At 48.1% G+C, this 115,343-nt stretch carries 104 protein-coding genes, 2 tRNA genes, 1 pseudogene and 1 riboswitch (2 of these 108 running past the window's edge); of the genes and pseudogenes, 37 read left to right on the forward strand and 70 right to left on the reverse strand.

The window, feature by feature from the left end; genetic code table 11:
* The 5 genes and pseudogenes from BLS15_RS00445 to BLS15_RS00460 all read right to left on the reverse strand — a co-directional run.
* Window positions 1–570: the 5' portion of an SdrD B-like domain-containing protein gene (locus BLS15_RS00445; RefSeq protein WP_028531870.1), read on the reverse strand. Its footprint begins 3,369 nt before the window's first position; only the first 570 of its 3,939 coding nucleotides appear in the window; the start codon lies at window positions 568–570; its stop codon lies beyond the left edge, outside the window.
* Window positions 571–853: 283 nt separating this feature from the next.
* A pseudogene (gene sdaAA / locus BLS15_RS00450) lies at window positions 854–1,384 on the reverse strand (L-serine ammonia-lyase, iron-sulfur-dependent, subunit alpha); the annotation flags it as partial.
* Window positions 1,327–1,464, reverse strand: coding sequence for a hypothetical protein (locus BLS15_RS28810; RefSeq protein ID WP_155987214.1), 138 nt, complete (start codon window positions 1,462–1,464; stop codon window positions 1,327–1,329). The pseudogene sdaAA and the gene BLS15_RS28810, both read right to left, overlap by 58 nt.
* A complete protein-coding gene (gene sdaAB, locus BLS15_RS00455; RefSeq protein ID WP_028531869.1) occupies window positions 1,449–2,156 on the reverse strand; it encodes an L-serine ammonia-lyase, iron-sulfur-dependent subunit beta in 708 nt (235 codons plus the stop codon). The genes BLS15_RS28810 and sdaAB overlap by 16 nt, the downstream gene beginning before the upstream one ends.
* A 69-nt stretch (window positions 2,157–2,225) precedes the next feature.
* On the reverse strand, window positions 2,226–3,287 hold the full coding sequence (locus BLS15_RS00460) for a PTS sugar transporter subunit IIC (RefSeq protein ID WP_028531868.1): 1,062 nt from the start codon (window positions 3,285–3,287) through the stop codon (window positions 2,226–2,228).
* A gap of 610 nt (window positions 3,288–3,897) precedes the next feature.
* Here BLS15_RS00460 and BLS15_RS00465 point away from each other — a divergent pair.
* The gene (locus tag BLS15_RS00465; protein WP_028531867.1) at window positions 3,898–4,572 is read left to right on the forward strand and encodes a helix-turn-helix transcriptional regulator; all 675 of its coding nucleotides are present in this window, start codon (window positions 3,898–3,900) and stop codon (window positions 4,570–4,572) included.
* Window positions 4,573–4,681: 109 nt separating this feature from the next.
* Here BLS15_RS00465 and BLS15_RS00470 read toward each other — a convergent pair whose 3' ends face one another.
* The 8 genes from BLS15_RS00470 to metA form a co-directional block, all read right to left on the reverse strand.
* The gene (locus tag BLS15_RS00470; protein WP_028531866.1) at window positions 4,682–6,154 is read right to left on the reverse strand and encodes an ammonium transporter; all 1,473 of its coding nucleotides are present in this window, start codon (window positions 6,152–6,154) and stop codon (window positions 4,682–4,684) included.
* A gap of 282 nt (window positions 6,155–6,436) precedes the next feature.
* A complete protein-coding gene (locus tag BLS15_RS00475) occupies window positions 6,437–8,662 on the reverse strand; it encodes a M1 family metallopeptidase (RefSeq protein ID WP_028531865.1) in 2,226 nt (741 codons plus the stop codon).
* Between the two features lie 223 nt (window positions 8,663–8,885).
* Entirely contained in the window at window positions 8,886–10,859 is a 1,974-nt protein-coding gene (thrS, locus tag BLS15_RS00480) for a threonine--tRNA ligase (RefSeq protein WP_028531864.1), read from the reverse strand.
* A gap of 544 nt (window positions 10,860–11,403) precedes the next feature.
* Window positions 11,404–12,360 carry a putative sporulation protein YtxC gene (gene ytxC, locus BLS15_RS00485; protein ID WP_021254019.1) on the reverse strand — a complete coding sequence of 319 codons (957 nt, stop codon included), beginning with the start codon at window positions 12,358–12,360 and terminating at the stop codon, window positions 11,404–11,406.
* Between the two features lie 183 nt (window positions 12,361–12,543).
* Window positions 12,544–13,683, reverse strand: coding sequence for a cyclic dehypoxanthinyl futalosine synthase (gene mqnC / locus BLS15_RS00490; protein WP_028531863.1), 1,140 nt, complete (start codon window positions 13,681–13,683; stop codon window positions 12,544–12,546).
* Between the two features lie 224 nt (window positions 13,684–13,907).
* Window positions 13,908–15,098 (reverse strand): aminotransferase class V-fold PLP-dependent enzyme, encoded by a 1,191-nt coding sequence (locus BLS15_RS00495; protein WP_021254590.1) that lies wholly within the window; start codon window positions 15,096–15,098, stop codon window positions 13,908–13,910.
* A gap of 5 nt (window positions 15,099–15,103) precedes the next feature.
* Window positions 15,104–16,285, reverse strand: a complete 1,182-nt coding sequence (locus tag BLS15_RS00500; protein ID WP_028531862.1) for an aminotransferase class I/II-fold pyridoxal phosphate-dependent enzyme — start codon at window positions 16,283–16,285, stop codon at window positions 15,104–15,106.
* On the reverse strand, window positions 16,282–17,226 hold the full coding sequence (gene metA, locus BLS15_RS00505) for a homoserine O-acetyltransferase MetA (RefSeq protein ID WP_021254588.1): 945 nt from the start codon (window positions 17,224–17,226) through the stop codon (window positions 16,282–16,284). The genes BLS15_RS00500 and metA overlap by 4 nt, the downstream gene beginning before the upstream one ends.
* 167 nt (window positions 17,227–17,393) lie before the next feature.
* Window positions 17,394–17,520: riboswitch (SAM riboswitch) on the reverse strand.
* A gap of 543 nt (window positions 17,521–18,063) precedes the next feature.
* Between metA and corA the strand changes: the two genes are divergently transcribed.
* A complete protein-coding gene (corA, locus tag BLS15_RS00510) occupies window positions 18,064–18,999 on the forward strand; it encodes a magnesium/cobalt transporter CorA (RefSeq protein WP_021254587.1) in 936 nt (311 codons plus the stop codon).
* Between the two features lie 256 nt (window positions 19,000–19,255).
* Here the strand turns inward: corA and BLS15_RS00515 are convergent, their stop codons facing one another.
* Window positions 19,256–20,317 (reverse strand): HRDC domain-containing protein, encoded by a 1,062-nt coding sequence (locus BLS15_RS00515; protein ID WP_021254586.1) that lies wholly within the window; start codon window positions 20,315–20,317, stop codon window positions 19,256–19,258.
* Window positions 20,318–20,592: 275 nt separating this feature from the next.
* Between BLS15_RS00515 and BLS15_RS00520 the strand changes: the two genes are divergently transcribed.
* Entirely contained in the window at window positions 20,593–20,889 is a 297-nt protein-coding gene (locus tag BLS15_RS00520; RefSeq protein WP_021254585.1) for a DUF3055 domain-containing protein, read from the forward strand.
* Window positions 20,890–20,989: 100 nt separating this feature from the next.
* Here the strand turns inward: BLS15_RS00520 and BLS15_RS00525 are convergent, their stop codons facing one another.
* From BLS15_RS00525 to BLS15_RS00585, 13 genes are all read right to left on the reverse strand, one after another.
* Window positions 20,990–21,880 carry a 5'-3' exonuclease gene (locus BLS15_RS00525; RefSeq protein ID WP_028531861.1) on the reverse strand — a complete coding sequence of 297 codons (891 nt, stop codon included), beginning with the start codon at window positions 21,878–21,880 and terminating at the stop codon, window positions 20,990–20,992.
* Between the two features lie 117 nt (window positions 21,881–21,997).
* A complete protein-coding gene (locus tag BLS15_RS00530; protein ID WP_028531860.1) occupies window positions 21,998–22,255 on the reverse strand; it encodes a CBS domain-containing protein in 258 nt (85 codons plus the stop codon).
* Window positions 22,256–22,275: 20 nt separating this feature from the next.
* Window positions 22,276–22,980, reverse strand: a complete 705-nt coding sequence (locus tag BLS15_RS00535) for an MgtC/SapB family protein (protein ID WP_021254582.1) — start codon at window positions 22,978–22,980, stop codon at window positions 22,276–22,278.
* A gap of 451 nt (window positions 22,981–23,431) precedes the next feature.
* Window positions 23,432–23,803: an arsenate reductase family protein gene (locus BLS15_RS00540; protein WP_021254581.1), complete on the reverse strand. Its 372-nt coding sequence runs from the start codon at window positions 23,801–23,803 to the stop codon at window positions 23,432–23,434.
* Window positions 23,804–23,839: 36 nt separating this feature from the next.
* The gene (locus tag BLS15_RS00545; protein WP_028531859.1) at window positions 23,840–24,847 is read right to left on the reverse strand and encodes an RluA family pseudouridine synthase; all 1,008 of its coding nucleotides are present in this window, start codon (window positions 24,845–24,847) and stop codon (window positions 23,840–23,842) included.
* Window positions 24,840–25,424 (reverse strand): cob(I)yrinic acid a,c-diamide adenosyltransferase, encoded by a 585-nt coding sequence (locus tag BLS15_RS00550; RefSeq protein ID WP_028531858.1) that lies wholly within the window; start codon window positions 25,422–25,424, stop codon window positions 24,840–24,842. Before BLS15_RS00550 ends, BLS15_RS00545 begins: the two co-directional genes overlap by 8 nt.
* 66 nt (window positions 25,425–25,490) lie before the next feature.
* Window positions 25,491–26,057: a P-loop NTPase family protein gene (locus tag BLS15_RS00555; protein ID WP_021254578.1), complete on the reverse strand. Its 567-nt coding sequence runs from the start codon at window positions 26,055–26,057 to the stop codon at window positions 25,491–25,493.
* An 88-nt stretch (window positions 26,058–26,145) separates the two neighbouring features.
* Window positions 26,146–26,685 (reverse strand): hypothetical protein, encoded by a 540-nt coding sequence (locus BLS15_RS00560; protein ID WP_021254577.1) that lies wholly within the window; start codon window positions 26,683–26,685, stop codon window positions 26,146–26,148.
* Window positions 26,686–26,817: 132 nt separating this feature from the next.
* A complete protein-coding gene (locus tag BLS15_RS00565; RefSeq protein ID WP_021254576.1) occupies window positions 26,818–27,078 on the reverse strand; it encodes an aspartyl-phosphate phosphatase Spo0E family protein in 261 nt (86 codons plus the stop codon).
* 147 nt (window positions 27,079–27,225) lie between these two features.
* The gene (locus tag BLS15_RS00570; RefSeq protein WP_021254575.1) at window positions 27,226–28,434 is read right to left on the reverse strand and encodes an aminotransferase class I/II-fold pyridoxal phosphate-dependent enzyme; all 1,209 of its coding nucleotides are present in this window, start codon (window positions 28,432–28,434) and stop codon (window positions 27,226–27,228) included.
* 13 nt (window positions 28,435–28,447) lie between these two features.
* A complete protein-coding gene (locus BLS15_RS00575) occupies window positions 28,448–28,948 on the reverse strand; it encodes an Lrp/AsnC family transcriptional regulator (protein WP_021254574.1) in 501 nt (166 codons plus the stop codon).
* Window positions 28,949–29,224: 276 nt separating this feature from the next.
* Entirely contained in the window at window positions 29,225–29,617 is a 393-nt protein-coding gene (locus BLS15_RS00580) for a spore coat protein (RefSeq protein WP_021254573.1), read from the reverse strand.
* A gap of 27 nt (window positions 29,618–29,644) precedes the next feature.
* Window positions 29,645–29,914 carry a hypothetical protein gene (locus BLS15_RS00585; RefSeq protein ID WP_021254572.1) on the reverse strand — a complete coding sequence of 90 codons (270 nt, stop codon included), beginning with the start codon at window positions 29,912–29,914 and terminating at the stop codon, window positions 29,645–29,647.
* 107 nt (window positions 29,915–30,021) lie between these two features.
* On the opposite strand from BLS15_RS00585, the gene BLS15_RS00590 reads away from it, so the two are divergent.
* Window positions 30,022–31,236 (forward strand): NAD(P)/FAD-dependent oxidoreductase, encoded by a 1,215-nt coding sequence (locus tag BLS15_RS00590; protein WP_028531856.1) that lies wholly within the window; start codon window positions 30,022–30,024, stop codon window positions 31,234–31,236.
* Between the two features lie 100 nt (window positions 31,237–31,336).
* On the opposite strand, the gene BLS15_RS00595 is transcribed toward BLS15_RS00590, so the two are convergent.
* The 4 genes from BLS15_RS00595 to BLS15_RS00610 form a co-directional block, all read right to left on the reverse strand.
* Complete coding sequence (locus BLS15_RS00595) at window positions 31,337–32,542, reverse strand: MFS transporter (protein WP_028531855.1); 1,206 nt, start codon at window positions 32,540–32,542, stop codon at window positions 31,337–31,339.
* 87 nt (window positions 32,543–32,629) lie between these two features.
* Window positions 32,630–33,148: a hypothetical protein gene (locus tag BLS15_RS00600; protein WP_021254569.1), complete on the reverse strand. Its 519-nt coding sequence runs from the start codon at window positions 33,146–33,148 to the stop codon at window positions 32,630–32,632.
* 259 nt (window positions 33,149–33,407) lie between these two features.
* Window positions 33,408–33,827 (reverse strand): DUF350 domain-containing protein, encoded by a 420-nt coding sequence (locus BLS15_RS00605; protein WP_021254568.1) that lies wholly within the window; start codon window positions 33,825–33,827, stop codon window positions 33,408–33,410.
* A 26-nt stretch (window positions 33,828–33,853) separates the two neighbouring features.
* Window positions 33,854–36,217 (reverse strand): endonuclease MutS2, encoded by a 2,364-nt coding sequence (locus BLS15_RS00610; RefSeq protein WP_021254567.1) that lies wholly within the window; start codon window positions 36,215–36,217, stop codon window positions 33,854–33,856.
* A gap of 154 nt (window positions 36,218–36,371) precedes the next feature.
* On the opposite strand from BLS15_RS00610, the gene BLS15_RS00615 reads away from it, so the two are divergent.
* Window positions 36,372–36,728, forward strand: a complete 357-nt coding sequence (locus BLS15_RS00615; RefSeq protein ID WP_021254566.1) for a phage holin family protein — start codon at window positions 36,372–36,374, stop codon at window positions 36,726–36,728.
* Window positions 36,729–36,872: 144 nt separating this feature from the next.
* Window positions 36,873–37,250 (forward strand): cupredoxin domain-containing protein, encoded by a 378-nt coding sequence (locus BLS15_RS00620; protein ID WP_021254565.1) that lies wholly within the window; start codon window positions 36,873–36,875, stop codon window positions 37,248–37,250.
* A gap of 100 nt (window positions 37,251–37,350) precedes the next feature.
* Here the strand turns inward: BLS15_RS00620 and BLS15_RS00625 are convergent, their stop codons facing one another.
* The 4 genes from BLS15_RS00625 to pheS form a co-directional block, all read right to left on the reverse strand.
* Complete coding sequence (locus BLS15_RS00625; RefSeq protein ID WP_021254564.1) at window positions 37,351–37,965, reverse strand: CvpA family protein; 615 nt, start codon at window positions 37,963–37,965, stop codon at window positions 37,351–37,353.
* A gap of 36 nt (window positions 37,966–38,001) precedes the next feature.
* A complete protein-coding gene (gene zapA / locus BLS15_RS00630) occupies window positions 38,002–41,559 on the reverse strand; it encodes a cell division protein ZapA (protein ID WP_021254563.1) in 3,558 nt (1,185 codons plus the stop codon).
* A 417-nt stretch (window positions 41,560–41,976) separates the two neighbouring features.
* A complete protein-coding gene (gene pheT / locus BLS15_RS00635) occupies window positions 41,977–44,421 on the reverse strand; it encodes a phenylalanine--tRNA ligase subunit beta (protein WP_021254562.1) in 2,445 nt (814 codons plus the stop codon).
* Window positions 44,422–44,709: 288 nt separating this feature from the next.
* On the reverse strand, window positions 44,710–45,744 hold the full coding sequence (pheS, locus tag BLS15_RS00640; protein ID WP_021254561.1) for a phenylalanine--tRNA ligase subunit alpha: 1,035 nt from the start codon (window positions 45,742–45,744) through the stop codon (window positions 44,710–44,712).
* A 651-nt stretch (window positions 45,745–46,395) separates the two neighbouring features.
* On the opposite strand from pheS, the gene BLS15_RS00645 reads away from it, so the two are divergent.
* Window positions 46,396–47,649 carry an NCS2 family permease gene (locus BLS15_RS00645; protein ID WP_051614028.1) on the forward strand — a complete coding sequence of 418 codons (1,254 nt, stop codon included), beginning with the start codon at window positions 46,396–46,398 and terminating at the stop codon, window positions 47,647–47,649.
* Window positions 47,650–47,872: 223 nt separating this feature from the next.
* Here the strand turns inward: BLS15_RS00645 and BLS15_RS00650 are convergent, their stop codons facing one another.
* Genes BLS15_RS00650 through BLS15_RS00700 form a run of 11 tightly spaced genes read right to left on the reverse strand, consistent with a single transcriptional unit; the run spans window position 47,873 to window position 57,627 of the window.
* A complete protein-coding gene (locus tag BLS15_RS00650) occupies window positions 47,873–48,025 on the reverse strand; it encodes an XkdX family protein (RefSeq protein WP_081819831.1) in 153 nt (50 codons plus the stop codon).
* Between the two features lies 1 nt (window position 48,026).
* The gene (locus BLS15_RS00655) at window positions 48,027–48,641 is read right to left on the reverse strand and encodes a hypothetical protein (RefSeq protein WP_028531853.1); all 615 of its coding nucleotides are present in this window, start codon (window positions 48,639–48,641) and stop codon (window positions 48,027–48,029) included.
* A 12-nt stretch (window positions 48,642–48,653) separates the two neighbouring features.
* A complete protein-coding gene (locus tag BLS15_RS00660) occupies window positions 48,654–51,203 on the reverse strand; it encodes a hypothetical protein (RefSeq protein WP_028531852.1) in 2,550 nt (849 codons plus the stop codon).
* A complete protein-coding gene (locus BLS15_RS00665) occupies window positions 51,203–51,487 on the reverse strand; it encodes a ketopantoate hydroxymethyltransferase (RefSeq protein ID WP_090509308.1) in 285 nt (94 codons plus the stop codon). Before BLS15_RS00665 ends, BLS15_RS00660 begins: the two co-directional genes overlap by 1 nt.
* A complete protein-coding gene (locus BLS15_RS00670; protein WP_090509310.1) occupies window positions 51,484–52,071 on the reverse strand; it encodes a putative phage tail protein in 588 nt (195 codons plus the stop codon). Before BLS15_RS00670 ends, BLS15_RS00665 begins: the two co-directional genes overlap by 4 nt.
* Window positions 52,064–53,164: a baseplate J/gp47 family protein gene (locus BLS15_RS00675; protein WP_090509312.1), complete on the reverse strand. Its 1,101-nt coding sequence runs from the start codon at window positions 53,162–53,164 to the stop codon at window positions 52,064–52,066. The genes BLS15_RS00670 and BLS15_RS00675 overlap by 8 nt, the downstream gene beginning before the upstream one ends.
* A complete protein-coding gene (locus BLS15_RS00680; protein WP_090509314.1) occupies window positions 53,157–53,579 on the reverse strand; it encodes a DUF2634 domain-containing protein in 423 nt (140 codons plus the stop codon). Before BLS15_RS00680 ends, BLS15_RS00675 begins: the two co-directional genes overlap by 8 nt.
* Complete coding sequence (locus BLS15_RS00685) at window positions 53,576–53,878, reverse strand: DUF2577 domain-containing protein (RefSeq protein WP_175460694.1); 303 nt, start codon at window positions 53,876–53,878, stop codon at window positions 53,576–53,578. Before BLS15_RS00685 ends, BLS15_RS00680 begins: the two co-directional genes overlap by 4 nt.
* Before the next feature lie 2 nt (window positions 53,879–53,880).
* Window positions 53,881–54,855 carry an XkdQ/YqbQ family protein gene (locus BLS15_RS00690; RefSeq protein WP_090509317.1) on the reverse strand — a complete coding sequence of 325 codons (975 nt, stop codon included), beginning with the start codon at window positions 54,853–54,855 and terminating at the stop codon, window positions 53,881–53,883.
* Window positions 54,856–54,886: 31 nt separating this feature from the next.
* Entirely contained in the window at window positions 54,887–55,570 is a 684-nt protein-coding gene (locus BLS15_RS00695) for a LysM peptidoglycan-binding domain-containing protein (protein ID WP_028531845.1), read from the reverse strand.
* Window positions 55,567–57,627 carry a phage tail protein gene (locus tag BLS15_RS00700; protein ID WP_090509321.1) on the reverse strand — a complete coding sequence of 687 codons (2,061 nt, stop codon included), beginning with the start codon at window positions 57,625–57,627 and terminating at the stop codon, window positions 55,567–55,569. Before BLS15_RS00700 ends, BLS15_RS00695 begins: the two co-directional genes overlap by 4 nt.
* Between BLS15_RS00700 and BLS15_RS28400 the strand changes: the two genes are divergently transcribed.
* On the forward strand, window positions 57,589–57,945 hold the full coding sequence (locus BLS15_RS28400) for a hypothetical protein (RefSeq protein WP_139170618.1): 357 nt from the start codon (window positions 57,589–57,591) through the stop codon (window positions 57,943–57,945). The two genes, BLS15_RS00700 and BLS15_RS28400, sit on opposite strands and share 39 nt — an antisense overlap.
* On the opposite strand, the gene BLS15_RS00710 is transcribed toward BLS15_RS28400, so the two are convergent.
* From BLS15_RS00710 to BLS15_RS00735, 6 genes are all read right to left on the reverse strand, one after another.
* Window positions 57,942–58,364, reverse strand: coding sequence for a phage tail assembly chaperone (locus tag BLS15_RS00710; protein WP_090509327.1), 423 nt, complete (start codon window positions 58,362–58,364; stop codon window positions 57,942–57,944). The two genes, BLS15_RS28400 and BLS15_RS00710, sit on opposite strands and share 4 nt — an antisense overlap.
* Window positions 58,365–58,419: 55 nt before the next feature.
* Entirely contained in the window at window positions 58,420–58,881 is a 462-nt protein-coding gene (locus BLS15_RS00715; protein ID WP_072727183.1) for a phage tail tube protein, read from the reverse strand.
* Window position 58,882: 1 nt separating this feature from the next.
* Window positions 58,883–60,199: a phage tail sheath family protein gene (locus tag BLS15_RS00720; protein WP_090509329.1), complete on the reverse strand. Its 1,317-nt coding sequence runs from the start codon at window positions 60,197–60,199 to the stop codon at window positions 58,883–58,885.
* Window positions 60,199–60,411 carry a hypothetical protein gene (locus BLS15_RS00725; RefSeq protein WP_036666842.1) on the reverse strand — a complete coding sequence of 71 codons (213 nt, stop codon included), beginning with the start codon at window positions 60,409–60,411 and terminating at the stop codon, window positions 60,199–60,201. The genes BLS15_RS00720 and BLS15_RS00725 overlap by 1 nt, the downstream gene beginning before the upstream one ends.
* Complete coding sequence (locus BLS15_RS00730) at window positions 60,404–60,826, reverse strand: phage tail terminator family protein (RefSeq protein WP_028531839.1); 423 nt, start codon at window positions 60,824–60,826, stop codon at window positions 60,404–60,406. Before BLS15_RS00730 ends, BLS15_RS00725 begins: the two co-directional genes overlap by 8 nt.
* Window positions 60,827–61,002: 176 nt before the next feature.
* Window positions 61,003–61,425, reverse strand: a complete 423-nt coding sequence (locus BLS15_RS00735; RefSeq protein WP_090509333.1) for an ArpU family phage packaging/lysis transcriptional regulator — start codon at window positions 61,423–61,425, stop codon at window positions 61,003–61,005.
* Between the two features lie 271 nt (window positions 61,426–61,696).
* Here BLS15_RS00735 and BLS15_RS00740 point away from each other — a divergent pair, with 271 nt between their 5' ends.
* The 5 genes from BLS15_RS00740 to BLS15_RS29905 all read left to right on the forward strand — a co-directional run bounded on the left by BLS15_RS00740 (window position 61,697) and on the right by BLS15_RS29905 (window position 64,380).
* Window positions 61,697–62,131 (forward strand): helix-turn-helix domain-containing protein, encoded by a 435-nt coding sequence (locus BLS15_RS00740; RefSeq protein ID WP_090509336.1) that lies wholly within the window; start codon window positions 61,697–61,699, stop codon window positions 62,129–62,131.
* 39 nt (window positions 62,132–62,170) lie between these two features.
* Window positions 62,171–62,605 (forward strand): ImmA/IrrE family metallo-endopeptidase, encoded by a 435-nt coding sequence (locus tag BLS15_RS00745; RefSeq protein ID WP_021254540.1) that lies wholly within the window; start codon window positions 62,171–62,173, stop codon window positions 62,603–62,605.
* Window positions 62,606–62,707: 102 nt separating this feature from the next.
* The gene (locus BLS15_RS00750) at window positions 62,708–63,658 is read left to right on the forward strand and encodes a GDP-mannose 4,6-dehydratase (RefSeq protein WP_090509341.1); all 951 of its coding nucleotides are present in this window, start codon (window positions 62,708–62,710) and stop codon (window positions 63,656–63,658) included.
* Window positions 63,659–63,822: 164 nt separating this feature from the next.
* On the forward strand, window positions 63,823–64,062 hold the full coding sequence (locus BLS15_RS00755) for a DUF4318 domain-containing protein (RefSeq protein ID WP_090509345.1): 240 nt from the start codon (window positions 63,823–63,825) through the stop codon (window positions 64,060–64,062).
* A gap of 240 nt (window positions 64,063–64,302) precedes the next feature.
* Complete coding sequence (locus tag BLS15_RS29905) at window positions 64,303–64,380, forward strand: putative holin-like toxin (RefSeq protein ID WP_227774339.1); 78 nt, start codon at window positions 64,303–64,305, stop codon at window positions 64,378–64,380.
* Between the two features lie 200 nt (window positions 64,381–64,580).
* Here BLS15_RS29905 and BLS15_RS00760 read toward each other — a convergent pair whose 3' ends face one another.
* Window positions 64,581–64,805 carry a hypothetical protein gene (locus BLS15_RS00760; protein WP_090509348.1) on the reverse strand — a complete coding sequence of 75 codons (225 nt, stop codon included), beginning with the start codon at window positions 64,803–64,805 and terminating at the stop codon, window positions 64,581–64,583.
* 737 nt (window positions 64,806–65,542) lie between these two features.
* Here BLS15_RS00760 and BLS15_RS00765 point away from each other — a divergent pair.
* Window positions 65,543–65,764 (forward strand): helix-turn-helix domain-containing protein, encoded by a 222-nt coding sequence (locus tag BLS15_RS00765; RefSeq protein ID WP_021262039.1) that lies wholly within the window; start codon window positions 65,543–65,545, stop codon window positions 65,762–65,764.
* Between the two features lie 156 nt (window positions 65,765–65,920).
* On the opposite strand, the gene BLS15_RS00770 is transcribed toward BLS15_RS00765, so the two are convergent.
* The 6 genes from BLS15_RS00770 to BLS15_RS00800 form a co-directional block, all read right to left on the reverse strand.
* On the reverse strand, window positions 65,921–66,028 hold the full coding sequence (locus tag BLS15_RS00770) for a putative holin-like toxin (protein WP_036666840.1): 108 nt from the start codon (window positions 66,026–66,028) through the stop codon (window positions 65,921–65,923).
* An 861-nt stretch (window positions 66,029–66,889) separates the two neighbouring features.
* Window positions 66,890–66,963, reverse strand: a tRNA-Gly gene (locus tag BLS15_RS00780).
* Between the two features lie 50 nt (window positions 66,964–67,013).
* Window positions 67,014–67,090 (reverse strand) — tRNA-Pro (locus tag BLS15_RS00785).
* A gap of 124 nt (window positions 67,091–67,214) precedes the next feature.
* Window positions 67,215–67,871 carry a response regulator gene (locus BLS15_RS00790; RefSeq protein ID WP_028531833.1) on the reverse strand — a complete coding sequence of 219 codons (657 nt, stop codon included), beginning with the start codon at window positions 67,869–67,871 and terminating at the stop codon, window positions 67,215–67,217.
* 47 nt (window positions 67,872–67,918) lie between these two features.
* Entirely contained in the window at window positions 67,919–68,737 is an 819-nt protein-coding gene (locus BLS15_RS00795) for a sensor histidine kinase (protein WP_028531832.1), read from the reverse strand.
* 122 nt (window positions 68,738–68,859) lie between these two features.
* Window positions 68,860–69,867 (reverse strand): LacI family DNA-binding transcriptional regulator, encoded by a 1,008-nt coding sequence (locus BLS15_RS00800; protein WP_028531831.1) that lies wholly within the window; start codon window positions 69,865–69,867, stop codon window positions 68,860–68,862.
* Between the two features lie 274 nt (window positions 69,868–70,141).
* Between BLS15_RS00800 and BLS15_RS00805 the strand changes: the two genes are divergently transcribed.
* Together BLS15_RS00805 and BLS15_RS00810 are read left to right on the forward strand one after the other, a co-directional pair.
* A complete protein-coding gene (locus BLS15_RS00805; protein ID WP_021254534.1) occupies window positions 70,142–70,468 on the forward strand; it encodes a YbjQ family protein in 327 nt (108 codons plus the stop codon).
* Complete coding sequence (locus BLS15_RS00810; RefSeq protein WP_021254533.1) at window positions 70,468–70,731, forward strand: hypothetical protein; 264 nt, start codon at window positions 70,468–70,470, stop codon at window positions 70,729–70,731. Before BLS15_RS00805 ends, BLS15_RS00810 begins: the two co-directional genes overlap by 1 nt.
* Before the next feature lie 95 nt (window positions 70,732–70,826).
* On the opposite strand, the gene BLS15_RS00815 is transcribed toward BLS15_RS00810, so the two are convergent.
* The gene (locus BLS15_RS00815) at window positions 70,827–71,792 is read right to left on the reverse strand and encodes an aldolase catalytic domain-containing protein (protein ID WP_021254532.1); all 966 of its coding nucleotides are present in this window, start codon (window positions 71,790–71,792) and stop codon (window positions 70,827–70,829) included.
* A 279-nt stretch (window positions 71,793–72,071) separates the two neighbouring features.
* Between BLS15_RS00815 and BLS15_RS00820 the strand changes: the two genes are divergently transcribed.
* The 3 genes from BLS15_RS00820 to BLS15_RS00830 are packed head-to-tail and all read left to right on the forward strand — an operon-like array spanning window position 72,072 to window position 74,559.
* Window positions 72,072–72,335 carry a FeoA family protein gene (locus tag BLS15_RS00820; RefSeq protein ID WP_021254531.1) on the forward strand — a complete coding sequence of 88 codons (264 nt, stop codon included), beginning with the start codon at window positions 72,072–72,074 and terminating at the stop codon, window positions 72,333–72,335.
* Complete coding sequence (gene feoB, locus BLS15_RS00825) at window positions 72,332–74,368, forward strand: ferrous iron transport protein B (protein WP_028531829.1); 2,037 nt, start codon at window positions 72,332–72,334, stop codon at window positions 74,366–74,368. Before BLS15_RS00820 ends, feoB begins: the two co-directional genes overlap by 4 nt.
* Before the next feature lie 17 nt (window positions 74,369–74,385).
* On the forward strand, window positions 74,386–74,559 hold the full coding sequence (locus BLS15_RS00830; RefSeq protein WP_021254529.1) for a FeoB-associated Cys-rich membrane protein: 174 nt from the start codon (window positions 74,386–74,388) through the stop codon (window positions 74,557–74,559).
* Window positions 74,560–74,733: 174 nt separating this feature from the next.
* On the opposite strand, the gene pepF is transcribed toward BLS15_RS00830, so the two are convergent.
* Together pepF and BLS15_RS00840 are read right to left on the reverse strand one after the other, a co-directional pair.
* Window positions 74,734–76,548 carry an oligoendopeptidase F gene (pepF, locus tag BLS15_RS00835; protein WP_090509351.1) on the reverse strand — a complete coding sequence of 605 codons (1,815 nt, stop codon included), beginning with the start codon at window positions 76,546–76,548 and terminating at the stop codon, window positions 74,734–74,736.
* 234 nt (window positions 76,549–76,782) lie between these two features.
* Window positions 76,783–81,456 (reverse strand): S-layer homology domain-containing protein, encoded by a 4,674-nt coding sequence (locus BLS15_RS00840; protein WP_028531827.1) that lies wholly within the window; start codon window positions 81,454–81,456, stop codon window positions 76,783–76,785.
* A 390-nt stretch (window positions 81,457–81,846) separates the two neighbouring features.
* Here BLS15_RS00840 and BLS15_RS00845 point away from each other — a divergent pair, with 390 nt between their 5' ends.
* The 3 genes from BLS15_RS00845 (at window position 81,847) to BLS15_RS00855 (ending at window position 86,239) form a co-directional block, all read left to right on the forward strand.
* A complete protein-coding gene (locus BLS15_RS00845) occupies window positions 81,847–83,592 on the forward strand; it encodes an ABC transporter ATP-binding protein (protein ID WP_028531826.1) in 1,746 nt (581 codons plus the stop codon).
* Window positions 83,589–85,382 (forward strand): ABC transporter ATP-binding protein, encoded by a 1,794-nt coding sequence (locus tag BLS15_RS00850; RefSeq protein ID WP_090509353.1) that lies wholly within the window; start codon window positions 83,589–83,591, stop codon window positions 85,380–85,382. Before BLS15_RS00845 ends, BLS15_RS00850 begins: the two co-directional genes overlap by 4 nt.
* A 113-nt stretch (window positions 85,383–85,495) precedes the next feature.
* Window positions 85,496–86,239 (forward strand): YwaF family protein, encoded by a 744-nt coding sequence (locus BLS15_RS00855; RefSeq protein WP_090509356.1) that lies wholly within the window; start codon window positions 85,496–85,498, stop codon window positions 86,237–86,239.
* Between the two features lie 493 nt (window positions 86,240–86,732).
* Here BLS15_RS00855 and BLS15_RS00860 read toward each other — a convergent pair whose 3' ends face one another.
* Window positions 86,733–87,638 (reverse strand): LysR family transcriptional regulator, encoded by a 906-nt coding sequence (locus BLS15_RS00860; RefSeq protein WP_021254523.1) that lies wholly within the window; start codon window positions 87,636–87,638, stop codon window positions 86,733–86,735.
* Window positions 87,639–87,841: 203 nt separating this feature from the next.
* Between BLS15_RS00860 and BLS15_RS00865 the strand changes: the two genes are divergently transcribed.
* On the forward strand, window positions 87,842–88,846 hold the full coding sequence (locus BLS15_RS00865; protein WP_021254522.1) for a DMT family transporter: 1,005 nt from the start codon (window positions 87,842–87,844) through the stop codon (window positions 88,844–88,846).
* Between the two features lie 90 nt (window positions 88,847–88,936).
* On the opposite strand, the gene BLS15_RS00870 is transcribed toward BLS15_RS00865, so the two are convergent.
* The 3 genes from BLS15_RS00870 to BLS15_RS00880 all read right to left on the reverse strand — a co-directional run bounded on the left by BLS15_RS00870 (window position 88,937) and on the right by BLS15_RS00880 (window position 92,672).
* A complete protein-coding gene (locus tag BLS15_RS00870; protein ID WP_021254521.1) occupies window positions 88,937–90,442 on the reverse strand; it encodes a leucyl aminopeptidase in 1,506 nt (501 codons plus the stop codon).
* A gap of 133 nt (window positions 90,443–90,575) precedes the next feature.
* Window positions 90,576–91,997, reverse strand: coding sequence for an ATP-binding protein (locus tag BLS15_RS00875; RefSeq protein WP_021254520.1), 1,422 nt, complete (start codon window positions 91,995–91,997; stop codon window positions 90,576–90,578).
* Between the two features lie 267 nt (window positions 91,998–92,264).
* Window positions 92,265–92,672 carry a hypothetical protein gene (locus tag BLS15_RS00880; RefSeq protein WP_021254519.1) on the reverse strand — a complete coding sequence of 136 codons (408 nt, stop codon included), beginning with the start codon at window positions 92,670–92,672 and terminating at the stop codon, window positions 92,265–92,267.
* A 180-nt stretch (window positions 92,673–92,852) separates the two neighbouring features.
* Between BLS15_RS00880 and BLS15_RS00885 the strand changes: the two genes are divergently transcribed.
* From BLS15_RS00885 to BLS15_RS00905, 5 genes are all read left to right on the forward strand, one after another.
* The gene (locus tag BLS15_RS00885) at window positions 92,853–93,086 is read left to right on the forward strand and encodes a KTSC domain-containing protein (RefSeq protein ID WP_021254518.1); all 234 of its coding nucleotides are present in this window, start codon (window positions 92,853–92,855) and stop codon (window positions 93,084–93,086) included.
* 136 nt (window positions 93,087–93,222) lie between these two features.
* Window positions 93,223–93,768 (forward strand): DUF4912 domain-containing protein, encoded by a 546-nt coding sequence (locus BLS15_RS00890; protein ID WP_161627136.1) that lies wholly within the window; start codon window positions 93,223–93,225, stop codon window positions 93,766–93,768.
* Window positions 93,765–96,728 (forward strand): 1,4-alpha-glucan branching protein domain-containing protein, encoded by a 2,964-nt coding sequence (locus BLS15_RS00895; RefSeq protein WP_021254516.1) that lies wholly within the window; start codon window positions 93,765–93,767, stop codon window positions 96,726–96,728. The genes BLS15_RS00890 and BLS15_RS00895 overlap by 4 nt, the downstream gene beginning before the upstream one ends.
* Complete coding sequence (locus BLS15_RS00900) at window positions 96,725–99,154, forward strand: sugar phosphate nucleotidyltransferase (RefSeq protein ID WP_021254515.1); 2,430 nt, start codon at window positions 96,725–96,727, stop codon at window positions 99,152–99,154. The genes BLS15_RS00895 and BLS15_RS00900 overlap by 4 nt, the downstream gene beginning before the upstream one ends.
* 4 nt (window positions 99,155–99,158) lie before the next feature.
* Window positions 99,159–101,153 (forward strand): glycoside hydrolase family 15 protein, encoded by a 1,995-nt coding sequence (locus BLS15_RS00905; RefSeq protein WP_021254514.1) that lies wholly within the window; start codon window positions 99,159–99,161, stop codon window positions 101,151–101,153.
* A gap of 141 nt (window positions 101,154–101,294) precedes the next feature.
* Here BLS15_RS00905 and BLS15_RS00910 read toward each other — a convergent pair whose 3' ends face one another.
* Both BLS15_RS00910 and leuB read right to left on the reverse strand, forming a co-directional pair.
* Window positions 101,295–101,840 (reverse strand): peroxiredoxin, encoded by a 546-nt coding sequence (locus BLS15_RS00910; protein ID WP_021254513.1) that lies wholly within the window; start codon window positions 101,838–101,840, stop codon window positions 101,295–101,297.
* A gap of 227 nt (window positions 101,841–102,067) precedes the next feature.
* Window positions 102,068–103,147 carry a 3-isopropylmalate dehydrogenase gene (gene leuB, locus BLS15_RS00915; RefSeq protein WP_021254512.1) on the reverse strand — a complete coding sequence of 360 codons (1,080 nt, stop codon included), beginning with the start codon at window positions 103,145–103,147 and terminating at the stop codon, window positions 102,068–102,070.
* Window positions 103,148–103,431: 284 nt separating this feature from the next.
* On the opposite strand from leuB, the gene BLS15_RS00920 reads away from it, so the two are divergent.
* The 5 genes from BLS15_RS00920 to BLS15_RS00940 all read left to right on the forward strand — a co-directional run bounded on the left by BLS15_RS00920 (window position 103,432) and on the right by BLS15_RS00940 (window position 109,387).
* The gene (locus tag BLS15_RS00920; protein ID WP_021254511.1) at window positions 103,432–104,523 is read left to right on the forward strand and encodes a glycosyltransferase family 61 protein; all 1,092 of its coding nucleotides are present in this window, start codon (window positions 103,432–103,434) and stop codon (window positions 104,521–104,523) included.
* 71 nt (window positions 104,524–104,594) lie between these two features.
* Window positions 104,595–105,683, forward strand: a complete 1,089-nt coding sequence (locus BLS15_RS00925; protein WP_021254510.1) for a glycosyltransferase family 61 protein — start codon at window positions 104,595–104,597, stop codon at window positions 105,681–105,683.
* A 192-nt stretch (window positions 105,684–105,875) separates the two neighbouring features.
* Complete coding sequence (locus BLS15_RS00930; protein ID WP_021254509.1) at window positions 105,876–106,517, forward strand: acetyltransferase; 642 nt, start codon at window positions 105,876–105,878, stop codon at window positions 106,515–106,517.
* A 40-nt stretch (window positions 106,518–106,557) separates the two neighbouring features.
* Window positions 106,558–107,664, forward strand: coding sequence for a DegT/DnrJ/EryC1/StrS family aminotransferase (locus BLS15_RS00935; RefSeq protein ID WP_021254508.1), 1,107 nt, complete (start codon window positions 106,558–106,560; stop codon window positions 107,662–107,664).
* 31 nt (window positions 107,665–107,695) lie between these two features.
* Window positions 107,696–109,387: a DUF4214 domain-containing protein gene (locus BLS15_RS00940; protein WP_139170619.1), complete on the forward strand. Its 1,692-nt coding sequence runs from the start codon at window positions 107,696–107,698 to the stop codon at window positions 109,385–109,387.
* Here the strand turns inward: BLS15_RS00940 and BLS15_RS00945 are convergent.
* Window positions 109,384–110,559: a glycosyltransferase gene (locus BLS15_RS00945; protein WP_021254506.1), complete on the reverse strand. Its 1,176-nt coding sequence runs from the start codon at window positions 110,557–110,559 to the stop codon at window positions 109,384–109,386. The genes BLS15_RS00940 and BLS15_RS00945 overlap by 4 nt on opposite strands.
* Before the next feature lie 153 nt (window positions 110,560–110,712).
* Between BLS15_RS00945 and BLS15_RS00950 the strand changes: the two genes are divergently transcribed.
* A complete protein-coding gene (locus BLS15_RS00950; protein ID WP_021254505.1) occupies window positions 110,713–111,822 on the forward strand; it encodes a glycosyltransferase family 4 protein in 1,110 nt (369 codons plus the stop codon).
* A 28-nt stretch (window positions 111,823–111,850) separates the two neighbouring features.
* Here BLS15_RS00950 and mnmH read toward each other — a convergent pair whose 3' ends face one another.
* Window positions 111,851–112,882 (reverse strand): tRNA 2-selenouridine(34) synthase MnmH, encoded by a 1,032-nt coding sequence (mnmH, locus tag BLS15_RS00955; RefSeq protein ID WP_021254504.1) that lies wholly within the window; start codon window positions 112,880–112,882, stop codon window positions 111,851–111,853.
* Between the two features lie 148 nt (window positions 112,883–113,030).
* Between mnmH and BLS15_RS00960 the strand changes: the two genes are divergently transcribed.
* The 3 genes in view from BLS15_RS00960 to BLS15_RS00970 are tightly spaced (at most 19 nt apart) and all read left to right on the forward strand, a layout consistent with a single transcriptional unit that may run on beyond the window.
* Window positions 113,031–114,167 carry a mannose-1-phosphate guanylyltransferase gene (locus BLS15_RS00960; protein ID WP_231515073.1) on the forward strand — a complete coding sequence of 379 codons (1,137 nt, stop codon included), beginning with the start codon at window positions 113,031–113,033 and terminating at the stop codon, window positions 114,165–114,167.
* An 18-nt stretch (window positions 114,168–114,185) separates the two neighbouring features.
* Window positions 114,186–115,286 (forward strand): glycosyltransferase, encoded by a 1,101-nt coding sequence (locus BLS15_RS00965; RefSeq protein WP_028531820.1) that lies wholly within the window; start codon window positions 114,186–114,188, stop codon window positions 115,284–115,286.
* Window positions 115,287–115,305: 19 nt separating this feature from the next.
* Window positions 115,306–115,343, forward strand: partial view of a glycosyltransferase family 2 protein gene (locus BLS15_RS00970; protein ID WP_090509364.1) — the beginning only. It continues 721 nt past the right edge of the window; only the first 38 of its 759 coding nucleotides appear in the window; the start codon lies at window positions 115,306–115,308; the stop codon falls past the right edge of the window.

Genomic DNA, 115,343 nt, shown 5'->3' on the forward strand with positions numbered 1-115,343 from the left:
TCCTGGCTGCGGCTTCACACCTTCAACAGGTACGATTCGCTCCTTCGTAAGTATCCATTCCGCAGATGCCTTCCCTGTAACTGTTACAGGGTTCGATTCTACCTGCAAGCTTCCGGAATGGTGGATGAATGTTGCCGTTGCCGTTCCGGAAGTCCCGTCAGGCGTTGTGTGGTTAGGGAAATGTGCCTTCACCTGCAGTTTTCCCGTCGCGCCGGATGGGGTAGGATTTTTGAATGTAAACGTCACCTTGTCCACGCCGCCCACATTCTCATGTTTGCTTACGACATGTTCAGATCCCTGCACTTCCTCGAATACGATGCCCTCAGGCAAGGGAAGCACAATTTCCGCATTAGAATAGTCCTCTGTCGTGCTCGATAGACTGTAATCAATTGTGTAGGTAAAGGTTGCTCCTGTGAGCACAGTGTCCTTACTGCTGCTTAATCGCAATTGAATTCCTTGTGAGTCGTTACCATCTGCGTTCGCATGCGCCGAAACAGGCAGGAGCACTATGTTCAAGATGAGCAGCAGCGCCCATATTGACGCCTGCGCCCTTCTTAGTGTCCTCCTCAAATCGTTCCCTCTCCTTTCCGTAAATAAATTTGAGCCGTCTGTTTGGGAAGTTTACCCACACGAACGACTTCCTTCCTATCCTACTCAATGGCGCTGAACAAATTCTGAATGAAAGTCGGAAGCAATCTTAAGCGATATGCAAAGATAGGGGAACTGAGACTAAAATGCGAAGACAGAAAAAAGGCAGGCGATTGCCTGCCTTTGCCTTACATGAACGTAACGTTGAATTTCATCTCATGGCATATTAGCCAAACAAGCGTCCAGAGGAACTTTGACGTTCGCGTTATTGGCCCAGCACGAGATGTTCCAGCTTGCGGCCGGTCGGCGTGTTGGCCAGACCGCCTTCGGCAGTTTCGCGGAAGGAGCTTGGCATGGAACGTCCAACTTCATACATGGCCATAATCACCTCATCGGCCGGTATTCTGCTTTTGATGCCAGCTAAAGCCATATCCGCGGCAACGACCGCCGACGAAGCACCGACTCCGTTCCGCTTCACGCAAGGGACTTCTACAAGTCCTGCTACCGGGTCGCATACTAATCCCAGCATATTTTTGAGTGCAATCGCCATCGCTTCTGCCGATTGCTGTGGTGTTCCGCCTGCCATTTCCACGACTGCCGCAGCAGCCATTCCCGTTGCGGACCCAACCTCCGCTTGGCAGCCACCCGCCGCGCCCGCGATGAAGGCATTGTTCGCAATAACAAATCCAAATGCGCCTGCCGTAAATAGAAATTCAAGCATTTGCTCCCGCATAGGGTTCAGCTTCTCCTTGACGGCGAACAAAACCCCTGGAACAACACCTGCCGAAGCGCTACTTCTCTCTCCAGCATGACGCGGGATATTTTACACTGCTTTTCTTCGGCCAATCGGACAAGCTCGGCTACGCTATGGAACATGATTGTCCTCCTTCCGCGCCCATACGCTGATAGGTTTGCACTTGCCATACTTCTTTAATATGGGGGAGCGTATGCATGCGATTGATCACTGTCACATCAACCGCTTGGTCAAGCTCGATGGCCATCAAGGCGCTCTCGCCTTTACCTGAACGGGACACTTCCATATATCCGATGTTAATATGATGCTGTGCAAGCAGCGAGGTTACATTCGCCACGGCACCATGCTTGTCCTCATGCAAGACAAGCATGGCCGGGATTCTGCCAGCTGGGTTCGGATCCAATTGCTTGACTTCGCGGATTTCTATGCTGCCTCCACCGATTGACACACCGACGACTTCGATCGCTCCGACCTTGTCCCGCAACGTGAGGCGTGCCGTATTCGGATGCTCACTCTCCTCCTCTGATGTCACGAAAGTAATGCGAACACCCTGCTCTTCTGCGATGCTGAGGGCATTCGGAATTCGCTCGTCTGACGTGTCAAAGTCCAGAACTCCGCTTACGATTGCCATATCTGTCCCATGCCCTTTGTATGTTTTCGCAAATGAACCGTATAAGGTAACCGTGACGGATTCTGGCAGCCGTCCGAACAGATTGCGGGCTGCACGTCCAATTCGATTGGCTCCTGCCGTATGCGAACTGGATGGACCGATCATAATAGGGCCGATAATATCAAATACAGATGTGAACGGCATAACAATCCTCCTCTTACACAGAATTGATGAATGATTGATGCTACTAACTTCGTTATATCTTGTTCTGGTTTACGCTACTTCAGCGCCCGCCGTGGCTGCAGGCTTAGGAGCCGGCGCAGTGCCGCGAATCTCGGCGACTGTGCGAATCTTGTAGTTTTTGAAGATTCTCGACCCGATGAGACCAGCCGTGATGCCGCAAAGGGCACAAAGGGCTGCCGCAATCGTTACCGTAAGCGGGTCGTTGAAGCCGTACATGACCATGAGTCCCGCAATTGGGGTTGCCGTACCTGTCGCATTATTCGTCAGATTGAACAATGCCACGACGACCCCAGCCATCGCCCCTCCTAGAAAGTTGGTTACATACACCGGAATCGGATTGGCTGATATGATGTCTGCTTGCGTTAATGGTTCAATCGCCACCGCAATTGTGTCTTTGCGGTCACCGAACTTCATACGATGGAAAAAGACGAAGTTCATAAAGGATGATCCCATGACGGACAAGGCTCCGATGGCCATCGGCAAGCCCGTAAGTCCCAGCATGGCAGTAAGCGCCATCGAGCTGAGCGGTGCGGTTGCCACGACGGTTATGACTCCACCAAGCACGATACCCATCACGATTGGATTATCATTAGCCGCCGTCGTAATGATGCCGCCAATATTAAGCAGTGTCGCATTGACTACTGGTGTTGCTATGTTTGCTACAAATCTAACGAGCGGTGCAGCAACAATGATGCAGACGATGAGATCAAGTCCATCCGGGACTTTCTTTTCAATCAGTTTGACAAGGAATGATACGAGATAACCGGCAATGAAACCAGGCAGCAATCCTGTTCCCGCACAAGCTGCCCCAAGCAGCAGAGCATAGACAGGGGAAACGCCCATTGCAAGCGCTACCAATGCAGCTGCGGCCACACCGCCCATACTGCCGGAAGCGAGCCCAACCTCCTTGGCAAGACTGAAGCCAAACAAATCGCCACCTACATAACTTTGAAATGCTTCTACCAAAAAACTGGCAACTGCCGCATTTGCTAGGGCTCCCATTGCCTTCATGCCGTTAGGTGCTTTGAAGCTGAAAAGGGAGAAAAGGGACAATACAAGCAATAGTAGGGCTGTACCGATTACGATGTCCATACGTGACGCTCCTCCTTCATGGGTACAAAGTGTAGTAACCGCTTACAAAACATTAAAAGTACATTTATACTGCGACAAGATTGAAATACATTTTAAATGAATGAATGATTATTAGTTAATAAACTCAAAAATAATTGAGTCTATCAACTTCAATTTGATTGTATCAACTTTTCTATATTTACACAATTCTTTTATACATATTCTCTGGAATTGCCGCAATTTACCTTTGTTAAGCAGTTTGCTATGACTAATAATTCAAGAAATACGGAAACAGAATGGAAAAGGAAAACGCTTTACTATCTTATAAGTGCGGCACGTCTCCCTATTTAATTTCGTAACTTAGCTACAACTCATAGTGAATGTCTAACGGATGATTTTGGAAAGTAAAGATGAATCAGGGATTGATTGCGGTTGAAGTTCGCGTTATGATAATAGTAATTTATCATTACTAATTGTTGATATAATCAACTTCATTTTATTCCATCAACTATTTTTGATTGTAAGATTGTCAGAGCTTCATTATTGTGTTGTATCAAGCAATATAAAATTTCTCGAATGACAAAGAAATCTTCTAGTCAAATTCGGGTTGTCTAGGGAAGGACTTGATGCAATGAATACAAGATTTACAGAGCGAGATCATTTAATTTTGGAATCATACGATGCAGTAGTAGAGGGATTAGCCAACTATTTGGGGCCTGCTTCTGAAATTGTTCTTCATAGTTTGGAAGATTATCAGCATTCGGTTGTCAAAATCGCAAATGGGCATCATACAGGCAGGGAACTGGGAGCGCCTATTACCAATATTGCTTTGCAAATGCTGCAAGAAATTGAACAATCTAATGGGAAGCAGTCGCTCAGCTATTTTACAAGAAGCAAGAATAATCGTCAGATGAAGTCCAGCACGATCGCGATTCGGGGTGATAGCGGCAAGATTATCGGCCTGCTTTGCATCAACATGAATATTGACGAATCTTTTGCTGATGTGCTGCAAACCTTCCTGCCGCAACCGGATATGGAAGCAAGGGGGCAGTCCGAGCATTTTGCTTCATCCGTGGAGGATATGATTCAAGAAACGATTGAGCGAACGATCGAAGAAGTCGATGCTTCTCCAGACATCTCTTATGCGAACCGGAACAAGCATATTATCGGACTGCTGCATGAACGAGGCGTATTCAACCTAAGGGATGCGGTCACCCTTGTGTCAAACGCGCTGAAAATCACAAAACATACGGTTTATCTACATTTGCGCAATAATGCTTCCAAAGGTGAAAAAGCAACGAAATAGAAGCAGAAAGAACGCTGAACACAGCAGGATTAGCGACCGGGTTCTCAAAATGAGCCTGGTCGCTGTTTTTTGTGGGCAAACACCTGTCGTAAGGATAGCCCCCTTTAGATCAAGAGATTCTTTCATTCAATCCTGCGGAATACTGCTTCGCGCTTTCCTCATCTGACTCCGTTCTGAGCGATTCTTGCATATCTTGATCAACATGTTCAAAATGTTCAGGATATCCATACTCGCCATGTTCACTTAAATCCAAGCCGATACGCTCTTGCTCCGCATTGACACGCAAGCCAAACAACCGTTTCCCTGCATACAACAGCACGTAAGAAGAGACAAATGCAAATCCGCCCGCCGCTAGAATCCCATAGGCTTGCACCCATAACTGATGCAGACTGCCTGTATCCAGCCAGCCTCCTTGGCCTACACCAACCTTCTCCGCCAATGCTGAAGTGGCGAATATCCCATTGGACAGCGTGCCCCATACCCCTGCTACCCCATGTACCGACAAGGCTGAGATTGGGTCATCAACTCGCAGACGATCGAACCAGAGCGCACTGTAGTACACTAGAATACCAGCCGCCAAACCAATTACGATGGCCGCCCAAGGCTCCACGAATGCACACGAAGCTGTGATCGCAACCAAGCCCGCCAGCATTCCATTCAAGAGGGTAGGCACATCTGCCTTGCCGCTGCGCAGCCAACTAATAGCAAGCGCCGCAACAGCCCCCGCTGCAGCTCCAAGCTGTGTGTTCATGGCTACATATCCAAAAAATCCATCACCGATCGACAACGTACTTCCTGCATTAAAACCGAACCACCCCACCCACAGCAGAAGCACACCGAGCGTTATATATACTTGGTTATGACCTTTTAATTTCTTGGACGAACCGTCTGAATCGTATTTGTTCATGCGCGGCTTCAAAAGCAATGTCGCAGCCAGCGCAGCCATAGCCCCTGTTAAATGCACAACCGTAGAACCGGCAAAATCCTGCTTCCCATGCATCGCAAGCCAGCCACCTCCCCATATCCAGTGAGCAACCACTGGGTAAATCAATGCCGTGAACAGAATCGAAAACCAAATGTAAGCGGACAATCGCGCGCGCTCGGCAAATCCACCCCACACAATCGAGAGTGACACAGCAGCAAAGGCTAATTGGAAGGTAAAAAATACGGAAGGTGGTAACCCTGTAGAGGAAGCTGGAGTAAAGAAGAAATCACCCCAACCAATAAACGAATTGCCATTCATACCAAAAATCAAGCCATAGCCGACTGCCCAAAATACAAGAGAGCCAAGCCCAACCGTAATGACCGTTTTTGCGGCAATATGACCTGCGTTCTTCATTCGTGCAGACCCTACTTCCAGCAGAATGAATCCCGCTTGCATAAGCAGCACCAGTATAGCCGACAGCATTACCCACAGTGCGTTCAGACCAGATTCCAGTGATTGCACAGAAGCCTCCCCCGCGGCACTGACAGCATCCGGAAATAGGCTAAAACATGCAAATCCAGCACCAAGCACACCCGTCGCCGAAGCAAAACGTCTGCTCCTACTCCGATTAAGGCTCTTGTCTCTGTTCATCCTCATTTTCTCTACACTCCTCGCTATTTTTATGTTAGATTTTATTACACAAAATCTTGTTATTAGAGGAATTATATAAAGGTAAATTGTGCAAATCAATGGGTTATGTTATAAAATGCATAAAATGCGTCAAGTTATACAAATTGAATGTAATATAACCTAACACAATATTCATGAAGATTGTGATAAATAAAAAAAGACTGCAGAATTATTCTGCAGCCCAAGTCTTACATTCTTGCTTCATTTGTCTTGGATTGATTAATCCAATATGCTATTCCTTACTGTTGATTACTCGGCTTGTTCAAAAAACTTGGCAATCGGATTTTCAACATGCTTATCTTTATAAATAGAGCCGTCGACCTTTTTCACAATATGCTGTTGGAAATTGCTCGTAACCGACAAGCTCTGCATGCCAATTCCCGCTAACAACTGCTCTGCTGACTTCTGCGTCATATGATCATCTGTCCAGAAATAATGCACCACTAGACGATCTTTATTGTACGGATGCATAATTCCGTAGCCACCCAGCAGCCCTTTTGTGTTCATTACTTCCTTCCAAGGGAAGCCCGCTTGTTCAGCCTTTGCAATAATCGCTGGCTTCAATGCTTGGATAAATGAATTGGACTTCGGATTGCCGATTACAATGACATTGCTCTTTGCCAGAGAAGTCTCCAACTGTTTTTTCACAGCCTGCTTCTCACTCAAGATCACAGGCTTAACGCCGCCCATGTTCAACACATTGGAAATATTCTCGAAAAATTGCTCTTGCTGCTTTTTCGCTTCTGCGCTTACAGGACTACTGTATATGATCGCTAGCGGTTCTCCATGCATCGCCTTGTTAAGCACCTTGTACATTGTCTCTTTCGGCAACTTAGGATAGGACTGATCGATCCCATCATATATCCCCACAAGCGACAATTGCATATACTCCGCCATTTCAGTTTCCGTCATCTGGTATTCCGGCTTGAGCTCATAATTAGGCTTGTTTAAGTTATCATCCATTCGATCACGAACAGACTTGCCAAACTGATCCTCAATCGTTTGAAGCAATCCCGCTACGGTTGCGTTTCGATACGCATAGCGATTGAAATAGTCCTTCATAAAGGCATCGAACTTCTCTTGACCAACAGTACGGTACAATTCATAGATCGCAAGGCGACCTTTTTTATAATACAGCGCATCCGGGGAATCTCCAGCCTTGTCATTCGGGGAATTGATAGCCCGATCCAATGAGAACGTATCGATGCGAGCACTATCAAATCCATTCATCTTATCGCCCTGGGCATCATAGTAATACAACTTGGAAAAATCAGCAAACCCTTCATCCAAGAACGACTCGGTCTCAGAATCGTTGCCGATGATGGAATGGAACCATTGATGTGCAATCTCGTGGACAAAGACAGAATCCTTTTCAGGAACAGCATTTGGACTTACCCGTCCCATTTGGATAAGGCGTGCAAACTCAACGGCAACCCCTTCTACATGGGATTCCACGATCCGGAAATCTGTGTACTCATATTTACCAAACTTATCGCCAAAGAATTCAATTACTTTAAATGCCTCATCAATATATTTATTGATAACCGCTGTCTTCGCTGGATCATTGTTGTCGTTGTAATATACATATTCAATCGTTAAGCCATTCTTGGTTTTGCTGGCCTTATGGAACTTCTCACTGGAGAAGAACACGAGCTCGCGCGTCTTGTCCGATTTCGTCGTTACGATTTTGCGGCCAGCTTCACCAGACTTCTCCGACATTTGTCCAGGCATCGCGATTTGCAGCTTGTCTGGAACATCCATTGCAACTGTATAGTCGGCAACCTCATAGTAATCCGTCTCGAATGTCTTACTATATGGGGTCTTATTCCACTTATGTGCTGCTTCATCGTACACAGACATAACCGGGAACCAATGCGCCCCATTAATGATGTCCTTATAGTAGGACAAGCGCTGTGAACCAAATGGAATTTTCGTTTTATATTCAAGCTCTAACGTTACTTCTTCATCCTTGCCCAACGCTTTTGCCAACTGAACCGTAAGCGCCTGCTTCTCATTTGTGGTAGCTAGGATCGCACCGGTCGAAGCATCCTTTACACGAATGATATCAATACCGCCAAGGAAATCCTCCGGTTTCTTATCTGGGTATTCCTTCGCAATCTCCCCATTTGCTCGCACGAACATGCTCGATTGCGTATCCTTCGAACGATTGGCATCTGCGAACAGACGGAATACAACATCATTCAGCTTGTCCTCAGACGTATTGCGGTATTTCACCGTCTGCTTGCCTGTAATGGTCATGTCGTCCGTATTCAGCTTCGCTTGGATATTGTATTGGATATGTGAAGTTGCTTGTTGTTGAGACTGCAATCCTGCTGTGCTAATCGTCTTGACTTGATCCGCCGCGACCTCCTGTGCATAAGCTGTGCCACCAGATGTTAGCGGAGCTGCAAGCAGGGTAAATGCCATTGCACATGCTATTGTCGTATGTAGCAATTGTCTTCCTGTGAGTTTCATTCGTCCAATCACTTCTTTCCGTTTGTGTTTCATCCCATGATGATATATTCAATTATAGAGCAAGATACAAATGATATCGTGCGATTAACCTTATGCGGAGCTTACAATATTGTCACGTAAGATTTTAAGGAACTTTATTAATGAATGCCGCGAATCAAAAAAAAAAGAAGCACCCGTCTAAGACGAGAGCTTCTCTATGACAAGGGTGCTCTTAGCTCGCCCTTTATTTCTGTGAATCTTCTTGTGGAGCAGCCTGCGCAATATGGCGCGTACGGATTTCCTCTTGCAGCAGTGCAACCACTTCTGCTACCGGCTTCATGCCAAGGTCTCCTTCTCCACGCTTACGCACGGATACAGCACCATTGTTCTTCTCATTTTCACCGACGACGAGCATGTAAGGTGTTTTCTCCAGCTGTGCCTCGCGAATCTTGTAGCCAAGCTTCTCGTTGCGCACATCTGCTTCAGCACGGATACCTGCATCACGCAGAGATTCCGTTACTTCCTTCGCATACTCTTCGTAGTTCGGCGATACTGGAATGACCTTCGCTTGAACCGGAGAGAGCCAGAGCGGAAGCGCTCCTGCGAAGTTCTCCAGCAAGAATGCAGTCATGCGCTCCATCGTACTGATGATACCACGGTGGATAACGACAGGACGATGCTTCTGTCCGTCATCGCCGACATATTCCAGCTCGAAGCGTTCAGGAAGCAAGAAGTCCAGCTGTGCAGTCGACAGTGTCTCTTCCTTGCCAAGCGCTGTTTTAATTTGTACATCTAGCTTCGGTCCGTAGAATGCAGCTTCGCCTTCTGCTTCGTAGAATGGAAGACCCAATTCTTCAACAACCTCACGCAGCATGCGTTGAGACATTTCCCACATATGGTCGTCTGGGAAGTACTTCTCTGTATCCTGCGGATCGCGATAAGACAAGCGGAAGCGATAATCCTTAATTCCGAAATCGTCATATACGCGGCGAATCAAATTAATAACACGCGCGAATTCTTCCTTGATCTGATCCGGACGGCAGAAGATATGCGCATCGTTCAATGTCATAGCACGAACACGGTGCAAGCCAGTGAGCGCCCCGGACATCTCATAGCGGTGCATGGTTCCCAACTCGGCGATACGAATTGGCAATTCACGATAGCTGCGCATGTCAGACTTGTACACCATCATATGGTGCGGGCAGTTCATTGGACGCAGAACAAGCTCTTCGTTATCCATAACCATGGTTGGGAACATATCCTCTTGGTAGTGTTCCCAATGGCCGGATGTTTTGTACAATTCCACATTCGCAAGCACCGGTGTATACACATGGCTGTATCCCAAGCGTTCTTCGATATCCACGATGTAGCGCTCCATCGTACGGCGTAATGTCGCACCATTTGGCAGCCAGAGCGGCAAGCCTTGTCCAACTTTTTGGGAGAAGGAGAAGATCTTGAGCTCTTTACCTAATTTACGGTGATCGCGCTTCTTCGCTTCTTCCAAGAAGTGCAAATATTCATCAAGCTGTGCTTTCTTTGCAAATGCTGTACCATAAATACGCTGCAGCATCTTGTTGTTCGAGTTGCCGCGCCAGTAAGCGCCCGCCAAGTTCAAGAGCTTGAATACCTTCAACTTGCCTGTAGATGGAACGTGAGGTCCACGGCACAAGTCAAAGAATTCACCTTGGTCATAAATAGTGATCACAGAATCTTCAGGCAAGTCGTTGATAAGCTCCAGCTTCAATTCATCACCGATTTCTGTAAAGATACGAATAGCTTCTTCACGAGATACTTCACGGCGCTGAATTGGCAGATTCTCGTTCACGATACGCTGCATTTCCTTCTCGATCTTCGGCAGATCCTCAGGAGTCAAGGAAATATCAAGGTCAATATCATAGTAGTAGCCGTCTTCGATAACTGGACCGATACCAAGCTTCACGTTCGCATCCTTGTACAAGCGCTTGATTGCTTGCGCTGTCAAGTGAGCTGAACTATGGCGAAGCACTTCAAGCCCGTCTTCTGAGTCTGCCGTTACAATTTCAATCTTGGCATCTTCTTGAATCGGCGTATACAGGTCAACAACCTTGCCATCCAGTTTCCCCGCTAGTGCAGCCTTTTTCAAGCCGCTGCTAATTGAACCCGCTACATCTTCGATTGTAGTGCCTTGCTCATATTCACGAACAGCACCGTCTGGAAATGTTACTTTTACGTTAGACATTTGCGATTCCTCCCAGTTCATATGGCATCATTCAATCTGCTGTCAATCTTCTTTATGCCGGCTAGGAAACAAACAATTACACGTTCTTCCCATCTTCACCGTACACAACACAGCCTATTGAATTTGTCTGAAAAAATAAAAAACACCCGCCCTGTAAAGGGACGAGTGTTATAGACAATTAGTAACCCGTGGTTCCACCCTCATTCAACTGCTGATGATGCTTACGCGATTACAATTACAGCATCATATGCCGCAATGCTCTGTCGTAGGCTTTCTTCAGATCAGTCCTTGAGCATTCGGTAACGGGAATGATTCGTTGGATGATACTAACCGAGATAAGCTCGTTGTTCCCATCCAAAGCTCTAAAGTGGTAAATAAACAGCGTTGCCGAAGGGACTTGCAGCCTCGATCCCTCTCTCTGAACGGTTTCGTCCGTTATTCATGTCTTTGTCATCGCATATCGTATGCTATTGATTACTCAATACCGCATATTATATGCGATCTTCGCAGGGTGGTCAAGCTTCGATTCCTGAATCATGAAATGCTATGGCCGCAGCATCGAACCGTCCTGCACGTTGTTACGTACAAGAGTCTCGTGAGGCCAGCCATCTCCACCAAGCACAGCATGACAAGAACTACACAATACACATACATGCACCCTCGATTCGAAGATTTGCTGAATCGTCTTAATCACCTGAGATTCTGGCTCGCGCGTGTGAATGATAATATTTTGCGGGGATACGTTGATGAGTGTGCTCACAATCATATCCTCCATCTCCATATCATAATCAATCATCTCCACAACCATGCCATTCATCACATGCTTCGGCTCAAGCGGCTGAAGATCCTCATCTAGGAGCGTAAATTCATGACCGCCCTTGTGCATTAAGTGCGCAAGCGGGATCTTCGTCTCCTGAATGAACACGAAGTATTTCAATAGACCGATGAACTCTTGATACTGCCGTTCAAGTACATATTCATCAATCGCATAGTCAACCACTTCACGAAGCTCTGTTAAATAGTGCCGCAAGCGGAACTGAATGAACCCTTCAACATTAAGGGCTGTATGATCTTCTAAATATCGCCGCAGTGCACGTGTAAGCTTCCCTTTGCGTCTGCGTCTGGACTCACTAGAACCGGTTTCATCTCCACCGTTGAGCAGCTGCTGGCAGTATTCCTCAATTTTACGGCGTTCCTCTTCACTGTATTTCGAATCCTTTGCAATTAAGGAAGCAAGAAGCAGCCTTTCTTTTTGGGACAGAATAAATTCAGCAACTGCCTTGGCCGCTCTATTCCATACATCTTGTCCTTGTGTAGACAGTTGAAAACCTGGCAAGATGCCCCGGCATGTAATCCAAGCCGTCTGCCCTTCAGACCATTGCTGGAATTCAACGCCATTCGGCTGTTTATGTAAATCGCTCAGCTCCTGCTGCAGCAAATCAGTCAGCGTTACTGCGTCACATTCGGATCGCAGCGGCAACGAGATCGTGAACAACTCCATGAGCCCACTCCTTTCTGTTCCTTCTTAAGTATATGGGGTCATGAATGGAGATATACGAAGACGAATCTGGAAAACAGAGGACGCTCGCATTCCTTCTGGCATTATTGCCAAAAATAAAAAAACACCTGCTGGCTATCCTCACGGAAAGTCCAGCAGGTGTACTGCTTCATTTTCAATTGACGCCTAATTCTGCATAACAAAATCTTTGGCAACCGTTGCATGTTCATCGTCGAACACACGCAAAATATTATATTTCGTATCACGCTGCGCAGGAATCTTGCCCGCTTCGCGGATAAGCTGCAGCGTGCTCCCGATGTTTACTTTATGTGTAGCACCAGCAGCCGATACGACATTCTCCTCAATCATCGTGCTGCCGAAGTCATTGCAGCCGAAGCTTAGCGTCTTCTTGCCAATTTCCGGCCCCATCGTTACCCATGAAGCTTGGAAGTTCGGAATATTATCTAGGAACAAGCGGCTGATCGCGAGTGTCTTCAAATACTCTTCAGGCGATACGCGCTCTGCCTTCATGTTCGTGTTGTCCGGTTGGAATGTCCATGGAATGAACGCAAGGAAGCCCTTGGAAGGATGGCCGTTCTGCATGCATTCATCTTGTGCTGTACGAATGCGCTCCAAGTGAAGTGCACGCTCTTCCAGCAGCTCGCCGAAGCCGATAACCATCGTGCCCGTTGTATTCATGCCGACCTTATGGGCAGTTTGCATGACGTCCATCCAATCACGCCATGAACCCTTCAAGCGACTGATCTTCCGGCGAGTACGGTCGTCCAAAATTTCAGCGCCGCCGCCCGGCAGCGAGTCAAGACCCGCTTCATGAATTTGACGGATTACCTCTTCTAGAGATAGTCCATTCGAGACTTCCTTCATCTTCATAATCTCCGCAGGAGAGAAGGAGTGCATTGTAATACTTGGGAACCGTTTCTTAATTTCGCGAAGCAGATTCGTATAATAGCTGAATGGAAGCTCTGGGTTTGTTCCGCCCTGCATCAGAATCTCAGTTCCGTCTACATCGATCGTTTCCTGAATCTTCTGGAAGATGACTTCATCAGGAAGCACGTAACCTTCCTTCGAACCCGGAGCACGGTAGAAGGCACAGAATCTGCAGTACGTATCACAAATATTTGTATAATTGACATTGCGCCCAATTACAAATGTAGCAATCGGATCTGGATGCCATTTCTTCATAATTTGGTCGGCAGCTGCCCCCATTTTCTCGATCTGATCAGATTCGAACAAGGTCACGCAATCGTCTGTATTCAATCGTTCACCACGAAGCGCTTTGTCCAAAATGCGGTCTATCGGTGACATCGTCACAGTCACTTCCCCTCTCATATGTTGCCTTACACTCTCGTATATAAAGCGAAGTAGACCCCGCTCACGGCGGGGTTTAATTGTACGGATTATTGCACATGCTGCTTCATCATCTAGTTGTGCATTGTATCGCTCAAGAAGCAGCTTCACTAAATAATCGTAACATACATCGCCCATAAAAAACAGCACCCTTCCAAGAGAAGGGTGCTGGATAGAATCGGTTATTTGGATAACGCCTGATCCAAATCCGCAATCAAATCCTCGACATGTTCAAGCCCAACAGAGAAGCGGAGCAATCCATCCGTAATTCCACGCTGCAGACGAACTTCATGCGGCATTGCTGCGTGAGACATCATGGCAGGATAAGACAAGATGCTCTCAACAGCGCCAAGGCTGACTGCCACAAGCGGGATTGTCACGTTGTTCAGCACTTGCTTCGCCCGTTCGCCAGAACCCACATCGAATGATACCACTGCTCCGTATCCCAGTGATTGCTTCTCATGCACCTCACGGCCAGGATGATCGGCTAGACCAGGGTAATAGACGTCAGCAATGTCTGACCGTTCACTCAGCCACAGTGCAAGGCGGCGGGCGCTCTGCTCACTCTGATTCATCCGAGCTTCCAATGTCTTCATGCCTCTCATCAGCAGCCAGCTGTCCTGAACCCCAAGCACAGCGCCAAGGCCATTCTGCAATTGCTTCACACGGCGTCCAAGACTCTCGTTGGCTGTAACTGCCAGACCTGCGAGCACATCACTGTGTCCGCCCAAGAACTTGGTGGCACTATGTAAGACTAGATCAACACCAAGCTCAATTGGACGCTGATGATAAGGGGTCATGAACGTATTATCCAGCATGGTGAGCAGACCCTTTTCCTTGGCCCATGCGGTCACTTCTGCAATATCCGTAATTTTGAGCGTCGGGTTGGACGGTGTCTCCATATAGACAGCCTTCGTATTTGGACGAAGCGCAGTCTTCACCTGCTCAATGTCGGTCATATCCACTAAAGTAGACTCAATGTTCAACCGGTTTAAGATGGAGGTCAGGAGACGGTACGTTCCACCATACACATCTTCCGTTACGATAACATGATCTCCTGCCGATAACAGCAAGAATGTCGATGAGATCGCTGCCATCCCTGATGCGAAGGCAAATCCATTCGTTCCGCCCTCGAGCAGAGCAATATATTGCTCCAATGCCTCACGTGTTGGATTGCCAGAGCGAGAGTAATCGTACTGAGGCGGATTGTAAATGTCCTCATGATGGAATGTCGTAGCTTGGTAAATCGGGACACTGGAAGCTCCCGTACCGGCATCGATCTCACCGCCAAAATGGATCAGCTTCGTCGCAAACCGACGTGATTGCTTGCCTAACTGACCGTCTGATGCTTGATTCGAATTCTGCTCACTCATCTCCGTTATCCCTCCACTTCTACTCTAGCCGCTTCTATCGCTTGCTCCAAGTCAGCGATTAGGTCATCAACATGTTCAATTCCAACCGAGAATCTTAGCAAGCGATCGTCTACACCAATCTGATCCCGAATCTCCTGCGGAATATCCGCATGGGTCTGAACCGCCGGATAAGTCATCAGCGACTCTACCCCACCCAAGCTCTCCGCGAAGGCGATCAATTTCAAGTGGCGCAGGATCGGCTCTACATAAGCTGCATTCTTCAAGCGGAAGGAGAAGATGCCTGTGTTGCCCGACGATTGGCGCTGTTGAATCTCATATCCCGGATGCTGCTCGAGTGCAGGATAATACACATTGTCGATGGCGGGATGCTCTAGCAGCCATTCGGCAATGCGGGTTGCGTTGTACTGATGCCGCTCCATACGAAGGGCAAGTGTCTTCATGCCTCGCATCAATTGATAGGAGTCCGATGGGCTCAGGACAGCTCCGATCGAATTATGCAGGAAGGCGATTTCTTCCGATAACTGCTCCCCTTTCGTTACGATCAGACCAGCAAGCACATCATTATGTCCGCCCAAGTACTTCGTTGCGCTGTGGACTACCATATCTGCCCCAAGTTCAATCGGGCGTTGGAAAAATGGCGTTAGCAGCGTATTATCAACGATAGTGAGAATTCCATGAGCCTTCGCCCACGCCGCTACCTTCTCGATATCCGTTATCATCATCAAGGGGTTCGTAGGCGTCTCTATAAAGACAGCCTTCGTCTGCGGTGTTCTTACAGACTCAAGCGCATCAAAATCATTCGTATCTACATAAGAGGCCGTCACGCCGAAACGAGACATAATCCGCTCCAGCAGACGATAAGTGCCACCGTACAAATCGAGGGAAACAATCAGATGATCGCCTTGACTGAACATCGCGAACAATGTCTGTAATGCAGCCATCCCAGAACTACAGGCAAATCCGGCATCCCCACATTCCAAAGCAGCCGCCGCTTCCTCTAGAACAGTACGAGTCGGGCTCTTCGTCCGAATATAATCAAACCCAGTGCTCTGTCCAAGCTTCGGATGCCTGAATGCAGTTGCTTGGTAAATCGGATAATTAATAGCTCCTGTTTTTGGTTCATGAACCGATCCAATTTGAGCTAATCGACTTTCGATGCGGTAGTTCTCTTCGTTGCGTTCGATCATAGTTGATGAGCCCCTTCCTTGCGCGGTACGGCTTTGCCCAATTCGTAAGGTGTTTCTTGATATACGTAGTAGTTCAGCCAATTTGAGAAGAGGAGGCTGGCATGCGCGCGCCAAGTGGAGTAAGGCTTGCGGGAAGGATCGTTATTCGGGAAATAATTTATCGGAATGTCCATCTCCATCCCCTTTGCAATATCGCGGTCATACTCCCACTTCAGTGTACAGGGATCGTATTCCGAATGACCGGTCACGAAAATTTGCTTCCCATCATGTGTCGCTACCAAATACACTCCTGCTTCTTCCGACTCCGCTAATATTTCTAACTCGGCAATCTTCGCGACATCCTCTCTCCGAAATTCCGTATGACGGGATTGCGGTACAAGAAACATCTCGTCGAAGCCGCGTGTCAGATTCACATTTTCCTTAGTTAGCACATGCTCGTATACACCGAAAATTTTCTGATCCAGTGCATATTTCGCAATTCCATAGTGATGATAGAGTCCCGCTTGTGATGCCCAGCAAATATGGAACGTGGAAGTTACATTCTCCTTAGACCATTCCATAATGCGGCACAACTCATCCCAATAGTCTACATCTTCAAACTTCATCTGTTCGACAGGAGCACCCGTAATGATCATGCCATCAAACTGCTCTCCTTCAATATCTTCAAATGTTTTGTAGAACGAAGATAGATGCTGTGCGGACGTATTTTTTGATGTATGGCTTGCTGGATGAAGGAGCGTCACCTCAACTTGCAGCGGCGTATTGCCCACTAAACGCAGGAGTTGGGTTTCCGTAGTCTCTTTCGTCGGCATCAAGTTGAGAATGATGATTCGCAGCGGACGAATATCTTGATGATAGGCTCTCGTTTCGTCCATGACGAAGATATTCTCCTGGGTCAAAATTTCTTTGGCCGGCAAATGATCCGGAATTTTAATCGGCATTGACGCTCTCCCCCTCGAAAATGGTAATTGGATGGTGTCGGCACATGAAATCACATTGGCCGCAACCGCAAACAGGCCTGACTTGAAACGGCACAAATGGCTAGAGACATACAAAAAAGACCTTCCTCGACTACGAGAAAGGTCATGTTATACATGCTCATGAGCCTCTCTCATCTGTCAGTAACGACTTCCATCGTCCCTGCAAGAATTAGCACCGTGCGTCGCGCTTCATACTGCGCATCGCCGGTTGCCGGGCTTCATCGGGCTTGTCCCTCCACCTACTCTTGATAAGATTGCTTATATGAATATTCATTTGATTTGGCCTTGGTAATAATGTACGGCAAAGAGAAGCTGTTCGTCAAGAGGTGAACACAACAAAAAATCACGATTCCACCCCCTTCGCATACGATACATTATTGACGAATTCCGGCAATGGATTTTGTCTTGAAAGGTTGAAGTACGAGCGTTATACTTAACAAGGTGCGTCGAAGCCTTACTTAATTATTAGAATCGAAGGCAACAATCGTTCCTTCACTGGACGCATGATATATAAAGTCACGTACAATTATTCAAGCTGAGGTGAGTTCGGATGGATGGCGACCCGAGGTCGTTCCGTAGTACGTACAACCGAATATTACGATTCGACAGGCAGCGGCAAGTTCGCAGTCCAATGTCGGGATTCGTGCCTCTGCAGAGAACCTAGTTCACTAATTGTGCCTAGGCTTATATCACGTGCGCGAACGACGGACTGCGCATGCCCAGCCTTGTTTCGAGTCGTCTGGTAACATTTAGACGATGCGCATGTCGCAATGGCGACAGCGTCAAGGAGTGAGTGCAATGAAAATCCGTCTGGTCAACGAGGGCGTCTTCACGACTGAGGAAGATATCAATGTCACATTAACACCGCCAGAGAATGGCTTCTACTGGATCGATGCTGACATTGAGGATTTGGTCGTTCTGCAGCCATTATTCAACATGCATGATTTGGCAGTTGAGGACTGTATGAGTGAAGAAGAGCAGCGTCCCAAAATCGAAATTTATGAAGGTCATTATTTTATCGTGTTCAACAGCATTCGCTTTGACGATGAAGAGATCTTTTTACGCTCATTGAACATTTTCCTCGGCAAACATTTCATTATTACCGTAACGAAGCAGAAGATTAACGAGCTGCGTATGGTGAAGCCTGTATTGTGGGAGCAGCAAGCGAGTACGCCTGACCTTATGCTCTACCTGCTCATTGACTTGGTTGTCGACAACTACTTCACAGTAGGAGATCGAATTGAAGCGAAGATCGACAAGCTTGAGGAAGAGCTCATTATGAGCACGAAGAAAGAACATCTCAATGAAATCATCAGCTTGCGAAGTGAGATTCTGTGGCTCAAGAAGGGTCTTGGCCCTCAAAAAGAGGTACTGCTTGTCCTCTATCGTAAGGAATTGCGGCTGATCGGCGATGACCTGCAGAAGTACTTCCAGGATATTTACGAGAATGCCGTCAAAGTATCGGAGACATTCGAAACGTTCCGCGACCTCATGGGCAACTTACGTGAGTCTTATCAGCTTAGCATTGCGAATCGCGCAAACGATATTATGAGAGTGTTCACAGCGATTACAACTATATTCATGCCGCTAACCTTAATAACAGGGATCTACGGCATGAACTTCGGATATATTCCAATTATGGACTGGGAGTACGGCTCCTTGTATATGATCGGATTCATGCTTGCGCTTGGTATCTTTATGTTCTACTTATTCCGCAAGAAAGACTGGATTTAATAATCAGCGGGGGGTGTTCTAAAGTCATTTGATAATGACCTTGGACACCCCCGCTTTGTTTTCTTTGCATTACCGTATTCCCGATTATCCCCATTTGCTCACCTTGTTCGCCGATGACGAAAAACGAAGCCAACCACTGCGAATTGTTTTTCGCTGCTTTCCAAACAAAATAGCACGACGCCCCTAAACTAGCCTAAACAGCAGAATAAATTCATTAACGAGCTCGGGCATACGTCCTTCGAATATGTGGCATTCGTCAGCTTGCTGCTTGTGCAACGCTGCTGCTTCTCGCTCTGCTTCGATGCAGAAGCCGCAGCAATCGAATCTGCTCATAGTTCGCTTGTACCTCGGCATAGGATTCGTCCAATGCCGATTCTCCAAATGCCTTCACATAGATTGGCTTCAAGTATTCATCGCCCAGTTCATCGAATGCCAGCTCTATCGTTGCCCGCTGCTCTTCCGGCATAGATTGAAGCTCCGATTCAACCAGCATGCACACATTATAGCCTTCACGTTCTACCGTCTCAATGCGCATAATGAGTTCACGCCGATCTACCTGAAGAAGCTCTATCAATTGCGCAATCGATAACTGCTGCTGCAAGCCTTCCAGCAATACACGGCGGTCTGTCAGCTTGGAGAGCTCTTGATTCTGCTTCGATTCCCATTCGGAATAGACCCACTTCGCGAACTCCTCTTCGGATACAACGGAGGATATCCAATCCAGCGGGAAAGTCGATGTCCTCTCAAACCCCTTCGCAATTGCAATGATGTCGGCTCCATAGGATGCCAGCTTCGCTTCCCCGAATCCAGGAAGCTGCTTCAGCTCTTCCAAGGTGTGCGGAAGCAAGGCACTGACCATACGCAGCATACGATTCGTCGCAATCCAATAAGGGGCCCGGCGCAGCTTGCTCGCCGTCTCCCTACGCCACTTCGCAAGCTGTTCATATACCTCGGATCGGGCATATAAATCCGCATAGCAGGCAATCCATTCATTGCGTTCCTTCATTCTGCGCTCGTGTATATCGGCCTCCGGCACAAACCCAATAGTCAGACGGTACCCAGCGTGCAGCAAACGCGCCATGCCACGCCGCATAGCCGCCCGCATCTCAGCCCATACCGTCCCCTCGAACCATACTTCGGCAGGCTGTCCATCTGGTTCCCAGAGTAGGATCCACTTCCCCTCATCTACTCCAGCCGTAACTAATCCATATGCGGTATCATGAGAAGAATCTACTCCCCTCTTCCGCTTACGAGAAGACACCATCTCCCCATCCTCCAGCACCATTCGCTCTAACCTGGCCATCCATACAATTTGCATCAACTACGCCCTCCCTATTCGATAGACTTGATAATGATACAACCTCTCCGATTGCTGCACCTTCTATTCACTTCTTTCGGACAAAAAAAGAAAGCACCTCATCACGGTACGTATATACGCATCGCAATGAGGTGCTTCCTCGTCCTAGTTATGAATTTATTACCATTATAGCATGCTCTTCTCCAGTGTCAATTCCTGTATTTCTATTTCTAAATGTTGGACGCTACTATATAATAATATCATCTTATTGGAGCAGCAGATAAGGGAGGCTAACAATGAGCAATCATGATCTTGATTTTCTATCGGACAGCACAGAGACGACAACAACACGCTTCGTCACCTTCGTAGGGCACAGCTATCGGCGCTTTGATTTGGCGATTACATCTACAGGCCGTTTTTACGGCAAGAAGCTCGTTACCGACTTGCAGAGCGGGCTGACCGCCATTCTCGGGCAGGACGATCTCAAGGAAGAAGGCTATTTAGAATCCTTTTATCGCTTGTCGGAGGAAGAGGGAGAAGAGCTTCGCGGCTTCCTGTACATGGTCATAGGCGAGGCGCATTTCACCGATTAAGCTGATGACTTGGATTCACGAACCCAACCTTCATACAGCACTTATGATCAAAAAAGGGAGGAGCTTCTGCTCCTCCCCTTCATTCTACCGCCCATGTTCGTTACATTCCGACGTACGATATCATACTTTTCATTTCTAGACGCTCAAATATTGCACTGACGGACTCGCGCTCTGGCGCAAATACACAGACATCCATCTGGCACTCTACCGGCACATCGCAGTTGATGCGCGCAAGCTGTCGTGACAAATGGAGCATCTCAAGGTCGGACTCAATCTTCGTCCGTACACCCTTCGCAAGCTCCGGCAAATTCTCCAATATTCCCTCAATGCTCTGATATTGCTGGATCAGCTTATGTGCTGTTTTCTCACCTATCCCTTTCACGCCTGGATAGTTGTCCGCAGTATCTCCCATAAGCCCCTTCACATCAACCACCTGCTCTGGAGTCAGCTGACGCTCCTCCATGAGTGACAATGGCGAATAGACTGCATAATTGCCATGCCCCTTCTTCATGATGATCACAGTCGTCCGTTCATGAACAAGCTGCAGCATATCGTGGTCGCCTGTCAGGACAAAGACATGCATATCATCACGGAATAAGCGCGACAAGGTTCCGATACAGTCATCTGCCTCGAATCCTTCAGCCGATATATTAGGGATGCCGAATCCATCCATTACATCCCGAATGAGTTGAAATTGTGGTACCAGATCCTCTGGGCAATCGGGACGATTTGCTTTGTACGCTGTGAACTGTTCTGAGCGAAATGTCTTGCTCCCGAGATCCCAGCAGCATGCAATATGAGTCGGCTCGAACCGTTCTACCGCATCCCAGAAATATCTCATAAAGCCATACACCGCATTCGTTGGTGTTCCATCCTTCATTCGACGAATAGAACCGCCGTACGCAGTAGCGAAATAGGCGCGAAATAAGAGCGCCATTCCATCAACGAGCAGTAAGCGCTGCTCCTTATTATCATTCAATTGTACTTCCATCGGTATGGATTACCCCTTTCGCTTCAATGCCTATCGTCAAGTATATCATAATTCCTACAATCACTAGATAACGGATTCTGCCAAGCAAGGAACCCATACTCATTCTTTCTATTTATGCTACAAATGAGACATTACATCATCAAAAGTCACGATCCCGACTAACCGACTGTAATAAATAGTCTCCACATTCGTCAAGCAACGGCGCATCCAATCAAGAACCTCAGCAATTGTATCTGTCGTACGGATTCGGATGATCTCCGTTGTCATAAGTGATCCTGCTGTACCTTCTGGGTAAGCGAGCAATTGCTTAATGTCCTCCGCCTCTTCCCTCTCCATATGATCAAGATAGAAATCCGCCTCTTGATAAGACAGCAATCCATCTTCTTGCGCTCTACTTACAATTGCTCGATCTCTACGCTCACAACATGCTCAATCTTCTTGATGGAATAATAGATTTCCGTCAAGTATTGATTACTTGGCACAGATAGCACTAGGTCAATTCGCTGGCGATCCTTATCCAGATCCTTGAGTTTAAAGTGGCGGATATGGAACTCATCTGCATCCGTTCGATCCTTGCGCTGAATCTTCTTTATGAGATCCGTCATTCGGTGGTTCGATTCTACGACGATCTTCAACGCCACATCATGCCGGTTCAACTTGGCAGGGGCAATCATCTTAATTAAACCCGGAATGAGATTGACAGCCGTAATCAGCAGCGCCGCACCGCAAGTTGCTTCCAAATAGAATCCAGCCCCAATCGCTACACCGAGAGCAGACGCCGACCAGATTAACGCTGCAGAAGTGAGACCGGAAATAACCTCATTGCTTCTTCGCAAGATAACACCCGCTCCAATAAAACCGACCCCGCTTATGATCTGAGCTGCCAAGCGCATTGGATCCATATTCGGATGGTTAGTGCCGCCGAACTTCCCGAATGCCTCAATTGACACAATCGTAACCAGGCAGCTGGCAATACATATGACCATACTCGGTCTCAAACCAAGCTGTTTTTGCTTAATTTGTCTGTCAAGCCCAATCAGCAAACCGAATAATAGCGCCAAACCGAGCTTCATCATCATTTCCAATGTCAAAAATATCATGTCGATCACCTTCTTACCCAAATTCAACTTACTCAAATTCAATCTACTACAAAAAACATCTACACACAAAAAAAGCCCCCTCGCAAAGAGAGAGCTTGATTACATCCAGCAAGTCGATTCCTCACACGTCAAATAAGCCTACTGATTCTTCTCGTGCATACAGCATGCAAGACGATTCAGGGCACAGCAAGACATGGGAGGGCCGCTTGTATAGGACACATCCTCTCTACGAGTGTACATCAGTTGTCGCAAATGACTCGGACTGCCTTCCACCATTACCCTCCCCTTTCATCGCTAGTTAAATACTTCCATGAGGAATCTTACTTGTTCGTTCACGTGATGTCAACCATCATCTTCCTCATCCTGCATGATCTATTAACACGGTTCCTGTTAATCTGAACAGCATCGTACCTATGTGCTGCTTGTCAGGATCAACTGTTGCAAATCCTTCTTAATGCTTGGAGGCCGTGCCCCACGCTTCTGCAAACATCTCTTCCTTGAAGCCGACTGTTGCTCGATACCCATCTGTAACAATAGGACGCTTGATCAGCTTGCCATTTGATGCCAACAGATTCAACTGTTCCTGCTCGCTCATCGTTGGCAGCTTGTCCTTAAGCTGCATCGCCTTGTATACTTCGCCAGACGTATTGAAGAATTTCTTCAACTCCAATCCGCTTTGGGCAACTAGTGCACGCAATTCCTCGCTGCTTGGCGGCTCCTCTACGATCGGGATCAGTGCAACATCATAGCCTTGTCCCTTGAGCCACTGCACTGCTTTACGGCAAGTGCCGCATTTGGCATATTGATATACAGTAACGTTCATATGTCATGTAACTCCTCTCATAACATCATTTCATTATTACTCGCTCCAGTCAACAAGCCGGTCACGCAGTTCTACTAGTTCCTGAGGAAGCTCGGCCTTAAAGTGAAGCTTAACCCCACTCATCGGGTGTGTAAATCGCAGCTCAGAGGCATGAAGTGCATGCCGCGTTAATGGCTCCACTGCAGCCTGAAGCAGCGGAGTATTCACCAGATCAGGATCAGCATAGAACTTATCGCCCAGCAGCGGACTTCCGATATGCTTCATATGCACCCGGATTTGATGAGTACGTCCCGTCTCCAGTCGGCAGCTTACTCTTGCAGCTTGTCCATGGTAGGACTCCAGCACACGATAATGCGTGATGGAATCGTATCCATCCGGTGTCACGACACGAAGATGAGGCTGCTCCTTGTCTCTATCGATTGGAGCATGTACCGTCCCTTCCTCCTCACGAGGAATCCCAAATACAAATGCCTCATACTGCTTCCACACCTCATTCTTCTGCATCTGATCCGATAATTGATGATGAGCGTGGCCGTGCTTCGCAACAATAAGCAGCCCAGAGGTCTCTTGGTCGAGTCGATTCGCTGGTCGAAAGCGGGTTCGCTCGCCACGCATCCGCCAATGATGGACAACTCCATTAGCCAATGTCCCATTCGGATATCCCTTGGTTGGATGAACCACTATGCCTGCCTGCTTATTGAGCACGAGAATATCCTCATCCTCGTATACAATCTGAATTGGGATTGGCTCTGGCTCGATTGTATCCACATGATCCTCTGCAATCTCCACCCGGATCAGATCACCCGCACGAAGCTTGTCGCGCACCGTAAGAATTCTGCCATTGTATTCTGTACCGCCATTCACCGTAATCGCTTGTTCCAACGTCTTCAGCCGCTTCAATAAACGCCTCGACAAATTCAATCTGGAACGGAGAACGGTTCGAAGTTGAATCCCTTCTTCACTCTCAGGCACTACATAGGACAGCTCAGCCGCAATCTCCCCAGACAAGTCGTCCGCTTCTTGCTTCCCTTCTTCTTCAATCATGCTGCTCCTTCTTCCTGAACACGTCAGCACTTCTCACATATTCCTGATCCTGAACGCCAACAAGACCATTTGCCCGGCGCGCCACTGTAAAGAAATAGTCTGACAATCGATTCACATATTTCATTACTTCGACATGTACGGTCTCCTGATGCGAGAGCGTAACGAGCTGACGCTCCGCTCTTCGACACACAGTTCGACATATATGCAAGGCTGCTGCCGCCTCGGATCCTCCTGGCAAAATGAACTTTGTGATCGGCTCATTCGCTGTCTCATGATCGTCCATCCATTTCTCAAGCTGCTCCACCTGTTCTGGACGAATTTTATAAATGAATTTCCCCTGCTTCTGCTCCGCATAAGCGGTATCGGCTCCGCAATCGAACAATTCATGCTGAATCACGGATAACTGCTCCCGAAGTGCTTTCATTTCATCTCCATGACAGCAAGTAATCGCCCAGCCGACGAATGAATTCAGCTCATCAAGCTCCCCATAAGCTGCTACCCGCAAATGATCCTTCGGTACCCGACCACCTATCAACGATGTCGTTCCTTCATCACCTGTACGCGTATATAACTTCATTTGCTATGCCCCCTCATTACCGTTCTATCCTGGGCTTAATGTCCTCTCCACGTGCACATTTCTAGTTTACTTTCGTTTCCGCTTCGCGCTAATGTCCTCTGGAATCCCTGAAGTCATCCGGAACCATTGTGTACTCCGCTTTACAAGCTCGCGATTCAGAGCGGCGTGCTGCACAATATACTCAACTTCAAGCGGATTCGTGAAAGGTGTGTAGCCTGGCGGCTCGTTCGTAATAATGAACAGCTTGCCTTGAAAGATGAACAATGCCTCTTGCAACTCCATCCGCGCAGCTGTCAAGCGCCCAGCGTATTCAGCAAGATCCTGCTTATTGTCCATTTCCTCCATAATTCGTTCGTGTGCGTCATGCAAATACGAGGTAACGCTATCAATGACAAGTACACGCCGGTCGGCCCGGTACATATTGGATTGCTCATTGATTCGATGCAGAACTTCTGGCAAAGCACATTCCGTATGAATCGTCTGCCATGTGAAATGGGGTGGCGCAGGCAATTCATCCGGAAGCGGCGTAAGACGGGTCGTCATGTAGAACCCTTCACGCCCGAACGTTGCAGCATAATGCATTGCAAATGATGTTTTCCCGCTCCCGGTGCTTCCTGTTACACCAATGATCACGAGCGCTCCCCCCTTTCACTTATGATGTCTTACCGTGATGTCCAATGATTGCTTATCGATCTGTACGATCTGTCTGAATCAAGCCACATTACTTCTCTTCAGCAAGAGCCTTGAGTATCTCAACGGATCTGGCTTCATCAGGTGTGCGCGAAGGAATCGTAACAGACAGCCCCTTTTCCTGAATGCCATGTTTCTTCAAGACAGGCAGCTTCTCTGCAGACAACGAGAATAAGAAAGTTCCTTTATGCTCTTCCTTGCCTTCATATACAGCACCGTCGTACACGCCTTCGTTATATTTTTTGGCATCAAAATACTTATCGAGAGCTACGTGTCCACCCTGAGGAGCCATTCTCTTCGCGTCCTCCTCTGGAATGACCATTACACTATTCTCTCCAGCCGCATATTCCACAAACAACTTCTCGATGCTGTACAACGGTGAAGCGACGACTTGGACTGTGAATTTATTTTCAAACGTCTTATTCAGATCATCTTGCAGTGCACTTGTCATTTCGGGAGGTAATGACGATGATGTCATGATGAATACTGTAGCATCGGCTTTAGGCCCTCCACAACCACTTACAAGCACAAGCAATACCGCTAGAACACCGATCCATCTCCAATTGCGCATGATAGCCTGTCCCCTCTCCACGTTGCCCCATATAAATGTATTGTCCGTTTAATAAATCCCAACCTTCACTATATCATAAACAACATAGGCAAAAAAAGAAGACTCCTCATAGGAGTCTTCCTCACGCACCATCTATTTCATCGATTGTGATTTCATATATTCATTAATCTTCAAGTCCAACATGCTGCTAATCTCGATTACTGTCTCTGCAGTAAAGGACTGCTCCTCTTGGAACATCTGCTCCATTTGCTTGCGAAGGACAAGGATTTCATACTCAAGCGCCAATAGCTTGGACGAAATGTTTCTTGTTCTGCCCGACCATCTTACATGAGATCTATCTTCTCTCACTGAACTATGCGGATACGACGTCAAGGTATAGTTCGAACAAAACAATCGACCTTTCCTCCCTTCATGGCGATTCTAGAATATCCTAGGTTTCTCCAGATGTTCCATAACATGGGACAGTTCTGCGAGACATGTTATATTATACCAGAGGGAAAGAAAGAAAACTAGTTCATTTTCGTTGATTATGAATAATTATCACATTTCTTGCTTCATCTTGTCGAGGAAACGACCCATTCGATCAAGAGCTTCATTCAATTGCGCAACGGATGTCGCATAAGAGCAGCGAATATGACCTTCTCCTCCTAGGCCGAACACATCACCCGGAACAGCCGCAACCTTAGCTTCGAACAACAACCGATGGGCAAATTGCTCTGAAGTAAGTCCAGTTGACTTAATGGATGGGAATGCATAAAAAGCCCCTTGCGGCTCATGGCATTCCAGACCAATTTCGCGGAATCCGTTCACAACAAGACGTCTGCGCTGATTGTACGACTCCATCATATGATCCTTCTCGCTCATCCCATTGCGCAATGCTTCAAGGGCGGCAATCTGTCCCATTATCGGTGCACACATGACCGTATATTGATGAATCTTCATCATCGCGGCAATGATCTCCGGATGACCGCATGCATACCCCATCCGCCAGCCAGTCATGGCAAATGCCTTGGAGAATCCGCTGACAAGCACCGTTCTGTCCTTCATGCCTGGAATGGATGCGAAGCTGACATGCTTCTGATCATATGTTAACTCAGCATAAATCTCGTCTGAAATGACGATCAAATCGTGTTCTTCAACAATCTTCGCGATCGGGAGCCAATCCTCATAGGTCATAATACCGCCTGTTGGATTACTCGGATAGCATAATATCAGTACCTTGGATTTCGGTGTAAGCTTAGCCTTCAACGCCTCCGCAGTCAGCTTGAACTGATTAGCAGCATCCGTCTCAATTCCTACCGCTACCCCACCACCAATCGACACGATCGGCGAATATGAGATATAACACGGTTCCGGGATAAGGATTTCATCGCCTGGGGCAACCAGCGTCCGCAGTGCCAGATCAATGGCTTCCGATCCGCCAACGGTAACAAGCACTTCATCTGACGGTTCATATTTTACTTGGAATGAATTGTTCAAATATTCTGCAATCGCTTCGCGCAGTTCCAGCATCCCTGCATTGGAAGTGTACTTCGTACGACCACGCTCTAACGAATATACACACGCTTCACGAACATGCCAAGGCGTGCAGAAATCCGGTTCCCCGACACCGAGTGTGATGATGTCCTTGCTGGCGTTAGCCAAGTCGAAGAACTTACGAATACCGGATGGCGCAATGTCACGTACCAATGGATTAATATAGTCGCTCATGGAGCGTACGCCAGCTTGCTTCTCTTCTTCCTTAATCATAGCACTTCACCTTTCACGGGGTAATTACGAGACGATGATCATCCTCGCGCTCTTCATAAATAATGCCGTCCTGCTTATACTTCTTCAGGATGAAGTGTGTCTTCGTCGACAATACCGATTCAATCGGAGACAGCTTGTCGGATACGAAGGAAGCTACTTCACGCAAGTTCTTTCCTTCTACCTCAACTAGCAAATCATAGGCGCCAGACATCAAGTATACGGACTTCACTTGTGGGAATAAGTATATTCGCTCTGCAATACCCTCGAAGCCACGACCACGCTCTGGAGTTATTTGCACTTCAATAAGGGCGGTTACAGTCTCATCATCAACCTTGCTCCAATTCACTACCGTTGCATATTTAACAATGACGTGCTCTTCTTCCATCTCGGCAATCGCAGTGCGAACTTTCTCTTCGTCAACACCAAGCATCGTGGCGATGAGCGCCGGGGAACGACGCGCGTCCTCTTTTAACAATTTAAGTATGCTAATATTAAAATCGCTCAAATCCTTCATATTCGATCCTCCCTCGACCTGCAGTGGGCAAGCCGACTTTAGTGTAAATATGCTACATATGATACACCTTTTCATATGTGCACGCCAATATCAACAGGCTTTACTGCGCATTTCATGATTTCCTAGTGCATTTCCTACTGCTATGATACCTGTTGCCGTAATGGAATTGAAGGTCCACGACCATGCGAAATTGCAGCTTTGCTGGTTGGTAGGTCATCTCCGTACTACAGCCGCAAGTAAAAAGGCCGCTGAAGTACTCAGCAGCCTTTCCCTGTATTACATGTACTGATTGTAGTTGCCTTGATGATGCTCTTGTTGTTGATGCGCATGCTGCTGATAGTGACCATATCCCGCTTGGCCCAGCTTCTGCTGCACGAACTGGTTGGATTTCATTTGAAGCTGTTGATTGTCCTTCAGTTGCTTGTCCAACTCCTGGCGCAATGCTGGTGATGCGACGGAATACATATTGTTCTTCTCCATGAGCGTGAACAGCTGTCCTTGCATCGTTAACGTACTGTGAGTCAAGTCCGTAAACATCTGCCGAACTACCGGACAAGCCGCTTCTGTTACACCTGTTGTATACTCGCGAGAAGTTCGCTTCAAATCAGCCAAGATCGTGTACAACAAGTCTTCCTCTTGCATGAATTGATTTTGTTGTGAACCATTCATGTTGTCGTTCCTCCTTCATTACTTCGATTATTGAGATTGTTGTGGACTAGTTGGTGCCATATGTGTGTGCTGCTGCAGAGTATGTAGCAATACATTCATGTGCTGCTGATGAACACCGATCATGTGCGTCAGCGCTTGCTGAACACCTGGAGTTGTCGCCATTGCTGCGGTTGCCGCACACTGCTTAATAAGCAAATCCTCATTGGAGATCGAATCCACGATGTACTCCAATTCCTTCGCCGATAACGGCTTCATATTGCCTTGATGTGACTGTTGGTTATGCTGAGCATATTGCATCTGAGCATACTCCTTTCATCCTGTCTGGAAGTTGTCGTTCTCTATGTATTATGAACCCAACATTAGGGAAATATGTAACCGGAAATCTGGACGAAAGGAGATGTCGCGTGGATCTACAATTTGGGTCGCTTCCATGGAAAAGTACGCTGCCATCTAGGCATGTGCATCCCCCATTATCTGAATCCATTCGCTGCGACGTGCTAGTAGTCGGATCAGGCATTAGTGGCGCACTTTGCGCCTATGAGCTGTGCAAGCGCGGATTCGATGTCGTTGTGCTGGAGAAGAGGCATGTCGGGGGCGGCAGTACAAGCTCCAGTACAGGATTGCTTCAATACATGAATGATCGTTCATTGACCTCATGCATCGGTTTATTTGGTGAGAGAAGGGGACTTCGTTTCTATACACTGTGCAAGCAGGCAGCTGAACGTCTGCTTACGATCGCTTCCGAGCTCGATGAGGATTCTGAGATGTTCCCTCGCAGCAGCCTCTATTATGCAAGCAGCGAAGAAGACGTAAGAAGTCTGCGAGTCGAATACGATATTTTGCATCGCTATGGCTTCCATACAGAATGGTGGAACAGTCAACAAATTCGTCATCGATTTGGATTCGATAAGCCGGCCGCAATTGTCACTCATGGTGATGCTGAGGTGAATCCTTACCGTTTCACACATGCACTATTACATACTGCGAAAAACAAATATAAACTGCGAGTATTCGAGCATACCAAGGGCACCCAAGTGAGGCACGAGGGTGGTTTCGTTCAGATACAAACGGATGGCGGATTTGTAGCAACAGCCAAGCATGCCGTATTCGCACTCGGGTATGAAACGAATGAAATGAAGTCGAATCCAAACACAAGAATTACTAGCTCCTTCGCGATTAAAACGCAAACTATCCCTGATCTGCTTGATGTATGGCATGAACGCTTCCTCATTTGGGAGACAAGGCGTCCTTATTTATATTTGCGTACTTCGGCAGATAATCGGATCCTGGCGGGCGGATTTGATGAAGGAGATATAAGTACTGAAGAGCGGAATAAGCTGCTCCCAAGCAAAACCGCACAGCTTATCAAGGAAGTGGAGGCCCTATTCCCACAGTTGGCTCCGCTCATAGCTGAAAATGCTTGGACGGGCGCATTCGGTGTCACGCGGGATGGATATCCCTATTTTGGCGAGGCTCCTCACCGTCCAGGATGCTTCTTCATTGAGGCCTTTGGCGGAAATGGCACTGTATACAGCACCATTGCGTCTCAAATTGTTGGAGATTTGATTGAATTCGGCTTCCATCCGGATGCTGAACTGTTCAGCTACACGAGGAGATAACGGTGAACCCGGACGTTTTAGTTAAACCTATACGTTCTATTCGTGAAAAAGACAGGAATATAAAAGGCCCTGATGACTCATGCGAGCAGCAGGGCCTTTCTTATTTTCCTATTCGCTGATTCGATACTAATGTCCGGATGCTTACTGCACTGATAATAGGAAGAGCCCCCAAAACAGCCAAGAAAGCAACGACAACCGGCTCTGTCGTTCTCCATTGCACAACTAGCAAATACGCTGCAACCCCTGCCATTCGCCCGATCAACAAACCAAATTCACGCAGAACCGTCAGCTCCACGCGTTGGGCTGCTGAACGCTCATCTACCCCCATAATGTCGAAAGTAGCGGTTGTCATCGGGATCACAAACAGTGGCGAGAATAGCGAGGTGATAATCCCGAATAGAAGCAGGCTTCCATATGCAACACCGAAAAATAGAGGAATGACTGCAAGCGCCATTGCAATCGTCCCGATGAACAAGCCCGGTGCCCGGAAGGAAGGACGCATAATCCTGCCTATCACATAGAAGCTGCCTAATGCTACAGCAGATGTGATTAGGGTGTAATTGCCCAGCTTCATCTCATTGGTCGTTGCAATGTAGACCACAAGTCCGATCAGGAAGGTAAAGACCCCATCCTTGGCGCCTTGTGCAGCAAGCGCTGGCAAGGCATGCCGCCAAGGACTGCCAGCCTTCTTCCATGCGGTAAATGGCAATGTCCAATTATAGTGACCCTCAGGGGGACGCTTGCGCAGCCAAAAGCTGAATACGATTGCCCCAATAAACACGCAAAATGATACGGTAAAGATGATGCGGTAGCCCGTTCCATCGCCAAGCTTGGTGATCAAATATCCGGATGCCCACGGCGCGGCCATCCCGCAGCATGAACCGATAAGCCCAACCCAGCCATTAAATAAATCACGATTGTCCGGATCAGTCACTTCGAAATACACCACATTAAAGGCGAGCCAAAAGGCACCGAACGCAGCACCCAATATAAATCCGAGCAGCCATATGTAATCGACCGCACCTTTACCAAGCCAGAGTACTACTGCATAAAATGCCCCCGCCAATCCAATGCCGAGCCGCAGGCAATTCATCTTGTTGCCTTCCTTCACCCACTTGCCTGCACAGTAGAAGGTCAACCCGCTGGATAGTTGCTGACTGAAGGCAAACCAGCCAATCAAGCTGTAATCTGATGCAGCCTTCCATAGAAAAACATTGACGAATGCTCCCGAAAGAGCATTCGCCAACGAAAAGAGACCAAAAACGATCAACAGCAATAGCGATTGAGCGTCAAGACGCGCTGTCACGAAGGGAACCCCTCCCTGCTTAATCGGGCATATAGCCCTCTTCGTTACAGCTTATAAGTTGCCCTAAAGCAGCCGTCTTATGATAATTTATTCAGACTGCGCACGGCGGACGACTTCCATAAGCGGCTCGCGGTGCGGCTCAGCCAGTACTTTGGATACTTGGAAGCAAGAAGTGCATACATATACATCCAAGCGGAATGGCGCTGTTACTACCGGCGCCTTCAAGGCTTCCGATACATGTGGCTCGAAGTGATTGGAACCAATCGTTTCTGTGCCAGCTAGTAACATATATTCTCTGCACTGAGGACATTCTGGCACTTCGGATTGCCCATGAAGCACCTTATCCACGCCTTCTTGGTACTGCAATGAACTCTCATCGCCGAACAAGGCAGCATCTTCTGTCCAGCCGAAGTTGGACCAGCCCTTCTCCTCGGATTCTTCCTCATGATCATGATCATCATGCTGCTTATCAGGATCGTGCTCAATATCCACATTCAATGTTCGATAAGCATTCAGCTCATTGTGGCAATGCGGACACTCTTCTTCTGGACCTAGCACCTCATCCCACACAATTTCCGTATCACACCAAGGACAAATCTGACTCATGTCCGTTCAACCTGCCTTTCTTATCAGAAGGCTCTGCAAGTCGATTACAGAGCACATTCTCCCCTATCTAGATGTCAATTCATAATGATCTGCACTTGTTCGTGCGGGTATCTCTATTATAGAGCATCCATTACAGATTCGCCCAATACACGATTCCAATAATAATAAATATCGCTGCCAATGCAAACAGTGTTCCCCATAAATACTTCATGCAAGACCTCCGCTGCCATAGTAACGAACCTGCTGTTCCTACGTAAAACTACTTAATGCTAGCTCCGATAATGTAGGACATGGATACGGAGATAACCATAGACAGCAAACCAACTGCACGGTTATCCTTCTGAATTTCATCGTCCAATTTGAAATACGGCATCAGAAATCCAAACAAAAAATATGCCATTAATAGCAGTACATACCCTAGTGCTGCCCATGTCAATGACGCATACAACGTATCCCGTGCTTCGATCCCGAAGCGGAATATGTTGCAAATTCCGAAGATTTTGCCAGAGGTAGCCATCGCGACACTAATATTGCCTTTGCGGATCTCCTCCCAGCATCTGTATCTTGTCACTAATTCAAAGATGGACAAGAACACGACAAGCGCCAGTACGGTTACAGAAAAGTAAGCACACATGGATACGTATGGGTTACTAAGCCATTGCTCAATAAATCGTTCCACATTCATCCTCCCCGGTTCGTTCGCTGTTACGAAAGTTCAGCAACCGTAATCCCTGTACCGCCTTCACCGTAGTTGCCGAGACGGAACGTCTTCACATGTCTGTGTCTTCGCAAGAACTCCTGAATTCCCGTTCTCAGAATCCCAGTCCCTTTGCCGTGAATGATATATACCTGACCCAAGTTCGCGAGCAGAGCTTCATCAAGGAAGCGATCGACCTCAATAATTGCCTCTTCTAAATTCGCTCCACGCAAGTCAAGCTCGGAACGTACATTGTCCGCTCGTGTCCGCTTCACATTTGTGCCTGTCTTCACGGACTTACTGCTCTGCTTCGAAGCGGATGAAGTGACAAGCTCCAAATCATCCATTCGAACCTTCATCTTCATAATACCCAGCTGAACAACAGCTTCGTTGCCCGCCATCTCAACCACGCTGCCCTTCTGATTCAAGCTGTATACCATAACGTCATCCCCAGCTTCAATCTTGCGTGCTTGCTTCTTCACAGTCTTCGACTTGGAGGCTAGTTTGCTAGCCGGAGCAGCTTCATCGAGCTTCTTGCGAGCCTCGGTCAACAAATGCTCCTTCACACTCACGCCTTCCTGAGCGAGCAGCTTCAGTTCTGTAATGATATCATCTGCTTCATAACGCGCCTTCCGAACAATTTCACGCGCTTCCTCAGAAGCACGCTCAATTCGCTTGTCCCGCTCCGCCTGAAGCTTCGCTTCTTCTTCAACAATCGAAGCACGAAGGAGCTCTGTTTCCTTGCGAATCTTCTCTGCTTCCACACGCTCTGCTTCTGCGCGAAGACGGTTCTCCTCGAGCGATGCGATCATCGTCTCGATACGCATGTCTTCTTCTGTTACTTCGCCACGAGCGTGCTCAATGATGGAAGTCGGAAGTCCAAGACGTTCTGCAATCGCAAATGCGTTGCTTCGGCCAGGAACACCAACAAGAAGTCTATACGTTGGGCGCAATGTCTGCACGTCAAATTCCATGCTTGCATTAATGACGCCCTTGCGTTCATATGCATATGCCTTCAGTTCGCTATAGTGCGTCGTCGCAACGAGTCTGCAGCCAAGACGATGAATATGCTCCAGAATCGCGATCGCGAGTGCAGATCCTTCTGCAGGATCCGTTCCTGCCCCAAGCTCATCTAACAGCACGAGGCTCTTCGGAGTCATTTCTCCCAATATGCGAATAATGTTCGTCAGATGGCTGGAGAACGTACTCAAACTCTGTTCAATGCTCTGCTCATCGCCGATATCAGCATAAATGGCATCGTATACACATAGTTGGCTGCCATCCTGAGCCGGTATGAACAAACCAGACATGGACATGAGACTTAGCAGTCCCATCGTTTTCAAGGATACCGTCTTACCGCCTGTGTTCGGACCGGTAACGATAATAGTCGTATAATCATTGCCAAGCTCCACATCGATCGGCACCACTTGTTCCCGATCAATAAGCGGATGGCGGCCCTTAATGAGCTTCATATACCCGCGATCATTCATGCGCGGCAGCGTTGCCTTCATCTCATGCGCTAGACGAGCCTTCGCGAAGATGAAGTCCAACTGTTCAATGCAATCCGTATCACTTAACAGCAGATCAACTTGCAAGCCAACGTGCTCGGTCAAGCGTGACAAAATACGCTCAATCTCACGCTCTTCCTTGAGCTTAATTTCCCGCAGCTTATTATTAAGTGTCACAATCGCCTCAGGCTCAATGAAGAGCGTTGCCCCTGAACTGGATTGATCATGAACAATCCCGCCGTAATGGCCGCGGTACTCTGCCTTCACCGGGATTACGTATCGATCATTGCGAATTGTGATCAGCTGCTCCTGCAGCATCTTGGACGCGCTGGATGAACGAATCATGGACTCCAGCTTCTCTCGGATGCGTGTCTCCCCGATGCGCAGTTCACGGCGTGCCGTTGCCAGTTCAGCACTTGCCTGATCCAGCACCTCGCCCTGCTCATCGATGCAGCGTCTAATCTCTTCTTCCAATTCCTTCTGCCAGCTTAGCGAATCCGCCAGCGCCATCAGAAGCGGTACAGGATTATCTTCATGTACACTCTCAATATGACGTCTTACGCGACGGCCAGCAAAGATAAGCGCTGAAATATCCCACAATTCATTGGCACTCAGCATTGCATTAATACGTGCGCGCTTCACGGCAGGACGTATATCGGTAACACCGGAGAATGGAGCTCCCCCCTTCAACCGCTCTATCGTCATCGCCTCATCCGTCGCTTGCAGGCGTCGTTTCACTTCCTCCAGATCCGTGCTTGGCAGCAGAGACAAGGAAGCATGTTCCCCTAACGGGGTAGCCGCATGTCGCGCGAGCGATTGCAGTATTTTATGGTAATCCATTGTTTTTAAAATTTTCGAGTCCAAAACAAGTCACGACTCCTCTCGCTGTTCATTATAGCGGTATACCGAAATAATGGCTATCCAATGTCTGAACATGCCACTCATGAATATCGCGGATAAGGTTACAATAATTGTTGCACAAACCTATACCCTTCAAACGAGTAAGGAGGAAAAGTCCATGAGTTTTCTCGGTCATGTGGTTCGATTCATTGTGGCAGCCATCGTATTGATGGTTACGGGCTGGATTGTGCCGATGTTCACCGTAGGCGGTTTCTGGAGTGCCTTAATCCTCGCCTTAGTCATAGCCTTATTCGGCTGGATTGTCGAAGGCATATTTGGAAAACGAGTTACGCCGTTCGGACGCGGGATCGTCGGCTTCATCGCCAGTGCGGTTGTCATCTACATCGCCCAGTTCTTTGTTGGCGGTGTATCCGTCACTGTACTCGGCGCTATTCTTGCAGCGCTTGTCATTGGATTGATCGACTTGTTCATTCCGGTCGCAACGCCGTTCGAAGCTGGCCACGAGTCCAGATAACGGCGTGATCATCATCCAGGGCTGCTGTGCTCATTCCCATGAGTGAGCCCCTTGTATAGCTTCCTTCTCTTCGCTCCATATAAGCAATGGAAAAAGGATAAAATTTCCGTTACACTATATGGACGAGGAGAGGAGGAAATACGAATGTTGACTCGGGGTAGCCTAAGGTCGCTCATCTCATGCCTATTGCTCGCAGCGGTCATAGTATCCGGATGCGGGGGACAATCTGGACAAAAGCAAGATGACGATGTAAAAACAGACAAAGAGCTTATCATTAAAGCCACGAATTTCAAATTCGATCAGTCTGAATACCGCGTCAAATCCGGTGAACCCATACGCATCGTATTAGATGCCGTCGGCAATCACGGAGTTGCTATTAAGGCATTGAATTTGTCCCTTGATCCAACTCATCCGAAGCAAGTTATCACTCCAGAACAACCCGGTACATATGACATGTCATGCACAATTCTGTGCGGTCCGGGACACAATGAAATGACAGCCAAATTTATTGTCGAAAAATGAGCGGCCGCCGTTGATCCCTGCCTATTGCTTGGGAGGACGGCGGTCTGTTCATTCATGTATATGACGATTCATGCATACCACGCATTTACCAGTGATTCCATTACAGCCACTGAGCCCATTTTACAGCTTCAACCATAACATCTGGCATCCACTTCCCCGTTCGATTTACCCATATCGAAGCATCAACCCAGTCGCGAAATACACCTGCCGGCCATGCCCGCAGTAGTACGTAAATCATACACCACAAAAAGACAAATTGCACCAATCCGAGAACTGCCCCTATTACCCGATCTACGGTTCGTACCGGCGGTACATCCGTGAATTTCTTCAAGGCGAACCGGATTAGCCAGAGGCCTGCCAATACAAAAGTGAACAGAAGCAAAAAGGCCACCACAGCGTGTACGGTATCCATAAATGTTCCCGCTAAGGGCGTACCGCCGCTGGCTTTCGCCCCTGATCCGCTGCTAACTGTTGTTGTAAATATTCTCTTCCTTACCCATGGTACAAAATCTGCATAAAACCGAGCCGCGACGATAAAGGCGACAATATAGCCAAAGAGGGAGAGCGCGATAGACTTGAATCCCCGCACTGCTCCCAGAACAATACATGCGATTGCTGCTCCCACTATGGCATAATCCAAACCGTTCCATGACGCGAATACCGCCGCGATTTCCATCCATACGTTATTAATAAATTTCCCTATATCTTGCATCATTTATTTGCTATTCCTTTGTTCGCTCCTCATGTATATCTACTCGATCATTTCCAACCATTCGTTGAATTCGCTTTGGAGCTTCGCGTACTCATCCTTGAGCTTCGTGAGCTCATCATTAAGCTTGGTATATTCATCAGTAAGCTTCGAATAAGCCCCTTGTGTCTCATCCGCTTGTCTGCGTTCTTTCTCCCGCTCCAGTTGGGATAAGCGGAATTGATGGGAGAGAACCTCGAATTGCTCCTGAATAACCTCCATCTCAGCATGAGACCGAACCTGCTCTTCTGTATGCTTCTTCGCTTCCTCAACTTCAGCCTTCAATCTCTCGAGCTGTTGCTGCAGCTGCTCACGCTCTTCACTCCACGTAGCCGCTGTCTCTGTCCACTGCTGCTCTTGCTGTGCCCATTCTTGCTCACGCTGCTTCAAGAGAGACTTGGCTTCTTCATATTGTTCAAGCTCCGTGATGTATAGCTGCTGTTCTTCCTCCAACTGGTAATAACGGGACTGAACTTCCTCCGCCTGCTGTCTCGCTTCTGCAATAGTGGCAGCAGCTTCATGCTGCGCGTGTTGGATGCTTGTGAAAGCTGCTTGCAGCTCTTCCTTCTCAGATTCAAGCTGACGGCATTTATCTTCATATTCCGCGAGCTGATCGTACAAGGCATCCTGCTCTTGTTCACCCTGTTCTTTCCAAGCATGGCGTTCTGCTTCCCATTGTTCTTGCAGTGCGTTTCGTGCTTGTTCGGCTTCACGCATCCAGGCCGCTCGTTCTTGGTCAAGTCGCTCATTCAGCTGCCGCTCGAATTGAGCACGAAGCGCTTCGAGCTCTTCTTCCTTGCTCTGTTCGATCGCTTCAAGCTGCTGCTGCAGCTCAGCAGCCTCAGCCTGCACATGATCTCGCACGCGTATGAGCCGCTCCATCTCCACCTGACGCGCTCGATCAAGCTCCTCTGCGCGTCCCAGATGTCCTTCGAGCTGATGGATGCGCGCATCCTTCTTCTGCACGTTCTGCTCAGCTTCTGCACGCAGAGACTGCTCAAGATCCGTCAGTTCCTTGGCATGTACAGCCGATGCTTCCTCCTGCAGTGCAGTCCAAGCATCCACATCCCCCTCATATTGGGTGCGCAATTCCTGCAATTTCCGTTCATGCTGGACTTGCTGCTCTTCATGCCGCTTCTCATACTGAGCGCGTTCTTCTTGCAGTTGCTTCTCGCGCTGAACACGTTCTTCTCGCAATTGCTCTTCATACTGGGCAAGCTCATCTTGCAGCTGCTCTACATGTTGAGCACGTTCTGCCTCCAACTGCTGCCCATGCTCAGCACGTTCTGCTTCTAACAGCTCCTCATACTGTGCACGTTCTACTTCCAATTGCTCTTCATACTGAGCACGTTCAGCTTCCAGCCGCTCTTCATGCTTAGCACGTTCTGTTTTCAACTGCTCTTCACGCTGAGCACGCTCCGCTTGCAACTGTTCTTCATACAGAGCGCGTTCTGCCTGCAACTTCTCCTCATGCAGAGATCCCTGCTCTAGCTGCTGCTGCTCGGATTGTGCACGCAGCTCATCCAGCTGCCGCTCATACCGAGCAATCAATTCTTGCTGCTGTTGCTCATGCTGAGTAAGCAGTTCTAGCAGTTGCTCCTCATACAGCTCCGTCGCTTGCTTCAGTGCAAGTTCACGCTCTTGCTCAGATTGCTGGAGTTGCTCTTGGTAGACACCCTCAACCTGTTGAACAGCCTTGCTCCGTTCAGATTCAGCTTGGGCTAACTCCTGCTTCCATTTATCCTCAAGTGCAGCCATCGAAGATTGCTTATCTGCTTCTGCTTGCTCCAACTGCTCCAGATGCTCGATGATCAGTTGATCCAGCTCTTGATCATGTCGAGACTTGGCATCTGCCAGCTCTGTACGCAATTGGGCAATGTCGCTCTCATATTTGGTCTTAGCTTCGTCCAATGCCTTCTGGTTCTGCGCTTGCGCTTCACCTAGCGCAAACTCTTGATTCGCAACCAGTTGAGCGAGTTCTTCTTCATACTTCGTCTTCGCTTCATTTAAGGCCTCTTGATGAAGCACCTGCATATTGTCCATCGCTTGTTTCTGATCAGCTAGCAGTTGAGCTATGTCGCTCTCACACTTCGCTTTCACATCATTCAATGCCTTCTGATGCAGTGCCTGTGCTTCATTCAGCGCCTGCTTCTGCTCCGCTTGCGACTTCGCCAAATTCGAACGGTGTTCCGCCTTAACTTGCTCGATCTCCTTCGCATGCTGGTCGGACAGCTCTTTGACTTTGGCAGCATGACGTTCTTCAGCCTGCTTGCGCTGATTGTCCTGGGCAGACTTCATCTGCTCGGCAGCCTGCTCATGCTTCTGCTGCAACTGCTTGGTATTCGCCTCATGCTGCTGCTTGAGCAGCGTCAACTGCTTCTCTCGATCTTGAACGAGCTCTGCTTCTCTCTTCGACAAGCGCGCTTCCCATTCTATAGCCTGAGCTGTCAATTGCCCTTCCCATGCAGCCGTCTGTTCAGCAAGTTGTTCTTCCCATTCTGCAGATAACTGCTCAGCCTTCTGTTTCTCAGCGTCGAGTTGCTCTCGCCACTGCTGTTCCTTGGCGTCCAGCTTCTCTGTCCATTCCAGCTCCTGGAGAGCCCGCTCTTCTTCCCAGCTCTGTTCCTTGTTCGCGAGCTTGCTGGACCAGCTCTGCTCTGCTTCATCGAACTGCTTCTGCCAGCCTTGCTCTGTATCACTTAGCTTGCTCTGCCACAATTGTTCGTTCTCCGAATACTTCGTCTGCCACCCTTGCTCGGATTCCGTCAACTGCTCCTGCAAGCTTTGCTCGGATTCCGTTAGACGCTTCTGCCAGCTCTGCTCGGATTCTTGAAGCTGCGCCTCCCAGGTTTGATTCTGCTCATTCAGCTTCGTGCTCCACAGACGCTCTGTTTCCTCCAGCTTCTGCTTAAGGGTGCGGGCATGAAGCTGCTCTGCCTTCTGCTTTTCTTCCAAAACTGCCTTCAGTCGTTCTTCTACTTGCTGCAGCTTCTTCTTCTGTTCATTCTCACGAGCTGTCAACGATTGAATCCGTCGCTCTGTCTCCTTCACCTGCTCAGTCAGCTTATGCACACGCTCTTCCGATGCCTTATGCTTATCGGCCAATTGCTGATTCGCTTCCTTCAACTTAGCCGTCTCAGCACGAAGATCAGCCGCTTGCTTCTCGGCCTTCGACTTCTCGTTGCTGAGTTCCTTCTGAAGCTGCTCCAGCTTCTGTGCAGACTCATTGCGCAGCTTCTCTAGTGACTGCTCCGACTCCGTCTGTACCTGAGTAAGCTGCCTCGACAAGTTGTGATTCGTCGCTTCTATTTCCTTCAATGATGAGCTTAATTGCAACTGCTCATCCTTCACCTTCTGCACTTGCTCAGCAATATGTACAGCCGACAACACCGCAATTCGCGTTGTATCCAGCCGCGAGTTCGCAGTTGCAATACTCCGCATATGCTCATCGACCATTGCAGCTACGTTGCGCATATAATCCTTGCTTGTTGATCCTACCAATTTATATTGTGTTCCGTATATTTCAACCGCTACACGATGCTTGTTATCCGGACTAGTCATTCTTTGGTCCTCCTTACCTTAACGTGCCGCATGCTAGGGCTTGCAGCCTACATGTAGCAACAAATTAATCCATGTTTGCATGTCATACGCAAACTCTATTAGTAATTCGATATATTAGTGCCCTTCTCCTCCTACGCATAGAGGAAAGTCAAGTTTCATTTCATAGAATATTTAGGGGAAAAAGATCTGATATACCCTTCTATTACAGGGTTTCCCTATTATAGAGGTAGTAGTAAAGCAATTGCAAATATAGGTCTTGCAAGAATTCTATCTATCACATTTATTTCCATATAAAAGGATGTTCACTTCGTTCCAACCCATAAAAAAAGTTGGGAGCGGAAATATCCGTCCCAACTTACAATGAACTTCTATTATAGAAGCAGTCTCCGTAATAAGAGTGTCTGCTCTGGAGCAACCTTACTTCCGCAGCTCTGCGTTGAAGCTCGTTTCGATTGCCGTCACAACCTTGCCATGCAGCTCTGTAATTTCTTCATCCGTGAATGTATGCTCTGGATGACGGTATACGAGCGAGATCGCGACGCTCTTCTTATCTGCCGCAACATGATCTCCTGTGTATACGTCGAATACATTTACCGATTCAAGAAGTTCGCCTGCCGTTTCTTTAGCAAGAGCAACCACTTGCCCTACTTCTGTACCGCGATCCAATACAACCGCAATATCGCGGTCTACAGCTGGGTAGCGCGGAAGGCTGCGATACTCAATATCGAAGTCTGCTGCATCGATCAACGGCTGCACCAAGAACTCAGCAACATACGTGTCAGCTACATCCTTCGCATGCTGTACCTCAGGGTGCAATTGACCGATGAAGCCGATGTACTGCTCTCCGTTCTCGCCTGTCAAATAAAGCGAAGCGGAACGTCCCGGGTGCAAGCCTTGCGGACGATCTGCTGCATAGCGTACACGTCCATCCAAGCCGAAGTGCGCTACGAGGCTGTCGAGCACCCCTTTCAAATCATAGAAATCAACCGGTTCTGCCTTCACATTCCATTGTGCAGCACTGCGCTTGCCAGTCATCAATAGGGAAGCAACAAGAACCTCTTCAGGTTGTGCTGAAAGCTGCTCTTCCTTCGTCAGATGGAGTGTACCCAGTTCGAAGATGCTTACATCTTCATGCTTGCGGTTGCGATTGTACACCGCTACATCAATAAGACCAGGAACCAGGTTCGTACGGAGCACGCTGCGCTCTTCACTCATGGGCATAGCCAGACGTACAGGTACTGCACCTTCCATGAAGGAAGGGAATACCGAAGTGTCGGCCGGATTCGTAAAGGAATATGTCACAACCTCATTCACACCGTTGTCTGTCAGGACGCGGCGAATCGTACGGCGAATGCGCTGCCCCTTCGTCAAATGGCCTGGTGTTGTTGCTCCTTCAATAGCAGTTACCGGGATGTTGTCATATCCGAAAATACGTGCAACTTCCTCGATCAAGTCTACATCGCGCGTAATGTCGCCACGACGAGTAGGCACGGTGATGTCGAAGATTCCTTCGGATTTCTCAACAAGCTCGAAACCAAGACGGCTCATAATCTTGCAAACTTCTTCAGCTGTCAACGACGTACCGAGCAGACGGTTCGTTCTATTTAAAGTCAGTTCGATAACTTTGCGTTCCACAGATGCAGTTTTTTGTTCCACGATACCTGCATATACTTCACCGTCCGCAAGCGTGCGAATCAATTCAGCCGCACGGTTCAATGCTGGGATAACCGATTCTGGGTTCACTTCCTTCTCGAAGCGAAGTGATGCTTCCGAACGCAGTCCCAATTGACGGGATGTCTTGCGTACGACGCTGCCTGCAAAGTGCGCGGATTCAAGAAGAATGTTCACCGTATCCGAAGATACTTCCGAATTTTCTCCGCCCATAACCCCTGCAAGTGCAACTGGCTTCACGCCGTCTGTAATGAGCAGCATATGCGGCTCCAGCTTGCGTTCTTGGCCGTCAAGCGTAACCAGTTCTTCGCCTTCATTCGCAAAGCGAACGTCGATCGTTCCGCCGCCATTCAGCTTATCCGCGTCAAACGCGTGCAGCGGCTGGCCGTATTCCAACATGACGAAGTTCGTTACGTCCACGATGTTGTTAATTGGGCGAACGCCTGCTGCAAGCAAGCGATTTTGCAGCCACAATGGAGATGGCTTAATCGTTACACCCGCGATATAACGTGCTGCATAGTGCGTGCAGCCTTCTGCCGCGCTAATGCTAATCTTCACTTTGCCTGAAGCAGCTTCCGCACTTTCCTTCACTTCCTGCTCAGGCAAGTGTGCAGGACGCTCCAGCAATGCACTCACTTCATGCGCAACGCCTAACATGCTCAGACAGTCAGAGCGGTTCGGTGTAAGATCCAGCTCCAGTACATGATCGTTCAGGCCGAGCACGTCTGCAATCGGAGTTCCGAGTTCTGTCTCTGCTGGCAGTACAAGAATGCCTTCCTGCATTTCCTTCGGAAGCAGCTTGTCATTCATGCCAAGTTCCTTCGCTGAGCAGATCATGCCTTGCGATTCTACGCCGCGCAGCTTCGCACGCTTGATCTTCATGCCACCTGGCATAACCGCTCCGATTGTTGCAACAGGAACCTTTTGTCCTGCATCCACGTTTTTCGCGCCGCACACGATTTGAAGCTTCTCTTCTGCGCCTACGTCTACTTGGCAGACATTCAGCTTATCCGCATCCGGATGCTTCTCCTTCGATACGACATAGCCCACTACGATGTGGTCAAGTCCTTGATTGCGGTTCTCCACCGAGTCGATCTCGATACCGGCACGCGTCATGCGTTCCGCGATTTCTTCAGCGGATACGCCGGTCAAGTCGATATATTGCGATAGCCATTGGTAGGATACGTTCATTTCTCGCTCTCTTCCTTTCTTCTTTTAAAGGTGGTTCAAAAAGTCCGCTTTTGATCACGAAGCAGCATTAGAAGGTAACTCGACATCGAAACTTGCATTCAGCCTTGAACAGCAAATGCTTTCGAAGTATGTTTCCTTTGGAAACATTTTAGTTGCTCATGTAGTCTCGCCTACACTCCGCTACTCCTTACAAGTTTTGCGAAGCAAAACTCGCATCGGAAGCATACGCTTCAAGTTCCCGCAACCTTCTTGGTGCTGAAAACCGAACTTTTTGAACTTTTATTTTCATTACATCCGTGCGAACTGCTGCACGAATTTCATATCGTTCGTATAGAAATGGCGAATATCGTCTACGCCATATTTCAACATGGCAATACGCTCTACACCCATACCGAATGCGAATCCAGAGTACTCCTTCGGATCATAGCCGCCCATTTCAAGTACGCGCGGATGAACCATACCCGCACCAAGAATCTCAATCCAGCCTGTTTGCTTGCAGATACGGCAGCCGCTGCCGCCGCACTTCATGCAAGTCAGGTCAACCTCAACGCTTGGCTCTGTGAATGGGAAGAAGCTTGGGCGCAAGCGAATTTGTGTTTTGGAACCGAACATTTCTTGTGCGAATTGAAGAAGGGTTCCCTTCAAGTCACTCATGCGGATGTTCTTGTCGATAACAAGTCCTTCAATCTGATGGAACATGAAGGAATGTGTTGCGTCATCATCATCGCGGCGATATACGCGACCTGGGCAGATTACCTTAACAGGACCTTTCCCTTTCATCGCTTCCATGGTACGTACTTGAACTGGCGATGTTTGCGTACGCATCAGAATATCTTCTGTAATGTAAAACGAATCCTGCATATCGCGCGCAGGGTGATCCTTAGGCAGGTTCAGTGCTTCGAAGTTATAGTAGTCCTGCTCTACTTCTGGACCTTCCGCTACCGTATATCCCATGCCAATGAAAATATCTTCGATTTGTTCAATCACCTTGTTCAGCGGGTGAACCGCACCTACCGTCATTGGACGGCCTGGAAGTGTTACGTCAATTGTCTCTTCCTGAAGACGACGCTCCGTCTCTTCACGGAGAAATGCCGCCTGCTTCTCCTCGATGAATGTCTCAATGGCTCCGCGTACTTCATTCGCCACTTGACCAATGAGCGGACGCTCCTCTGCCGACAAGCCGCCCATGCCGCGCAGCACCTCTGTCAGCTCACCTTTTTTACCGAGGAATTTAACACGCAGATCATTTAGATGACCTGCATCCTTTACTTGCTGCAGCTTCTCCAGCGCTTCGGCGCGCAGTGCCTGTAAACGCTCCTTCATTGTGTAAGCCCCCTTCATTTCCACTCGAAATAAAAAAAAGGCCCTCTCGTCACAAGGGACGAGAAGACCGTGGTACCACCCTAATTAGATCCGATTGGAACGCTCTCCTGCTAGGAGGCTGCGAACCAAGCCGTATCTCACTTGTTGCAGCGATAACGTGCCGCAAATCCGGGAACCTCTACTGCAGCAGCCTCACTGTGTGTGAAGTGCTTGTTCAAGGTACCTGCTCCGGAGTGAATTTCGACAGCCCCTTCTTCAGCAGCGCTCTCAATCTACGGCGCCGCCTCCCTGGCAAGTGGTACTGTGTACTTGTCTCCATCTAAGCATGTGTTTGACCTTTGTTATGAACAATCAATTAGTTATTTATTATATGTAATTTCGCAGGTTCATGCAAGGTGGATCAGGGTACAAAATACAGGATTGGCGACATCACTTGATTATTTAAAGAGTTCATGTGATATAATAACAGCTACTCATGCTCGGATTCAATTCCGGGCATGATTTTATTAGGGGTTGAATTTCCTCTATTTATGCAAAGGGTTGGGTGAGGGGCTACGATGGAAAGCAGGTATTCAATTGGTCCGCCAAAAGAAACATATACAATCGAAGACAGAAGCACCGTCCTTACATGACGCTTCTGCAACTGCACGAATTCAGTGGCGGCAGGAACTGCTGGCCGGCGTCGTGTCCTTCTTCGCTATCGTCTATATTGTAATTGTCAATTCTTCGATACTCGCAGATGCAGGCATACCGCAAGAAGCTGGCATTATCGCAACTGTGCTTGCTTCGTCTGTTGGCTGCTTGTTAATGGGGATATGGGGCAAATCCCCCATAATTCTTGTGCCCGGTATGGGCATCAATGCGATGTTTACCTACACGCTCGTTCACGGCATGGGCATGACATGGCAGCAAGCGCTGGGAGTCGTTATATTGGCCGGCGTTTGCTTTACGGTAATAAGCTTCACGTCACTCGCGGGGCAGCTGCGGGCAGCAATTCCAGAATCATTGCAGGAAGCCATTTCTGTAGGTATCGGGCTTATGCTCGTCCTGATCGGTCTGCAGAAGGGCGGCGTAATCGTCCCCGATCAATCCACGATGATTGCACTGCAGTCATTTGCTGATCCGGGAGTACTTGTTACGCTCGCGACATTGGCGCTTACATGCATTCTGTTCATGCGCAATGTTCCCGGCAACTTGCTTATCGCCATTATTGCAGGAACAGCTTTGGCTTATCTAGTTGGCGCAGAACCTAATACCGGCGCGGCACCAGGCGGAGCTTTTTCATGGACTGCATATGGTGATGTATTCGGTCAGTTCACGTTTCAAGGCGTGTCAGCCGTTACGCTTGCTGTAGCAACGTTCTCGCTGACGCTCGTTATTGTGTTCGAAAATGTGGGGCTTGTAAATGCACACCTGCAAATGAGCGGGAATCCGGAACGATTCAGTCGATCCTTGCAGGCCAATGCGATTTCCGTAATTACATGTGGATTGTTCGGCACAAGCCCGAATGTCGCAACGGTTGAGACAGCTGCTGGCATTTCTGCTGGTGGTCGAACAGGACTCACATCTATCGTGACAGGAATCCTGTTTGCATGTACATTGGTTGCATTACCGGTACTGACGTTGGTTCCTGATCAGGCCGTAGCTCCGATATTGATCTTTATCGGCGGCTTGATGATGCCAAGCGTGAAGAAGATCGAATTCGATGCAATGCACAAGGGACTTCCCGCGTTCTTCATTATCGCGTTCATCCCGCTCATGCACAGCATCGTCGACGGGATTGCAGTCGGATTCATCAGCTATGCGTTGTTCCACCTTGCCGTTGGCAAGGGACGCGAAGTGAAGCCGTTGTTCTATGGGATTTCACTGCTGTTCGTTCTGCACTTTGTGCTGCAGACGTTGTAGAGTTAATAAGGTAACTAAGGGAAATGAATTAGGTAACCTGAATTCAAAGGATCATTTGTCATCCTTAAACCTCTGAGGTTATCCGATGGAGATTAATAACTATGCAAATAGTTATCTAGTTATCCTTTACGATGAGAATAGGACTTCAAGAAGAATGTGAAAGGGCCGACAAAATTGTTGGCCCTTTTCATTTGAGTGTGAGGAATAGGTTACGCAGTGGATATTACGTGGAATAAGTCTCACCCGTAATTTCTTTGAACTGTTCAGGCGTAATTTTGCCGAACTCACAAAACTTGCCCACGTATAACGGATCATTGGAATCTTTCTTATATGTCCCCATATCATAATAACGTTTCACCGTTGTATACCAATCCATCTTAGATCACTCCTTTTTCGGCTAATTGTAATAGTAGTGTTGCATGATCCTGCGTAAGCGCTGCGTTATGAGATTGCAGCTCATTCGTAGCTTCTGTGTGCTTATCACTCTTCGCTTCCAATTCGGCTACATGAAGCAATAGCTTTGCATTTTCGATGCGCAACTGATCCAACTCAGTAGGAACCGGCTTCGGTTGCAAGGCTTCGATTTCTTCCTCCGTCAGGCCGTTGCTCCAATAGGAAGATGCGTCTACTGGCGCTGGACGCTGCGGTGCAGGCTTTCCGCTTGACGGATCATGCTTCGCAAGAGCCCCGAGATATTCGACGTAAGCGAGATCGTAGTCTGCTTTCGCTTTGCGATAGCCCTGTACGTTAAAGGTCGGTTCGTAGAGTCCGTCAGGTAAGGGAATGGCTACCGTGTATCCGACTAGTTTCGTTTTTGGTTCTTTTGATTGATCGTGGTCATCCTGCACCGACGACGCTACTGCCAAACCAACTGCATCCACAGCATCTTGTCGGATAGGTTCCATCCTTTCAAAAACGCCCGTCACGGAGTCCGCAATGAGCGTTGGTTCGATGTATCGACCGTCAAGGTCGGTTATGATTGCTTCTTTCAATGAAAGGCCTCCTTATTGTTCTGCTAGGAATGGAGAAATTGTATCTAACGCGATAAAATAATTGTCTCCTGTGATAATATACACTCCTCCATCTGCTGCAATATCTACTGCTGCATTGGACGACAAAGTGGTTATTGCAATTTTTGAAAGCAGTCTCTTTGGTCGGTATCCTACTGGCAAGAAGAAAGCAGGTTTACCAGTTACCCCAACTGTGCCTCCCGTGATAACCCCTTTAAGATATACAAATCCATCTCGATCCTTACAATAACCTGCCTCTGGTCTGCCTGATTCCCCGAACAGCTTCCAGTCATTTAAGAGTGTTGGTTTAATAAAATGTAGTTTTGTGTCATTCTCTGCCTTCTTCGTCTCCACAACACTCAACCTTCGCTCTGCATCGCTTACCCACGATACCATATCCGTTACCGTGCCCCGCAGATTCGTCGCTATGCTGCCGACGATGGGAGCCGAAAGCGTTGGGTCTAGAATCGTGTATGTGACATGGTAAACTGCGGTTGTGTCGAAGTCTGACGGTAAAAATCTAATGTGCTGCTTGCCATATGCATTAGCATCATTTTCAATCTTTGCGGTATTAGCAGCCGATCCATTGCGGTAAACCCTTAGTATATGAGACACCTTATTCTTTAGTAGGCTTCCATTTACTGCTGTATTGTTGATATAGTAATTTCCATTTGCCAGATAATGCGTAGGCTTCGTTGACTCCCGAATCACAATACCGCTGCCGACTTCGACCATGTTCCAGGCTTTTGAGAGCGTCAGGCCAGTTTCGTAATTGCGTACGTGTTCGATGGTTGGCTTCGACTTGATGTATTGGAGTCGATATGGCGTCCAGTTCGGCGCCGTTGTCGTAGGCAGCGTATTGGTTCCACCCGTATAGCTATCAGCGGATTCTCGGTAACACCATGCGCGAGTCCCGGACGTATATGGATTTTTTCCATTAACTCCATCGTACATCTTCCAGCCCAAGAAGTACGCCTTGATTTCGTCGGCTGTCGGCGTGTAGCTGTCGCTCCATCCGCTGTCTTCGTTAGATATAGACAGATAAAGATGCTCATTCTTATACAGCTGAGATAGATCAGCAGTTTCCCAGTTCACACCTTCGTTGATATTGGGTAAGATTTTCCCATCAAATTTAACTACGTACTGACTATACGGTACTCCACTTGCTACAGGAACTCTTATTCTTTTGAATCCCTTATACGTAGCTGCATTGTCATGTTCCCACTTTAACGATCCATCCAACACTACCTTATTCCACTTCTCCAATACGTAAGGCAATCCATCTTCACCAGCGAACAATACGTCCGCGTTGCTACCGTCCGCTGGATTCGAGGCTAGCTGGCATTCGGCTGCCCACATGGAACATGATTCAGGCATAAATGGCTGTGGCTTATCTCCAGGAATGAGCATTGGGTTTTTAAATATAAAATTGCCTGTAGATTGTGCGTCTACACCTACAAGAATACGGATTTTATTACTATTACTTGGGACAGTAAAATCGCTAAAAATAGAGAATGCCCCTGAAGTATTCCTATACGCTGTTGTCTTTAATTCAATGCTCGTCACTGTTTCAGTACTATCTACTGAGAAAACATTTAAATAAGCTCCATATGTGCCTGATGCTAAGAAGTCCGCTTCAACCTCTGTACTGAATGTGAACGCAGTGTTTGGAGGTAGCGATAATGAGATAGTTTTTGTTGCAAATTCATTAGAAGAAGTCTTACTCAATCTAATCTCATACGGACTAGAAACAGACAAAGCAAGTTGCGCAGATTCTCCCCACTCCGTAAACGGCGGTAATAAGTTTCCGCTCGTCGCGATAGCATACGGATTCGTGACGTTTGTGATCGACTCCGTATATGGATACAGTTCTGCGACATCTTCGGATTTCATGCTGGTCAGCCTCACCACTTCTGACGAAGGAATTTCGTAAACTCGAACAGAATCAAAATAACCTCGTGCTTTGGCTTCATTCGCAACTACCCCCATGTTTACGGTAAAACTATTTACTCCTGAAGGAATCGTAAATACTAGATGAATCGGCTGGCGGACAGATGTTTCAGACGTTTTTTTTGACACGACTGTGTTATCAACTACCTTATCACCCGTGTAAAACGTAGCTCCAAATCTTGCGCCTTGTGCGTTTACGTTATGCTCGGCATTTCCAACAATAATGAAGGATCGTCCATTCTGTACGTTCTTAATCCCGATAAATGCCGCGCCGTCGTCGTAACCGGACTGTACGTCGACACGCAGTCCTTTGAAGCTGCTGTCCGTGTCGAGTGATGCCTGCCACATACCCCAAGGAGCCATGTCGTCACATCTGCCTGCATGCCCAAGTAAATTTATCAACGTCCGCCCGCGAATCTCCCCCATGCGGAAGGGCGTATCCTCGGGGACGTCCACGATCTGCACACCCGGTTTCAGCGTAATATCCTTATACTCCGCCACATGGGCGTCCTTCAGGCCTTGCTCGATGCGGTTTAGATCCTTTTCCGTGACGGTGTCGTCGTACTTCCAGTTTGTCTTCGCCTCGTATGGCATTAGGCCACCTCCTTCACTGTAATCGGCTGCTTGATGATCGTATCGGACGTGAGCGGGATGTAGACGTCATTAGCCGTCAGCACCGTGCCATCAGCGGCTCGAAGCTCGATCAGCGATACGCTGTCCACTGATCCCAGCGGAATCATATATTCCAGATTGACGACGCTCTTCGATACTTGCTTCACCGTAAACTCTGAAATCTCATACGTTTTATTCAGTACGACCTTGGCAATTCGTGTGTTGACATGGTTCGCCAGTTCTTTCAGCAGCGTTGATTCGATCATTTGATCTGCACCTCCGGCCCGCGTTCGGCAAATGGCGAACGCCCCAGCTTCCACGTCGTCGAAAGCCTTGTCGTCCGCTTCAAATCCGAGCGGTATATGTTCTCATTCACTCCTACATTGGATAGCAGTGCCGTCTCCTGTTGATAGACCAAGTTGGCAGGCTTCACCGCGTATACTGTGTGCCCGACCTCCTTGAATACGGCGGCATCCGTAATGTTGGCAACGATGCGCAGCAGGAAGGCGTCTGCATCCATAACAGCCCGAGCCTTGTCCTTGCCGAGCAAAAAATCCAGCTTCTCCTGCAAATACCGGATCGTAAACGGCGGCTTCGTCGTGTAGCGGTTGATAATCCGTCTGCGCCGGAAATCGATCGATTCCGCATCGCGATCCGGGAGAATATTCAGCATCCGCTCCCGCCTAACAATCGCATCCTCGCTTGCTGTCATGACGAACTGATCGTCGAACAGCCTCTGCATGGCGGCCAGCAGTTTCTCCTTCTCTCCATCCTGCGTCTCCATAAGCAGAACCATTTCCTTCACGTCATGGTAAAAGTCAGGCAAACGCTTGAGTAACGGTTCAGCCATTCAAGGTCACCGCCCCCATGACCGGCAGCTCTTCCGTGTCCAGCTCCACATTGGCTCCCTTGCCGTTTAGCTTCGTGTCTGCAATATCCGCGATACCCTTTACATTCAGGATACGGGCTTCCAGCTGACTCACACGCACGACGGTGCGGTCTTCCTCTTTCCAGCTCATACGCAGCGTCCGCAGGTAATCGGCGATCACTTTTTCCACATCCGCCTTCACCTGTGACACGGATATTCCCGCTTCAAGTGTAAGTGTGGTCGATACATGAATGCTTACGGACACTGCGCCCTTAATGGTGACGGTATGGCCGATCGGCGCGAAGCCCATCCCCTTCCCTTGATTCACCTCTGGGTCGATGATCGTCTGCACATCCTTCACCAGTTCAGCAGATGGAGATTCGAAGCTGCTCGAAATGATGGTGCACTTTACCGTGCCCCCGCCTTTCCATACCGGGAATATTTTCACGCCGCCAACGCCGGAGAGAGAGGTTAACTTCTTCTTGTAGTCGGCTGCATTGCCCCCGAATGGCTGTTCATTCACTGCTTCAAAGAAACGACGGCGCAGCAATTCATCCGATTCCGCATCTGCGCCTGGTGCAATCACCTCCGCTAATTCAGCTCGGGCAAGACCATCCACGTAATCCACCGGCATCAAGGAGCCGTAGTATTCATTTCCTTTGGCGCCCTTGCCTTCACATTCAAGCACGAATACTCCTGCCGATAAACGTTCGATGACTACATAATGAAGCTCTATCGTTGAAAAGCGAGACCGCAATGGCACATCGAATGGCTTGCCTGCCGCATCATAAAAAAATCCCTTGCGTTTAGCTGTTGTAGCCAGCTTGCGCTTTACGCCATATTCAGCCGTGCGCCGCTCCAAATATTCGCCGCTTGATGTATCCGCATACGACAGCTCATTTTGAAAATGCAAGTCCGTATAAGCCTGTACCAACTCCAAAGCAATCGGGGCAAGCGCATCGTAAATGATACTGCCTTCCCGCTTGTCCACGTCATTCGGAACGCGTTCCAGCATCCGCTCCATAATGTCCTCCAATCGAGGCACGTTCCAAGCACCTTGTTCCCATTCAGCCATCCAACTTCACCTCCTTCGTCATTTCTAACTTCCCTAGAACCGTCTCTACCTTAAAATGAACTTGTAAAGCGTCTCCCGTTTGTTCAAAGGCAAACTCGCCTACGCGCAAAATGCGATCATCCTGAAGCAGTGCTTCGGATATCGTGCGCTCCAATTCTGACTTCACGAAGCCCAAGCTGTAACCAATCTGCGCGCGAAGCTCAGAGCCATAATCTGGGCTATATATCAAATATTCAAATCGTTCGGTCAACAATATCTTAAGCACGGCTTGACGCATCGCTTCCAAGCCATCTGTCATTCCCAAAATGCGCCCTGCTTCCATATCCAGCCGATAGGTGCGCGTAGGCTGTTCCGTATACTCCAACATTACAGGTATATCTTCATTCTCCAACTCGAACCTTGACTTCGGGATCATGCCCCCACCACCCTATCAAGGGCAACATAGCTTTGTCCTCCCTGCATACGGACTAACAGCAGTTTGTCTCCTACGTACAATCCCTCACGAATCGTAATCTCTTCCCCACCGACACGCACCTTGTGCTCTGTAAGCTGTTCCGTAATGACGAGAGCGGACTCCGGCAAGGTGAAGCGCTGTTCTACCTGCACCTCCAAGGGTGACACACTAAGCACCACACCATACAACAGTGCAACCGGACTAGATGCCTCTACCGCTCCGACACCCGCTTTTTTAATAATGTCCAGCATCATCCTCATTGCTAAATCTCCTTCAACGTTAATGACATCGTATGCCCTGAACCGCTCCACTCCTGGGAGCACTCCTCAATGAGCTTGTTTCGCAGATTCACATTCTGTTCAGGCGCAAAAATAGGAATGTTCATTCCGGCTCGAATGCGCACATCCCCTACAGCGTTCACTTTTATTGTTTTCTTCTCATGGTTATGGAGCTTCAGCAAGTTATCTCCAAGCTGTTGGATTTGAGCCTGATTCATCTTGTCATCTATCTTTTTGTACAGCTGCAGATGTCCCCATTTCGCCATATTGTTACTATCTTTTGATATAAAAGTTTCACGTACACCTTTTTCCGGATTGTCCCGATACATTTTGATATAGTTATACGTCCCATCATCTATGCTGGCCTTATAGGATATGCTCGTCATCTGACTCTCTTCGCCAATCCCGTAATCCGGCATCCAACTTTTCGCTTCCCGCAGCGTAAGTTTGCCGAAGTCGTCATACAGCACATAGATGATTTTGGTAGAGTTTAGGGTGAAATCAAGCGCGCGGAACATCATATCCAAGAGCTTCTTGTTGTCCTCCATAAAAGTTGGGATCTTATACTTCGTATCTACTAACTCTCCAAGCTTGATATCGAATTTTTTGGCAATATATCGAATGATTTCAGTAGCAGTCACGTTTTTAAGCATGCACCAGTCGTTCACCATCAAATAGCGCATCTGATCATAAGCAGTCAGCTTTACAGTATTGCTCTCATCCGTCTCTATGCTGAACACATAGCCGTAAAACACAGGCACTCCATCTTCTTGCACTCGGATAATATCACCATTATTGATGGTAAAGCTGTCCTGAAATATGGCTCCCTTACTAAAGGAAATCGATATGCTGGCAGGCTTGCCAACACGGGAGGTCGACCATGTCATACTCGAGATAAGCTGTGACATGTCCCACGCATTGCCATTGCGATTATCGACCAACACTTCCAACCTGTTCATTTCAAATATTCACCTCCTACGTCGCTGTGTCTCATTGCTTTCGAGGAAGTCGCAGAATACGATTCGGTTCCAGTTCATGCAGAGCCTCATCTGCTGAGATGCCGTTCAGTCTTTGAATGTCGATTGCCTTTCTGGTATCGTTGAAAAACTTTTGTGCAAGCAAACTCAGCTTATCCCCCGGCTGCGTCATATACTCGCTTGTTCCTTTACGCTCATCCGGACGCGGCTGCGACGTTTTTGGCACATTAGTCGCACTTGTCAGCTTCCCATCCAGCTTCACCTTTTTGGCTGCATAAAATTTATACAGCTTCAAGGAAATGTCGTACTCCAAATCCCCCACACTGCCGGCAACTTCACGCCAAGTGAATTTATCAATGGCCATTGCTAGATTCATATGGAAGGTCGGCGTCGTAAGGACGAAACGAATCGGACGCTTCGTCTCCATCCATTCACGCAGTTGAATGATATAATCACTAGGCAGCAGCAGCTTCTCAGGCGGAATATGCACATATGGCCCATAATGGAGCGGAAATAGGCTGCTGAATTGAATATCGGCCAGCTTCGGCGTATGGATGCTCACGACTTCCCCGATACCGACAATATCAAAGGACTGCAAGTTCCCCGCTTCGCTGATTTCCAGTTGAGACGGATTTACAGGCAGCTCAATGACCTTCTCTTGGTTGTTGAAGCTCAAATAGATATGGTATCCACTCATCCGTACACCCCTTCCGCCGTTGAAACAAATTCTTCCTCCAGCTTTTTCTCGATGCGATTGATTAATGTGTCCATATCGAAGCCTTGATGGATATCGCCGGTATTCACCTGTACTGTCGGGGTCAAAGATACGAAGTTCTGGATGGCGTCCATTTCCGCCAAGTCGCGCATCATCTCTATGTTTTCATCCGTAATTTCAACTTTATTGTCGATGGCTCCGACTTTACCTACCTCGCCTACTTTCGGGATGTTCATTGGAGGCATTGTCCCTGAACCGGCACCGGGCACAGTTCCACCATTTCCACTCCACGGATCCGTTTTTCCTCCTGGCTTGAATTTGGATGTATCAGGCATGAAGTTCTTCGTAAAGTCTTTAGTTTTCTCATACGTTTCTTTTCCCTTGTCAAAAGCAGCCGTCATATCCTCTGGCTTGATTCGCAAATGATCTAAATTCACGACATCCTTATCGCTCTTCGGCTCCCTACCCTCCATGATCTTGTCGTAGCTCCATTTGTTGACCATCTCGAATTTCGAGCCTGTGAGACTATTGACTTTACCAATAAGCCAATTGATTCCATCCACTAATGAGTTGACTGTGCTTCCGACAAAATCGATGACACTCTTTGCAATGTCGTAAATGAGCTTCTCAATGGCATAGAAAGGATCAATAAAGAGATTGACGAAAAATTCAGCGAAAGAAACCATCAAATTCCAAATTGTAGCTACTGCGTTGCGAATAAATGTGAATAATGAAGAGAACAGCCCTATTACCGTGCCGACTATCGTTTCCGTCGATACCCCTAATTGATTGAGCGCAGTTAATATAAGGACAATAACGCCAACAATTGCAAATAATGGCCACGCCGCGATAATCCATTGAATAAGCCAAGCTGCCGCTGTGATAGCCGCAATTACGCCGAGAACAATCAATGCGTTTTGTACGAGATCCCAATTTTCGACGAGGAAATTCGCTACGCCAGACGCTGCTTCAGCCAGCAACATCATCCCTGTTTGGATACTTGCAAAAAAAGGATCAAACTTCCCCTCTACAAAGGCTTGATTCAGTAAATCCAGAACCGGAGCAAAAATTTGCAGTGCAGATTCTCCTGCAGCTGCCAGCATTCCATTGAAGCGATTGACTGCCGCTTCCCATTTCTGAATCGGACTGTCCATGAGCATTCCCAATGATGCTTGGCTCATGTTCGCCTTGGTCATTAGAGAATCAAAAGCTTGCATAAACCCACTTAAATCCCCAGTTTTCGAGAACGACTCCAGTTTTTCTTGCTCAGGAGCACTTACTGGCATGTTTAACTGTTTAAGCAAGCCTGCGCTATCGCCAAAATAGGCATCCTTCATGAGTCCAGCAGTTTCTGCCGGATTTCCTCCATTTTCTTGAAAGGCGGATAAGCGCTGCACCATTTCATTCATTTTCAGGATATCACCCGTATTTTTAGAAATGGAGGATAGCTCAAGGCCAGACTGCAGTGATTTGGAGACATCCGTTCCATTTCGAAGCGCTTGTCCTCGCAATGCCCCGAATACTTCGGCGCTTTTCTGAGCTCCCCCGTACTTAACGCCATACTTGGCTCGCATGTCTTCCGATTCCGCAGCTCCCTTTATCGCCGTCATTCCAATTGACTTTCCGACTTCGAACAATTTTGAACTGAGAGTGCCATAACTTGTTTTTATCTTCTCGCCAATCCCTTTAACGGTTTCGACTAATCTGTTCCGTAAAGAATCGAATACTTTCGACAGGAGCGGAATCCCTTTCCAGTTGAACTGAAATGGAAACTTAAGCGTCGAAGCTTCAGCTTTCATGGTACGCAAATAGATGCCCGTTATGAATCGGTTCATAGCATCTGTTGATTTGCGCCATGCATTGCTGGCAAGCCCTACCGTCTCAGTCGTCTTCCGCCACATGCTGCCGGCCAAGTTCATAGCATCTTCCATGTCTTTCTGGACTTTCGACTTGACTTGTTCAAATACCCTCACGAGTGGCTCCATCGTTAACTGAGGCATTTGAAACTGCAACTGCCTCTGCAATGCCATCGTAGTCATACTTCTCTTCCCTCCTCCTGTCCGCAAGATGAAGAGAGCGATTCCCCATCTGCACCTAAACTGCCCCAGCGGAGCTGCCATTGCCATGCCGACTGTGAAATCGCTGCTCTAATGTTCGCGGTTGTTTCAAAGCCTATCCTACCGCTTCTTGCGCATGCTGCGCTGGGCCTTGCGCTCCTCCTCTACACGGATGTCGATCATCGCGTAGACGGCGGCGCGCTCGCGAACCGGGAGCGCAAGCAGCTCATGCGGCAGAATGCGAAGCTTGTGGAGGGCGTAATAGGCATAGTTCGCTTCGCCATCGCCCTCGTGAATTAGTTTTTTACGTCATTGACAAGCTCGTTCATGTCCTGATTGAAGCCGTTCAGCGTCTGAACCTGCTGCAGCAGCCCCGTATATTCGCCAGGCAGAAGCATCTTGCGCAGGAGCGCCTCCGCGCCCATGACACCGTAAGACTGCTGAAGCTCTGCATTTTTCAAGTCTGGATACACAACGCTTGCCACAATCAGCTTCGCAGTATATTCATTGAAGTCGATTTCCGGCGTAACAACTCCGCCCTTGCCCTTCACCTGCTTCGTTGCCGATTTGCGGCACTGCTCATTCTCCACTTCACTCATACTGCGCAGCGTCCATGCAACCGCCTCCCCCTTGTCATCCTTGAAGCGCGGGGACACAATGAATGGCATCTCCGTATTTGGTTCCGCATTTTGGGCAAAGAAATAGCTTAATGTAGTCATTTTCAATCGCTCTCCTCATCTTGAATGGTAGTTATAGTAGTTATGTTATTTTAAATTACACTATAGGCGCATTAAAGTTGCTTAAAATATCAACATCGTCAAACGTAAACTCCAATTCTTCCTCCAAAACGTCGCTCTCTGTATCCAGCTTCGCCATAACGACACTGTTCAGGTTCACGTTCTTCAACATGATCGTCTGCGTGCCCACCGAAGAAGTAGGATCTGAGTTTGTTACATTAATCGTAAAGTTCGTATCCTTGCCGGTCTTAATATAATCAAGCATCATCTTACGGAATAATGGCGTCATATAGTAAATCGTCATGCTGCCTGTTCCCGACCAACCGGAGGTTTTGTGCTGTGTGGCACGGCTGCCAAGTGTTTTAATTTCTGCTTTTTGTTTTTCTATTTTCGCTTCCAGCGTTTTAATATAGAACATCTCTTCATTTTGACCATTAATTTGTGCAAAAGCTGTGCCTTCACGTCCCGAAATCGTATCCTTCGCTTGTAAGAAACCCATCTTACTTCACCTTCACTTTCATGTAAATTTTCTCTACTGCATCGACCGGCTGCACATTCAATTGAATGAGGATACTGTCCGAAGCCTCACCCTTCGCAACAAGCACATCCGTCTGGGCATCGAACGGCTGAATTGCATTCAAGCGCTCAAGCTGATCCAAATACGCGATACACTCTGCACGGAACAATTGACGTCCCTCTTCATTGTTGTTCGTTTTGCCGACATACGTCGTTTCGAAAATACGCTTCATATCGTTGGCGATGCCGTCCAGCACGCGAATAACGCGGTTTTTGGAGAACGGCTGCCCCTTGTCCGGCGTATAGGCCGTCAATGTATTGATATCCTGCTCCACCACGGCATGGCCAAGATGATGCACGAATACGAATTCACCCTTGCGCAGAGCTTCTTCAACCTGCGTATTCGTCATACGAACATCAGCATCGACCGCATCTTCATAAGCGGAGTACGTCAATGACTCATTCATCGCTGCCGATGCTGTTGCCGCAGCTACCCATACTGTTGCTTGAGCAGCATTCAACACTGTGCCGTCTGCCAGCTTCACGCCATTTTTGACGCTAATGATGCCTTCGTTATTCGCAGTTGGATATTGAGCCATAACAGCCTGAATCTTCTTGCCTTCTTCTTCACGCATACGCTTCACGAACATCGCATAAACGGAGCATAGCGCTGCATCAGTGGAAGGAAGCGCAACCGTATGGAAATCATGAACGGCAATTGCTTCGTGGAAAGATACATGATCCGCATTCACCACATTGCCGTCATCTCCACCAGTAAGCGGCAGACCAGCATTTGCTTCAATCGCCCCTGTACCATCAAATTCAACCCACGCATTTGCAATCAGCTGTTCAGCCAGATTCACCGTCTGGTTGTCCACGGTACGTCCGCCAACCTTCGTAATTACATCTACCTTGGTATTGTCATTCACATTGGTCTGTACGACGAGCTGAATATCATTTCCGCGAACACCGCCAAAACGTGCTTTCACCTTCAATTGTTTGTGAGTTGCAGCCGCCTTCGCACCTTCATTCAATCGATACAACAGCACCTTCTTCGCGCGCTTGAACGCCTCGCGCACCAACAGCAGTGCCTCATCCGTCAACTCGTAGCCTAGCTGCTCGAATACCGGCTCCCCTGCGTTCAATTCCAGCACCTTTTTCGCTGGCCCCCAGCTCAGCTTCAGCGGCAGTGCCACAATCCCACGCTCGCCAACCGCTCCCGATGGAGCAGCCTCTCCTTGAAAGCGTACATATACGCCTGGTCTTACCTTGTTCTGCGTCGTCCATGTTCCTCCAGCCATTACTTTACCTCCTGAATTTGAAATTGGTGTAGCAGCGCATCGATCTGCGCCTTCGTGTACTGCTCGTTGCTGCTCAGAAGCGCATGCAGCATGTCTCGCTCGCCTGCACTCCAGCATGTTGCTTTCAGCCACTGCTCCTTCGCAAACGCGAATTCGCCCGCAACCTCGGCATGTTCCACATTACGCTTGTCCTGCTTGTTTGCATTAGACATCTCGAATGCGTCCCTCCTGCTTCATGGCATTCATCTTGCTCGATTCCTCTCGGAAACGTGTCAGCATGTACTCATACTGCACTTGGAACCGCAGCTTGCGTTCCACGATCTCATGCTTCCAGCCTGTCCCCCTGCATAAACTGCCGCCTGCTTCAATCAGTTCCAACGCATCATACAGCGCATCCGCAACATCATGAACGGAAGCAGCCTGCGCATCGGGATAATACTCGACCTCGATGGCTGTTCTCGCTTGATAGCGGCCTTCGCCTGCACGAGTCCGTTCCCCTCGAACGAGCTTCACGACCAAGCAGGGCGCTAACTCATTCGTTCGTTCTTCTGACTCCAACACCGGGATGTCTGGGTAACGTTCCCGCACCCGACTCATCACCCCCTGCCGAATCTCGCTGCTTCGCAAGCCTTCACCTCCTGTCCTGCGGTACAAAAAAACCGTTATACAGCTTCGCCGCAAACGGTTCTCCCTTCCTCCCTGCAAGGTTGTCCTGCCCCCATGCCCACAACCTCACACTATCATCTTAGCACCTTGTCCCGTCCACCAGTGTGCCACCATCCGGCCAGCGGGAGGTCACTGCATCAATCTTCGAACACTTCGATTCCAAGCATAAATGCCAACTCGGTAATTGCCCGTGCTTTGATTCTGCGGAATGTACGCTCACTTACATTCAAGTCAAAGCAAAGCAGATAATCTGGCTTCTGTACATGTGGATTGAGATAACAGTTCTCTATTAGTTCGCGCTCCATGTCGCCTAGATGTGCGACCGCCTTCATGACATTGTCGTGTACCGTTTTCATGTATGCTTCCTTGTCCACATTGTGCAGGGCAATCTCTTCTACTGGCTTGCCTACCTGATTCGTTGCACCGTGGAACCTCGGTTCATAGGAAGTCGTCATTTTCATCTCTCTTCGTACGATGCCTGTTCTTTTGTACAAACGAGCCATAGACAAGTGCTGCTCCACCATTTTTCGCGTAGCCGACCGATTCACCGTTGCCAACATCCTCATCGCTCCTCATATAAAAGTTATTAGTAGTAACATAATAAATAAATATAGTTGTTTAAAATAACGAAAATAAAAAAAGAATTGTTTTATTAAACTTGGCCTTGTGTTGTGTAAAACAACATTATAGAATGATGCTGTTCATTCTAAACAACTCACCGATAATTATTGCGAACACCTGTTCCTGTGTGATACACTGCAAGCATACCATGCTCATAAAATGAACGTCAATCTTGAATTTATGAACATATGTAAAATAAGGGTGGTAGCCATGTCCGTAACGAACAAAGAACTTGTAGGTTCCCGTATTAAGGAGCTGCGGCTCAAGCAAGGCTTATCGCAAGACGATGTTGCCCACGCGCTCGGTATGAAACGCGCCAATATAGCCAACTACGAAGCAGGACGCACGACGCCGCCGAGCGATATCATCGGCAGACTTGCCGATCTGCTGCATACATCGAGCGATTACTTGCTTGGCCGTATCGATAATTCGATGCCGCTGGCCTTAACTTCTTCATCTGCTTCTATTCCTGAGTGGGCCACATGGAGAGATAAGAAGGATTTTCGCCAGTTGCTGGAGGAAGATTCAGAAATTATGTTCGATGGCGTTCCCATCGAGGAGGAAGACCGTGAACGGGTGCTTCAAGTGTTGGAAGCCTTGTTCTGGGATGCGAAGAAGCGCAATAAGCGCAAGCCCCGGGGCTGAACATAGCTCAATGACTAACCTATCCGCGAGGTGCATCTCATGGATGTAGAGAAGATTGTACGATCATTAATTCGAAAATATAAAACGAACTGTCCTTTTCAGCTTGCACAATATTTGAACATTCAAGTTAGAACAGCTGATCTCGGGAAATCAACGCGCGGCCTCTATTTCCATAAGCTGCGACGCCGCTATATCGTCATTAATTCGGAATTGCCGTTCGAATGGCAGCGATTTGTGTGCGCTCACGAGCTCGCCCATGACAGACTACATAAAGGCATCGGGCATTTCTTTACCGAACAGCATACGTTGTTCCATGTAGGCAAGTTCGAGCGCCAAGCCAATCAGTTCGCTCTGCTTCTGCTGCTGCATGATCAAGAGTGCTTACTTGGGGAAACCCGGGAAATGTACTGTGCGCGCAATGATATTCCAGCTGAACTAGCTAGGTTCCTTCCTACAGATTCGGAGCAAGAATAAATCGGTACGAATGCCGTCACCAATTTCAGCCTACTCCACATAGTATAGGGTAATGCCGAACTATGGGTGTATGTTATCAACCTGAGAGGTGAGATCAGTTACATGAAGGCACTTGTCACCGGGATCTCCGGATTCGTAGGAAGTCATATGGCGGAATTTTTGCTGGACAAAAATGTAGAGGTAATCGGCACAATTCGCAATCGCAGCCGTCTAGAACACATTCGCCACATTCTGCCCGATATTCATCTGGCAGAATGTGAGCTTCGCGATGCATTCTCTGTAGAAACGCTCATTACAAATGAGAAGCCGGATCTTATTTTTCATTTGGCTGCTCAGAGCTTCGTCCCTACTTCCTGGAACTCGCCAGCAGATACAATCTACAACAACGTTGCGGGTCAATTGAATATCTTCGAAGCGGTAAGACGCATTGATCTGGATTGTAAAATTCAAATTGCCTGCTCCAGTGAGGAATATGGTCATGTAGAACCGCACGAAACTCCGATACGTGAAGAAAACCCCCTCCGTCCGTTAAGTCCATATGCAGTGAGCAAAGCAGCTCAAGACTACCTTGGCTATCAATATCATAAGAGCTACGGCCTCCATGTCATCCGGACGAGAACATTCAACCATACGGGTCCACGCCGTGGTGAACAGTTCGTTACGTCCAACTTCGCGAAGCAGATTGCCGAAATTGAGAAGGGCATTCGTCCGCCTACTGTCCATGTGGGCAATTTGGAAGCGAAGCGCGATTTTACCGACGTACGCGATATTGTCCGTGCTTATTGGCTCGCACTGGAACGGGCTGAAGCTGGAGACTGCTATAATATTGCATCCGGCTCTTGCGTCACGATTCGTGAAATGCTCGATATGCTGCTGGCTAAATCCAATATTACGATCGATATTGTGCCAGATCCGAGCCGCATGCGTCCATCCGACGTCGAAATTCTGCTTGGCGATCATTCGAAATTTACAGAACATACAGGCTGGAAGCCAGAAATTCCTCTTGATCATACCCTCGAAGACTTGCTGAACTACTGGCGCGAGCGCGTATAGACTAGTTGCAAGCCCCCGCCATAAGCCGATGCGACCGCTTCATCCGTCCACTGAGGTCGGTCGCATATTCTTTCTCTTCGATCCATATGGAACGGATGAATATGGTAGAATAGAGGATAAGGAAAGGAATCATCTATTTATTTATGCAGAGGAGGACAAGCATCATGAAGAATGTTTGGAAGAAGCTAATGAAGAAAGGCTTTTCGGTTGAGCTCGATCAACTTCCACAAAGCAAGCAGCAGTTTTTAGATGAAATTGAGCGATATTGCGTACAAGAGAAAGTCAACTACAAGTTTATTGAATATGATCGACCTGCCGTTATTTCAATTGATGGTGTCGTCTATAAATGCCACGTTGAGAATGCCGGAAGACCCGGATTTGTCCTTCATTTCAAAGAAGTATAAATGCAAGAAATACGTACATAGAGCGTTGAAATTGCGGCGATCCTCTTTTTTGCCGAGATCGCCGCTTTTGGGTAGCAATTACAATTAGTAAAAAAAGAAAAAGAGCCTCTAACAGACTCTTTTCATATAGTAAAATATGGTATAATCACTAGGACAACGAAAACGGTTTAAGGGCAGGAGGCGCCATCCTCGCATAAAGAAGGTCCATCATTTCCTTCCAAGGAGGTGAGCGCCGTGACAATGTATGAGGCATTGACATTAATGCTGTCATTCGGAACATTTGTTATCCTGATGCTGTCCTTCCATAAAAAGAAGTAACCCGTCCGCCTCTTTCCAAGCCGCAGGTTACTTCCTACCTAAACGCCCCCGCTCTTATAGCGGTAGTTGTCACGGGGATCGTGTTCCAGCACGATCCCCTGTTATATTAGCATATTACAATTTATTCCTCAAGCGCTCTTATGATGCTCCTTTCACTCCAGAGCAAATAAAGTGCCTTTTGTCACAATTCTTTTATAAGATTAACTCACGGCTTCGACGAAATGATAATCATAGTCCATTGTCCAATCGTGATGCTTAATCAAAAAGTCGTAAAAGGACATATCTCGCATGAAGTCAATGACCCGCGTTATGAGTTCTGGCTCATCGGCTGCTTCTTTTCCTTTCAACTGCCCGAGCAAAATTCCAGCCTTATTGCTTACGTAAAATCCTCTGTCGTCCTTCTGGCTTACATGGTATAACCACATAATACCGTGCTCGATAACAAAACTAGATAATCTTCCGCGATAAGATATCCATTCAGATAAACGATTTCGTATCCGAGATCGAGTACGAGTTCAATAACTGCCTGTTCCATGCCACACTCACCTTCTCTATCATGAATCTGAGCTTGACCATTTAATAGTGTGTAACCGTAATAACTTCGAAACCTAATAAGTCAATATTGTCTTTGGCATGATGTTTCCCAACGTTACAGCGCAATGTGTGACACCATACATGGTGTTCATGCTAGAATCAGAGCTTGCGAGTTTCCGCATTTACGATTGGTGTTTACTTATGAAAATCTCGTTCAGAAATTCCATTATTCTTAGAGATTTTGCCTACAACATCAGCAATGGCCATTCTTACATTCAGACTACTTATACGGTTGCTAATTCACGTGCTTGTTTGGTATCGTTGATTCACGGTATCTATTGACGATTGAGTACGAGTGTCATCACTTAAATTTTGCTATAGATAGGTCACTTAGCCAATTATATTGATTGTAAACCTAGTAAGGTTGCTGTTTCGTTTCATTTTGACTATTAAGTTAATTGACCTGTCATTGCGCCATGCATATATAATCCGCCCCTTTTTGTCAATGAGAAGCTAGCAAAAAGTTCTATTTTTGGGAATTCGAACAATATGCCTTTAGCAAAACATACTCTTGTAGTCATATTAAATATACGCTTATGGTCATAATTTGTCAAGGGGGATCTAGACAATGTTACGTATTAAAATCAAACTTAAAGAAGTTATGAAAGAAAAAGGAATCACGCAGACAGAACTAGCTCAGCTATCAGGTGTTGCGCAAGCTAGAATTTCAAAGCTATGTAGTACAAAAAGACAAGAGGTAAATCTGGAGATGTTAGAAAAGATCGCTTATGCTTTGAACATTAAAGATATATCCCTAATATTGCAATTCGAAGAAGAAGCTGAAGAATAAACGCCTTTAAACTTAAAATAGACGTTTAAAAAACGCTATGATATCATATAAATAATAAGAGTCGTGCTGGAACACGACTCTGTACAATAGCCGCTTCAAAGGCGGTGGCTATAGGTTTACGTTAAAATAGACCGCATACCTTTTGCTGAGGGCGGTCTATTTCTTTTGGTGCAAGTATATTAGCAGCGTTACAATCAATGTTAGCAACGCCAATATCCACAGTCCGAACTGAAACATAACGGATAGTGCTTCATATACACTCACAGGCTTCACCTCCCTTCAGGGAGATTAGCCGACCGCCCATAAAGCCATTCTATTGTATGGCGAGTATATCCTATTTTTCTCACTTTCGTAAACTATTAAAAACATTGCAGAGCACACTCAACAAGGTTGAGCGGAATCATCCGCTTACGGATGAACTTGGCGATCCTCCCCCAGTAGCTACCGGGAAGCGATCACTGCAAGCTGTTTATCCGGCCTGTATGGTCAAAGCTGCAAATAAAGCCGAGACACCATTCGTGCAGCTTCTCTATGCTTGACAGCCTCGCGAGATTTAATCCTCTTATCTGCGGGAACATCGATCTATCGCTGCTTCACAGCCAAAGACATCGCTGGATTGGCCCAATTCGAAATCGTTTCTTTGTCTACGAATTGGTTCAGATAATCCTCCGTATTCGCAGGGTAAAAATAATGGTTTATTGTTCATGTTGACCCTCGTCCTACTCTTGTATTTCCCCGATGTCTTCACGGACGGTCGAACCCTGGGGTTCGCTTCCCGTCCTTTCTACGCCCCATAACAAAAAAAGCGCCTTTCGGCGCATTTCATTTGTTATGGAGCGGGTGATGGGAATACTCCGGCTGCTTCTCCCACACTTTCGTGGTGGCTCTCGTTATGCCGGACGCTCGCGCTGATTCGTATTTCTTAGAAGCATTGCAGCGCGGTACTCAACATGTCTGATTTAAAAATGGAGCCTTCCGGCTCCAGTGGTTTATTGTTCATGTTGACGCTCGTCCTACTCTTTCACTTCCCTCGATGTCTTCACGAACGGTCGAACCCTGGGGTTCTCTTCCCATCCTTTCTACGCTCCAAATAAAAAAAGCGCCTTGCGGCGCACTTTTTTCATTTGGAGCGGGTGATGGGAATCGAACCCACGCTACCAGCTTGGAAGGCTGGAGTTCTACCATTGAACTACACCCGCATATACGAAAAAACACTCGTTCCAGAATACCTGATAGGAGTGTAATAAGATGGTCGGGACGACACGATTTGAACATGCGACCCCCTGGTCCCAAACCAGGTGCTCTACCAAGCTGAGCTACGTCCCGACATATATTGCACGTCACATCAAGTGACAAGAATTAATATAGCACAGCCCATTCTGTTGCGCAATACGTTTTTCACCTTCGGAATCATAATTATTTTCGATCAATGATCCATCATCATAGGGTTCTAATTATCTACAATGCCGTGCTTCAATGCATATCGCGTAAGCTGCACACGATTCTCCAAATGCAGCTTCTGCATAATGTTTTTTAGATGATTCTTCACGGTATGCTCAGATAGGGACAACTGTCCCGCAATGACCCGGTTCGATTCCCCCTTCGCTACACGCTCCAAAATTTCACGCTCACGAGTCGTCAACGGAGTTGACGTTGGAATCTTGCTCTCGCCCTTCACGGAAAACTCCTGCAATAAGCGAAACGCCAGTTCCTTCGACATCGGCGCCTCATCAATGGCAATCGCACGTAAATACTCATGCCATGCAGAAGGCTGTAAATTTTTGAGCAAATAGCCCTGCGCCCCTTTTTTTAATGCCTCAAACAAGTGAGTAATATCATCCGACACCGTCACCATTACGATTTTCACATAGGGGAACTGCTCTTTGATCCGCTTGGTAGCTTCCAATCCGTCCATAATAGGCATGGAAATATCCATCAATATCAAATCCGGCATGACTTGATCCGTCATACGAAGTGCATCTTCTCCATTCACAGCCTCACCTACAACGACGAATGCAGGATCAATCGCTAAAATATCCCGCATCCCCTCACGCGCATGGGCATTATCGTCGGCGATTAACACCCGAAAACAATGCTGCTTCTCCATCCCCTGTTCCGCATTCACGCTAGTTTCCTCTCCTTCCGCCAACTTCATTAACTTGCAATACGCACTACCGTCACGTCGCCATCTCGTTCCAAAGACAAGCTCCATCCCATATTGGTCGTGCGGTCGCGTACCATCTTCAATCCATACTTTCCCTTCTGTGAAAAAGGCTCTCCTGCAAATCCGATCCCATCGTCCCGAATATCGCAAACAAATCCTTCAGCCACAGGCTGCGCTATGATCCATACCCGTTTCGCCTCTGCATGCTTGCGCACATTCAGCAGCGCCTCGCGTACAGCCGACAACAGCGCGATTTTCTCTTTCAATGACAATTGATCTTCAGGCAGCTCCCACTTCACGTCCAGTGTCCAATCCGTATCCTTTCGAATATCCTCGATCATCGTAACGAGTTGATCCGACCAGCATACATTCATCTCTTCAGGGACAGTTTGCAAATTAGCGATGGACAGGCGCACATCATCATATACATGACGAACCGTCTGTCGGAGCTTGTCCAGCTGCTCTGGCTGCTGTTCAGTCGAAGCTGTCTCCAGCCGATCAATCTTTACCGATAGCATGAACAATGATTGTGAAATTCCATCATGCAGCTCTTGCGCCAATTTGCTCCGCTCCTCCAAGGCCGCCTTCGTCTGCTGCTCTCGCTGCAGCTTCTTTTGCGTATCATCCAGCAGCTTGAATAAGCGAGTCAACAGCGTGGCTGACACGATAAAAACAATGGCAGGGGCGAGCCAGTTCCCAACCTCCATGGAAACGTAAGGGAGCAGGAAAGAGTGGCGCATATATTCCCATAGTCCAATTGTAATCGTAGGAATCCATAGAATCAGATGTTTAATCGTACGATCCTTCAAGGTAATTTTCGCTCCATTCTATGCTCGGTATCATCCATTCACATCTATTCCTATTGTAATGAAAAAAGCATGCAGTCACCAGTTCATAACCGCACGCCTATCTGTCTTACCTATTCATCATACTACGATTGCAATAACTTCGGTGCGCTCGTCGATTCTCGAATCACGATCTCCGACTCTAAACGAGCGCAGATACTGCGCTTATTCGTTCCATTAATCTGCTTCATGAGCAAATCAACAGCCACTCTACCGATATCGTGGGCAGGCTGTCGCATCGTTGTCAGCAGCGGACGCAGTTGGGAAGCGATGACTTGATCATCATAGCCGATTACAGACATATCATCCGGCACCTTGTAACCAGCCTGCCACAATGCATTGATGACACCAATCGCGGTGAAATCATCGGCAGCGAACAACGCCGTCGGCAAACAACCTGCATGCAGCCATCGCTGTACAGCATCATAGCCGGATTGAATGCAGAACTTTCCATCCTCAATTGCAAAAGGTTCGAGACCTGCGTCACTCATTGCATCCCTGAAACCCCTTTCACGTTCAAGTGCACTTAAGAAGAACCGTGGCCCACGAATATGAGCGATCGATCGATGGCCCAAATCAATGAGATGCTTCGTTGCATCATATCCACCTTTATAATTATCCACATTCACGTTGGTCACAGAAGGCTGGATTGTCTGATTGTCGATGAGTACGAACGGGATTTTCCGTTTTTTTAGTTCTACCACGTAAGGTTCCTCATGTACCGCAGATAGAATCAGCATTCCATCCACGCGATCCTCTTGGATTAAGTCCGTACCCACCCCTTGTTCCATCGGCTCTGATGCAACCGATAGTGCTAAGTAATAACCATGATCCTTTAGCAGTGAGTACACCGATTGCACGATACTATCCAGAAATGAATCCTGCAAGGTAGTGACAATCATCCCTATGACACCTGTTTTCCCCTTCGCAAGGCTTCGAGCTGCTGCGTTCGGGTGGTAATCCAGATCCTTCATCGCCTGAAGAACCTTGACCCGATTCTTCTCTCGTACTGTCTTCGCGTTATTTAGGACACGGGATACCGTCACCACAGATAAACCTGATTTCTTAGCCACATCAAATATACTGACCTTCATATCCTTCTCCCCTCATGATCGATCATTAGATATGGAAAGGCACAAATCTCTATGTACCCATCATAACTAACTTTAAAGCGTTATTCCATTAAAACTACCGTAATATCCGCCATTTTACGCCTTTTTTAGTAAATCTTTAGCTATGGACGGCCCTTCTTCTTACGGATTGAACTTCTTTATGAAACGAATAAAGATAATCCCCGTATGAATAATACTAAAAGGGATTGATAATCCCCTTCAACTCTAGATAAGTGTTCAAAAGGAGCTGGCATTCATGATCGTAGTAACGACCGAACGCATTGCAAATTATGAGGTATCCGAAGTATTGGGAACGGCATTTGGCGTAGTTGTTCGAGCACGAGGTATCGGCGGGGACATTATGGCATCTTTGAAAGGTCTCGTGGGCGGTGAAGTCAAGCAGTACACACAAATGATCGAGGATGCTCGCCGACAAGCAATGGATCGTATGATCGAGAATGCGCACGCAATGGGTGGAGACGGAATCATCATGATGCGCTTCGATAGTGGCGATGTCGGCCAGAACATGAGTGAGATTGTAGCTTACGGAACGGTTGTTAAGTTGAGAGCGGTGCATTCCTAATGGATGGGGTCGCACATTTCTTCCAAATCGCTCTTGTGGTGTACGGCCTGCCCCTGATCGGCCTTGTCATCCTGATTGTGATCGGCAAGAAGTATTTCGATAAGCGCTATAAGCAATACGATAATCCGTTGGATGCCATCGGTGTCTCAGGCGACTTTATGCCAACGAAAGAGATCTTTATCGATCCGAGAGATGGTTTAAAATATCAAGTGTACTATAATCCGAAGACAGGCGAACGCAAGTACGTTCGCATGCAATCGTAGCCTGTTCCTCATTCATTTCAACATAAGAAAGACCGCTCAGCCATAGCTGGAGCGGTCTTTGTATGTTCTTATCGTGAAGGAGCTTTCACATTCCTTTACGAATTTTTCTTATGAATAGATACCTCAGGTGTCGTCATTTGATCATAGAAGTCCAAGTATTTGTCCCGATCATCAGAAGCAAGCAGCGCCATGGCGGAACGCGGATGTTCATCAAGTGTACCTGTAATCAAGTATGGAATCAGGTAGCCCCATTCCCACTTTTCACGCATCGGAATCATGTATTTCTCAAGGAAGCCAAGTACGGATCGAAGCTGGTATTTGCTGTTCTTCAAATGAGTCAATAGAGCTTCTGTCGGACAGTTGCCCGCTCCACGCCCCATCCCGTATATGGAAGCATCCAGCATTTCAACCCCAAGCTCTGCAGCAACAAGCGTATTCGAGAAAGCAAGCTGCATATTATTATGCGTATGAACACCGATTCGCTTGTTCGGCAAATGCTCTTTAAATTTATTCACGAGGAAATGAATATCATTATGATCAAGGCTGCCGTAGGAATCTACGACGTATACCACATCAACGACACTCTCTTTGATCATCGCAAATGCTTCGATAAGGTCATTCTCCATCACATTTGACAGTGCCATAATATTGATCGTTGTTTCATATCCGCGATCATGGAACGTGCGTACCAAATCCAGCGCCTTGTCCACATCCTTGATGTAGCAAGCAACCCGGATTAAGTCCAACATACTCTCGTTGCGCGGTAGAATGTCGTTCTCATCCACACGGCCGATATCTACAAGTGCGGATAGCTTCGTAGTACCCTTCTGCGGAATGACAGTACGTAAAAAATCGTCATTCAAAAATCGCCAAGGGCCTGCTTCGTCAGCGCCTTTGAGCAGTTTAGGCGAATTTTTGTAGCCGATTTCCATATAGTCGACGCCAGCATCATTCAATGATGCGTATAAGCTTTGCACGAACTCGACGCTGAAGTCCCAATTGTTTACTAGACCACCATCGCGAATTGTGCAGTCGACAATTTTGCAGTGATTCGTTTTCATTCCGCTATCTCCTTTGCCAAATGTTTTCTCTCCATTCTAATGGAAACAAACTCATAAAGCAAAGCAAAAAAGCTTCATTTTCGTGTCGTTTTCATAGATTTCGATAAATTATCTACAATTTAATCCTTTTTCTATGAAAAAAATCACATGTAATTTTTCTTCCATTGTGCTACATTCAATGTAAATCCAATTGATACCGATTATCATTATAAATAAGAACATAACGAGTTAATCATAGATTGATAGTGATATTGATATGTTGAAGAAAGAAGGATTAACATGCGCCCAACTAATTGTGAGATGCTCGGACAGAATACCTCCTTATGTGAATTGAAGCCTGGGCAGCGTGCATGTATTTGTGATTTGTCCAAAGTCCATGCATCGGTCTGCCATCGCCTGCGTGATCTGGGCATTACAGAAGGAACCCATGTAGAGCTGAAGCGTACCAGCTTGTTCGGCGGTCCGCTTACCCTAGAAGCTAACGGCCAATTGTTCGGCATTCGCCAAAACGAGGCTCGCTCTATCGGGGTGAATGGCGCATGAGTACTTGTACCACCGCACTCGTAGGCAATCCGAATACAGGTAAGACTTCCTTATTCAATGCGCTCACCCGCTCCTACGAATATGTAGGCAACTGGACTGGCGTAACGGTAGAGAAGAAGGTCGGCCACCTGCATCGCAATTCAGGCACGCTCATCGACCTTCCCGGCATCTACTCGCTGCAGCCGATGTCGCGAGATGAAAGCGTCGCTGTAAGTTACCTGCTCCACGAACGGCCAGATACGATCTTAAATGTTGTCGATGCTTCACAGCTCGAACGCAACTTATATTTAACCATACAATTACTGGAATATGGACTTCCCGTGCACATTGCGCTGAATATGAACGACGTGGCACAGGGCCGCGGCATTCACATTCATACGCAGAAGCTGTCCAAGGCACTTCATGCCCCCTTACTTCCCGTCAATGCTAGACGCAAGCAAGGAATTCATGATATTTTGCAGCATATCAATCACCCCGCCCAAGTTGCAGCGAGGGAAAAAGGAGATCCGTTCCAACTCGACTATGGGGAAATTACGGAACTCGCTATTCAGCGTATGTCGGAGTACTTACCACCTAAAGATGGGGTACCTTCAAGATGGATTGCGCTGCAGTATCTGGAACAGAACAATACCGTCCGTGAATGGGTTCACAGCGGATTAAATCAGGAGATGAACGATCAGCTCCTGCATATATGCAATGCAGCAGAACAGCAGCTACAACAGCAGGGCATCGCGCTGCACATGGCACAGCATATTCGTGCGGTGCGTACTGCCTTTATTCGTGAGGTCTGTGCAGAAGCGATTGACAGTACAAAGGAGAAATCCGTAACCTTGACGGAGCGCATCGATGCCATTGTTACAAATCGCTGGCTAGGCATTCCGATCTTTCTCGGCATTATGTTCCTCATGTTCAAGGCTACATTCGAATGGATTGGAACGCCAACGTCGGATGCATTGGATGCCTTCTTCTCCGGCCCCGTAACGGACAGCGCAGCATCCATATTGAATGCGATTGGCGTGTCACCATTTACCCATGCGCTGATCGAAGAAGGGATTATTGCGGGTGTTGGCGGCGTACTCGTATTCGTCCCGCAAATCTTCATCCTGTTCTTATTCATTTCCTTTATTGAGGATTCGGGATACATGGCTCGTGTGACCATCGTCATGGATCGTCTTATGGAAGCCGTTGGCCTGAACGGCAAGGCATTCATTCCATTTGTCATCGGCTTCGGGTGCAACGTGCCTGGGATCATGGCCGCTCGTACGATTGAGCAGCCGCGCGAACGGCTTGTCACTACTTTGCTCGTTCCACTGATGTCCTGCTCTGCCCGCTTGTCCGTTTATGCCTTGTTTGCCGGTGTCTTTTTTAAGAGTCATCAAGCACTTGTCGTGCTGTCCCTCTATGTGATGGGAATTGTACTCTCCCTGCTGCTGGCCAAGCTGTTCACCAAGCGGATGATGAAGGAGGAGCAGAGCATTTTCGTTATTGAGCTGCCACCTTACCGTCTGCCACAATGGCAGACTTTGTTCCGCAGCACATGGGAGAAAGGGAAAGGATTCGTACGCAAAGCGGGAACCTTCATTCTTGGAGGCTCCGTGCTCATCTGGCTCATGACATATGCAGGACCAGGCGGATTCGGAGTTGAGATGGACGACTCCTTCCTGGCGATGATTGGCGGCGTGCTTGCACCATTGCTCGCTCCGCTCGGCTTCGCCACATGGCAAGCGGGGGCTTCTTTAATTACCGGGTTTCTTGCCAAGGAAGTCGTTGTGTCCACGATGAATATCATTTATCACGCACCAGACACGGCTATGCTTGAATCCCAAATCGCAGGGGCATTCACCCCGTTGTCCGCGTATGCCTTTTGTGCCTTCGTGCTGCTGTATGTTCCTTGTCTTGCAACAGTGGGCATTATTAAGAAAGAAACCGCATCATGGCGCTGGACATGGTTCTCCATCGGCTATGCCCTACTTATCGCCTATGTTGTCGCACTCATCATTACGGGAGTCGGTAGACTTCTCGGATTTTCATAGAACAGGTGGTGAATCGCATGTCGTGGCCGGAAATTGGAATTGTGATGATCATATTTGCGTATGCACTGTGGATGGTTGTACGCCACGTGCGCAAGTCGAAGCAAGGAGCTTGTGCTTCATGCGCATTGAATCGCTCCTGCTCATCCGGATGCTCCACACAACCACATCCAAATGCAGCTGACGCTGACTAATTGCTGAAATGACAAGAACAGTAGCCGGGATGAACCTCGTGCTACTGTTCTTTGTTGTTTACATCTATACGCAGCATGCTCCTCGCTCCATGCCCAGTCCCTAATTAGGCAGCATACACCTCATGCGAAGATCACTGTTACCATTCCTTACTCTCTACCACAACAAAAACTCGATTACTCGTACAAGCTTATCAATTCATCAACAAGCTCGCCTACATATGATACAGCTTCTCGGATCGTATTCGTATCGGACATATCCACACCAGCCAGCTTCATCAGCTCCAATGGAGGCAAGGAGCCTCCAGCCTTCAGCGCCGTCAGCCAACGTTCTACTGCCGGCTGTCCTTCCTCGCGGATGCGCTTGGCTGCTGCCGTCGATGCTGTTAAACCTGCTGAATACGTATATGGATATAAGGACATGTAATAATGCGGCTGACGCATCCAAGTCAGTTCCGAACCTGGATCCATCACAACGGCATCGCCCCAGAAATCGCTCTGGACTTGCCTCTTCAGCTGCGACAGCAGATCAGCGGTAAGCGGCTCTCCCTGTGAAGCAAGCTCATATACCCTGCGCTGCATCTCACCTTCGAGCAAATGCGTTACAAAATTATGATAATACGTATTCAGCAGCTGCGTAATAATCCAGCGTCTCATCCGAGGATCATTCGACGACTGACGGAACAAGTGGTCTGCCAGCAACATCTCGTTCATGGTGGACGGAGCCTCGATAAAATATAGCGATGGACGTGTGTTGGATATCCGCTGATGCTTATGTGCCAGCATGAAGTGCCCCGCATGGCCCAACTCATGAGCCAGAGTGAATGCTCCCCGCATGCTTCCTGTCCATGTCATCAATATGTAGGAATGGGAATCATAAATTGATGAGCAGAATGCCCCTGTTGATTTGCCTACATTATCCGCATAGTCAATCCATCGATTTTGGATGGCATCCTGCATAATTGCTGTGTACTCCGGCCCCATGACCTGCAGCGCCTCTACTACCTGCTGCGCTGCTGTCTCGAACGAGACCTCCGGATCGTATTCAGGGTCGAATGGAGCCTTCAGATCGCTAAAGCGGAGTTCATCAAGACCGAGAACACGCTTTTTGAGCTTTGCCCATTTCCGCATGTGTGGAGCCAACTCGGCTTGAATTGTATCTAAGATTGCGTGATACATCTGCTGTGTCACTTGCTGTTTATGCAGCAGCATATCGGTTACATGATCATATCCGCGAAGCTTCGCAAGCACGACCTGCTTCTTCACTTCTGTTGCATATGAAGCCGCAACCCCGTTGCGATATGCATGCAGCGTTTCGGAAAATGATCGGAACGCTTCTCTTCGCAAGTATGTATTCGGAGACTCCACATATCGATTCTCAAATAGAGCAAAAGACAGGGGATAGGTCTTACCCTCCTGATCGGTAACGGGTTCAAACGCCATGTCCGAAAGCTTGATCTGATTATAAATTTTGTACGGAGCTCCTAAGACGTTGTCAAGTGCTGCGAGCGTCAATTCCGTCTCGCTGCTCAGCCGATATGGCTTCTTGCTTGCAATCTGATCCAAATAGGGCTTGAACTCCAGAAGCTTAGGCTCTTCTTCATAATATGCGGGCAATGCATCGTCGCTCATGTCACTAAATTCAGACTCGAAGAAGGATAGAGCAACGGACACTTCAGCCATCATATCCTGCGCACGGCTGTTATTTCCCTGATTCACTGGATTCGTGCTGTCTTCCGTCAACCGCAAATGTGCATAACTGCCGCATAACTGCGCACGGCTCCAAATGACATCCATTGCTTCCAGACAAGCCAGCAATGTACCAGCACCCTCATGCAATTTGCCTGTGAAGCGGGTGACTGAACTCAAATCAGCTGTAATCGCTTGCAATTCCTCAAGCCATTTTGCTTCGGATTCGAATAAATCCTCCAATCTCCATGTCGCTTCCAGAGGGACTTCTGATCGTTTCATACGCGTTGCTTGCGTAACCATTCGTCCATCGCTCCTTTTCCCAAAAGTGGTAGTTGTGCATACTGTTATTCTACTACGATTCCGCCCTCCTTGCGAATCGAGATTGATTATAAAGGCCGCCTGTTGGAGGTTCGAATTCCCTCCATTGAAAGCCCTCCACACCAGCTAATTTGCAACCTAGGGTGAAGGGCTCCTTTTCAATTCCACATCATGAAACGGTTCGGGAAGGAATCGATCCTAACTCATTCCCTATTACTAACGATTGATATATGCAGATTGCTGCAGCATTCTCTTCAGCACTACGACGCCTTCAGCGCGCGTAGCAGTTCCATTCGGAACAAAAGAGTTTGTATTGCGCCCTTCCATAAGTCCTTTGCTCACGACCGCAGCTACAGCATCCTTAGACCATGCGGCAATCTCATTCTGATCCTTAAAGGATTGGAGAATTGCCTCCGTATTCACATCGGTATCCTTTACCCCAGCAATCTCAGCAGCTCGTAGTATGAGCAGACTCATCTGCTCACGCGTGAGCAGTGCATTCGGGCTGAAGTGGTTGCTGTCCGTACCTTGAATCAGTCCCTGCTCTACCGCTGCTCCTATTGCACCTGCATACCAATCTTGGGACTGGACATCGACGAATGGCATCACACCTGCCTTCTCCTTCATGCCGAGCGCTCGCACAACCATCGCTGTAAATTGGGCACGCGTCAGCTTCCCTCCCGGAGAGAAGCGGGTGTCACTCGTTCCCTTCACTATCAGCTTGGATGCCAGCAATAAGATATCTTGCTCAGCCCAGTGTCCCGGTATGTCCGCGAACATTGGCGGCTGCACTTCTGCAGTGCCGTATATCCCCGTCCCCGATAGCTTGAGCAGCACTTCCAAATCCCCTTCACGAGATTCAAATAAGGCAGGGACGAACGCGTAACTTCGTGATTTCCCATCATAATCAATTGCCGTCATTCGATTTCGATCAACTGCAATCGCTGGGAGCTTGAATCGATATTCCGCCCGTTCCCCCTTGAACGCAATCGCCTGCACTTCTTCCCCTTCCTTCACGACTAATCCAATTTCGATCGCGGGCCCTATCTTCTTGGAACCATCCTGCAATAATCGTTGCTGGAGTGCTCTATCCTGTTCTTGCAACAACGTCCCGATACGAATCTGAAGCTCCCTAGACTTCTGATTACTGCTGTCTTTCAGGGCGGAGTTCATCGCGTGAAGCGGCAGCTTCAGGACACCTTGCGGCGATTCGATGACAATGCTGGATTGTGGAAGCTCCTTCGCAGCTTGCACCGCGCCTAATACCGGAATGCTAACTTCCAGCACTTCCTGCACATTCGCAATCGAATATTTCAGAATAGGGTCAGACAATGAAGAAGCTTGTTTCTTGAACTGTTCGATCTCTTCCTGCATCGGAGCAAGATTTACCTTCGCTGCGGTCACTTGACGTCCATCCCGATCTTGTCGATAAGCAATGGACAGCCGCTCTAGTTTATTCGGTGTCGCAGGCTGCTGCGAGACAGCTCCCGAACCGCTAGATGGATTCGAACCTCCTGGATTCGGATCCGTGCCGCCTGAATCGGTGCGGATGATGTCAATCGTTCGACTGTTCGTCTTATATTTATCTACAAACACAGTAATCGTTACGCTGTTCCGGCCAACTGATAGCGGGATGTTGGATTTGAAGCCGCCGTTTGCGTCAATAATCGCGGGCTTACCATTCAAAAACACCTCAGCCTTCCCTGTGCCCAGCACCTCAACCTGACCCTCCACCACTATCTCGCGGTTCGAAGTCTGCCGCCCTTCATCGTCTTGCCATCCGCTAAGCACAGCTGCCCGTATCGAGTTACCCACGTCATACGCGTTCGCCACAAGCTGGCGCAGCGTTCGCGTCCCAGAAGGATCGACGGTTGTAATGACGAATCCCCCCTGCGGAATGACACTGTTATTCTGCTCCGGTACAGCCCAGTTCCATTGGATCGCTTGTTTACGATTGACCACATTCGTCACTTTACCGCCGGCATCTACAACAACCTCGACCCCGAATTGATTCGTGCCCGTTGAATAACCGAACGCGTCGGTCAGCACATTCACATTGCCCTCGACTCGGTTCACATTATAATAGCTCCCTTCCATGAATGAATCCGGGCTGCCTGGCAAGCTGATGCCAAGCTGATAATCCTTCACATATTCCTCATCCCGGAGGGCCGCCGAAGCTATAGGCCAGTTGATCTGGGAGGCATCGAACAACATTAGACCATTCGTGGTAGCCAATCCAGCCTGAAATACCTCCCGCTGCACTGACGGAGTCTGTACATTGACAAGGGATATCCCCGCATATAGCGGAATCTCTCCATTGGTCACGATATTGCCAAGCGTGATGTATTTCTTCACTTCCTTGCTGGTCGTCTGATAGGCGCCGATCATTAAGAAGTCTAAGTATTCAATGTAGCCCGTATCATAATATTCCGGCGTATAGACAGATTGATCAGGCATCCCTAAGCGTGTGTCATAGCGGAAATTACGGCTCCCCCAATTGACACCGTTCAAATAATACGTCTCATACCAAGAACCTACATAGGAGGACACTTGGATCGTCCGTCCCGTTGAGACTTCATAGGAATCAACGAGTGCCTTCACTTCGGCAAAGAAGCTCTTGATCGCCCCGGAACGGAATTCCCACCAGTCTTGAATCAATGGCCCGTATACCCGGACGTTCTGCTCATATCGGTAAATATCGGCCGGCCAGTTCTGCAACTGCTTGCCCCTTGCTTGCAGGAACTGCTCGAATTTGATCCGAGTGACGTCACTGAAATCAGCCGTTTCGTTATCATATCTCCCCCGATCGTGGACGACTCCATCGACATCGTAGTTTTTGATCACTTCTTCGAACGTTTTTAATTGATATGCTCTCACCTCATCGTCTGAAGGATTAACGAATGCAACGAGCCCCTTTTTCGCGCTTTCCCGAAGACGCTTGATCTCCCCGTTGTTTTCTGGAACGTAGATACGCTCCTCCCAATTCAAGTGCTGATCGAGCACTGCGTACTCGTTATGGGCGATCGAACCTTCCGCAAATACATTCAGAGATGCGTGCACCTTTAAGCCAAGCGCATGGCCATGCGAAATAAATTCCTGCAGCAGGTCGAGATTCGGATTCGAGCCTGCCTTCTCCGGCGCTTTTATCTCACTCACGTACGGTCTTCCGGTCAGATCGTTCTTCTTATAGGATACGAACCCCTCTACCCCTTTCACATCGAAGACGACCGTCGTCACGCCTAAGTCCTTTGCCTTCTTCAGGAAGGCCAGCACTTGCTCGCTGGATTGGAACTTCCGAGCATTCGCTGCCTGATCGACCCATAGAATGATGTCCTTCTCAGGTGCAAATCCCGGTCTGCTGAACACGACCATATTTCGCTTATCCTGTTCCTTTCCGTTTTTCATAACCACAATATCCACATAGTTCGTACCCCTGCTCAGCGTAACGGGAACTGAGAAGGTACCATCCGCAGCGAAAGTCTCCTGCTTCCCATGGATCAATAATGCCGTCGACTCAGGATGATCGATATTCACAATCCGCCCAGTAACCACCGTCTGGTTGTCTGTTACGGTATACATCAGCTCATTATCCAGCGTCAGTCTTGCAATCGCTCCATTGCCGCTTCTCACATCCTTAACAGAGACTACCTCTCCGTTTTTGCGAAGCTTAATCTGATCCCCCGCCTTGAAATGAACCGCTAGATACCGTTTGATGAAGTTCGTCGTATAGCTGTCGTCCTGTGCCATTAATACATAACCGCCATCTGGGATTTCCAGAGTAGTTGGCCCCGTCCAGACAGGAGGCTTGCCATTAATAGAAGGATTGACGACACGAAGCACACGATTATGTTCGTCTACTTGAACAGCAACATTGTATTGAGGAACGACAATCGAGGAGCCATAATCACGTGTAAATAAGGCAACTACATTTCCGTGTGCGGCGATGTCTTCGTCTACAGCATCAATTTTATGCCGAGGCCCTTGAATTTCGATTGTGACATCGATTGGAGCAGCCTCAACCTCGATATAGTCTGAGCCCTGCCCGGAGCGTTCATAGGTTGCGGTGATGTTGGACACTGCCAGCTCTGTATCGCCTTGCAACAAGCGCACCGTGATAAGGTTAGCACCTAATGTCAGATACACTTGCTGCAGAAAGCTGCCGTTCGCGGTAATACTCGCCTGCTTCCCACCGATGACAACCTGGATATTCTGGTTCTCTCGATAATTCGCAACATAGCCTTTGACCGCAATCATGGGTACCGTTACCGTTGAATCCGAAGGGGTAATGAGATGCAGTTCAGGCTTCAGTTCAGGCTCAGGCTTCTGATTGCGGAAATCAGCTGCCGTCACTTCCTTGCCGCCTCTCATTAATCGAATGTGATCTCCAACGCCATAATGATGGAATAGTAGTTTTTGATGAATCGAAGAGTCCCAAGTGGTTCTACCAGAGAGCACGATATAGCCCTCCTCTGGAATTGCAATACTTATGTCGTCATCCCATGACACCGGAGGATCAGCATCAGGGCCATATACAGCTTCTACAACACTGTGACGATTGACCACGAGGGCCACATCATATTTTTTGACGAACACTTCATTGCCGTACACCGTATTCGTCACACCGGCTCCACTCGTATATAAGGCCAAGTAATCGGTTTTGTTCACTAATGAATCCCCAGGGGAATTAATATCGCTAATTACAAGCGACTGCGTTGCATCCTGCGAGACGACGGTGACAGGGTCTGCCTCACCCGATGGAAGAAGCAGTTGTTCGATTGGGGGCAGATCCGCCTCAGCCTGCGCATAATTAGGCACGGCCTGCAGCAGCGTGGAGAAAAGGAGAACGGCAACAAGCCAGATGGACAACGGTCTCAGCAAGATGTATCTCATTACGATTACCACCTTTCAGGAGAACAATTTAGGATTTATGCGCTGATACACGCATAGCACTCACGTGTGTATGTTCACCCCCCTTTGACCTTCTCGTTACAGTAATGATTGCCTCCACATTGTAGTGGTAAAACGCTTACATCATAAGCGGTTTCGCATTACCTTTTCTGGTAAAATCATGTTCATTTTTGTAGTCTTCCTATATTTGAAACCTTCTACTCGATGCGAATCCCGGACGCCCCTACGGAATAGTCAGAGAATAAACTTCTTAATTCATTTTTTATCTTGCAGCTTCCATTATTTAGTGTATGATAGGAATTATTTCATTCGACGCTTCTTCCTTCGCATGACGTAGAAGCCTCATGTCGTTCACAGATTGGAGGTCATCTTATGTCCCAGAACACATCCATATCAATGACTTGGCTGCTTCGGTATCTATATCCGGTAAGGGGCCGGCTGCTGCTGCTGCTGATTATGCTGCTCGTGTCCACTGCATGTCAGCTCATTAATCCTCAGCTTGTGCAGCAATTCATCGATACAGCCGCAGCTCAAGGTGCAATATCCACCCTTCTCACACTTGCAGGCATTTATCTGCTCATTGCTGTTTTCGCCCAGTTTATTACGGTTGCGATAAGCTATGTTGGCAATGATATCTCATGGCGCGCAACCAATACATTACGCGGTGATCTCTTGCGGCATTGCCTCGAATTGGATATGCATTTCCATAACCGCAAGACGCCTGGCGAGATGATCGAGCGAATAGACGGCGATGTAACCGGCATGTCCAACTTCTTTGCCATGTTCATTGCGCAAGTCATCGGCAGCTTCATCCTGCTCATCGGTATTCTAGGCTACATGTTCACCGTTAATTGGCCGATTGCAGCTGTCATGACTATATTTACGCTTCTCTCCATCGGCTCTATGGTATTTATTCGCAACATGGGCGTGAATAGCTCCAAGGACGAACGTTCTGCAAGCGCCGCCTTATTCGGCTTGATTGAGGAACGAATCGCGGGTATCGAGGATGTGCAAGCGAATGGGGCTGTGCCTTATGTCATGAATCGATTCCATGGTGCGATGCGGAAGGTGTTCTTATCCGGCCGCAAAGCTTGGATGCTGCGGGTTATTCCATGGAACAGCACGGTCGTACTCTTTTCGATCGCTGTGACGGTTGTACTGTTATTGGGCGTCCATTACTATTTGATCGGTCAAATATCGCTCGGAACGCTGTTTCTCATTTTCCAATACACGCAAATGTTAAATACGCCTATTGAGCAGCTGGGAGATCAAATTCAGGAATTCCAAAAGGCCAAATCCGGCATGCTTCGCGCTCGCGAACTCCTCTCCCTTCGCAGTGAGATTGAAGATGGAACGAAGACGCAGCTGCCAGATGGAGCTCTCGGTCTGGAATTCAAGCAGGTTACCTTCGGCTATAACGAAGATAAGCTCGTGCTTCACGACATCAGTTTCGACGTTCAGCCAGGCCAGCGACTTGGCATCATTGGCCGTACGGGAAGCGGCAAGTCCAGCATTAGCCGTCTGCTGCTTCGTCTATACAACATCAACAGCGGAACCATTCGAATTGGCGGCGAGGATATTCGCAGCTTGAAGCTGGAGACGCTGTACCGCCGCGTAGGAATGGTGACGCAAGACGTGCAGCTCTTTGACGGAACGCTGCGCGACAATCTAACCTTATTCGATCCGAATGTATCGGACGAGAGCATCTTGGAGACAACCGCGAAGCTCGGGCTGCGGCAATGGATCGATGGACTGTCTAATGGACTCGATACCCATTTGTCCTCGGGGGGTACTTCGCTATCCGCAGGTGAGGCTCAATTGTTCGCCTTGACACGTGTATTTCTGACGAATCCAAGTATTATTGTGCTTGATGAGCCTTCATCACGGCTGGATGCCGCAACAGAAGCAATGCTACAAGTTGCAGTCGATCAGCTGATGGAACAGTGTACGGGCATTGTCATCGCCCATCGCTTGGCAACGCTCGAGCAGGTCGATACGATCATGGTGTTACAGCATGGACGAATTGTCGAGTTCGGCTCACGCGGGGAGCTTGCGAACACCCCATCCTCGCATTATGCGAGACTGCTTCGAACGGGAATGGAGGAGGAATTGGCATGACCGTAACCCGCTTTATCACCCGATTGTTCCAGTTCCGACCGATGCTCTTTTTTGTAAACGGAATCATGTGGGGCATGTTTCACGCAATCCCCCTGCTCATCGGTCTCGGCATGCAGTGGTTTTTTGATCGCGCCACTTCACAATCTCATGATTATATGTGGCTTGCGGTTCCGTTAATTGTTATCGCACTTGTACGCATACTGCGGGTTGGCGTGTTTTTTGCAGCATTCTACCAGTGGGTCACTTATATCTACCATATCCAAGCAGTACTACGTACCAACATGCTGGCAGGCATTATGCGTTGGCCGGGACGGCATCTTCCGGCTTCCCCCGGAGATGCTGCCAGCCGCTTCCGCGACGATGTGAATGAAGTCGTGGATTACGTGGAATCATGGGTCGACTTCTGGGGGCGATTGGCCTTCACCATCGTATCCATCATCATTATGGCCAACATCAATTGGCAAATTACCGTAGTTGCAATCCTGCCACTGCTTGCTGTTACCGTGCTGAACAACCTATCGGGCAATCGCGCACGGCGCTATAGCCAGCAGAACCGAGAAGCAACATCGAAAATTACAGGATTCATCGCGGAGATATTCGGAGCAGTGCAGGCACTGAAGCTTGGGCAGGCTGAACGCCATGTGCACCAGCGCTTCGTCGGGCTGAACGAGAATCGTCGTCAAGCTGCCCTTAAGGATACGCTATTCACGCAATGGATGAAGTCGCTGAATCAGCATGTGCTTACCATCAGCACGGGCGGAATTCTGTTGATGTGCGCAACAGAAATGCAGGCAGGGCGGTTCTCTGTAGGAGACTTCGCTCTATTTACCTCCTACTTGACGAACTTCGCCTTCAGCATATCCTTGTTCGGCTATATGGTCTTTCAACATAAGCGCCTGCAAGTATCTCTCGATCGAATGCGCATCTTATTCCAGCCGGGAGAAGAAGATCGAGTCGTGGAACACAGCGAAATTTATCTGAATGAAGATCCTCTGGCTCCACCTGTTCGCACCCTTACTGATTCAGAACAGCTGCAATCCTTGGAGGTTGATCAGGTATCATTCACCTATCCGGATTCTGAACATGGCATTCACGATATTCAATTTCGCGTGAATCGAGGCGAGTTCCTCGTCATTACCGGTAGGATCGGTTCGGGGAAATCCACGCTGATGCGTACATTGCTTGGTCTGCTGAAAAAATCAGAAGGAACAATACGCTGGAACGGGAAGGAGATTGATCCTGCATCATTTCTCACCCCGCCCAAAGCGGCCTATACGCCGCAGGTGCCTCGCTTATTCAGCGACCCGCTTCGGGAAAATATCATTATGGGCAGTCATGATCGAGAGAAAGATGCATTGGAGCACGCCATTCGTCTAGCAGTCATGGAGCGGGATATGGAACAGCTTGAAAATGGTCTTGATACGTATGTAGGGCCTCGCGGGGTAATGCTCTCCGGCGGACAAATTCAACGGGCGGCAACTGCAAGGATGATGATGACCCAATCTGATCTATATTTGTTCGACGATCTGTCCAGCGCCCTTGATGTGGAGACCGAGCAGCTGCTCTGGGAGCGATTATTCACCGAGCGTGATGTCACCTGCATTGCCGTGTCGCACCGCCGCGCTGCCTTAAGCAGGGCTGATCATATTATCGTAATGAAGGATGGCCGCATCGTGGCAGAAGGGACACTGCATGAGTTGCTCGCAACATGTGCAGAAATGCAGCTGCTCTGGCAAGGCGAGCATTCCTCTACGGAGGAAGTACCGAAGGAGGAACTGATCAGTTCCTAGTGGATTGCTCTACTCACTTCTCACAACTTACAACTAGCTCTACCACAACTCATGCTTCATCTGCATAAAGAAATTTAGCAAGAATCCCATGTGAAAAGGAGGATGGCATCTCCATGTCTTGGTTCTCTCCACAGGCAGCAGACACGTTCAAGGCATTCTCTTCAGCACATATGGGGGCACTGTTTCTATTTATTGTGACAGTGCTCCTCTTATATCGATGGCGTCATTGGTTTCGACAGGAGAAACATAACCGATACGGCAGATGCATCCTAATAAGTTTGCTCGTCCTATCTGAAGTAACCTTGAATATATGGTATGTGGCAACAGGGATATTCCGTGCGGCGGATACACTCCCGTTCGAGCTATGCAGCATCTCCTTATACATGTGTGTGCTCATGCTCCTGTTCCGAAGCAAGAAGATATTCCATATTGTTTATTTTACCGGTATCGGGGGAGCACTCCAGGCTCTGCTAACACCAGCTCTGGACTATCCGTTCCCGCATTTCCGATTCGTCCAGTTCTTCATCGCCCATATCGCAATCATCCTCGCGGTGCTGTATATGGTCTGGGTAGAAAATGTGCGGCCTACGTGGAAATCAATCGGTTATGCGATGCTGTTCCTTAATGTTCTGCTCGTTGTAGTTGGGGGTGTCAACTATATAACAGGCGGGAACTACATGTTCTTGGCTCACAAGCCGGAAACTGCTTCCTTAATGGATGTGCTGGGGCCTTACCCGTGGTATCTTCTATCACTCGAGGGTGTTGCGCTGGGAATGTTCATTGTCTTGTATCTTCCATTTCTTATTGCAGGACGACTGCGTACAAGCAGCAGTACCGATAAAAATCTGCGAGGCTGATTCAGAGTGCCTATTGGAGCAGCAGCCATTGCGAAATGATCATGCATATCAAAAAAAGGATTGTGCCTCCGCACAATCCTTTCTCTTATTTTCATGGTAATCATCATATTCATCGCAATCACAGATTACAATTTATTCCTCTGGCTTGTATAATAGATATGTACAACACACCTTGAGTGGTTGGCTCCCTCCAGAAAGGAGGTGAGTCTATGAACTTCTCCTTCTCCGATGTTATCATGTTCGCTACGTTTCTCGTCGCGCTACTGACGTACATGGATAGAAAAAAGAAGTAACCACTCATGGTTAGCCGCCGTGGGTTACTTCTCTATAGCTATATGAAATTTATGGAGCGGAAAATCCACTCAAGATGTTTGTACTGGGAACGGATGGCAGTCCGTTCCTTATTTATTGTATCGCTCTTATTACATATTATACCTGATTACCGCCACTAATCAATTGAAATAAACTACTAATTTCAAGTTTCCAGCTACTCTTATACAGGCATATGCTCCTGTATCCGACGCTTCTCGCGTACTTCCTCCATCGTCTCCATAAAGCGGCGCTCCGCTTCCCCCATATACGTATCACTGCGGCGAATATAGACAACGGATACCATATTGAACGGTTTCGGTATGGTGAATACTTGCAGCTCGCCTTCTTTCTCTAGACGTCTTACTGCGGCCCGAGGGACAACTGTTATGCCGAGCCCAGCTACAACCGTTCCGATAATCGTCTCTAGTGTCCCGAATTCCATCACCTTCGTTGGCGAAATTCCCTCGAGCTGCATCCACTGCTCCAGCTTCGCTCGATATCCGCAACCTTTGCGGAAGACAAGCAGCGGGCGGTGCAGCAATTCCCGCACATGGAATAACGGCTGCTTCCCGTCTACGGCACATTTGCCGCATACGAGCACCAATTCCTCATCGAACACCGGGTACTGTTCTACGTTCGATACCGTTACCGGACCGGATACGAATGCCCCATCCAGCTTGTATTCCAGCACTTCTTCCGTCAGCTTGTCCGTTACCCCTGCCATAAGCGACAGGTCGACCTTTGAATATTTCTGATAGAACAGACTTAATATATCAGGCAATCCGACGACCGTCTCTACTGAACCGATCAGCAGGTTGCCAACAGGATCCTCACTGTCTTGGAACGCCTTCCTCATTTCACTCATGAGCATGGACATCCGCTCTGCATAATAGAGCAGCTTGCGGCCTTCCGCATTCAAGGTCATGCCCCTGCGATGGCGATGAAACAGCGGATGCCCAACCTCCTGCTCCAATGCACGGATGCGAGCCGTTACATTCGACTGCACATACCCCATCTCTTCAGCCGCACGGCTGACACTTCCATGCTCGACGACGGACATGAAAATATGAATGTCACTCAAGTCCATCCTAATTACTCCTTCACACTCTATGTTAGATATCATTATTAGTGATATCTTAAATCACTTTCAATTATTTTACAAGATATCAGAAAAGTCATAATATGAATTTCAGTTGTTATCGAACGTTACTATAAACGGAATTGTTAAGCAATCTCTATTACAGATACAGATAACGCTTGGCATCGTGTGGAGTGGGAGTGAGTGGCATCATGAGTAAGAAACATTTTTGGCAGGGAGCTATGTTTTGCCTCTTTGCAGCAGTAGCATGGGGAGCAATGTTCCCGATTGCCGAGAGCGCGCTGCATCATATCGATCCGTTCTGGTTCTCCGGAATTCGATACAGTATCGTCGGCCTATTACTAGCTGCACTGTTATTGTTCAAGGAAGGCAAGGCAGCATTCAATACAAAGGGACAAACCTTCAAAATATGGCTGCTTGGTCTGTTCGGATTCACTATTTATAACTTCGGCGTATTCTGGGGACAACAGCAGCTCGGCAAATCAGGAGTTCTGCTCGCCTCCATCATGGAATCGTTCATGCCCATGCTGGCTGTACTGTTCGTATGGCTCGTAACGCGCAAAATGCCAAAGATGTCAACACTTGCTTGTGTGATCACCGCATTTATTGGAGTTGTCTTCGTCGTGACGAAAGGCGATCTTCACTCCCTTGCAAATGGAGGACTGAAGCTGCTTCCACTCTTGTCTGTATTTGCAGGGATTACAGGGTGGGTTATTTACACCGTTAGCAGCGGACAGTTCGCTGGATGGTCTGCACTTCGTTTCTCTACCTTGAGCTCGCTGTACGGTGGATTTACAACACTGGCTATCGTTCTCGTCATGACTGCTCTAGGCATCGTCGATGCTCCATCTGTGAGCACGGTTGTATCGATTGCGCCGGAGATGAGCTTCATGATTCTCGCAGCCGGACTGCTCGCCTTGCTGAGCTGGATTCAAGGGGTTCAATTGTTGAAGCCGATTAATGGCATGCTGTTCATTAACTTCGTGCCTGCAACAACGTTCATTATCTCCGTCATACAAGGTTATGAGGTATCTTCTGCAGAGTGGTTCGGCACACTGCTTATCGTCAGCGCTCTAATCGTGAACAATCTGTTGAGCCGCCGTGCATCGGAAGAGGCGGAGACTAAGACAGCCAAATCAACAGCTGAAGTGCGAAGCCGTCTTCCGAAGAAGCGTTCCCATGCACCAACTGGTTAATCCATTCATTTGCACGAACTAACGTAGGCCCCGAACGAATAAAAAGGTGTACCGCGCAAGCGGTACACCTTTAAATAACATAATTGTAAATTACGACAGAATTGTCTCTGCAATTGTCCGAACCATAACTCCAGTTCCGCCCTTCGGATCAACGCCACGGCTGGATGCGAGGAATGCAGTCCCTGCAATATCCAAGTGAATCCAAGGCAATTCGTCAGCGAATGTTCCGACGAACAAGCCAGCTGTAATCGTTCCTGCTCCACCTGGAATAGCATTGCGCAGATCCGCAACGTCGCTCTTCAGCATATCCCAATACTCTTGATTGGAAGGAAGCTGCCATACGAGTTCATTTGTACGGGATGCAGCCGCTTTGAACGTATCGTAGAAGGCATCATCATTCGTTACAACACCTGTTGTAATCGAACCGAGCGCGACCCCGACAGCACCTGTCAACGTTGCTGCATCAATCAGCTTGCTTGCGCCAAGCTCCTTCGCATACGTCATGCCGTCAGCCAGTACAAGGCGTCCTTCCGCATCTGTGTTGAGCACTTCAATGGTACGTCCGCTGTAGGATGTAATCACATCACCTGGCTTCAACGCATTGCCAGCAGGCATATTTTCTGCCGAAGCAATCACGCAGATCACGTTCTTCTGTGGACGAAGGCGTCCAATTACGGACATCGTGCCGAGCATTGCAGCTGCGCCGCCCATATCACAGATCATTTCATCCATTTTCGCAGAAGGCTTCAAGGAAATACCGCCTGTATCGAACGTAATTCCCTTGCCGACGATGCCATAAACATCTGTCCACTCGTCCGTGCCTTGGTATTTCAGAACAATCATGCGTGGAGGATTCACGCTGCCCTTGCCAACGCCGAGCAGACCTCCCATGCCCTTCTCTTCGATCTGCTTCTCATCGAGCACGTGTGCTTCGAAGCCGAACTGTTCAGCCAGTTCCAACGCTTGTTCTGCGAGTGTGCTAGGAACAAGCACGTTCCCTGGCAAGTTCGTCAGGTCACGCGCATACGTTGTACCGAGCGCATAAGCTTGTCCCGTCTTAATGCCTTCGTTCCATGCTTCTGTCGCCAGTTCCGCTGCGTACAGGTTCAGGGATGCAAAGGTATGAGCTGGCTTCGCATCTTTCTTATAGGTAACGCGCTGATAAGCCCCCAAGAGGAAGCCTTCCACCATCATATGTGCGAACGATTGCGCTGCTGCCGCATCAACCTGTACAAGCTGTTCCGGTACGATAACCGCTACACGGCTCAGGCGATGCTTCACCGCTACACGAGCAGCCTCAGCAAGGCTAAGACGTACTTGCTTCTCTGTCAGCGCTTCTTCCTTGCGTCCTACTGCAATCAGAACAGGAGTCTTCTCTTCTCCTGTAGCTACTACATAAGTCTTGCAGCAATCTGCCTCGAACAATCCGCTACGAACTGCTGCCGCACAGGCTTCGGCCCCTGGGAATCCAGATGCATTCTCGAATTCAGCTTTTGTACCAATTACTACAACAGCGTCTGCCTCAATCTGAGCAGATGCAAGTGCTTGAGCTTGAATTTGTACATCATTCATCCATGTTGCATTTGCTAGTTTCATAATGTAATCATTCCTTTGTATTAAAAAATGATGAATGCCAATGTCTCCCTTATTGTACCACAACCCTGATCGTTGTGGCTTCATAACGGCAGACATCGGCTGCGTTGGTGAGGCTTCTTGCCCTTACAAGTATTTATGCGAGCGGCAATCGAATCGTAAACAGCGTCCATTCTCCCTCTTGGCTGTCTACCTCAATTAACCCGCCGTGATTTTTAATAATTCGATAACTGACAGACAACCCGAGTCCAGTACCATCGGCCTTCGTTGTGAAGAATGGATCGAATAAGCGCTCCATCGTCTTCAGGGACATCCCTCTTCCATTATCCCGAATATGTATCTTCGCGAACCGACCGTCCCGCTCCGTCACGATGCGGATATGCCCTTTCCGTACAGCGGCCACATCATCAATCGCGTCAATCGCATTGCGTATCATATTCAATATAACCTGCTTAATCTGCTTCACATCAATGGATACATATAATGAGCCCGAAGCGGAGTTGTCGACTAATTCAATCACGCAGCCTTTCATAACAGCATCGCTTTCGGTCAGGAGAACAACCTCTCGTAGAAGGGATGAGACAGGAACTTCTGAGGTCATAGGAGCTGATGGTTTGGAGGAATTCAGAAATTCAAAGATGATATCATTGGCACGATCAATTTCTGCGAGAATAATCTTCGCGTACTCTTCCTTGCCAAGCTGCATCAGATGCGGCCTGAGCAATTGAATGAAGCCGCGAATCGAGGTTAATGGGTTGCGTATTTCATGCGCAATAGCTGCGGCGATTTTACCAAGAATAGCGAGCTTGTCATTTTGATATGCCGTTTGTTCGATGCGCTTGAAGTCAGATACATCTTTAATGCTAAATAAATAATCGCCATCCATCTGATCCCCGTAGGTGACGGTGACAAGATAATGTCGGTCCAGACGATCGGAGAATTCGTGATAGCGCTTTCTTTGGAGGATAGTATCTTTATAGAGACGGAGGAGCATTTTCCGCTTGTCCCTTTTGAGTAAAGGATGAAAAAGCATTTCACGCAAGGAACAACCTACAAGTGCTTTGCGTGGTACATCCAACAGCTTGGCGGTCTCCACATTAATGAAAGACAGTACGCCGCTGCAGTCAAATAATACGATTCCGCTATCCATATGCTGAAGCACGTTCTCGTATTTGTCACGAACGCTCTTGGTGGAAAATAAAGCTTGTGCGGACTGAATCCAAGGCTCACGTATCGGGTTCAGCGCCACTGCAATCCCCTCCTTGCCTCTCTCTTCTGTCTTTATAGCTATCATCCACTCTAAGAAATATAGAAACGAACGATGAAATGCCTTAACCCCATCATTCCAGTCAACATGGGCCAGAACAGTAAACATTGCATCCTCGTGCAAGCTAAGAAGATCCTGCTGCAGTTCCAGTGAATGTAGCTCCATGGCTAATTCCCTCGCCACATGCAGTTCCTTCTCGTCCCCGTTCATGATATAATTCCACAGCCCTCTACAATATCTTTGAATCCACTCATTCTCACTTCGCACTTGATGCTTGCAGTCCGTGGTCAATGTGGCTCACCTCATTTGTACGGTAACCGTATCCAGGTTCGTCCCAACAGCTTCATCATAGTAAACTTTTGGCAAAATCGTCAACACTAGATAATGTCGAAAATGGACAAATAAACTCATTTCCCTTAAAAGTAAGCTAAAATGCCCATCTCATTGCACGACAAAGAGGCGCCATGCGCCTATCGCCCTACGATGAACGCGCCTCGGAGCACGCTGTTTGACGATCGGCTGCCGCCTCTTCCTCTATCCCTATATGACAGACAGCTTCTATTTCTGCTTCAGCAGCTTCGCTCTGCGACGACTCATTAGGGCCAATCGACGCTTCAGCTCCGCTTCCCATTGTGTATCTTTCCACTGCTTGGCCAATGCAAGTAAATCAAGCGCATTATCGATTTGTGTCTTCACTAGCTCTAGCGGATCATCATGCTCTTGATTAATACAGTTCTCGAACATACCTTCATCATCTGTGTGTACATAGTCACGGAAGTCAATTTCTTCAGCGCCGTCATCTGATGAATATTCCGCCAGTATTTCGTATTCGCTTTCAACTAAGTAATGGACTTCAATGCGATGACAGACCGGACACAGCAGCAGGGGAACATTATGAATGCGTGTTCGATAATGCTGCAGGGTACCCGTTGTCCCGATCATGCTTGCTCCACAACAAAAGCTCATGTTCTCCCTCCTCGCTCTGCGGTAAGCTAAGATTATTGTAGTGTATTCGATAGCTCCTCTAATAATTCCTTTAATTCTGATAAAACTTCCTTCAAACGTCCTACCTTAAGCTCCCCGCGTATAACTGTGCGCCCATGGGCATATAGATGTAAATAATACAAAGAAGCGGGAGGCATACTTATGAAATCAAATGTACTGTTCATCGCCTCGAAGCAAATTCAATACGTACATTATGACGAATCAAACCTCAAATTAGTTGTGCACTATGCAGATGGGAAGCAAGACGCATTTTCATCCATATCGTCAAGCTGGTTCGAGCAGTTAATGCATTCTGACAATCAATACGACGATGTCATGAAACTTTCGGAAGGTCTGTTACATTCAAGCTTGAAGAAGCGTCATGAACATGTATGAGCGTCAATATTGCCAAGTTTGAAATCAAATGTAAAAGCATTTTCATTTTCAAAGGTTCCAATCCTTTTTTCAAATATTCATAAAAGGAACAGACATGAAACACCGATTGCATGGATAGTATAGGTTGAAGCATGAAGTGATTTCCAGGAAAGGAGGAGCGCTTATTCCTGCTGCCGATGCACGGACGCCATCATCCTATCGTCAACATTCTGCCTTGCGATTATTACTTAAAGACCCCTTTACCTTATTCGCCTATTGGTTCATCACAGCACGCACACAAGCAGCCGTAGAGCGACACTATCGAATAGGCTGGAACGAAATGACCAAAGCGATACAGCTGTATGAAGTACCGCGTGCCGATTTCCCTCACTGCAAGCTAGGCGCATCTAACCAAGTATTGCTGCATCCCGTGGAATCGCATGAGAGCTCCGTATATCTGCATCCTGTTAAGCCAAATCGTTCATACATAGCTGATTATGGGATCATTCCGGCATCGCAATCCTTTGTACCACTTGCACGTTCAACATTCGTTCATACCCCCTACTTGCAATCATATGGCGAATTCCCTGAGCAGATGGGTGCCTTACAAGCCATACATTTGGAACAAACAGAAGCTGGATCGCCATTTCCATCATTCTCATCTTATACGTTATATGAAAATCGAGAAGGAGTTTGTGAATGAACGCATTTGTCCCAGTAAGCTCTCATCCCAGCATGCACACGCAAGGATTAGTATCCCTCGTTCTGCATGCACATTTGCCTTATGTGCGCCACCCGCATGTACAGCGCACATTGGAAGAACGCTGGTTTTTCGAAGCCATGTTGGAGACGTACCTCCCTCTGCTTCATACCTTCGGCCAGCTTGAGCGAGACAACATCCCGTTTCGCCTTACGATGACGTTAACCCCGACTTTGCTGTCCATGATGAACGATGCGGAGATGAAAGTGCGGTTTGAATCCCACTTGCAGCGTTCAATTGACTTGGCTGAATCCGAAGTAAAGAGATTGGCAGGCCGCAATGACCTGCAGGACGTCGCTGCAATGTATGTGGAGCGGTGGCATCAATTGAAGTCCATCTACGCTCGGCTCGAAGGCAATGTCATTAATGGATATCGGCATTATGTCCAAAAAGGGAACTTGGAATGCATGACATGTGCTGCAACTCATGCCTTCCTTCCTCTAATTAAGCAGCCATCCCTAGCTTACCTTCAAATTGAGGTGGGGATGCGGGAACACGAGCGGCTGCTCGGCAGACGGCCTCACGGAATCTGGCTGCCAGAGTGTGCCTATGCACCAGAACTTAGCCCGCTACTCCAGGAATGCGGGATTCAATATTTTATTGTCGATCACCATGGATTCGTCAATGCAATGCCGCAGCCAACAGCCATGCATTATGCTCCTATCGATACAGGAGGAGGGGTCTTCGCCTTCGCACGCGATCCAGATTCCTCAAGACAAGTATGGAGCACGCACGAAGGGTATCCGGGTGACCATGATTATCGAGAATACTATCGCGACATCGGCTACGATCTTGGCTGGAACAGTGCAGATGAATGGGATTATATTCGTCCTCACCTGCTGGAAAATGAAGCACGAATCAATACAGGACTCAAATATTATCGTATTACCGGAGTACATGACGTTCCTAAAGAACCATACCGACCAGAATGGGCCCTGCACAAAGCTAGGGAACACGCACGTCACTTCTTGAACAACAGAGAACTTCAACTTGAAGCGGCTCAAGTAGATGGGGATCGCCTTCCGATCGCCATCAGCCCCTATGATGCGGAACTATTCGGACATTGGTGGTTCGAAGGCCCGCTATGGATAGAAGCATTATTCCGAGAGCAGTCGGAACGAACCCGCCATCATACACAACGCATTGAGTTCGTAACACCAAGTGATTACCTATCGCGATACCCCAATCAGGAAAAGGCTCAATTATCGTTCTGTAGTTGGGGACGCGGCGGATATGCGGATGTCTGGCTGCAGCAGGGAAATGACTGGATGTATCCACGTCTTCATGAGACGGAAGATCGAATCCTGCACACTGTATCCCATATCGATAAGGAGGCAGCTTCAAGCTTCCATGACATGCAAGAGCGCATTATCAATCAAGCTATCACCGAATGGATGCTCGCAGCGAGCAGCGATTGGGCTTTCATCGTAGATGCGGGGACGGTGACCGAGTATGCTGGGATGCGAACGACTCAGCATCTGGAGAGATGCCACAACTTGCTGTACATGATTGAGCGGGGCGTATACGACCAAGTACTTGTCGAGCGGATGGAGAGAGAATACCCTTGCTTCCCTACAGTTGATTATCGGCTTCTATCCAGCAGAGCTAGGCATTCAATCGAGCGAATGTACCATTTCAATGCAGCCTATCCCCCTACCAAACGAACTATACCATTCAACTGTCCCCAACCTATTTTGGCACATCATCCACAATATCGTTCCAACAAACGCATCTTAATGATAGCTTGGGAGTTCCCGCCGCTCGTTGTAGGCGGGCTGTCACGAGCTGTATATGATCTCTCCCGTCATTTAAGCAAGAAGCAATGCGAAATTCATGTAGTCACTCGCGAAGTGCCGGGCGCACCTGAATATGAGCTAATGGATGGGGTTCACGTCTATCGTGCTCCACTTATACAGACAGCTTCACCACTAGAGTTCATGGATTGGGTGTTCCATATGAACGCTGCCATTTCATTACTCGTTGATGATCTCATAGATGCCGGTCTGACCTTCGACCTCATGCACGCCCATGATTGGCTCGTCTACCCTGCCGCAGCAGACTTGAAGCAGACTTACCATTGGCCGCTGGTTGCTACCATTCATGCCACCGAGCATGGACGCAATCATGGCCGGCTGCACGGCGAGCTTCAGCAGCGAATCCATGACATGGAAGCAAGCTTGACAGCAGAGGCCGACCATACCATTGTGTGCAGCCATGCCATGATTCAGGAGGTCGCATCTCTGTTCGATCTTACACGGCAGCGCGTTACCATGATACCAAATGGGGTTGACGCGATTGACGCAGCTATATCAGCTGGTTCGATCAACAACCTAGAACATCGCACTGATCTAGTAGATTCCCAACTTCTCTTCTATGTTGGCCGCCTTGTCTATGAGAAGGGCATCCATATTCTCATTGAGGCAATGCCACTTATTATACAGTCTGTTCCACAAGCGAAGCTGATTATCGCCGGTACTGGACCCATGAGACAGCAATTAGAGGCTCAGGCCGCACAGTTAGGACTGCAAGAACATATCCTCTTCGCTGGATTTGTACAGGATGAGGCACGGGATGCGTGGATTGCAGCCTCATCGGTATGTGTATTCCCCAGTCTATATGAACCCTTCGGAATCGTTGCGCTTGAAGCAATGCGGTTCGGAACACCTGTTGTCGTATCAGACACGGGTGGACTCGCTGAAATCATTGATCATGCTGTAGATGGATACAAAGCACTCCCAGGTCATATTGAATCATTAGCATGGCATGTAACGGATCTCCTCCTCCATCCTGAGCGAGCTGCTCAAATGGCTGCAAAAGCACAACAGAAGGTTCGAGCGCACTACGACTGGAATACGATAGCTGTGTCAACGAGACAAGTATATGAAGGAGTGATCGCTCGATGAAGGCAGTGATTATGGCAGGCGGCAAAGGTACACGGCTTCGACCGTTGACACTAGGCACACCCAAGCCAATGGTTCCCCTATTGAATCGTCCGTGCATGGAATACATTATTGAATTGTTGAAGAGGTACGACATTCATCAAATCGCCGTTACCGTACAATATTTGCCCGATGTGATTCGCAACCATTTCGGTGACGGCTCCAAATATGGCGTGCAGCTGCATTATTTCGAGGAGGACGCTCCTCTCGGTACGGCAGGCAGCATTAAGAATGCTGAGTCCTTCCTTAACGAATCGTTCATCGTTATCAGCGGCGATGCCTTGACCGACTTCAATCTGCGCCAGGCCATCCACTATCATAAGGAGAAGCAGGCAATCGCTACGATGGTACTGACGCAAGTAAGCTTGCCTCTCGAATATGGGGTGGTCATGACCGATGATGAGGGCCGGGTCTCCCGCTTCCTTGAGAAGCCTAGTTACGGAGAAATATTCAGCGATACCGTCAATACTGGCATCTATATATTGGAGCCAGAAATATTAGATTGGATTCCGGAGCGGGAAAGCTATGACTTCAGTCTGCATCTCTTCCCAAGACTGCTTCAAGAACAGCAGCGACTATACGGATATACTGCTTCCGGATACTGGTCAGATATTGGAAACTTACAGCAATATCGGCAGACTCAATTCGATATGCTCGATCGCCGCGTAGATGTGCACATTCAAGCAGCAGAACCGATGCCAGGTCTATTCGTAGAGTCAGGCGTAAGGCTCCCTTCCCGTATTAGACTGAGCGGACCTGCCTATATCGGATCAGATTCGATTCTCCACCCTTCCTGCTCGATCGGACCATATACCATTCTCGGCTCCGGCAATATTGTGTTCCCGCACAGCGCACTTACGCGCTCCATCTTGTGGAACGGAAACCGCGTTGCCAAGCACTGCGACATTGAAGATGCGATCCTGCTCCATCGCACGAACATCGGCAGTGATGTACACATTCAAGAAGGCGCCGTTATTGGAAGCGGCTGTACGATCGGCGATAAATCCCATATCCGTTCTCAAGTTAAACTGTGGCCGAACAAAGAGGTTGAAGCGCATAGCATCGTAAATGCTACGCTTATCTGGGGCAATGCAGCTGCCTCACTGTTCAAGGGCAGCAAAATATGCGGAAGTCCGAATAGCGAGCTGACCCCAGAATTTATCGGCAAGCTGGCCTGTGCTTATGGATCGATCCTCAATCGGGAATCATCTATTGTTCTGGCTGCATCTTCGCATCCTTTTGACACCATAATGAAGAATGCCTGTGCAGCAGGACTTCAATCACAGGGCATTCATATCATTGATATCGGAGACGCTCCTCTGGAATGCTTGCGGCATGCTGTTACCACATTGAAGGCCGATGGCGGCATTCATTTCAAGGTACTGTCCGCTAGCGAGGATGCCAAGTTCGAACAAATGGTGATGAACTGGATGGATGCAAGAGGAATGCCATTCGCGAAAGGCTTGGAGCGTAAGATCGAAAATGCCTACTTCCAAGAAGACTTTGCGCGAACACCAATCGAATATATGGGGCGCAGAAGAAGTGAAGAACACGCGATAACCTCCTATTTTACAACACTATCCAAGGCCATTGACTTCAATCTAATTCAATCTGCAAGCTTCAAGCTCATCGTTCAGAGCTCAGGTGCAGAATCGGCACTCGTTCAACAATGGTCTTCTCTGACCGGAGGCATCCTGCTTCATACCCAATCTGATGTGCCATCCCCAGCTGCCGTTATTGAGCATATTCGAAATGTTCAGGCTGACATGGGCATCATGCTGACCGAAGATGAAGGGTTCCGCATCTATATGAGTGACGGCACAAGCATGCATCATAATCATCTTCTTCCGCTACTGCTGCAGGCGCTTGTCCAAACGGGAGTCAACGCGAGCATCGGGGTGCCGATCAGCGCTCCTGTTACAGCAGAGCAGATTGTCAGTCGCAGCGGGGTAAGAGTCGTACGGACGCAGGAGCCGCTTCGCTCCCAGATGGAAGCCACGAGCGGCATCGCCTTGTTGCCTGCGGCACATCGCTTATATGCGATTAGTCTGATTTTGCAGCTCATGGCAGACACCGGACAGCCGCTGAACGGACTTGTTGCGGATATTCCAGCCTTGCATACCGCCATTGAAGAAGTGACCTGCCCCCGTTCTGACAAAGGCAGTGTCATGCGCGAAATGACCGAGTGGGTTCGCCAGTCCTCCTATCGCGCGGAATTTCTAGATGGAATTAAGATTGAGACGCCTGAGGGCTCCATTCTTATTCAGCCGGATCAAGAAGAGCCATTGTTCCGCGTTATTTCACAAGCAGACAGTATGACCAAGGCGCGAATTCTAGCTCATGAATATGCAGGACGGTTAATCCAGACGCAGTCCCCGTTAAGGAAGTGATGACGTGCCGCGCCATCTAGTCGTTGGAAATGGCAAATTTCTCGTGAACCTTGACGAGCACGCCTATGTAAGGGATGTCTATTATCCGTATGTTGGTCAACTGAATCATACAGCCGGCTATCCCAGCCGTCTCGGGGTATGGGTGGAAGGTCAATTCAGCTGGCTAGGTGATCCAGAATGGAACATTCGCCTGGCTTATCAAGAAGATTCACTTGTTACCGATGTAACCGCCGAACACGAAGGGCTTGGTATTGTACTTCATATGAATGATGCCGTTCATCAGCGGGATTCGATCTACTTGAAGCGGATTGTCATCTCGAATGGTAATCCAAACCCACGTGAAGTACGCTTATTTTTCCATCAGGATCTGTCCATCAATGAAACGGAAGTTGGCGATACAGCAGGATTTTACCCTGACAATGGCACGTTATTTCATTACAAAAAAGATCGCTACTTCATGTTCAATGGCTGCATCACCCAGCATCATGGTGAAATAGCGGGCATACACCAATACACGACAGGCATCAAGCGATTTCATCAGGCAGAGGGAACGTGGAAGGACGCAGAGGATGGGCATCTTATGGGAAATCCTATCGCCCAAGGCTCTGTTGACAGCACGATCTGCTTGCGCACCATCGTCCCCGGCTCAGACAGTCGGGAGAGCTATTATTGGCTCAGTGTTGGTGAACGGCTTGAAGAGGTGAAACAACTTGATCGATATGTACGAGACAGCGGCCCTGCACAACTGATCCAGCGTGTCAGCACCTACTGGAAGCGTTGGTCGAATCAGCACCAGCTTGATTTCTCCGATCTGGAACCTGAGCTGATACGCCTATTTAAGCTCAGCCTGCTTATCATTCGCACGCAGACAGACGTGAACGGGGCAATCATTGCAGCGAATGATACGGACATTATGCAATTCAATCGGGATCATTACAGCTACATGTGGCCTCGGGATGGCGCACTTGTCGCGGAAGCGATGTCCGCTGCGGGATACCATGGGATGACAGCCCCCTTCTTCCGCTTCTGTGCTGATGCGCTGACTGCGGAGGGATACTTGCTGCACAAGTATAATCCTGACGGCACCGTCGGTTCCAGCTGGCATCCCTATCTGCGCGACGGCAAATCGCAACTGCCGATCCAAGAGGACGAGACCGGACTTGTGCTGTGGGCACTGTGGAGATATTATGAACATCACCGTGACATTGAGCTCCCTCAATCACTCTATCAATCCTTAATCCGCAAGGCTGCCAAGTTCATGATTCACTACCGCGATCCCGAATTGAAGCTCCCCCTGCCTAGCTATGATCTATGGGAGGAGCGGTATGGAATATTCACCTTCACCGCTTCAGCTGTTTACAGCGGCTTAGTGGCTGCTTCCAACTTCGCATCTCTGTTCGGGGATGAGGAACGAGCTGACCGATTCCGCAGCGCCGCAGAGGAAATCAAGACAGCGATGCTTGCCCATCTATGGAATGAAGAAGCCGGATGCTTCGTACGCGGACTGTACCGGAAAGAAGGGAAATGGGCTCAGGATTGTACGCCCGAGAGCAGTATTCTAGCCATTTATATGTTCGGTGTACTTCCTGCTGACGATGAGCGGGTGCTGTCAACCGTTCGCGTATTGAAGAGCAAGCTGTCCATTCGCAGCCAGACTGGGGGGATTGCGCGCTACTGGCGGGATTACTACTTCCAGCGCAGCACTGATCCGAGCCTTGCTCCTGGCAATCCGTGGATTATATGCACCCTCTGGTTCGCAGACCATGACATCGCTACCGCCTCCAACCTGAAGGATCTGCAAGCCGCACATGATACCTTGCGCTGGGTGGAAGCACACAGTCTGGCAAGCGGATTGCTTCCTGAGCAGTTGGATCCATTTGATGGTTCTCCACTGTCCGTTGCACCCTTAACTTGGTCACATGCAACATACATTCATACCGTTCTGAAGTATATTGAGAAATACAAGCAATTGGAGGCAGCCGCAGCCGGTTTAGCTTGAACTTTGAGCTTGAATAACCTCACATTTCGATTCCCTCTAGCTGTTGAATTCGATATCTCTCTTTCATACACGAATAAGCCCCGCAGATTTCTGCGGGGCTTTCCTTTCATTTGCCTTGCTATATATCAAGTGGCAGACCGTCTAGGCGTTCAAGTTCTTATCGCCCGGCTTCCAATTGATTGGGCATAACCCGCCGGACTGCAGCGCCTGCAGCACACGAAGCGTCTCCTCTACGCTGCGTCCTACATTGTTATGGTTCACGACTTGATATTTCAATTCGCCCTCTGGGTCAATAATGAACAAGCCACGCAGTGCAATGCCGTCCTCTTCTATTAAGACGCCATAGTCGCGTGCAACATTCTTCGTAATATCGGAGGCGAGCGGGAAGTTGATTTTGCCAAGACCATTCAGCTCTCTTGGTGTATTGATCCATGCTTTGTGGCTGTGGATGGAATCAACGGATACCCCTAAGATTTCCGTGTTCAATGCTTTGAACTCTTCCGCAGCTTCGCTCAATGCCGTTATCTCGGTCGGGCATACAAATGTGAAATCGAGCGGGTAAAAGAAAAATACGAGCCATTTCTCCCGGTAATCCGACAAAGATGCTGCTCCAAATCCTTGTCCGTCACCTTTTGCAGTTTCCATATTGAATTCTGGAGCAGGTCTGCCTACCAAACGTTCTGCCAAGCTAAATTCCTCCTAAGTACTAACTGAATTGGTGTCATTTATTATATCATTCTACCCGTTCGATTCAAAAATGACACGCCCCAAACCAACCTGCATGCAATCAACGGCTTACTGGAGCTATTGTCATCTTATAGAGCTGATCATTCCCATGAATGTCTGTCCAAAATGACTGGCAACAAAGCAAAGGCCAACTCATCCTTCTAAGAGTTGGCCTTATCATCATCCCATTATTTTGTCATAGCTGCCACAATCAGATCGCCCATTGCTTCCGTTCCGATCGCCTTAGACTTATCTGTAGCGATATCGCCTGTCCGATGTCCGCTATCCAGCACTTCCTTCACTGCATCTTCAATGGATTGTGCCGCATCTTCATAGCCGAATGTCAATCGGAACATGAGAGCAACCGATAGAATGGTCGCAATTGGATTCGCAATTCCTTGCCCTGCAATATCCGGCGCCGAACCATGTACGGGCTCGTACAGACCGAAGCTGCCTTCCCCTAAGGAAGCAGAGGATAGCATGCCGATAGAACCGGTGAGCATGGCTGCTTCGTCACTTAAGATATCACCGAACATATTCTCGGTGACGATAACGTCGAAGCTTGCCGGACGACGCAGCAGCTGCATCGCGCAGTTATCCACCAATACATGCTCCAGCTCCACATCTGGATATTCAGGTGCAACGCGGTTCACCGTCTCTCTCCACAAGCGCGAAGTCTCAAGCACGTTCGCCTTATCTACCGAAGCCAGCTTCTTGCGGCGCTTCTGAGCAACCTCGAATGCTTGGCGTACAATGCGCTCGACTTCCTGTACATTGTAGACACAAGTATCAACGGCTTCCTGTCCATGTTCGCCCTCGCGGCGGAACTTCTCTCCGAAGTAAATCCCGCCCGTCAGTTCACGTACGACAATTAGATCCGTACCTTCAAGCACTTCAGGCTTCAATGTGGATGCATCCTTCAAACAGTCAAATACGACTGCAGGACGAATATTAGAGAACAAACCGAGAGCCTTGCGAATGCCAAGCAGTCCAGTCTCAGGACGAAGCTCCTTCGGATTGTTGTCCCACTTCGGCCCTCCAACTGCTCCTAATAGAACCGCATCTGCATCCTTGCATAGAGCCAGCGTCTCCTCAGGCAGCGGCGTTCCCTTCTCGTCTATCGCGACTCCCCCGAACAGTCCATGACTCGTCTCGAACGAATATCCGAAAAGTTCCTCCGTACGCTTCAATACCTTCTCCGCTTCTCTTACGACTTCCGGTCCGATTCCATCGCCAGCAACAATCGCTATCTTCTTCACTTCTGCCATGTCTGCCACTCCTCGTTCAAGTAATGTTATTCCTGTTGTATCACAAATGAACGAGGTTGACTAAGATATAAAAGCTATTGTTTTTATAGGTAAAAACTATAACTATCAAAATATCAGAACCGCTTCTCTCTCTATGTTACTTGTTGAAAAAAATTTTTCCGTCCTATACGCCGTATCTCAAAGCCACTCTCTCTACATAGAATAGAATATCGTAAGCTAGCAATGGAATCTGAAGGGAAATACTTGATTGAACACAACTCTATCTAATAGGGAGGGAAGAGAATATGTTTACCATCCCAGAACAATTTTACGAGAAAGCAAGAGACTGGGCTGCCACCTATGCGGCACAACAGCATCTACCATTCGAACTCTTTTACCAAGTCATTTATCCAAAAGAATCACTCGCACTGCGTCCTCCAAAAGGCATCGATCCTATCCGCTGGTCTACTATATGCAGCTATGATGAGGCTTTTGTCGCCACAATTCCGGGTGGACGCCTCATTACTGGAAGTTGCTATGTGGTCACACCGGATCAAAAACGGCTGCTTGACGTGGAATATTATTATCCGTACGCTTCTCAAGCTCTGCCTCCGCCAGAATATTATCCCGGGACGATTGCTACCGTTGTATGGGGATGGAATATTCCGGATCTCGTATTCACACAAGCCATTTTCGGACATTGGTTTTTTGACATATTGCCGCGATTTCACTTGCTCCAGCAGAGCGGAATACCAATTGACAAATATGTCATCGGCAAACTAACGCATTCCTTCCAATATGAATCGTTGGACATGCTGGGTATCCCGCTTGAGCGGCTTATTCAGGCCGATCGAAATGAATTCCATATCATGGCCGAGAGACTTCTTGTCCCGGCAGTACCATGGATGACAGGCAAAAGTCCTCGCTGGGCATATGAATATATACGGAGACAACTGAAAGACAACCATCCGGTTCAACCTGTCAGCGGATATGAACGAATTTACGTCACTAGACAGGATGCTTTCGCTCGCTTCGTGATCAATGAAGACGAGGTGCTGGAGCTGTTGCATTCCAAAGGATTTACCAAAATTGTGCTTACTCCGCTAACAACTGCTGAGAAGATCGCGATATACTCTTCTGCTCAAGCAGTCGTTGCCCCCTTCGGGAGCGGGAACATTAACTTTGCCTTCTGCAATCCCGGTACGAAGGTCATTGAAATGACGCCGCATACTGTTACGGACGATTACTTTTGGAAAATAAGCAATCATGCAGGGCTTGACTACTATGAAATCATCTGCGACATTGAGTACCCTGCAAAGCAAGTCGGAGGTGCCGATAATTTGTATGTGGATCTAAATAAGCTGCGGCACGTACTTCATCTGGCTGGAATCGAATAGGAGATGCTCGTCATGTAGAGAATCTGTTACGACTAACGATTCTATTTTGAAAAGGGAGGTAAGACTGAGGCATGTACACCATTCCTGATCAATTTCATAGAAAGACGATCGATTGGGTGCAAGCCTATGCGTCCACGCAGCACTGCTCGATCGAACAAGTGTACAAAGTAATCGTTCCGCAACATGATCTGCAAATGCAGCCCTCAAGAGGTATCGATCCTCCGCGTTGGCCATCGACCTGCCATTATGATGAGACGTTCGTAGTCAGTATCCCCAATGGCCGCTTTGCTACAGGCAACTGCTACGTGGTTGCACCCGATAATAAACGCCTACTCGATATGGAATTATCCTATCCTTATTCGTTCACTTCATTGCCACCTCCCTCCTATTTTGAGGGGACTGCAGCTGCTCTGGCTTGGGGGTGGAATATCGCTGAAGTCGCAAGAACCCAGGATATATTGGGCCACTGGATGTTCGATATTTTACCACGTCTTTACTTGCTGGAACAGAGCGGGATCCCTATCGATAAATATGTAATTGGCAAACTTAGTCACCCTTTTCAATATGAATCGATTCAAATGCTCGGTCTTCCTCTGGACAAACTTATTCAAGTCGACACGAATCATTTCCACCTTCAAGCCAAAACATTAGTAGCGCCCTCCGTCCCCGTTATCATCGGAAAGAGTCCTCAATGGGCCTTCCAGTTCATACGTGGTCGCCTTCTGCCTAAGCATCCCACACAACGGATAGAGGGTTACGAGAAAATATATATTACTCGGCAAGATGCAAAAATGCGTTATGTGCTCAACGAAGAGGAAGTAATGAATCTATTGACCCCCAAAGGTTATCAACGCGTTGCTTTATCCACATTGTCCATGCAAGACAAAATCTCGTTATTTGCTTCCGCCAAGGAAATCATCGCCCCAATAGGCAGCGGTAATGCGAATCTTGTCTTCTGCAATCCAGGCACCAAGTTCATAGAACTCACACCGTACACAATTGTCGATGATTACTTTTGGAGAATCAGCTGCCTTGCACAGCTCGAATACTATGAGGTCATATGCGACGTAGAACTTCCTCCCAAGCCCGCATGCGGCTCCGATAATCTCATTGTGAATATGAACAAGCTTAAACAGACTCTTGAATTAGCCGGGATATAAGCCCGGCTCTCTTTATTTTGCAGAGGTGCCTTCTATTGAATGCAGACAGTCCCCCTGCCCTGCCTCTCTTTTGGCACACGAACGTCCGTATTTCACCCATTTTAGACGCAATCATTTGTTATGCCTAAGTCGTCCCTCTCACCATCATCATAATGTATCATTACAGACACTGTAGTCAGGAGGAAGTGCTTCGTGTCAAGCAAGCAAAAGACTGTAATTATTGGTGCAGGCGGACATGCAAAAGTGATTATCGATATTTTGCAGCATGATTCATCGATAGAGATCATTGGATGTACGGATAAATCGGAGAAGCCGCAGATTATGGGGATTCCCCTATTAGGCGATGATTCTATCTTGCCTACTTTATTCGCGGATGACATACGCCATGCCTTTGTAGCAATCGGAGACAACAAGCTGCGTTACAAAATAGCAGTTCAAGTAGAGAAGCTGGGCTTTACCCTGATCAATGCCATCAGCCCGTTCGCTTATGTTGCCCCCTCTTCACAGTTAGGATCAGGAATTGCAATCATGCACAACGCGGTCATAAATGCAGAAGCTCAAGTCCATCACTACGCAGTCATTAACACAGGTGCCACAATCGATCATGAATCCGTGATAGAGCGTGCGTGTCATATTGCTCCTGGCACCACACTCTCTGGGAATGTACATGTTAAAGAAGGAGGCTTTCTCGGCACAGGCTCCAAAGTAATCGACGGGGTTACCATTGGGGCATGGTCTATTTTGGGGGCTGGTTCTGTTGCCATTCGCAATATTCCAGAATCCTGTGTTGCTGTTGGGGTTCCAGCTCGCGTCATTAAGCAGATTCACGGTTAAATCGAGCTAATTGCAGACATGAATGTTGGAGGGAAATAACATGAACAAATACTACCCTATAGCAACCCCTGTCTTGAATGGAAATGAAACGAAATATGTGCTGGATTGTTTGAATACGACCTGGATCTCTTCCAACGGCCCATATCTGGATCAATTCGAGCAGCAATTCGCTGCCTTCTGCCAATCGAAGCATGCAATCGCCTGCAGCAATGGAACAACAGCACTGCATCTTGCCCTGCTTGCTCATGATGTCGGACCAGGTGACGAAGTCATCGTACCTACACTTACGTTCGTTGCGACAGCAAATGCGGTGACGTATTGCGGCGCACTACCTGTATTCGTTGACGTTGAAGCCGATACGTGGAACATGGACATTCGAGCAATCGAGCAAAAAATCACTTCCCGTACGAAGGGCATTATCGCGGTACATCTATATGGGCATCCCGCCGACATGGATCCAATCATGGAGCTTGCTCACAAATATGATCTGTTTGTCATTGAAGATGCTGCTGAAGCGATTGGGGCGCAGTACAAAGGGAGAATGGCAGGAGCGCTGGGACATACAGCGACATTCAGCCTATTCGGCAATAAAGTCATTACAACTGGGGAAGGCGGTGTTGTCACGACAAACAACGAAGCCATTGCAGAGAAAATAAGATTGCTGCGAGGCCAAGGAATAGATAAGAACAAAAAGTACTGGCATCCGGTCATCGGTTACAACTATCGAATGACGAACATTCAAGCTGCCATCGGGTGCGCCCAATTGGAGAAGGTTGAGTGGCATATTCGAGAGCGAATCCGAGTAGCGATGCATTATTATGATTACTTGAAGCACGACAGCCGGCTGACACTGCCTGTACAGCGAATATGGGCCAAAAATGTATTCTGGATGTTCAGTATTGTGCTGAACGGCTATTCTGAGCAGCAGCGAGATCATGTCATGCAGCAGCTGAAGGACAAAGGAATTGAAACCCGGCCATTCTTCTATCCGATGCACATCCTGCCTCCTTATCGCGATGGCCAGCTGTATGAAGAATATCCAGTCGCCAACCGAATTGCTTCGCAAGGCATGAATCTTCCCAGCCATGGCGAATTAACCAAACAGGACATTCAGTATATCTGCCAATCCTTGCAAGATATACTGTGACGAACAAATGAGCTGTTAGGAGGAGACATTATTGGATCTGCAATATCGACTCATCCATTTTATACAAGCAATCTGGAGGCAGGATGGTCAACAATTCATCGCCGAGTTGTTCCGGCAGCTCCTTAACCGCGAACCAGGAATGATAGAATATCAGCACTATATGAGATTGTTGACTTCTCAGCAGACCAAACTAAGTATTATTGAGCAAGTCATGTGCAGTGAGGAGGCAGAGCAGAACTACCTTAGGCCCCCTACAAGTTTTATTCCTACTGAAGCTACTTCCGCTGCTAGTCTCATTCGGCGTTTTTACGCCGCGGAGCCTTTTTTCTTCATCCATTCCTTATATGATGAACTGTTATGCCGCAATCCAGACTCACTGGGCTTGCAAGGTCATCTAAAGGGATTAATGGCCAGACATAGCAAGAAACTAATGCTTCGGCAATTTTTGAATACCACAGAATTTCAACAATTGCTTGCACATCCGCAGCTACCATTGAAATCGGAGCCCAACCCTTATTCCATCCTGACATCGTCCCCGCGAACGGTTCAGCATATTGGGATTTTCCTAGCTTATCCGCACCCGCTTGCCATGGATGGTGAAGGAATTGGCCGCTTCCTGTATCGGCTTACGCGAGGAATGTTGTCCAACTTCCCACATGTGCACATTCATATTGCTGCTACTGGCTATAATTACGCAGATGCAGAACAGTCTTTCTCACCGTTAAGACCAATGTTTCCGGGCAGAGTTCATATTCACCATTCCAATAATGTAGAGCATTTCAATACGAATGTACCCGCTGAGATATGGATCGTCCCCATTATCTCGCTCGATTTGGCCATGTTTTTAAAAAAGCCGTATATTTTATGTCTGCATGATCTCGTTCATCATCAGTTTAAAGAGCTTTATTTCACTACCTACCCAGAATTTTGTCACCGTGTGGATCGAAATGGCTATTATATTTTGCATAAAGCCGCGGCGGTTGTATCGAACTCGAATTATGTGCGAACTCACCATGCAATTGGCATTGCTGGGCTGCCTGCACACAAAACGCATGTCATCCGACTTGCTCCACCTAGTGACGAGTATCAAACCTTTTCATTTATGGATCAGCAGCATTTTAGAGCGAAATATCAGCTTCATCATGAATATATCGTATTTCCAACCGTACTTCGCCTTCACAAAAATTTCGAGCGGCTTCTTGCTGCATTTATTCAATTCCGATTAACGATAGACGGATACCATTCGCGTCTGCGACTCGTCTTCACTGATCAATTGTCCAGCAGTCCAAAAGAAGCCGATGTCATGCGCATGCTGCATCATGTACAAGATCCTGAGATTATAAACAGTCTCATGTTCATCGGCAGAATTCCGACCTCCGACATGCCTTCTCTCTACAAATATGCAATCGGCACAATCGTGCCTACCTTGTTTGAAGGCAGCTGTCCTTTCCCTATTCTTGAATCTTTAACGGTAGGAACGCCTGTCGCTGCAGCCAATCTAGAGGTGACAAACGAAATTATTCCCAATATGAGCGCCTTCCTGGCCTTCAATCCATACTCCGTAGACGAGATCGAAGCCAGTCTTCGCGCTCTATGGGTATATCGCCACACCTTAGTGCCAGGACAACAGGCAGTGATTCAAGGAGCAATGCAGCGAAGCTGGTCGGATGTTGCGAACGAATACTACGCCCTTCTCCAACATGTTATATCGAACCCGGTCTAAATCATGCCGTAATATTTCAAATAGGCAACGCGGAAGACATGAATATATTGGCTTGCAATATAATCCCACGTGTCTGTTGGATCATTCATGCCCTGCACAGCAGACGATTTGTAATGACTGGAATGTTCAAAAAATAAATTCAGTGCTTGTGCGATGGAATCAGGGGATTCTGGATCGAACCAGATGATCTCCGCGCTATGTCTTGCCATATGCTCTCTCATCACAGGAATATCCGAGCACAGCACCGGTACACCAAGACGCAGCGCTTCTTCTACGGGGTAGCTTCCTCCCCCCTCCGACATGCTCGGCATAATAAGTGCTTGCGCGTTGCGAACTAGAGGAATCACGTTCGAGTCATGAATGAACCCCAGCGGATAGATGTCTGCATCCAAGCAAAGCCCTGTCCTTGCTAATAAAGAAATCAGCGTAGGCACATACATTTGTTCCGGCCATTGTGGAGGGACAACTCGCAGCAATTCTGTATTATGTCCAAACAGTACGAGCGGGACTTTGTTAACTGCGGTGCACCTGGAATATCCCAACAGCAGATTATAGTGATTTTTGTGCGGAGATATATTACTTGGGTAGACCACATATTGCGGCGGGAGACGGACGGCCACATCAGGGCTCACGTTATCGCTGACGAGATGACTTATCGGATCTGCTGGCAGTATGGCGTGCGGAATAATGGTCGCGCTGTTGCCTACCTCTCCGAAATGATGGAGCAGCCTAGTCTGTACATGGCGTGAGGATACGACAATTGAGGTCATGTTACTGAGCCATTCCTTCGCTTCCCGCCAAGCCTGCTCAATAACGGCTCCTGACACATAGGGTGGTACAAAGTCAAAGATAGTTGCATCATGAAAGGTGCATATCGTCGGAAGATCTACCTTCACATAAGCAGGCCCATGCGGCCAGAAGAAATACACAACATGGCAATCTGCTAACAGCACCCTCGCTTCTGGCGATTGAATGCTTCCGTTAAAATACACAATGTTGATATTCGGATAGCTGACCGTATCGATTCTCTCTTTGAACTTCGTGTCAGGTGCAATGACTAATCGTACGAGATCAATATCAACCTGCCGAGCCATCGCAGGCAGCATATTCGATAGCAATCTTGCTCCGCCGCCTGCCGATATCATATTCGCGCACCATATCATAATTCTCATTATCCACACTCCCTCGGAAGCGATATCTTGTTGAACGCAGCAATCAGTTAATCCTTATGCTGCATTCTGCACTAAGATTCGTGGGAGTAGCCGTGACGCATGAAGCATGCTTCCGAGTACAATAACGATAGCTAGATTGGAGGGAATATTAGGATGGCGCAAGTTATATGGCATGGCACAGTATTCGATTCCACTGGATATGCTAAGGCAACCAGAGAATATGTACTCGCACTGCATGCTGCCGGCGTAGATGTAAGCCTTGAAACCTATCAAGGACTACCGCAAGTAGGACTTCCCCCAGATCAACGTTCTATACTGGAGCACTTGCTGAGAAAGCGACGCAGCGCTGGTCGCCGCGTTAGTGTATACCACTATATTCCGGACCTCTGGCGGAGAAAGCTTCGGGCTTCATTCGGATTTACCTACTGGGAAACGTCGAAGATACCAGATAATTGGATTAAACAAGCAAATCAAATGAGCGGCATCCTGCTGCCCAGCATTCATAATATCAATGTTTTTCGCCAATCCGGCGTTAACGTACCGCTGCATTACGTTCGGCCCTGTCTCTCCGAACCCTATCATCCTCCTGCTCCTGAGCATACACCGCAGTACGTGAATCATTTACCGCCATTCCGATTTTTGTCCGTATGTTCTTGGATTGATCGCAAAGGAATAGACATCTTGCTCAAAGCCTTCTGGAGTGAATTTACGGCGGCTGATCCGGTATGTCTCATTATTAAGACAGCAGGTACCGCAGAGGTATATCACATGATGGAGCATTGGAAGAGAGAACTGCAGCTGACACATCATCCTGCTCAGGTCTATATCGATTTGGAACTGCGCAGCGAGATGGAGATGGATGCCTTATATCGAAGCAGTCATGCATTTGTGCTGCCGAGCCGTGGAGAAGGTGTCGGCTATCCCGTATTGGAAGCCGCTATGAGGGGAGTGCCTATCATTGTAACCGGCTGGGGTGGTCATCTTGATTTCTTGAATGAATATAACAGTTACTTAATCCCCTACCACCTCGTACCCGTAAGGCCTCAGCCTTATTACCAAGGATACCAGAGTGATCAGCTGTGGGCTGAGGCTTCTGTAGACGCCCTGCGCAGCCAGATGCGGCATGTCGTTACCAATTATGCGGAAGCGTCTACCAAGGGCCAAATTGCTATGCACCATACGCTCACTCATTTTTCACCTGATAAGGCAGCCCAGGATCTCATTACTGCCCTATCACGTACAACGGGCTTCACCTTTACCTAGAAGGTGAAGCCCGTATTTATTGCCTTTATTACTCCGGTCTTCCGAGATGTGCCCTAATCTGCTTCAATGCGTCTTCCAGATGTTCAGCTTTAATGGAAAAGATCTGGCCTTCATAGCCCATCGAAGCATGATCATACCTGGAATCATAGTAATGCTCCAGCATGAGCGACACCGCTTCTCCATAGTTCTCCAGGCGAAGTGCTTCTGCAATTGCGTTAGCATGCGGGGTATGCATGCGCCGCTGAATGCGGGCGAATGCTTCACGGATTGCAGTCGGGTGCTTGGACGGCTCATATTCCTTCACAATATTTCTAACCCGTACCTGTATCGGCAGCTGGATATCAAGCACCGTTCCCGCCTTCTTCGCATCCATCAGAAATTCTGGCAGTATGACCTTCCCGATTCGACGACTCTCCGCCTCCAATAGGAGGCAAGGTACTCTTGCTGACTTTAACTCCTCCAGCTTCTCAAATAGCATCGCATCAAACATCTTCTGATTGTTCGGGACTTGTCCAATATGCCCAAATACAGAGCCTCGATGTCCTGCCATCTCCTCAAGATCAAGGACAGGATACCCTTCCGCTTGAAGCTGCCGAAGCATATCTGTCTTCCCTGTCCCCGTATGTCCGGACAGGACAATGCACGGTATTCGCCAGTCATAGTTCACCAGCGACTCTTGTATCCATTGTCGGTAGGTGCGTATTCCCCCTGACAATCGGTATGGCTTCAATCCCATTAAAGACATCACAGTAGCCATCGTACGGCTTCGCATGCCGCCCCGCCAGCAGTAGATGATGGTCGTCCCTCGAAGCTCCTTGAACTGCTTATATAATGATGGAAGCTTGGCTGACGCGATCTCTAACCCACGTTCCTTGGCCGCTTCTACACTTACTTGCTTGTATATCGTTCCGATCTCCGCCCGTTCTTCATTCGTGAACAAAGGAATATTGATGCTTCCCGGTATTCGGAATTCCTCGAATTCTCCTGGCGAACGCACATCAACAAGCGTTGCCTCCTTGTCCCGCAATGCCATACACTGCTCTAATGAAATATCGTGCATACCTCTCACCTCTTGTTGTCTCATACAATCTCGTGATATCGAACTATTGTTAAGACTATAGCATTCCGCCCAAGAAATCCACTCTGACAATCGCCGTGCCCTTTTTTACGTTAGGTACATATGTAGTAATAACCCATGATTGCCATCATTGTCTGTTTCCCAGGAGGTGTTTCACATCACGACCGTTAAGGCAGTTATATTAGCTGGCGGAACCGGAACTCGTTTCTGGCCTTTCAGCCGCGCAGATTACCCGAAGCAATTTTTGCCGATTCTTCATCAACAATCGATGCTTGCTGACACGGTACAGCGAATGCTTCAATATTTACCGCTGGAACATATATATATCGTATCCCTTGAAGAATACATCCCTATTATCCGAAAGCAGCTTCCTGACTTCCCGCTGCAGAACATTATTGTGGAGCCTATGGCGAGAGATACCGCTGCATGCATCGGTCTTTCCGCGCTTCAATTAAGTGCAGACGATGAAGATCCCATTCTGATTACCTTACCTTCCGATCACTATATTTCGGATCCTGATGCTTTTCACGAAGCACTGCGCACCGCCGTCTATCGTGCAGATCAGGAACGATGTGTCGTTACTTTGGGGGTGAAGCCGACACGCCCTGAGACGGGATACGGATATATCCGTATCCAACAGAACAGCCCTACCCCTACTAACGGAAATGAAGCAACCGATATATCCACTCCACTTACCCCAGTTGAGAAATTCATCGAGAAGCCAGAACTTTCTGTTGCAAACAATATTTTTGCTGATGGCTGCCACTATTGGAATACAGGGACGTTCATTTGGAAAGCTTCAACCATCATGCATCTGATCCATCTGCACCTACCTGACCTGTATCGTTCCTTGTTTGATATGAAGACACTCTTAAACGATTCACATAACGGTCAACAACAGCTCGCAGCCGCATACAGTAGTCTCAAGAAGCAATCCATTGATTATGGCGTTATCGAAAAATGTGAATCCATCTACATGATTCCTGTCCATTACGGCTGGGACGATCTCGGCAATTGGAATGCACTTGAGCGCATACACCAGACCGATGAGCTCCTGAATATTGTTCATGGGCGTCATGAGGGGATCGATACGGAGCGAAGCATTATCTACGGTGCAACAAAGCAGTTAATCGCGACGGTAGGCATTGAAGACATCGTGATCGTCGCCACGGATGATGTGGTTCTCGTCTGTCCGAAAGAACGAACACAGGATATAAAAAAGATGGTGAAGCACTTGAAGCAGCGCGGATACGACACGTTCTTATAGAAAGGTGGATACGACTCGATGTTTCTTCATAATATCGGTACCATCTACGAACCAACTGGATATGCAAAGGCCAATCGTCATGTCGTGCTTGAATTGATGAAGCTGGGGGTGCAGTTTCACTATACGCCAGTTCATTCCGAAACAGTCAGGGTTCCTATGACCCCCGATATCGAGGCGGCCTTGCAGGCGATATCGCACACTCCATTGCCAGAGCCCCATATCGTATTTACGCATTACCCTGCGATTCAATTTGTGAAGGACATTCGCCATTACTCAATCGGAATGACGATGTACGAATGCAGCCGACTGCCGTTCATGTGGTCTCGAAGATGCAGCAATATGGATGAAGTATGGGTACCGTCCACCTTCAATCGAGATACCTTCCACCGGTCTGGAGTCCCGCTGCACAAGATTCACGTCATGCCTTATGGAATTGATTCGGACTTGTTTGCTCCCGGCCACCCCCCATTCCCTATTCCGGGCCAACGAAGCTATACCTTCTTATCCGTCTGTTCCTTCGATGACCGCAAAGGCATTGATATCTTACTTACCGCCTTCCTTGAAGAGTTCGCGGAGTCCGAGGATGTATGCCTCATTATCAAAACGCGTGCAACCACTGAAGAGGAGATTGGCAGACAGCAAGCCTATATTGACGCTATCGCCTTCAAGACAGCCGGAAAGTCCCGTTCATCGGTTATTCTCATCTCAGCAATTCACAGCTGGAGCGAGCAGCAGTTAGCTATGCTCTATAACAGTGCCGACAGCTACGTGCTTCCTACACGTGGAGAAGGATGGAGCTTAACCGTAATGGAGGCAATGGCCTCCGGTCTCCCTGTCATTACAACGCGCTGGTCAGCTCATCTTGATTTCGTCAACGATGCGAACGGATACCTCATCTCCGTCCAGAAGTTCGCTCCCGCCCACCCCACGAATTCCAGAATGCTGTGGGCAGTTCCAGACAATATGCATCTAAGACAGCTGATGAGGCATGTATATATGAACCGGGATGAAGCAGCCGCTAAGGCTGCCCTCGGTCGAAACACAGTAAAGGAGCAATTCACATGGCAAGCAAGCGCAGCCCGCATGCTTCATCGCTTGACGGAAATAGCCGCGCGTTAAAAAGGGAGATGACAACGCTATGATCAGCGTCATTGTTCCTACGATCCATCACACCGA

The organism is Paenibacillus sp. cl6col, assembly GCF_900102125.1.
Lineage (GTDB): Bacteria > Bacillota > Bacilli > Paenibacillales > Paenibacillaceae > Paenibacillus_B > Paenibacillus_B suaedae.

Coding starts and splice junctions, on each gene's coding strand:
- BLS15_RS00475 (WP_028531865.1), bottom strand. CDS start 8,662: ATGAAACTCACAGGAAGACAATTGCTACATACGACAATAGCATGTGCA.
- BLS15_RS00750 (WP_090509341.1), top strand. CDS start 62,708: ATGAAGGCACTTGTCACCGGGATCTCCGGATTCGTAGGAAGTCATATG.
- mqnC (WP_028531863.1), bottom strand. CDS start 13,683: ATGTCACCGATAGACCGCATTTTGGACAAAGCGCTTCGTGGTGAACGA.
- BLS15_RS00755 (WP_090509345.1), top strand. CDS start 63,823: ATGAAGAATGTTTGGAAGAAGCTAATGAAGAAAGGCTTTTCGGTTGAG.
- BLS15_RS00805 (WP_021254534.1), top strand. CDS start 70,142: ATGATCGTAGTAACGACCGAACGCATTGCAAATTATGAGGTATCCGAA.
- BLS15_RS00670 (WP_090509310.1), bottom strand. CDS start 52,071: ATGGCTGAACCGTTACTCAAGCGTTTGCCTGACTTTTACCATGACGTG.
- BLS15_RS00950 (WP_021254505.1), top strand. CDS start 110,713: ATGGCGCAAGTTATATGGCATGGCACAGTATTCGATTCCACTGGATAT.
- BLS15_RS00845 (WP_028531826.1), top strand. CDS start 81,847: ATGTCCCAGAACACATCCATATCAATGACTTGGCTGCTTCGGTATCTA.
- thrS (WP_028531864.1), bottom strand. CDS start 10,859: ATGTCTAACGTAAAAGTAACATTTCCAGACGGTGCTGTTCGTGAATAT.
- leuB (WP_021254512.1), bottom strand. CDS start 103,147: ATGGCAGAAGTGAAGAAGATAGCGATTGTTGCTGGCGATGGAATCGGA.
- zapA (WP_021254563.1), bottom strand. CDS start 41,559: ATGACTAGTCCGGATAACAAGCATCGTGTAGCGGTTGAAATATACGGA.
- BLS15_RS00700 (WP_090509321.1), bottom strand. CDS start 57,627: ATGACTACGATGGCATTGCAGAGGCAGTTGCAGTTTCAAATGCCTCAG.
- BLS15_RS00840 (WP_028531827.1), bottom strand. CDS start 81,456: ATGAGATACATCTTGCTGAGACCGTTGTCCATCTGGCTTGTTGCCGTT.
- BLS15_RS00545 (WP_028531859.1), bottom strand. CDS start 24,847: ATGATTGAAGAAGAAGGGAAGCAAGAAGCGGACGACTTGTCTGGGGAG.
- pheT (WP_021254562.1), bottom strand. CDS start 44,421: ATGAACGTATCCTACCAATGGCTATCGCAATATATCGACTTGACCGGC.
- BLS15_RS00745 (WP_021254540.1), top strand. CDS start 62,171: ATGGATGTAGAGAAGATTGTACGATCATTAATTCGAAAATATAAAACG.
- BLS15_RS00575 (WP_021254574.1), bottom strand. CDS start 28,948: ATGAAGGATTTGAGCGATTTTAATATTAGCATACTTAAATTGTTAAAA.
- BLS15_RS00765 (WP_021262039.1), top strand. CDS start 65,543: ATGTTACGTATTAAAATCAAACTTAAAGAAGTTATGAAAGAAAAAGGA.
- pheS (WP_021254561.1), bottom strand. CDS start 45,744: ATGAAGGAGCGTTTACAGGCACTGCGCGCCGAAGCGCTGGAGAAGCTG.
- BLS15_RS00715 (WP_072727183.1), bottom strand. CDS start 58,881: ATGGGTTTCTTACAAGCGAAGGATACGATTTCGGGACGTGAAGGCACA.
- BLS15_RS00585 (WP_021254572.1), bottom strand. CDS start 29,914: ATGCAATATGCTCAGCATAACCAACAGTCACATCAAGGCAATATGAAG.
- BLS15_RS00895 (WP_021254516.1), top strand. CDS start 93,765: ATGAACGCATTTGTCCCAGTAAGCTCTCATCCCAGCATGCACACGCAA.
- BLS15_RS00865 (WP_021254522.1), top strand. CDS start 87,842: ATGAGTAAGAAACATTTTTGGCAGGGAGCTATGTTTTGCCTCTTTGCA.
- BLS15_RS00790 (WP_028531833.1), bottom strand. CDS start 67,871: ATGGAGAAGCAGCATTGTTTTCGGGTGTTAATCGCCGACGATAATGCC.
- BLS15_RS28810 (WP_155987214.1), bottom strand. CDS start 1,464: ATGTTCCATAGCGTAGCCGAGCTTGTCCGATTGGCCGAAGAAAAGCAG.
- BLS15_RS00685 (WP_175460694.1), bottom strand. CDS start 53,878: ATGAGGATGATGCTGGACATTATTAAAAAAGCGGGTGTCGGAGCGGTA.
- BLS15_RS00740 (WP_090509336.1), top strand. CDS start 61,697: ATGTCCGTAACGAACAAAGAACTTGTAGGTTCCCGTATTAAGGAGCTG.
- BLS15_RS00720 (WP_090509329.1), bottom strand. CDS start 60,199: ATGGCTGGAGGAACATGGACGACGCAGAACAAGGTAAGACCAGGCGTA.
- BLS15_RS00855 (WP_090509356.1), top strand. CDS start 85,496: ATGTCTTGGTTCTCTCCACAGGCAGCAGACACGTTCAAGGCATTCTCT.
- BLS15_RS00570 (WP_021254575.1), bottom strand. CDS start 28,434: ATGATTAAGGAAGAAGAGAAGCAAGCTGGCGTACGCTCCATGAGCGAC.
- BLS15_RS00815 (WP_021254532.1), bottom strand. CDS start 71,792: ATGAAAACGAATCACTGCAAAATTGTCGACTGCACAATTCGCGATGGT.
- BLS15_RS00695 (WP_028531845.1), bottom strand. CDS start 55,570: ATGAGTGGATACCATATCTATTTGAGCTTCAACAACCAAGAGAAGGTC.
- BLS15_RS00525 (WP_028531861.1), bottom strand. CDS start 21,880: ATGGAAGTACAATTGAATGATAATAAGGAGCAGCGCTTACTGCTCGTT.
- BLS15_RS00945 (WP_021254506.1), bottom strand. CDS start 110,559: ATGAGAATTATGATATGGTGCGCGAATATGATATCGGCAGGCGGCGGA.
- BLS15_RS00620 (WP_021254565.1), top strand. CDS start 36,873: ATGTTGACTCGGGGTAGCCTAAGGTCGCTCATCTCATGCCTATTGCTC.
- BLS15_RS00560 (WP_021254577.1), bottom strand. CDS start 26,685: ATGCGCAATTGGAGATGGATCGGTGTTCTAGCGGTATTGCTTGTGCTT.
- BLS15_RS00870 (WP_021254521.1), bottom strand. CDS start 90,442: ATGAAACTAGCAAATGCAACATGGATGAATGATGTACAAATTCAAGCT.
- BLS15_RS00520 (WP_021254585.1), top strand. CDS start 20,593: ATGAGCAATCATGATCTTGATTTTCTATCGGACAGCACAGAGACGACA.
- BLS15_RS00680 (WP_090509314.1), bottom strand. CDS start 53,579: ATGATCCCGAAGTCAAGGTTCGAGTTGGAGAATGAAGATATACCTGTA.
- BLS15_RS00465 (WP_028531867.1), top strand. CDS start 3,898: ATGAATACAAGATTTACAGAGCGAGATCATTTAATTTTGGAATCATAC.
- BLS15_RS00540 (WP_021254581.1), bottom strand. CDS start 23,803: ATGAACGTTACTGTATATCAATATGCCAAATGCGGCACTTGCCGTAAA.
- pepF (WP_090509351.1), bottom strand. CDS start 76,548: ATGGTTACGCAAGCAACGCGTATGAAACGATCAGAAGTCCCTCTGGAA.
- BLS15_RS00495 (WP_021254590.1), bottom strand. CDS start 15,098: ATGAGTGAGCAGAATTCGAATCAAGCATCAGACGGTCAGTTAGGCAAG.
- BLS15_RS00885 (WP_021254518.1), top strand. CDS start 92,853: ATGAAATCAAATGTACTGTTCATCGCCTCGAAGCAAATTCAATACGTA.
- BLS15_RS00660 (WP_028531852.1), bottom strand. CDS start 51,203: ATGCCATACGAGGCGAAGACAAACTGGAAGTACGACGACACCGTCACG.
- mnmH (WP_021254504.1), bottom strand. CDS start 112,882: ATGCACGATATTTCATTAGAGCAGTGTATGGCATTGCGGGACAAGGAG.
- BLS15_RS00860 (WP_021254523.1), bottom strand. CDS start 87,638: ATGGACTTGAGTGACATTCATATTTTCATGTCCGTCGTCGAGCATGGA.
- BLS15_RS00935 (WP_021254508.1), top strand. CDS start 106,558: ATGAACAAATACTACCCTATAGCAACCCCTGTCTTGAATGGAAATGAA.
- feoB (WP_028531829.1), top strand. CDS start 72,332: ATGAGTACTTGTACCACCGCACTCGTAGGCAATCCGAATACAGGTAAG.
- BLS15_RS00515 (WP_021254586.1), bottom strand. CDS start 20,317: ATGCAAATTGTATGGATGGCCAGGTTAGAGCGAATGGTGCTGGAGGAT.
- corA (WP_021254587.1), top strand. CDS start 18,064: ATGAAAATCCGTCTGGTCAACGAGGGCGTCTTCACGACTGAGGAAGAT.
- BLS15_RS00725 (WP_036666842.1), bottom strand. CDS start 60,411: ATGTCTAATGCAAACAAGCAGGACAAGCGTAATGTGGAACATGCCGAG.
- BLS15_RS00760 (WP_090509348.1), bottom strand. CDS start 64,805: ATGTGGTTATACCATGTAAGCCAGAAGGACGACAGAGGATTTTACGTA.
- BLS15_RS00880 (WP_021254519.1), bottom strand. CDS start 92,672: ATGAGCTTTTGTTGTGGAGCAAGCATGATCGGGACAACGGGTACCCTG.
- BLS15_RS00820 (WP_021254531.1), top strand. CDS start 72,072: ATGCGCCCAACTAATTGTGAGATGCTCGGACAGAATACCTCCTTATGT.
- sdaAB (WP_028531869.1), bottom strand. CDS start 2,156: ATGCCGTTCACATCTGTATTTGATATTATCGGCCCTATTATGATCGGT.
- BLS15_RS00690 (WP_090509317.1), bottom strand. CDS start 54,855: ATGAACAGGTTGGAAGTGTTGGTCGATAATCGCAATGGCAATGCGTGG.
- ytxC (WP_021254019.1), bottom strand. CDS start 12,360: ATGGAGTTGTTCACGATCTCGTTGCCGCTGCGATCCGAATGTGACGCA.
- BLS15_RS00810 (WP_021254533.1), top strand. CDS start 70,468: ATGGATGGGGTCGCACATTTCTTCCAAATCGCTCTTGTGGTGTACGGC.
- BLS15_RS00900 (WP_021254515.1), top strand. CDS start 96,725: ATGAAGGCAGTGATTATGGCAGGCGGCAAAGGTACACGGCTTCGACCG.
- BLS15_RS00650 (WP_081819831.1), bottom strand. CDS start 48,025: ATGGATTGGTATACAACGGTGAAACGTTATTATGATATGGGGACATAT.
- BLS15_RS00665 (WP_090509308.1), bottom strand. CDS start 51,487: ATGATCGAATCAACGCTGCTGAAAGAACTGGCGAACCATGTCAACACA.
- BLS15_RS29905 (WP_227774339.1), top strand. CDS start 64,303: ATGTATGAGGCATTGACATTAATGCTGTCATTCGGAACATTTGTTATC.
- BLS15_RS00735 (WP_090509333.1), bottom strand. CDS start 61,425: ATGTTGGCAACGGTGAATCGGTCGGCTACGCGAAAAATGGTGGAGCAG.
- BLS15_RS00925 (WP_021254510.1), top strand. CDS start 104,595: ATGTACACCATTCCTGATCAATTTCATAGAAAGACGATCGATTGGGTG.
- BLS15_RS00850 (WP_090509353.1), top strand. CDS start 83,589: ATGACCGTAACCCGCTTTATCACCCGATTGTTCCAGTTCCGACCGATG.
- BLS15_RS00965 (WP_028531820.1), top strand. CDS start 114,186: ATGTTTCTTCATAATATCGGTACCATCTACGAACCAACTGGATATGCA.
- BLS15_RS00800 (WP_028531831.1), bottom strand. CDS start 69,867: ATGAAGGTCAGTATATTTGATGTGGCTAAGAAATCAGGTTTATCTGTG.
- BLS15_RS00830 (WP_021254529.1), top strand. CDS start 74,386: ATGTCGTGGCCGGAAATTGGAATTGTGATGATCATATTTGCGTATGCA.
- BLS15_RS00580 (WP_021254573.1), bottom strand. CDS start 29,617: ATGAATGGTTCACAACAAAATCAATTCATGCAAGAGGAAGACTTGTTG.
- metA (WP_021254588.1), bottom strand. CDS start 17,226: ATGCCGATTAAAATTCCGGATCATTTGCCGGCCAAAGAAATTTTGACC.
- BLS15_RS00710 (WP_090509327.1), bottom strand. CDS start 58,364: ATGACTACATTAAGCTATTTCTTTGCCCAAAATGCGGAACCAAATACG.
- BLS15_RS00460 (WP_028531868.1), bottom strand. CDS start 3,287: ATGGACATCGTAATCGGTACAGCCCTACTATTGCTTGTATTGTCCCTT.
- BLS15_RS00550 (WP_028531858.1), bottom strand. CDS start 25,424: ATGAAGTTATATACGCGTACAGGTGATGAAGGAACGACATCGTTGATA.
- BLS15_RS00675 (WP_090509312.1), bottom strand. CDS start 53,164: ATGGCTGAATGGGAACAAGGTGCTTGGAACGTGCCTCGATTGGAGGAC.
- BLS15_RS00615 (WP_021254566.1), top strand. CDS start 36,372: ATGAGTTTTCTCGGTCATGTGGTTCGATTCATTGTGGCAGCCATCGTA.
- BLS15_RS00470 (WP_028531866.1), bottom strand. CDS start 6,154: ATGAGGATGAACAGAGACAAGAGCCTTAATCGGAGTAGGAGCAGACGT.
- BLS15_RS00625 (WP_021254564.1), bottom strand. CDS start 37,965: ATGATGCAAGATATAGGGAAATTTATTAATAACGTATGGATGGAAATC.
- BLS15_RS00500 (WP_028531862.1), bottom strand. CDS start 16,285: ATGATCGAACGCAACGAAGAGAACTACCGCATCGAAAGTCGATTAGCT.
- BLS15_RS00600 (WP_021254569.1), bottom strand. CDS start 33,148: ATGAGTCAGATTTGTCCTTGGTGTGATACGGAAATTGTGTGGGATGAG.
- BLS15_RS00535 (WP_021254582.1), bottom strand. CDS start 22,980: ATGATATTTTTGACATTGGAAATGATGATGAAGCTCGGTTTGGCGCTA.
- BLS15_RS00920 (WP_021254511.1), top strand. CDS start 103,432: ATGTTTACCATCCCAGAACAATTTTACGAGAAAGCAAGAGACTGGGCT.